The sequence below is a fragment of the Pseudomonas sp. FBCC-B1667 genome (assembly GCF_059133255.1).
Genome location: NZ_CP101437.1, coordinates 6,731,146 through 6,845,114, shown reverse-complemented (window position 1 = coordinate 6,845,114; position 113,969 = coordinate 6,731,146). Strand labels below are relative to the sequence as shown.

Sequence of the window (113,969 nt, the reverse complement as noted above, 5' to 3'; positions counted from 1 at the left end):
AACAACCCGGCCGTCGCCCAATACTGCAAACGACGTGGCACGGTCAGCGCCGGCAGCACGCCGGACAACCTCAAAGTCAGTAGAAACAGCAGACTCAGCGTGGCAAAGCCGCCGAGCAAATGCCCGGTCACCACCTGCGGCCAGAGTTTGAGCGTCACCGTCCACATGCCGAACGCGGCTTGGGCGAACACCACCGCCAGCAGGAATAGCGGCAGCTTGAGCGGCTGCCCCGGATGACGACGATGCACCCAGGCGCGACCGGCCAGCACGGCGATCAGCATCCCCAGCGTGCCGGCAAAGTAACGGTGGATCATCTCGTTCCAGCCCTTGTGGGCCACCACGGGTGTATCGGGAAAATGCAGTTCGGCATGGGCCAGTTGGGCTTCGCTTTTCGGCACGCTGATAAAACCGTAGCAACCCGGCCAGTCAGGGCAGCCGAGGCCGGCGTGGGTCAGGCGAGTGTAGGCGCCGAGCAGCACCACAATCAGTGCCAGCAAAGTGGCAAACAGCGCAAGGCGAAATCCAGGTTTGGCCATGACGATGCCCTTATCCGATGTTCGACAGTTTCAGCAGATGACGCAGGTCGTTGAGCAGGTCTTTACCCTTCACCGTCGGGTCATAGCGCAGCACCAGATTGCCGTGCGGGTCGATGATCCACAGTTGCGGGACAGTGTTGTCGCCCATCGTCTTGCTGAACGTGGTGAGGTCCATGGGGTAGCGTTGCAGTTGCGGATATTCGCGGGTCAGCTTGGCGTCGTAATCCGCCGTCAGGGGTTGCGTGGTGGCCAACGCGTGGCTGGCACGAGAAGCATCGCGGCCGAGACCGATCTGAATCTGCCGCGCGAGGTACACCAGTTGCTGGCAATCCACGGAACACTCTTTCGGCGCCGTCACCAACATCTGCCAGCGATCCTCCTGAGCCTGCACACCGAGGTCGGTCCGGGTCTGGCCGTTGCCGATCAGTTCGCCGTGGTAGCTGCGCCCGTCCGGCACCCAGAACTGCAATTTGTACATGCCGGTGGCGAGGATCATCGGACCGATGACCCCGAGCAAAATCAGCAGCAGCTGCAAGCGACCCTTGCGTCGACTCGCCGGCGTTTTCGCCTCAGACATGCTGGGTGGATTCATGGCCGCTCCCATGGTGTTTCTCCTTTGCGTTGTGCCAGCCGAGATAGAGATAGAGGCCGAACAGGGCGATCGACAGGGCGAACCACTGCACGGCATAAGCGATGTGTTTTTCCGGGCCCATGGCGACGACGGGCCAATCGGCCTGGTATGTCACGGGACCCGTTTCTGCGCGTAATTCGTATGTAAACCCTTCACGGCCCAGCGCGGTCCAGAGTTTCGATGGCTCGACGGCAGTGACTAACTCTGGCCATGTGGTGACGCTCGGATCGCTCTGTAATTGAAAGGTCGCGCCGGGGGAAACGTAGACCCAGGCATCCAGGCTCAACGCCTGAGTCGGCGTGGTGAACTGCGGCGGCGTGCGCCGGTCCGGCCAGGGCAGCCAGCCGCGATTGACCAGCAACCAGAGTCCGGTCGCCTGGTCCTGAAACGGTTGCAGCAGCTCGACGCCGACCTTGCCGTCGCGCTGACGGTTGTCCAGCAACAGACTGTGCGCGGCGTCGAACTGGCCATGTAGGCGAACGCGGCGAAAGGCCGGGTCTTCGGTGTGCTGCAGTTCGGTGCTGGCCATCGGCTCGGCGGCACGGCGCTCGGCGTAGCTTGGCAGCAGCGCGCTTTTCTCCGCGCCCCGGCTCAGTTGCCAGAACCCGAGCGACACCAGCAGCGGCAGCAACAGGGCGACCACCAGTGTCGGCACGATGCCCGGCCGAAAGCGCTTCATGGCGTGGCCAAAAAGTCGTGAGTCGCGATAGCTATACTCAAGTGCATCGCCTTTCCCCCCGGAGTCTCACCATGCTCAAAGCAGCCATCGTCCTGATGCTGATTGCCACGGTTGTCAGCCTGTTCAGCGGCCTGTTTTTTTTGGTCAAGGACGACAGCAGCTCAAACCGCCTCGTCATTGCCTTGAGTGTTCGTGTTGCCCTGGCCGCCACCACCGTCGGCTTGATCGCCTGGGGTTTCTACAGCGGCCAGTTGGTCTCTACGGCGCCTTGGTAAGGCCTCAAAGCACGTAGACGAAAACGAACAAACCGATCCACACCACGTCCACGAAGTGCCAGTACCAACTCGCCGCCTCGAAGCCGAACTGGTGCTCGTTATCGAAGTGCCCGCGCATGATCCGCATCAGCATCACGAACAGGATGATGGTGCCGATGGTCACGTGGGCGCCGTGGAAACCGGTGAGCATGAAGAACGTCGCACCGTAGATGCCCGAACCCAGGGTCAGGCCCAGTTCGTGGTAGGCATGCATGTACTCTTCAGCCTGGAACCCGAGGAATGCGCAGCCCAGCAATACGGTGATCGCCAGCCAGATTTTCAGCGCGCCGCGATGACCTTTCTTCAGCGCGTGGTGGGCAATGGTTACGGTCACGCTGGAGCTCACCAGCAAAATGGTATTGAGCAGCGGAAGGCCCCACGGGCTGATGACTTCCTTGGGCGGCGGAAAGAGTTTCGGGTCCGGGGTGTGCAGCAGCGGCCAGGTGAACTGGAAGTTCGGCCACAGCATGTGGGCGATGCCTTTCGGGCCTTCGCCGCCGAGTGCGGGACCCGAGATGTGCCGTACATAAAACAGCGCACCGAAGAAGGCGATGAAGAACATCACTTCCGAGAAGATGAACCAGCTCATGCCCCAGCGGAAAGAACGGTCCATCTGTGCACTGTACAACCCCGCGCGACCTTCCTTGATCACCGTGCCGAACCAGCCGAACAGCATGTACGCCAGCAACAGGCCGCCGACGAAAAAGATCAGCGGGCCGTGGGATTCCGGGCGTGCGGCTTTCAGATCATTGAACCAGGTGGCCAGGCCGAACACGGTGGTGAGCATGCCGAACGTGGCGATGATCGGCCATTTGCTCTGGGCCGGTACGTAATAGTGTTCATGAGTTGCCATTTATTGTTCTCCTTATCGGGCACGCATTGGCGCCTAGCCACCGGTACTGGCGGCAACCGCCACGGGTGGATGGCGTGCGGTGATATCGAACAGCGTGTAAGACAGCGTCAGGTGCTTCACATCCTTGGGCATGTCACGGTCAACGATGAAACGTACCGGCATCTCGATCCGTTGACCGGGCTGCAGCACTTGCTGGGTAAAACAAAAACATTCGGTCTTGTGGAAGTACGCCGCCGCGGTGCTGGGCGCGATGCTCGGCACGGCCTGGGCGCTCATCGGCTTGTCGGTCGGGTTGTGCGCGATGAAAATCATCTCGTTCACCGCTCCCGGATGGGCCGTCAGCTCTTCACTCTTTGGATAGAAATCCCAAGGCATGTCAGCGGTGTTGGTCGACAGGAACTGCACGCGCACTTGCCGCGACGTGTCGACCGTTTGCTCGCCCTCGTACTGCCCGGCAGTCTTGCCGTTAATGCCGAACGCCTTGCACATCACGTCGTAGATCGGCACCAGGGCAAACCCGAAGACAAACATCGCCACCACGACCAGCAACAGGCGGGTGACCAGTTTTTTCATCGAAATCGAGTCAGCCATGGTTTCCAACCTCAGCGCCAAACCCTGTGGGAGCGAGCTTGCTCGCGATAGCGGTGCATCGGGCACACCGCGTCGCCTGAATCGCGAGCAGGCTCACTCCTACAGAGGTCGGGGCGTTCATTTCACTTCCGGCGGCGTGGTGAAGGTGTGATACGGCGCCGGTGACGGAATGCTCCACTCCAGGCCTTCCGCCCCATCCCACGGTTTGGCCGGTGCTGGCGGGCCGCCGCGAATAGTCTTGATCACGATGAACAGGAAGAAGATCTGCGTCGCACCGAACATGAACGCGCCAATCGACGACACCATGTTGAAGTCGGCGAATTGCAGGTTGTAGTCCGGAATCCGTCGCGGCATGCCCGCCAGCCCCACGAAGTGCATCGGGAAGAACGCCATGTTCATGCCGATGAACGAGAGCCAGAAGTGCAGTTTGCCGAGCGTCTCGTCGTACATGTGGCCGGTCCACTTCGGCATCCAGTAATACGCTGAGGCGAAGATCCCGAAGATCGCCCCCGGCACCAGTACGTAGTGGAAGTGCGCGACCACGAAGTAGGTGTCCTGGTACTGGAAGTCCGCCGGGGCGATGGCCAGCATCAACCCGGAGAAACCGCCGATGGAGAACAGGATCACGAAGGCCACGGCAAACAGCATTGGCGTTTCGAAGGTCAGCGAGCCTTGCCACATGGTGCTGGCCCAGTTGAACACCTTCACCCCGGTCGGCACCGCGATCAGCAGCGTCGCGTACATGAAGAACAGCTCGCCCACCAACGGAATGCCGACCACAAACATGTGGTGCGCCCAGACGATGAACGACAGGAACGCGATGCTCGCCGTCGCATAGACCATCGAGGTGTAGCCGAACAGCGGCTTGCGCGAGAAGGTTGGGATGATCGAGCTGACGGCACCGAAGGCCGGCAGGATCATGATGTACACCTCGGGGTGACCGAAGAACCAGAACACGTGCTGGAACAACACCGGGTCACCGCCACCGGCGGCACTGAAGAAACTGGTGCCGAAGTGGATGTCCATCAGCATCATCGTCACGCACCCGGCCAGTACCGGCATCACCGCGATCAGCAGGAACGCAGTGATCAGCCAGGTCCAGACGAACAGCGGCATTTTCATCAGCGTCATGCCGGGGGCGCGCAGGTTGAGGATGGTCGCGATCACGTTGATCGCACCCATGATCGAACTGATCCCCATCAAGTGGATGGCGAAGATGAAGAACGTCACGCTTTCCGGCGCGTAGGTCGTCGACAGCGGGGCGTAGAAGGTCCAGCCGAAGTTCGGACCGCCACCGGGGGTGAACAGGGTCGACACCAACAGGATGAACGCCGCCGGCAACAGCCAGAAGCTGAAGTTGTTCATCCGTGGCAGGGCCATGTCCGGCGCGCCGATCATCAACGGGATCATCCAGTTGGCGAGGCCGACGAAGGCCGGCATCACCGCACCGAAGACCATCACCAGGCCGTGCATGGTGGTCATCTGGTTGAAGAACGCCGGCTCGACGATTTGCAGCCCTGGCTGGAACAGTTCGGCGCGGATCACCATGGCGAACGAGCCGCCCAGCAGGAACATGGAGAACGCAAACCACAAGTACAGCGTTCCGATGTCTTTGTGGTTGGTGGTCAGCACCCAGCGCATCAGGCCTTTGGCGGGGCCGTGGGCGTGGTCGGCGTGACCGTGGTCATCGATAACAGCGCTCATGGCCTGTCTCCTGCAAACAGATGGGCTGGGCAGGCCGGGGCGCGCTGCCCCGACCGGTTCCTTGATTGCGCAATAGACCGGGTCATTTGCTTTCCGCCTGTTTCAGCTCCAGCACTTCTTTAGGAGTGACCATGTCGCCTTTGTTGTTGCCCCAGGCGTTACGTTCGTAGGTCACGACCGCCGCGATATCGACTTCCGAGAGCTGCTTGCCGAACGCCGCCATGGCGGTGCCGGGTTTGCCGTGGAACACCAGGCTCAGGTGACCTTCTTTCGGTCCGGTGGCGATTTTCGAACCCTTGAGTGCCGGGAACATCGGCGGCAAGCCCTGACCTTCGGCCTGGTGACAGGCGACACACGTGGTGTGATAAATCTTGTCGCCGCGCTCCTTGAGCTCGTCGAGGGTCCATTCCTTGCTGGTCAGCTCTTTGAGTTGCAGGGCTTCAGCCTTGCGCTCGGCGAGCCATTTTTCGTAGTCGGCCTTTTCCTTGACCTCGACCACGATCGGCATGAAGCCGTGGTCCTTGCCGCACAACTCGGCGCATTGGCCACGGTAGATGCCGGGCTTGTCGATGCGGGTCCAGGCTTCGTTGACGAACCCTGGTATCGCATCGCGCTTGACCGCGAAGGCCGGCACCCACCAGGAGTGAATGACGTCGGCGGAGGTCACCAGGAAGCGCACCTTCGCGCCAATCGGCAACACCAGCGGCTTGTCGACCTCGAGCAAGTAGTGCTCGCCCTTGGTTTCCTTGTTGTGGATCTGGTCGGCGGGGGTGGCCAGGTTGCTGAAGAACTCAACGTCCTGGCCCAGGTATTTGTAATGCCACTTCCACTGATAGCCGGTGACCTGGATATCGATATCCGGCTCACTGGCGTCGTACATCTTGATCAGCGTTGCCGTCGCAGGAACCGCCATGGCCACCAGGATCAGGAATGGCACGATGGTCCAGAGTATTTCGACGGTGGTGCTTTCATGAAATTTTGCGGCCACCTGCCCGGTCGAGCGGCGGTGGACCATCATCGACCAGAACATGGCGCCGAAGACGATGATGCCGATCACTACACAGATCCAGAAAATGGTCATGTGCAGGTCAAATACTGCGTGACTGATTTCAGTCGCTCCTGGCGCCATATTCACAGTCCAGGCCGCTTGCGCCTGACTGAAAATCGACCACAACAGGAGGCCCATCCAGACGTGTGGATGTCGCATCATTGCGGGTTCCCCTTATCGTTCTTGTTATCCCGCCGGCTTTCACCTGCGGCAAGGGAGCGGCTGTTTCAGACTACGAACTTGAATCGCCGGGCCTTGCTGCGTGTGCAGTCGGGCGTCATCAGCTAACTCCATTTCCAACCCGAGTATAGACAGCGACTGCGACCTCGCAATGTGATGGCGTAAATGATCTGAAACAGCTGGGACTTGCGTTCAAGGTCCCGAATGGAGAAGGATGCAGACGAGTGGTGGCAAATCGATATAACGGAGGCGTCTCAAGGATGAAACAATTATGACAAATGCGTCTTAGCATTTTTCATAAGGCAGCTAAGTTATGTCTTCCCTATTTCATTGCCTTTGTTTCCTGGAGTTTTCATGAACACCGCCGCATTGCGCGAGCAGATCCAAAAAGCCCAAACACATGAAGCCGAGACCGGCCTGCTGACACGTCAGCTGGAAAGCAAACTGCCTCATCTGCATCCTTCGATCCAATTGCCGGAGGCGGACGCCAATGGCGTGCTGACACGTTTTGTCGCTGCCTACATCGACGAAGTACCTGATCTGCTGGAAGCAGCCAATGAAGTGGCCAGGGAAGCCGGTATCGAGTCACAGATCAAACCGGTGCTGACCATTGCCGAACAGTACTTCCTTCAGCCGCCGACGATCATGGCGGGGCATGTCGGGCTCGACAGCCTGCTGGACGAAGCCTACCTGGCGCACCGTTTTGTCGAAGAGGTCAACGACCTGTACATCAAGCATCTGGGCCAGCCATTGATCCCCTTGGACATGACTGTCGCCAACCTGATTGCCCACCAATTGATCGGTGAGGCGTTTGCCAACCAACTGGATGAAGTGGTGCATCACGCCCTGGACGAGATGCTCGACGACCAGAGCTTTGCATTGGAGTCGGTGGAAGCCTACCGCGAGAAACTCAGCAGCCCTGACACGGGCGCCGCGTGGAAGCGCTGGCCGTGCATGTCGCGCCGTTTGGGTGTCGGCCTGGAGCTGGACCAGCCGGCGGCTTGATCCAACGGTTAACATAAAACCCCTGTGGGAGCGGGCTTGCTCGCGAAAACGGTAGGTCATTCGATATCAATGTTGAATGATTGACTGCTTTCGCGAGCAAGTCCGCTCCCACATTGCCTTTGTTTAACCCGCAGCACCCACGCCGGATGTCGTTCGCAACCGCCCCTCCAACCTGCGCTTCAACCCCCGCGCTTCAATCAGCAGCGTCGAACCCTTGGCCGCATTCGCCCGACCCCATTCCTCCAGCAACTCCAGACACGAGTGATCGATGTAACTCAGGTTATTGAGCGGCACATGCACCGTCGCACCGGCGGGAATGGTGCCCAGCACCTGGGTCAGCGCCGGCACCTTGAGGAAGGTCGCTGCACCGGTCAGCCGTAACTCCATTTCGCCGTCCGCCGGGAGGTCGATCAGGCTGATTTTCAGTCGCGAAGCCTTCCACGCCAGTTTCGCCAGCGTCAGGCCGAAGCCAATCAACACACCCGTGAGCAGGTCAGTAAAGATAATCGCCAGCGCGGTCGCGGCGTAGGTGAACATCGGCATCCGCCCATATCGGCCCAGGCCGCGAAAGGCCTTGAGGTCGACCAGTTTGAAGCCGGTGTAAACCAGCACACCCGCCAGGCTCGCCACCGGAATGCTTTGCAGCGCGCTCGACAGCAACAACACAAACGCCAGCAGCCACAGACCGTGGAAGATCGCCGACAGTCGCGTGGTGGCGCCGGCCTGTACGTTGGCCGAACTGCGCACGATCACGCCCGTCATCGGCAATGCACCCAATAGACCGCAGAGCATGTTGCCCACGCCTTGCGCCGACAATTCCCGGTCGAAATCTGAGCGCTGGCCGCTGTGCATGCGGTCTACCGCAGCGGCCGACAGCAGCGTTTCGGCGCTGGCGATAAACGCCACGGCGAACGCCGCGACCAACAGCGTAGGGTCTGCCAGATTGAGCAAGTCCGCGGGTTTCAGCCAGTCGATGGCCTCGGCCAGGTTGGCGGGGACTTCCACGCGTTTGACCTGAAGCGCCAGCATCAGGCTGGCGACTGTCGCCAGACCTACGCCCAGTAGTGCACCCGGAACGAATCGCAACGAATGAGGCCGAAATTTTTCCCACAGCCACATCACTGCCATCGTCGACAACCCGAGCAACCCGGCTTGCCAGCCCAGCGATGGCAGGGCTTGCATCACCGCGGCTGGAAAGGCTGCCAGATTATCCAGCCCGGAAGGCTTGGGCACCCCGTCGAGCATGACGTGCACCTGGGACAGCACGATCAGCACGCCAATCCCGGCGAGCATGCCGTACACCACCGCTGGCGCCGTGACCCGAAACCAGCAGCCCAGCTTCAAGCGCCCGGCCACCAGTTGCAGAAAACCCGCGAGCAGCAGGATCGGCCCGAGCATGGCGACGCCGTGCTGGCGCACCAGCTCGAACACCAGAACCGCCAGACCCGCTGCCGGGCCGCTGACTTGCAGCGGCGAGCCGGCCAGCCAGCCCACGACTAAACCGCCGATAATCCCGGTGATCAAGCCCTTGGCGGGCGGCAACCCCGAAGCGATGGCGATGCCCATGCACAAGGGCAGGGCGACCAGAAACACGACCACCGAAGCCAGGAGCTCCCGTGGCAAAACAGCTTTCAGTTGCGCAGCACGCATAGTGAAGCTCCCGACATTTTTCAGGCATGGCGAAGCCGGACTGCTGGATCAGCAGCCTCGACTCAACCACACGGGTATTTAGGAGGTTTTAAAAACGCGCTTTGGGCGTTGCCACCGGAATTGGATGGCTGCCATCGAGCGGAAGGAAACACCCTTGGTCCGCGTCGTACGCTTTGATTTCGCTGGTTTCGATGCTGTAGACCCAACCATGGATAAATAGCTGACCGTTGGCCATGCGCGAGGCCACCGATGGATGCGTGCGTAAATGCTGTAGCTGAGCGATCACATTCTCTTCGGTGAGTATGTGCATGCTTTCGTTTTCGTCAGCGCAATGGCAGTTCTCCTGGACCATGGTTTTTGCCACTTCGGCGTGACGCAGCCAGGCTTTGACCGTCGGCATCTTTTCCAGGCTCTGCGGGTTCAGTACCGCGCGCATTGCGCCGCAGTCGGAGTGCCCGCAAATGATGATGTGTTGCACGCCGAGGGCCAGGACCGCGTACTCGATGGCGGTGGACACGCCGCCGTTCATTTGCCCGTAGGGCGGCACAACGTTGCCGACGTTACGGGTCACGAACAGATCGCCGGGAGCGCTTTGGGTGATCAGCTCAGGAACGATGCGCGAGTCAGCGCAGGCGATGAACATCGCCCGGGGGCTTTGGGCCGTGGCCAGTTTTTTGAAGAGCTCTTCCTGCTGTGGAAAGACCTCGTGATGAAAATGCAAAAAGCCGTCAACGATATGCTGCAGCGCTGCATCGGCGGTTTCCGCCTCGGGTTGGGCTGAAGCCGACGCAGCCAACGGCTGTTTATCCTTGTCACTCATGAATTCATCCTCATAGGCGGAGTCAGGAAAGTGTCCTGTTTTGTCCTGTGTGAAGCCAGTGGCTGTTTGAAAAACATCCAGGTCGCAAAATCCGACCTGTCAGTCACTCGATGAACAAGGTAGCGGCTGAAACTTAACTCAAACTGAATCAAGCGCTCTAGAACGCGTGTTCCAGTTCACAAAAAACGTGACCGGCCCGAATGGTCCGTGCGTTTCCCACTACTCAACCATAGGCCAATTGTCCTCAAATCAACGACATCTGGCGACCCGGCGGACAGAAGGCTTCACAGTCCAGATCAAAACCTTCCCGGCGATTGAGCCCCAGGCGTTTGATGGTTTTAGCAAACCGTTGCGCCAGCAGGTCGGCAAATGGCCCTTCACCGCGCATCCGGGCACCAAACCGGCTGTCATAGAGTTCCCCGCCACGGCTCTGGCGGATCAGGCTCAACACATGTGCGGCGCGCTGCGGATAGTGGGCCGCGAGCCATTCTTCAAACAGCGGCGCAACTTCCAGTGGCAGTCGCAACATCATATAGGCCGCACTCTGCGCCCCGGCGGCATGGGCCTCGGTCAGCAGGCTCTCGAGTTCGCTGTCGTTGATCATCGGAATCATCGGCGAGCACAACACGCCAACCGGAATACCCGCTTCACGCATCACGCGGATGGCCCGCAACCGGGCCATTGGCGCAGCGGCGCGTGGTTCGAGGATGCGTTTGAGTTCGTCGTCCAGGGTGGTGAGGCTGATCATTACCGCGACCAGTCGCTGGCTGGCGAGCTCGGCCAGTAGGTCCAGATCCCGAAGAATCAGCGAGCCTTTGGTAATGATGGTCACCGGATGGCGGTAACGCAGCAGCACTTCGAGGGTTTTTCGGGTGATTTTGTACTCGCGCTCGACGGGTTGATACGGATCGGTGTTGGAGCCGAGGTTGATCGGCGCACATTGATAGCCGCGTTTGTTCAGCTGTTCTTCCAGCACGTCGGCGGCGTTGGTCTTCGCGATCAATCTGGTTTCGAAATCCAGCCCCGGCGACATGTCCCAATAGGCGTGGCTGGGCCGCGCATAGCAATAGATGCAGCCATGCTCGCAGCCACGGTAGGGATTGATCGAGCGATCGAAGGGCAAGTCCGGCGAGTTGTTACGGGTGATGATGGTTTTCGCCGTTTCGATGCGCACCTCGGTCCCCCGGGTGAGCGGCGCTTCCTGATACCAGCCGTCATCCTCGGCCACCGAACGATTCGGCGCAAAGCGGTTGTGCGGGTTGGTGGCGGTGCCGCGACCGCGCGGGGGCAAGGGGGTAGCCATCGACAAGATCCTTTAGCTGTATGCGCATACAGTATACGGCCTTGACACCCTCGGCCAGTGCCGTTCGGCACCTGATAACCTTCGAGCCTCGTCATTATGAGAAACATAAAGTGCGTGGCACTTTATTCGCTGTTGTCAGTATTCTTCGCTGCACACGAAGTTATCGTGTCCTCACTATTAAAAGGATTTAATAAATGTCAGGCTACAATCAGCGTGGTGTTTTCTTACAACTATTGCCACCTTCTATCGTTAGTCCAAAAGAAGTTCGGGTTTCGATGCAGTTTGCATTAAAGGAGGAAGGTTATGATCCCGTAAACCGGGCACTCACCTACTCCCTGCTGGATACCAGCACGCGCGAGGCCGTGTCGAATGATGGCGGCGTTACCTTTGCGATGGCCAGCACGCCTGATGTCAACGGTGATGGTGCAATCGACGCGCAAGACAAAGTTGTTTTGATTGCGTTAGCGAAGGCGTATGCAAAGATTATTAATCCTTGAAGGCAGCTAACGTCTGCGCTCAATGAACACTTCTAAAACGACACGGAACTTATCCGTGTCGTTTTTTATGAGTTGAATTTACAGGCAACAAGAAGAAACCGGGGGCGTGGTTCAATTCACGATTCTTTGACGGATGGCTCACAGGCCTTTGACTGCTCACAGCAGAAGCTATGCCGTACTTATTCAACAGGGTTGTCCAAGCATGTCCCGACTGCGCCTCTTGCCTGCGACGTTTCTGCTGTCAATGGTTGCACTTTTTAACCTGACCTTGGCCCATGCGGATGACAGCGCTTCACCCCGCCCGTCTGAGTGGGCGCAATCGGTCGAGGTGCAATACAACCTCTTTCGGATGTCCCCGACGCTCTACCGCAGTGCGTTGCCTGACCGCGGAGCCCTTCCACTGCTGGAAAAACTGAAGGTTGGAACCGTCATCAATTTTCTGCCTGAATCGGATTCAAGCTGGTTGTCTACGCCGGGTATCAATCAGGTCCAGCTACCCTACCGCACCAATCACGTGGATGACGCGGATGTACTCACGGCCCTTCGCGCCATTCAGACGGCGGAGTCCCATGGCCCGGTGTTGATGCATTGCAAGCACGGGTCGGATCGTACGGGGTTGATGGCGGCCATGTATCGGGTCGTGATCCAGGGCTGGAGCAAAGAAGACGCACTGAGCGAAATGACTCAAGGCGGCTTCGGTGACAGTACCCACTTTAAAGATGGTGTGCGCTACATGATGCAGGCCGACGTCGACAAGCTTCGCACCGCATTGGCCAATGGCGATTGCAGCACCAGCCCGTTTGCCACCTGCTCGATGAAGAGCTGGTTCAAATCCGCTCATGTCGAGTAAGTAAGGCCAGGAGGGCCGCCACCTTGCGCATGGTGAAAGGCGCAAGGTGGTGGTCAATCAGTGTTGCTCGTCCGGCTTTTTCTTCAGCTTGGGGTTCGGAAAAAACTGTACGGCCTGAACCTTGGCGTCCGGCACCTTCAGCGCCGAGGTGTTGACCCGAGTGCCCAACTCCTTGGGCACGGACAGACCTTGTTCATTCAACGTGTCGGAATAACCGCAGGCCACGCACTCGCGGTGTGGGACCTCGTCTTCGTTCCACATCATCAGTTTGTCCGGCTCGCTGCAGGCCGGGCAGACTGCCCCGGCGATAAAGCGTTTTTTGGTAATCACTGGTCCCTCGCTCATGCTGCCGCGTCCTCACTCAGGCCGCTGTGGCGCAAGAGTGCGTCAATCGACGGTGCACGGCCACGGAAGTCGACGAACAACACCATCGGCTCCTGGGAACCACCGCGTGCCAGGATGGCTTCGCGGAACGCGCGACCGGTCTCGGCATTGAGCACGCCGTCTTCTTCGAACTTCGAGAAGGCGTCGGCCGACAGTACTTCGGCCCATTTGTAGCTGTAGTAACCCGCCGCGTAACCGCCAGCGAAGATATGCGCAAAACTGTTCGGGAAACGGTTGTAGGCCGGTGGACGCATGACCGACACCTCGTCACGCACGCCTTCGAGCACTTGCGCCACGCTGCGACCGTCACCGTGGGTGGCGTGCAGTTCGAAGTCGAACAGCGAGAACTCCAGCTGACGCACCATCATCAGGCCGGACTGGAAGTTTTTCGCCGCGAGCATTTTCTGCAGCAGGTCTTGAGGCAGGGGCTCGCCGGTTTCGTAATGACCGGAAATCAGTGCCAGGCCTTCCGGCTCCCAGCACCAGTTTTCCATGAATTGGCTCGGCAGTTCGACGGCATCCCAGGCTACGCCGTTGATGCCGGAAACGCCGGCGTGTTCGACGCGGGTCAGCAGGTGGTGCAGGCCGTGACCGAACTCGTGGAACAGGGTGGTGACTTCATCGTGGGTCAGCAGCGCAGGCTTGCCGCTGTCGGCCGGGGTGAAGTTGCACACCAGGTTGGCCACCGGGTTTTGCAACACACCTTCAACCGTGCGGCGACGGTCGCGAGCGCCGTCCATCCATGCACCGCCGCGTTTGTTGGCACGGGCATAGAGATCGAAGAAGAAGCGGCCGACGTGCTGGCCGTTTTCCTTGATTTCGAACAGGCGAACGTCCGGGTGCCAGGTGTCGAAGCCTTTCTGTTCGGCAATTTCGATGCCGTACAGACGCTGGACGATGGCGAACAAGCCGCTCAACACTTTGTCGATCGGGAAGTAGGCGCGAAGCGCTTCCTGGGCAACGCTGTAACGCTGCTCGCGAAGTTTTTCGCCGTAGAATCCGCTGTCCCAGCTTTGCAGGTCCGGGCAGCCTTGTTCGGCCGCGTAGGCTTTGAGCTGATCCAGGTCCTGTGCGGCAAACGGCTTGCTGCGCTTGGCCAGGTCGCGCAGGAAGCTGAGCACCTGATCGCTGGACTCGGCCATTTTGGTCGCGAGGCTCAGTTCGGAGAAGCTGGCGAAACCGAGCAGTTTGGCCAATTCCTGACGCAGATCGAGGATTTCTTCCATGACCGGGCCGTTATCGTTCTGACCGGCATTCGGGCCTTGGTCCGACGCGCGGGTACAGTAGGCGGCGTAGACTTCTTCGCGCAGGGCACGGTCGTGGGCGTAGGTCATCACCGCGTAGTAACTCGGGAATTCCAGGGTGATCAGAAAGCCTTCCAGGCCCTTGGCCTGTGCGGCGGCGGCCATCTGCGCCTTGGCCGAATCGGTCAGGCCGGCGAGGGTGGTTTCATCGGTGACGTGTTTGGTCCAGGCTTGAGTGGCGTCGAGCAGTTGGTTGGAGAAGCGGCTGCCCAATTCCGAGAGCTTGCTTTGCACTTCGGCGTAGCGTTTCTGCTCGGCTTCCGGCAGATCAATACCCGACAGACGGAAGTCGCGCAGGGAATGTTCCAGGATAGTTTTCTGCGCCACATCGAAACCGGCGGCTTCCGGGCTGTTAGCCAGGGCTTCGAAGGCTTCGAACAGTTCGCGGTTCTGGCCCAGCTCGGTGGAGTAGGCGCTCAAGGCTGGCAGGCAGGACTCGTAGGCTTCACGCAATTCGGCGCTGTTGCACACGGCATTCAAGTGGCTGACCGGGCTCCAGGCGGCGCCCAGGCGATCATTGAGCTCGTCCATCGCCAGCACCAGGCCGGCCCAGGTCGGTTGTTTGCCCTGGGTCTTGAGGATCTCGATAATGGCCGCGCGGTTGTCAGCCAGGATCTGTTCAATGGCCGGTTGCACGTGTTCGGCACGGATCGCCGAGAACGGCGGCAGGTCGTAGGACTGCAAAAGAGGGTTGTTCACGCTCACGGTTGGCACCTTGGCTGGAAGAAACATGCGGCCATCTTAATTACAATCGACGCTCACCGCAGCTATCAGCAACAGAGAGAAACCCTATCGTGAACCTTCGCAAGTACCAGAACCACACGCCGCTGTTGGGCAAAGGCGCTTTTGTCGACGGATCGGCGGTGGTAATCGGCGACGTTGAAATCGGCGAAGACAGCTCTGTCTGGCCGCTGACAGTGATTCGCGGCGACATGCACCGCATCCGTATCGGCGCGCGCACCAGTGTTCAGGACGGCTGCGTGCTGCACATCACTCATGCCGGCCCGTTCAATCCCGATGGCTTTGCGTTGCTGATCGGCGACGATGTGACCATCGCCCATAAAGTCATGCTTCACGGGTGCAGTGTGGGCAGCCGGGTTCTGATCGGCATGGGCGGCATCGTCATGGACGGTGCGGTGATCGAAGATGAGGTGATCATCGGTGCTGGCAGTCTGGTACCGCCGGGCAAACGCCTGGACAGCGGCTTCCTGTATGTGGGCAGCCCGGTGAAACAGATCCGCCCGCTGACCGACAAGGAAAAGGCCTTTTTTACCTACAGCGCGGCGAATTACGTGAAGCTCAAGGATCTGCATCTGGCTGAAGGTTACGACCAGCTCTGACCCGTCCCGTTATTGCCCAGGAATATCCATGCATTACCAAACCGTTTTATTCGACCTCGATGGCACCCTGACCGACCCGCGCGAGGGCATCACGCGTTCGATCCAGTTTGCCCTGAGTAAATTGGGCATCGATGAACCCGACCTGACCAAGCTGGAACACTTCATCGGCCCGCCGTTGCTGCAGGCATTTATGCAGTTTTACGACTTCGATGAATCCAAGGCCTGGGAAGCGGTGGATTTCTATCGCGAACGCTTCAAAGTCACCGGTCTATACGAGAACCGTGTGTTCGATGGCGTCACCCCGCTGCTGGAAACCTTGGGTGGGCAAGGGCGTCAGTTGTACATCGCGACCTCCAAGCCATGGGTGTTCGCCCGGGAAATCGCCCGGCACTTCGACTTCGCCAAACATTTCAAAGTGATCTACGGCAGCGAGCTGGATGGCACGCGTACGAACAAGGTCGAGTTGATTGCGCATTTGATGGCTGAAGAAGGGCTGGACCCTGCCAATACCCTGATGATCGGCGATCGTAAGCATGACCTGATCGGTGCGCGCAGTAATGGGCTGGATGCAGCGGCTGTGGGTTACGGGTTTGGTAGCCACGAAGAGTTGAGTGCTGAAGCGCCGACTTATCACTTTGAAACGCTGGATGAGATGCATCAGGCGTTTTTGCAGCGTTGATCAAATCCATTCGCGAGCAAGCCCGCTCCCACAGGGGATTTTTGAACACAGGTCCATTGTGGGAGCGGGCTTGCTCGTGAAGCGGCCGCTCAACCAGCGGAATTTTTTGATTCTGCCAATGCCTTCAACGCCGCCTTCCGCTCCTCAGCCGGTAATGCCCCCAGCTGCTCGACCGCCTCATAAAACTTCACCCAATCCCCTCCCACCTGCCGAAACAACGCCGCAAACCCCGGCACCCATTGGTCATACAACCCAAACGGCAACAGCCGGGCATTGTTCATCGGGGCATTGACCCAGGCGTCATAGCGCCTGTCCCCCGCCCATTGGCTGTCACGCAGCTGCCGGTATTCGCTGCGCAGTCGCTCGAACTCAGCCGCCTTGCGCTGGCGCATCTGATCCACCGGCAAGGGCAGAGCGTAAAGCGTCTCAAGGCGCGTGCGACTGTCCAGCACCAGTTGGGTGAATTGATCCCGGCGCCGCACCTGTGCGCCGTTGTCCGGCGGCAGACCGCGGGATGCGCGCCATTGGCGCGTGCCTTCCTGCTCGACGAAGCTGGCGAAAGACTCATTGAACTCAGTATCGTCCTTCACATAATCACGTTGATGCGCCAGCTCATGAAAAATCAGCGTCGCCAGCCGCTCGTCGCCCCAGCCCATCATTGAGCTGAGGATCGGATCGTCAAACCAACCGAGCGTCGAATACGCCTCGACGCCGCCAACCGACACGTCCATACCTTGCAGTCGCTCTACAGCGGCCTCACCGCGGGCGGCGCTCTGGCTGTAGTAGCCGCGATAGGCGACGCAACCGGCGATCGGGAAGCAATGGTTCTGCGGCTTCAGGGAAAACTCCGGGGTGACGAAGACGTTCCAGACCACGTACGGCCGGCCTATGTCGGCATACAGGCGGTAGCTTTGATTGTCCGGAAGATGAAGGTGTTGGCTGGCGAATGTACGGGCTTTTTGCGATTGGGCCAGGTGCGCACGAAGTTTCTGATCGCGGGATGGATCGGCAATCACCTCGGCAACCGGCTCACGGGCCCGCAGCAATTGCAGCTGGCCATTGGCCAATTGACCGTAATAACTGACAGTGGCGCAACCGTTGAGCAGCAAGAGCAACGCACCCGGAAACAAAACGCGCAAAACGCGATCAAGTAACCCAAGGCTTGGAAACGGCCTGATCAAAATAAAATCATCCTTGGAAAGTCTGCCCGCAAGACTATCCCGCCTGACTGGAGCTGCGCTATGCACAAGTTGATGCTGACGGGGGGCCTGTTGTTACTGACGGGCTGTGCTGGATTCGGATTCCCTCACCACGATCCGGCGCAAGCGTGGATTGACCTGGAATCAAAACAGCAAGACACGGCACTGCAAGCGGTGGAAGTCGATGACAAAGCCTCCAGTGACAAGCGCTATTTCCAGGTCCAGCCCGGTAGCCATGAGCTGACCGTGCGTTACCAGTTTGCGGTCCAGCCGACCAATATCGGCCCTGACGCCGAGCCACTGTGGCGTGACTGCCAGTTGAACGTGAAATTCAGTGACTTCAATGCCGGTGAGCGCTACCAGCTGCAAGCGGGGAATATTGGTTTTCGGCCGTGGGCGAAGCTGTATAACCAACAGCGCGAAGTGATTGGCCTAGGCACACCGACCGGCTGCCAACACACCTGATCAGCGTTATGCTGAATGTCCGAATCAGTGGGACATTCATCATGCGCAGGTTGATGCTGTTGCTCGCCGCCAGTGTGGTGGCGGGCTGTCAGAGCCCGTTGCCGGCGGTTAATCCGCAGATGGCCTGGGTCGATTTCTCTGTGCCATTCCCCAACGACAAGTTGTTGATGGCCGAACGACTGGACAATCAGCGGTTGAACGACGGACGCTTTTTTCAGGTCATGCCCGGCAGCCACGTGCTGCTCGTTCGATTCGACTTTGAAATACCCGGTGGAGGCGGTTTGGGCGTCATGGACGGTCCAACGGAACGGCTGTGCTATCTGACGATCAAGTACGATCATTTCGAAGCCGGTCAGCGTTATGTGCTGGTCGGCCAGTCGATCGTGTTCACGCCCGGCGCCCGGTTGTACAACGCCAAGCGCGAAATCGTCGCTGAAGACAGTGAATCCTATTGCCTGATGTGAGGCGAATCAGCGGTCGTTTTTCTGATAGATGATTTTCTTGGTGCCGCCGTCGCAGGTGCCTACGACCATATTTTGATCGTGCACTTCTTCGTTGGTGACGATTTCCAGGGTGTAGGACGAGACGTTGTTGGCCTGAATCTTGGCTTCGATTTCGGCCTTCAATTCTTCACAGGATTTCGGTGCGGCAAGGGCGGATGTGGCCAGTGCGCAACAGATAACCGCCAAGGCAAAACGTTTCATGGTTGAAGCTCCTTTGAAGCAGCACGCAGGGTAATGCGCTTTCACTGCTGTCATTTATTCGACCACAATTTCGCTGGTCAGGTTTTGTCCCCGCGCAAAAAAAGACCGCAGCCTGCCTGAGACTGCGATCTTTTATCCGTTGCTGCGAAAAGCTCTGCTCAGCTGAGCAGTGTCGCATCCAGACTGATTTTCGCATTCAGCACCTTGGAAACCGGGCAGCCTTCTTTGGCTTTGTTGCTCAGTTCCTCGAATTGCGCCTGAGTCGCCCCAGGGATTTTCGCCTTGAGGATCAACTTCACGGCCGTGATCGCGAAACCGCCGTCCACCTGGTCCAGGGTGACTTCAGCCTGGGTATCGATGCTGTCAGCCTTGAGACCGGCATCGCCGAGAACCATTGAAAACGCCATGGAGAAACAGCCGGCATGAGCCGCGCCGATCAGCTCTTCCGGATTGGTGCCCTTGCCGCCTTCGAAGCGTGCCTTGAAGCCGTAAGGCGCTTCTCTGAGTACGCCGGTTTCCGTGGAGATCGAGCCGATGCCGGTTTTCAGGTCACCTTCCCAATGAGCCGATGCTTTCTTCGTAATAGCCATATCTGCCTCCTCAAGTTCCCGGCACGAACGTCGCGCCTTCATGGTTTTCGCTTGCTAAGGGTTCTGAGGATAGCCGGCGGTGCAAAGTTCACCCGATCTGGTTAAATCCTACTATTTTCCTAGGTTTTTTTGCCTTGGCTATTGAAACTCGGGTATATGCCCTTATTGATGAAACACGCTTATGGATTCGGCAGGTTTTCGTTTATGAGAAAAAACCTGCGACCTCAATTGGAGAAGCAGGTTTATGAAACGACTGTCCGACATCAAGTTTTCAACCCTTGATCTGGTGCCCGTGCGTGAAAACGGCAGCGCGGCCCAGTCGCTGCGCAATTCCCTGGACCTGGCGCAGCACGTGGAAAAGTTTGGCTACAACCGCTTCTGGGTCGCCGAACACCACAACATGGACGGTATCGCCAGCTCGGCGACATCCGTATTGCTGGGTTATCTGGCGGGCGGGACCTCGACCATTCGGGTCGGTTCGGGTGGGGTGATGCTGCCTAACCATGCGCCGCTGGTAATCGCCGAGCAGTTCGGCACCCTGGAAAGTCTGTATCCGGGGCGTATCGACCTGGGCCTGGGCCGCGCGCCCGGATCCGATCAAATGACCGCCCGCGCGTTGCGCCGTGAACGCTCCGGCAGCGCCGATGATTTCCCGGAAGACGTGGCCGAACTGATGCGTTACCTCGGTCCGCGCACCCCGGACCAGCGGATCATTGCCATGCCCGGCACCGGCACTAACGTCCCGGTCTGGTTGCTGGGCTCCAGTCTGTTCAGCGCACAACTGGCCGGCGAGCGCGGTTTGCCCTACGCCTTCGCCTCTCATTTCGCACCGCGTTTCATGCATGAGGCGATTCGCGTCTACCGCAATCACTTCAAGCCTTCGGCGGTATTGGATAAGCCTTACGTGATGCTGGGTGTGCCACTGGTGGCGGCGGATACCGACGAGCAGGCCGAATATCTGGCAACGTCGGTCTATCAGCGGATTCTCGCGTTGATGCGTGGCCAAAGCCTGGTCCAGCGTCCGCCGGTGAAAACCATGGACGGGTTGTGGTTGCCGCATGAGCGCGAAGCGGTCAGTGATTTCCTCGGATTGGCCATGGTGGGCAGCCCGCAGAAAATCCGCGCCAAACTGGACGTGCTGGTTGAGCAGACTCAGGCCGACGAACTGATTTTTACTTGCGACCTGTATGAACACGCCGACCGTGTTCATTCCTACAAACTGCTGGCGCAAGTCATGAAGGGCTGAGGTTTGAAGCGCCCATAAAGAAGCCGACGCAGTACGTCGGCTTTTTGTACGGGACGGAATCAGACTACTTGGTGTAGACGATTACCTTGGCGCCCTTTTCACAGGTGCCGACAACCTTTCCGGTGGCGGCGGCGCCTTTATCGAGGATCTCCAGCGAGTAACCGGCAACGCCCTTGGCATCCAGTTTCGCGGCAATTTCGGCTTTCAGATCTTCGCACGACTTGCCGTCAGCAAACGCTGTACCCGCAAGGCTCAACAAACCTAGTGCCACTATCAATTTCTTCATCGGTCGCATTCCCTGGTCGGATCATTAGGGGCATCCGGCAATCTGCCAGATGCACACATGTAGCGCTTTGCCATTCCCTATGGCACTCGGCCAGCGCGCAAGTTCAGAAGACTAGCTCAAACTCAGCTGCTGGCAATCCGAAACCCGACCTTGAGCGTCACCTGAAAGTGCGCTGCCTTGCCGTCCTTGATGTGCCCGCGGGTTTCGGTCACTTCAAACCATTCCATGTGCTTGAGACTTTTGCTGGCTTCGGCCAGCGCGTTATTGATGGCGTCTTCAATGCTGCTGGTGGACGAGCCGACCAGCTCGACTTTTTTGTAGGTGTGATGGTCAGTCATGGCGTTCTCCTCAGGGTGTGATTTACAGACTAGCAGTGATTTTTCGTCTTACTTGCGACGCCCAACCTGAAGGAGATGTTCAGATTTTCTGCACTTTCTCCAACCCCTGAAGTCCCAACCAACACACGCCACTCAATCAATGCAGGAGAGCCACCATGGCCAACACTTCATTACGTAAAGCCTCATTGCAAAGCATGGAAGCCGAAATCGAGAGTCTGCTGAAATCGTTGGAAAGCCTTAAAGACGATGCGTCGGACGAGTCGCGTAGAACCCTCAAAACCCTGAAAGCCAACGCTGAAAGTGCGCTGAAACATTCGCGCCATCTGCTCAGCGATGCGTACGAAGACGTTAAAGTCAAAACCCGTGAAACCGGGATCGCCACTCGGGACTACGCTCAGGAACACCCTTGGACGACAGCCGGTGTTGCCGTGGGTGCGCTGGGTCTTCTCGCCGCCTATCTGTTGTGCAAACGTGGGGACTGATCCGCTGGGTGCAGTTCGTTCTTGAGCCACTGCGCCAACTGCCGAGCCCGCCCGTCCGCGGCGCGCTTGGGCAGCCACAACGCCAGTTGCGCCGGGGTTTCACTGAAACCCCATGGCGCAACCAGGCGACCGGCCTTCACGTCTTCGGCCACCAGCGGCTCCGGTGCAATCGCCACTCCAAGGCCGGCAACTGCGGCTTCCAGCAAGTAATACAAATGTTCAAAACCCTGTCCGTACTTCAACGCCTTGGCGTCGAGGCCGCTTTGCTGTGCCCAACTTGGCCACGCCTGAGGGCGTGAGGTGGTGTGCAGCAACGGTTCGTTCAGCAGCGCGGTGGCCGGCGCGCCTTGATACTGGTCGAAGTTGGCGAATCGCGGGCTCATGACCGGGCCGATCCGTTCGCTGGTTAATTCATAGACTTGCATGTCCGCAGGCCATGGCGGCTCCGCAAACAACAGCAATGCATCGAGCCCCGGCCGACGTGGATCGAGATCGCCTTCGCCGGCGGACAGGTGCAGGCGCAGGTCAGGCAGGTCCGCATTCAGCCGTCCCAGACGTGGAATAAACCAGCGTGCCAGCAGACTTCCCGAGCAGCCGAGCACGAAGGGCGCATCAGCGGTGCTTTGCGTCAGCTCTGCACACACGGTGCGTAACCGCTCGAACGCTTCGCCGCTGGCATCACGCAGTCGAATGCCGGCATCTGTGAGTTTAAGGCCTCGACCGTCCTTGACGAACAGACTGACCCCGAGGTGCTCTTCGAGCACCTTGAGCTGCCGGCTGACCGCGCCATGGGTGACGTGCAGCTGTTCGGCAGCCTGACTGACACTGTTCAGGCGGGCAGTGGCTTCAAAGGCACGAAGGGCGTTCAGCGGGGGAAGGTCGTGGCTCATGGGATCTGTGAGTTTTCCTGACAGGTTGCGGCGATCTTATCGGTTTTCAGGTGGGGGCGTCAGGGGTAGAGTTAAGCCCATTGTCATTTCACGCATTCACTGGAGCGACCCATGACCCAGACTAATCTGCGCAACGGCCCCGATGCCAACGGCCTGTTTGGCGCGTTCGGCGGCCGCTACGTCGCTGAAACCCTGATGCCGTTGATCCTCGACCTGGCCCGCGAATACGAAGCGGCCAAGGAAGATCCTGCGTTCAAAGAAGAATTGGCCTACTTCCAGCGTGATTATGTCGGACGTCCAAGTCCTCTTTACTACGCCGAACGCCTGACCGAGTTCTGCGGTGGCGCGAAAATCTACCTCAAGCGCGAAGAGCTGAACCACACCGGCGCGCACAAGATCAACAACTGCATCGGCCAGATCCTGCTGGCGCGGCGCATGGGCAAAAAACGCATCATCGCCGAAACCGGCGCGGGCATGCACGGCGTGGCGACTGCCACCGTGGCCGCGCGTTTCGGCCTCGACTGCGTAATCTACATGGGCACCACCGACATCGAACGTCAGCAAGCCAACGTGTTCCGCATGAAGCTGCTGGGCGCCGAAGTGATCCCGGTGGTTGCTGGCACCGGCACCCTTAAAGACGCGATGAACGAAGCGCTGCGTGACTGGGTGACTAACGTCGACAGCACCTTCTACCTGATCGGCACCGTGGCCGGCCCGCACCCTTATCCAGCCATGGTTCGCGATTTCCAGTCCGTGATCGGCAAGGAAACCCGTACCCAACTGCAGGACCAGGAAGGCCGCCTGCCGGACAGCCTGGTGGCGTGCATCGGCGGTGGTTCTAACGCCATGGGCCTGTTCCACCCGTTCCTTGACGACAAAAGCGTCGAGATCATTGGTGTTGAAGCGGCCGGTTACGGTATCGAAACCGGCAAGCACGCGGCCAGCCTCAATGGCGGCGTACCGGGCGTGCTGCACGGCAACCGCACTTTCCTGTTGCAGGACGACGATGGCCAGATCATCGACGCCCACTCGATTTCCGCCGGCCTCGACTATCCGGGGATCGGCCCGGAGCATGCGTGGTTGCATGACATCGGCCGCGTTCAGTACACCTCGGTGACCGACGACGAAGCCCTCGATGCGTTCCACAAATGCTGCCGCCTGGAAGGGATCATTCCTGCACTGGAAAGCGCGCACGCCTTGGCCGAAGTGTTCAAACGCGCACCGACCCTGCCGAAAGATCACCTGATGGTGGTCAACTTGTCCGGTCGTGGCGACAAAGACATGCAAACCGTGATGCACCATATGGAACAATCTAAGCAGGAGAAACACTGATGAGCCGCCTGCAAACGCGCTTTGCCGAACTCAAGGAACAGAATCGCGCCGCTCTGGTGACCTTCGTCACCGCTGGCGATCCGAGCTATGACACGTCACTGGCGATCCTTAAAGGCCTGCCGGCGGCTGGCGCCGACGTAATCGAATTGGGTATGCCCTTCACCGATCCGATGGCCGATGGCCCGGCGATCCAGCTGGCCAACATCCGAGCCTTGGGCGCCAAGCAGAACCTGGCGAAAACCCTGCAAATGGTTAGCGAGTTCCGTGAAGGCAATACCGAGACACCGCTGGTGTTGATGGGTTACTTCAACCCGATCCACATGTACGGCGTGCCACGCTTTATTGCTGACGCCAAGGCGGCCGGCGTTGATGGGCTGATCGTGGTCGACTTGCCGCCGGAACATAACGGCGAATTGTGCGACCCGGCTCAGGCTGCGGGCCTGGACTTCATTCGTCTGACCACCCCGACCACCGATGACGTGCGCCTGCCGACCGTTCTGAACGGTAGCTCCGGTTTCGTTTATTACGTGTCCGTTGCGGGTGTGACTGGCGCTGGCGCGGCGACACTGGAACACGTTGAAGAGGCGGTTGCCCGCCTGCGCCGTCACACTGATTTGCCGATCAGCATCGGTTTTGGCATTCGGACTCCAGAGCAAGCCGCATCCATTGCGCGTCTGGCCGACGGTGTTGTGGTGGGGTCGGCATTGATCGATCACATCGCCAATGCGTCGACGCCAGATCAGGCAATTGATGGCGTACTGAGCCTGTGCGCAGCACTGGCAGAAGGCGTGCGTAAGGCTCGCGTCAGCTAAAGGTAAAGTTCCTGATACAGAGGAATTTGCACCTCGCGGCACAGACTTAACAGCAAGACCGAGGGCTTCAGGACTGCATTCCGAAGCCCTTTTTGCTGTGGGTGCCGTGAGGAAAAACCCGATGAAATTGCCCAACCGTGTGATTGCCAGGCTGGGCGTGTTGATGCGGGCAGGCAAAAAAAGGGCTCCGCGGACTCTCCAGCGGGCCCTTTTTTCTTATGGCAGTTCCAATCCGCCGGCTGCTTTGTGCAGTTTGCGTAGATGTTCGCCAACTTGCTTCAGGTTGGCTTCATTGGCGGCCATTTCCGCTGCGCGTTCAGGTTCTAGCAGCGCGCGCACTTCCTTGTCCAGATCGCCCGTCAGCACCAGCAATTGCTTTTGGCGCAGGCTGCTTTCTGATTCCAGGCGTTGCCATTCACTCGGTTGGGGCAACCCATAACCGCCGCTGCCGAGCAGTTCAGCCGGGCGACTGAGGTAGCCGCTGTTGGCAAGAAGCTCCTGCAAAGTCGCATTGGCCTTGTCCATGCCGCCGTTTTCCAGATTCCGCGCACCGAGGTAGCGTTGCTTTACTTCGTCCTGAGCCAGCAGCAATTGTTGGCGCAAGGCAGCTTGTTCCAACAATAGCAGTGCCGCGCTGGTGCGCAGGTCAGCCTGCTCGAACCATTGCCGGCGCTCGACTGCTTTCATTGCCAGCCAGTCTTCGACGTTGTCTTGCTTGATCGGCAAGCGTTTTTTCAGCACTTCGAACATGGCTTGATAGCGATCACGGAAGGAGTCGAAGCGATAGCCTAGTCGTAGCGCTTCACGTGGATCATCCAACACGCTGGTGTCGGCCAGTCCCCGGCCCTTCAGCACCGCCAGCAAGCCGTTGGGCATGATGTTGTCGAGCCCGACCAGTTTTGGGTTGTTGGTGCCGCCTCGCAGCAGTTTCAGTTCTTCCACCGCGCAATTGTTGGAGAGGAAGAAGTAGTTGCCGTCGTAGCTCCAGTGCATCTCGGCGGCACGTTCCACTACATCTTCGATCTCGTTGCGCGACAGGTTCAGCGGCACCGAAGCCAGGCTGCGCAGTTCGGTCTTGGTGTACTCGTCAATAACCTGGGCGAGCGGCAGGACGAACAGACGCGACGGGTATTTGCCGACCAGTCCGTCCCAGCTCGAAAGCTGTACATCACCGACGAAGGCGCGGTAGGACAAGACCAGATGCTGGTCCAGATCGAGACGACAGTCGGGGCCTCGTGGTCGTCCCGGTGCACAGATCACCAGCCGCAACATGCTGTGACCCCAACGACTGACCCAATTCTGATTGGCTTCGGCCAACAGGTAGTCGATGGCATAGACCCGTTCCGGATCAACCTGCCCAAGGGGTGTTTTGGCAAAGTCATTGCCGGCGTTCAGGAAGGCAAAGGTTTTGGCGCAGATGTCTTTCGCCGCTGGCGCCCAGCCGAAATGTTCCTGGTAGTAGCGATACAGCGCCGGACGGCGACAGGCGTAGCTCGGGTCGAGAAGGAAGTACTCCATGTTGACCGCAACGAACTCTTTGGGGCTGTCCGTTTCATAAATGTCCGGGCTGCGCGCGATCTGCCGGTTGTGCTGTTCACGTTCACCGCGACGGCCGACGTATTGTTGCCAGCCAGCGAGGTCGAGCAGGCGCGGATCGTCGCTGAGGGTGAAGCGACGATCATTCTGGCCACGGCACTGATCGGGAATCCCCACCAGTCCGGCGCTGTTGCTGCGTCGGGTGCAGTGTTGAATCAGTTTGCGCTCGGCATCTGGCCAAAGGCGCGAACGATCATAGATGTGAGTCAGTTCGTGCAATACCGTGGCGAGCATTTCGCGGCGGACGGTGCCGTGGGGGCGATCGGTTTTGCGGGTCGCGGCGCTGCCGTCCGTGAGGCTGGCGAGCAGGTTGCGATTCAAGTCGAGTTCGGACACCAGCGTTGCCTGGCCGTAGGCGTTGCTCGGCATGTCGTCGGTCCAGCCGACATCGATACGCCGGTCCAGTTGCTCGATGAACCGTGGCGGCAGCGCCTGCATGGCTTCATCGAGCAATGCCTGGCTGGCTTGCTGTTGTGCGGGGCTGAGGCCTTCAGTCTTGAGCTGTAATTGCAGGCTGGCGTGGGCCGTGCTGCCGATTAGCATCATGACCCCGGCCAGCAGCCAGGCGGCTGACGGCCTCACAGTGCGAGGATGGCTTCGGCGAGTACCTGATCACTGGCATTCCGGGCTTCCGGCACGCGAATGCGTAGGGTATTGAAAGCCGCTTCGAGGTGCGCGCCGCGGATATCGCCGTCGCTGGCCACGAAACTGGCTGCGTCGTCGTGGGCCTCGCGAATGATTTTCGAGTCACGGATGGAGGTGGTGGTGTCCGAGGTGAAATCAAGCGTGCGCTGAGTGGCACGAATGAGCATGTTACTGGTGGCAACCAGGGTATGAGCCTGGGCCACGTCAGCCAACAACAACAGGCCAAGGGTGGCGGCAATCAGCGTGTTACGCATGGAACAACTCCGGAGAAACAAGGATAACTATTGGACGAGAATTGCTTGTGCCAGTTCAAGGTCGCTTGCATGAAGTTTTGGCCAGGCATGGCGCAGGTAAATCAGGGCTGATTCCAGTCGTGCTCCACGCAATTGGCGGTCACTGGCGATGAACGCCGCGGCATCATCGTACGCGGCGAGCAGCAGTTTACGGTCGAAGGGCGCAGAGGTCACCAGACTGGTGCCATAACCACTGGCGGCTGTGCCTTGCGTGGAAAGATTGAAGGCATCGAAAGCATGTGCCGAGACCGACCAGCAGGCCAAAAGCAATAGTGGAGTGAGCAACAATTTTGAATGAAAACGCATGAGACTCGATAGCTGAAAGCGAGTCCCAAGGCTAGCGCAACACGCGGGTTAGAGCCAGTGCCGAAACATGGGGACACGTTGGACGTGTCCCGCGAAGACTGTCGCTTAGATGGTCAAAATGGCTTGTGCCAGTTGCGCATCGGTTGCGTTCAGCTGTGGCGCCTGGTGGCGAATGTAATCAAGTGCACTTTCCAGTTTTACCCCGCGGATGGAACCTTCACTGGCGACGAAGCTGGCGGCGTCATCGCGAGCTTCACGCACAATCTTGTTGTCTTTAAAAGAAGAGGAAACTACGTTGGTGGTCGCGTCGGACGTGGCTTTGAGGGCATTGACGACCGCATCGGTGGTCACGATAAAGCTGGAGGCTTGGGAATTAGCCGCCACGGCAAGCAGGGCTGCAGCGCTGAGCAGGCGAAGACGGGACATGGTGTAACTCCTTTGGATAACCGATTGAGAGGTGGCGATGTATCTGCATATCAGACGTCTGCCCTACAGCGCTCGCCACGTTCTGATTGGATATTAGGCGCTTTTGCCCGTTAGAACAGTCCCGTCTGTGCCGGCAGGACATTATCGCCAGAATGGTTTATCCAGTTCGTTGAGACGATCCGCGTGGCTGATGCCCAGGTCTGACAGCTGCTGCGTGTCGAGTTGCCCCAACAGGCGCCGGGTTCTGATCCGTTCGAGACACCGGGAGAGCGCTGTCCACGCTCGTTGGAGCCTCGGGGAACGAAATTGCGATTGCGGCGCGGGAACGGAAACATCTTGTAAGTGATTCATGGCGCGATCCTTGTGCTGGGAAATGAGACCCCATGGTGATCTCCTCTGTTTTTGTGAAACAGGCACACTCCGCCAAAATTGTACTTGTACAGTGTAAGAAATTTTATAACTGTACTGGTGTTGTAGAGCTCCGTTGTTTTTCGGGTTTCACGGAGCCACAACGACAAAGCCCGTCGTGGTTTCCCACGACGGGCTTTGTTTTTTCAATCTGGGATGCTGGCAGTGGACCCGATGGGTCAGGGCCAGCGACGCTAAATTAGCGCCAGAACGGCTTGCTCAGCTCTTCGTAGCGTTGTGCTTCGCTAATCCCGGCGTCAGCCAGCAGACGCGAATCCAGGCGAGCCAGTTGGTGGCGGCTGGAGATGCGGCGCTGCCACAGCATCAGGTTGGCGATAACGCGCAGAGGCATGGAAGCCTGGGTTTTTGCAGCAGTGTCTTCGAAGAACAGGTCGGAACTGAGTGTACGTTCCATGATTGACATCCTTCCGCTTGTGGCGGGATTAGGTAGTGGTTTAACTGGTGCCCATGATCCTCTCGTTTGCCTAGTCTCTGTAGATACAGTTCACCTGTATTGTGAGGGACCAGTTAACTGTTAATTGGGGGTGTACTGGTCGAAATTGAGGCAACTGTACCTATCCGCACCGATATAGTGCATTTAAGCGAGTTTTGTCTGTAGGGGTAGGCAATTACCGTAGGAAACGACCGGTACAGAAGTACAGTTTTAAACATATTTTTTGCTTGTAACAGCAGGCTGACGAAAATGTGTTTGCGTCAGCCGCCATCTGTACCAATTACGCCTTGAGCATGCGCCCGGTTTCTTCCAGGTTGATGTGCCAGCTCAGCGCGTCACGCAGGATATGCGGCGTGTGCCCGCCAATCGCGCAAGCCGCGGTGAAATAGTCGTTCAGGGCCTGGAGATAGTCCGGGTGTACGCAGTTGTCGATAATGAGTCGAGCCCGTTCCCGGGGTGCCAGCCCGCGCAAGTCGGCGAGGCCGATCTCGGTGACGAGGATGTCGACGTCATGTTCCGTGTGGTCGACGTGGCTGACCATCGGCACGACACTGGAGATCGCACCGCCCTTGGCGATCGATTTGGTGACGAAGATGGACAAATGCGCATTGCGCGCAAAGTCGCCCGAGCCGCCAATGCCGTTCATCATCCGTGTGCCGCAGACGTGGGTGGAGTTGACGTTGCCGTAGAGGTCGAACTCCAGCGCCGTGTTGACGCCGATGATGCCCAGTCGACGCACCACTTCAGGGTGATTGGAGATTTCCTGTGGGCGCAGGACCAGTTTGTCCTTGTAGCGCTCGAGGTTGCCAAACACGTCGGCGTTGCGGCGACTCGACAAGGTGATCGAGCTGCCCGACGCGAAGCTCAGTTTACCGGCATCGATCAGGTCGAAGGTCGAATCCTGCAGGACCTCGGAGTACATGGTCAGGTCTTCGAACGGCGAATCAATCAGGCCACACATCACCGAGTTGGCAATGGTGCCGATACCGGCCTGCAGCGGGCCGAGCTTGTTGGTCATGCGCGCGGCAGCCACTTCTTGCTTGAAGAAGTTGATCAGGTGGTCCGCGATGGCTTGGGTATCGGCGTCGGGCGGCAACACCGTAGACGGCGAGTCCGGTTGATTGGTGATCACGATGGCGACGATTTTTTCCGGCGGGATCGGGATAACGGTGCTGCCGATACGGTCATCAACCTTCACCAGCGGAATCGGTGTGCGGGTCGGACGGTATGTCGGGATATAGATGTCGTGTAGGCCTTCCAGATTCGGGTTGTGCGCCATGTTGATCTCAACGATCACGTGTTTGGCGAAAATCGCGAAGCTGGCCGAGTTGCCAACCGACGTGGTTGGCACGATATGGCCGTGCTCGGTGATCGCCACCGCTTCAATCACTGCGATGTCGGGCAGTTTGAGTTGCTGGTTGCGCAGTTGCTCCACGGTTTCCGACAGATGCTGGTCGATGAACATCACCTCACCCGCATTAATCGCTTTGCGCAGAGTGCTGTCGACCTGAAACGGCATGCGTCGGGACAGTACGCCGGCTTCGGTGAGCTGTTTATCGAGGTCGTTGCCCAGGCTGGCGCCGGTCATCAGGGTGATCTTCAGCGGCGAGACCTTGGCGCGCTCGGCCAGAGCCTGGGGGACGGCTTTGGCTTCGCCGGCGCGGGTGAAGCCACTCATACCGACGGTCATGCCGTCCTCAATCAGAGCGGCGGCGTCGGCGGCGCTCATCACTTTATCCAACAAGGACGGCAGGCGAATACGGTCACGGTACATGGATTGTTATCTCGGGCAACGGGTAGCAGGATGCGCAGTCTAGTGAATTACACCGACTCCTGTCCCGCTACCAAGGTCGCAAACGAGGCGTCTATTTCGGGCCTTTGACACAAAACACCGTTACCGGATCGGTAACAAAAGCGTAGTTTTGTACCAACGATTTGAGCAAACAAAAACGCCCCGACGAGTCGGGGCGTTCTGTGTGCCGCGGAGAGTTACTCGACGGCTTTGACCATGTCTTCGATGACTTTCTTGGCGTCGCCAAAAACCATCATGGTCTTGTCCAGGTAGAACAGTTCGTTGTCCAGACCGGCATAGCCGCTGGCCATCGAGCGCTTGTTGACGATGATGGTCTTGGCCTTGAACGCTTCCAGAATCGGCATGCCGGCAATCGGCGATTTCGGATCGTTCTTCGCGGCCGGGTTGACCACGTCGTTGGCGCCCAACACCAGCACCACGTCGGCCTGACCGAACTCGGAGTTGATGTCTTCCATCTCGAACACCTGGTCGTAAGGCACTTCGGCCTCGGCCAGCAATACGTTCATGTGGCCAGGCATCCGACCGGCAACCGGGTGGATCGCGTACTTCACGGTCACACCGCGATGGGTCAGCTTCTCGGTCAGTTCTTTCAGCGCGTGCTGCGCCCGCGCTACCGCCAGGCCATAACCCGGAACGATGATCACGGTGTCGGCATTGGTTAGCAGGAAGGTCGCGTCGTCAGCCGAACCGGATTTCACCGGACGGGCTTCCTTGGCGCCGGCCGGGCCTGCATCGGCTGTGTTGCCGAAACCGCCAAGCAGCACATTAAAGAAGGAACGGTTCATCGCCTTGCACATGATGTACGAGAGGATCGCACCGCTGGAGCCCACCAGCGAGCCGGCAATGATTAGCATCGAGTTGTTCAGCGAGAAGCCGATACCCGCCGCCGCCCAGCCAGAGTAGCTGTTGAGCATCGACACGACGACCGGCATGTCCGCGCCGCCAATCGGGATGATGATCAGCACGCCAAGCACGAAGGCCAGGGCGAGCATCAAGGCGAAGGCACTCAGATTGCCCGTCAGCATGAAGGTCACGCCGAGGCCCAGTGTCGCCAGGCCCAACAGCAGGTTTAGCTTGTGCTGGCCGCCGAACTGTACCGGTGCGCCCTGAAACAGGCGGAACTTGTACTTGCCCGACAACTTGCCGAAGGCGATCACCGAACCGGAGAAGGTGATTGCACCAATGGCCGCGCCGAGGAACAGCTCCAGACGGTTACCCGCCGGAATCGAGTCGCCCAGTTGTTTGACGATGCCCAAGGACTGCGGCTCAACGACAGCAGCAATGGCGATGAACACGGCGGCCATACCAATCATGCTGTGCATGAAGGCGACCAGTTCCGGCATCTTGGTCATCTCGACGCGCTTGGCCATGATCGAGCCGGCGGTGCCGCCCACCAGCAGGCCGACGATGACGTAACCAATACCAGCGGTGGCAAGCTCGGCGCCCAGCTTATAGATGAGGCCGACGGTGGTCAGGATCGCCAACGCCATGCCGAGCATGCCGTACAGGTTGCCGCGCCGGGACGTGGTTGGGTGCGACAGGCCTTTAAGGGCCTGGATGAAGCAGATCGACGCGATCAAGTAGAGCGTCGTGACAAGGTTCATGCTCATTACTTGGGCGCCTCTTCTTTTACGACTTTCGGGGCTTTTTTCTTGAACATCTCAAGCATCCGGCGGGTCACCAGGAAGCCACCGAACACGTTCACCGCTGCCAGAGCCACCGCGAGGGTGCCCATGGTTTTGCCCAGTGGCGTGACGGTCAGCGCCGCCGCCAGCATGGCGCCGACGATAACGATGGCCGAGATGGCGTTGGTCACGGCCATCAATGGCGTATGCAGTGCAGGTGTAACGTTCCAGACCACGTGGTAACCGACATAAATCGCCAGCACGAAGATGATCAGGTTGTAGATACCGGGGGAGATAAGCTCTTCCATCGTCTGAATCCCTGCTTAGGCGTTTTTGCGGATGACTTGGCCGTCGCGGCACATCAGGCACGCGGCGACGATGTCGTCTTCGAGGTTCACTTCGAACTGTCCTTCTTTGTTGAAGACCAGCTTCAGGAAATCCAGCAGATTGCGTGCATACAGCGCCGAAGCGTCTGCCGCCACTGCACCGGCCAGGTTGGTCGGCCCGCAAATGGTCACGCCATTCTCGACCACAACCTGATCGGCCACGGTCAGCGGGCAGTTACCACCCTGGGCTGCCGCGAGGTCGATGACTACCGAGCCCGGCTTCATCTGCGCCACGGTTTCCGCGCTCAACAGCGTCGGTGCCTTGCGGCCCGGGATCAGTGCGGTGGTGATGACGATGTCAGCCTGCTTGGCGCGTTCGTGCACGGCCAAGGCCTGACGCTGCATCCAGCTGGCGGGCATTGGCCGCGCGTAACCGCCGACACCGACGGCGCATTCGCGCTCTTCATCGGTTTCGTACGGCACGTCGACGAATTTCGCACCCAGGGATTCAATTTGTTCCTTCACCGCCGGACGTACGTCCGAGGCCTCGATCACCGCGCCCAGACGCTTGGCCGTCGCAATCGCCTGCAAACCGGCCACGCCCGCGCCGAGAATGAGCACGCGCGCCGCTTTCACGGTGCCCGCAGCGGTCATCAGCATCGGCATGAAACGTGGATAGTGATGAGCGGCCAACAATACGGCTTTATAGCCGGCGATGTTCGCTTGCGAGGACAGCACATCCAGGCTCTGCGCACGGGAGGTACGTGGAGCGGCCTCCAGGGCGAAGGCGGTGATGCCGCGGTCGGCCATCTTGGCGATGGTTTCATTGCTGAACGGATTGAGCATGCCCACCACAACGGTGCCGCTTTTAATCAGCGTCAGCTCGCTGTCGCTGGGAGCGACCACCTTGAGAATCAGCTCGGCACCAAACGCATCGTTGGCGCCGCCAATCGTTGCGCCTGCCGCTTCATAAGCACTGTCGACAACGCTGGCATTAATGCCAGCGCCGCTTTGCACAGTGACTTTATGACCTTGGCCGATCAGCTTCTTGATGGTTTCCGGGGTTGCAGCAACCCGTGTTTCACCCGTCTGGGTTTCGAGAGGAACACCAATGTGCACGTCAAATCTCCTGCGTGATCTTATTGAGTAAACCCAGGCACTTCGGATGGTGCGGCTGGGGCGGCCGATCAGCACGGTCCCGCCAAATCAGGGCGGGGCGCGGCATTTTGCAGGCGAACTTTGTGCCCTTCAAGGGATTATGACGGGTGACGGAAAATTAACTACAAGTCACCCCGTGACCGAATGTCGCAACTAACCGGTTCAAGACCTTGCAGGCCGTGACTTGTAAGGGATTTTGCCGAAAATTGGCAAATTGAATATCGTTGTCGTGAATGAGGCGCCATCGCCTGCTGATAGCGGCGCAAAGCCACGTTATAAGCCGCTTGTGGGACGGATGTACTGCTTGTCGGTACAGTCTGCGGAAATGCGACATATAGTTATATCTGTAGCGCTTTCATTTTGCTGACTACGGGGTCAACTAATCTGCTGAAGCCTTTAATCTTCTAGGTTGTAGCTGTGCGCTTGATTGAGCAGCCAGTCGCGAAATGCCTTTAAAGACGCGGATTCGACCTTTCGCTCGGGAATCATCAGGTAATAGGCCTTGATGCTCGACAATGCCTGCGGGTTGGCAATCACCAGACGCTTCTCCGCTAATTCGCGCTGTATCAGGAACGGAGGAATCAGCGCGATACCCATGTCATGCATGGCCGCCTGGGCCAGCATGGAGAATAGCTCGTAGCGAGGTCCTGTCATGTCGCGAGGGATATTGAGGTGCTGCGAGTTGAACCACTGACGCCACGCATAAGGGCGGGTGGTCTGTTGCAGCAGGTGGTGTTCGGCGATCTCGGCGGGTGTCAGATTTGTCTTCTTGCCCAGTAGGGCGGGGCTGCACACCGGCATCGGGTTTTCACCCATCAATCTGTGGGATTCGGTACCTGACCAGTCGGCGTCACCGAAGTAGATCGCTGCGTCGAAGTCAGTGTCGGCAAACAGAAAGGGCCGAGTACGGTTCGTAAGGTTGACCGTCACTTCCGGATGCTTCTGCTGGAAGTCCTTGAGTCGCGGCAGCAGCCACTGAGTGCCGAAGGTCGGAACCACGGCCAGTTCGATCACGTTGGCGCCCTGTTGCCCCATCACAGACAGCGTATCCCGCTCCACCGCATCGAGTTGTGTGGCGACGCGACGGCTGTAGGAAAGTCCGGCTTCCGTCAGCTTCACACCACGCCGCGAGCGTCGGAACAACTCGACACTGAGGAACTCCTCCAGGCTGGCGATCTGTCGGCAAATGGCGCCCTGAGTCAGTGAAAGCTCTTGGGCCGCTTTTGTGAAGCTTTCATGGCGCGCGGCCGCTTCAAAGCTGATCAGAGCCGTTGTGCTGGGGATTTTCCTGCGCATGTACGTCAACCTCACTAATCCATCGCATAAAGCCACTTTTGCGATGTTACGGAGTGAGAAAATAGCACAACAGTATGCAAAATCCTCGTTTGCCGTAAGGGCAAACCCGGCCTAGGATCAGTCCACGCAATTTGACCCCGATTCGAGAGGACACACTCATGGGCGGTAAAGCTAGCTTCAACTGGATCGATCCACTGCTGCTGGATCAACAGCTCACTGAAGAAGAACGCATGATTCGCGACACTGCCGAGCAATTCGCTCAGCAGAAGCTCGCACCGCGTGTTCTCGAAGCTTTCCGTCATGAGCAGACTGATCCAGCAATCTTCCGTGAAATGGGCGAAGTCGGCCTGTTGGGCGCGACCATCCCTGAGCAGTACGGCGGCAGCGGCCTCAATTACGTCAGCTACGGTCTGATCGCTCGTGAAGTCGAGCGTGTCGACTCCGGCTACCGCTCGATGATGAGCGTGCAGTCCTCACTGGTGATGGTGCCGATCAATGAATTTGGCACTGAAGCCCAGAAGCAGAAGTACCTGCCGAAACTGGCGACCGGTGAATGGATTGGCTGCTTCGGTCTGACCGAGCCTAACCACGGTTCCGACCCGGGTGCGATGATTACCCGTGCGCGCAAAGTGGAAGGCGGCTACAGCCTGACCGGCAGCAAGATGTGGATCACCAACAGCCCGATCGCTGATGTGTTTGTGGTCTGGGCCAAGGATGACGCCGGCGACATCCGTGGTTTCGTTCTGGAGAAGGGCTGGAAAGGCCTGAGTACTCCGGCGATTCACGGCAAGGTTGGCTTGCGTGCGTCCATCACTGGCGAAATCGTCATGGACAACGTGTTTGTCCCTGAAGAGAACATCTTCCCGGACGTCCGCGGTTTGAAAGGCCCGTTTACCTGCCTCAACTCCGCACGTTACGGCATTTCCTGGGGCGCACTGGGCGCTGCCGAGTTCTGCTGGCACACCGCTCGCCAGTACACTCTGGATCGTCAGCAGTTCGGTCGTCCGTTGGCCGCTACTCAACTGATCCAGAAAAAGCTCGCTGACATGCAGACCGAAATCACCATGGCGCTGCAAGGTTGCCTGCGTCTGGGTCGTATGAAGGATGAAGGCACTGCGGCGGTCGAGATCACTTCGATGATGAAGCGCAACTCCTGCGGCAAGTCCCTGGACATCGCTCGCATGGCGCGCGACATGCTGGGCGGCAACGGCATTTCTGATGAGTTCGGTGTCGCGCGCCATCTGGTCAACCTGGAAGTGGTGAATACCTATGAGGGTACGCACGACGTCCACGCACTGATTCTCGGTCGCGCGCAAACCGGCATCCAGGCGTTCTATTAATAGGAGAACGTCCATGGGCGCGCTTTCGCATCTACGGGTACTGGATTTATCGCGGGTACTGGCCGGGCCTTGGTCCGGGCAGATCCTGGCGGACCTTGGCGCTGAAGTGATCAAGGTCGAGCGCCCCGGTAATGGCGATGACACACGCGCCTGGGGGCCTCCTTTCCTGAAAGACGCCTATGGCGAGAACACCAGCGAGGCCGCCTATTACTTGTCGGCCAATCGCAACAAGCAATCGGTCACCATCGACTTCACGCGTCCGGAAGGTCAGAAGCTGGTGCGTGATTTGGCGGCGAAGTCGGACATCCTGATCGAGAACTTCAAAGTCGGCGGGTTGGCGGCTTACGGGCTGGACTATGCGTCGCTTAAAGCCATCAATCCGAATCTGATCTATTGCTCGATAACCGGGTTCGGTCAGACCGGTCCCTACGCCAAGCGTGCGGGTTATGACTTCATGATTCAGGGCCTGGGTGGCCTGATGAGCCTGACGGGGCGACCGGAAGGGGATGAGGGGGCCGGGCCGGTGAAGGTCGGTGTCGCGCTGACGGACATTTTGACCGGGCTCTATTCGACGGTGGCGATTCTGGCGGCGCTTGCGCACCGGGATCACGATGGCGGCGGTCAGCACATCGACATGGCGTTGCTGGATGTTCAGGTCGCCTGTCTGGCTAACCAGGCGATGAACTACCTGACGACGGGCAATGCGCCCAAGCGTCTGGGTAACGCCCACCCGAACATCGTGCCTTATCAGGATTTTCCTACGGCGGACGGCGACTTCATCCTTACCGTGGGGAACGATGGTCAATTCCGCAAGTTTGCTGAAGTGGCCGGGCAACCGCAGTGGGCGGACGACCCGCGCTTTGCTACCAATAAGCTGCGAGTGGCGAACCGGGCGGTGTTGATTCCGCTGATCCGTCAGGCGACGGTGTTCAAGACCACTGCTGAATGGGTCTTGCAGCTGGAGCAGGCTGGAGTCCCCTGTGGCCCGATCAATGACCTGGCGCAGATGTTTGCTGATCCTCAGGTCAAGGCGCGTGGGTTGGCGATCGAGATGCCCCATGCGTTGGCGGGGATGGTGCCGCAGGTGGCGAGTCCTATTCGTTTGTCCGAGACGCCGGTGGAGTACCGCAATGCTCCTCCTTTATTGGGCGAGCATACGCAGGAGGTGCTTCAGCGAGTGTTGGGTCTTGGGGCTGGTGCCGTGGCTGCTTTCAAAGAGGCTGGGGTGCTCTGAGGGTTCTTCTATATAGAGGAGGGCTGTTTCCCTTCTATATAGAGAGGTATCAGGTGGTTTTGCACCGTTCGGCAAGTTATTGATGGATAAGCCAAATCAATGCTTGACGGCAGATTCTGGATGTCTATAATTCGCCCCACTTCCGGCGCAGTCGAAACGGAAAACTCCTTCGAAAACAAAGAGTTAAGAAGTTTTCGGCAGTGAGTGGCTTCAGTTCATCGAAGTCCGAAAGGAGTTGAAAAAGAGGTGTTGACAGCAGCGTGTAACGCTGTAGAATTCGCCTCCCGCTACCGAGTGATCGGAAGCGCAAGTGGTTGAAGTTGTTAGAGATTTCCAAGCGAAACTTTGAAAACTTCTGAAAATAACCGCTTGACAGCAACGGAGGCTGCTGTAGAATGCGCGCCTCGGTTGAGACGAAAGATCTTAACCAACCGCTCTTTAACAACTGAATCAAGCAATTCGTGTGGGTGCTTGTGGAGTCAGACTGATAGTCAACAAGATTATCAGCATCACAAGTTACTCCGCGAGAAATCAAAGATGTAACCAACGATTGCTGAGCCAAGTTTAGGGTTTCTTAAAAACCCAAAGATGTTTGAACTGAAGAGTTTGATCATGGCTCAGATTGAACGCTGGCGGCAGGCCTAACACATGCAAGTCGAGCGGTAGAGAGAAGCTTGCTTCTCTTGAGAGCGGCGGACGGGTGAGTAATGCCTAGGAATCTGCCTGGTAGTGGGGGATAACGCTCGGAAACGGACGCTAATACCGCATACGTCCTACGGGAGAAAGCAGGGGACCTTCGGGCCTTGCGCTATCAGATGAGCCTAGGTCGGATTAGCTAGTTGGTGAGGTAATGGCTCACCAAGGCGACGATCCGTAACTGGTCTGAGAGGATGATCAGTCACACTGGAACTGAGACACGGTCCAGACTCCTACGGGAGGCAGCAGTGGGGAATATTGGACAATGGGCGAAAGCCTGATCCAGCCATGCCGCGTGTGTGAAGAAGGTCTTCGGATTGTAAAGCACTTTAAGTTGGGAGGAAGGGTTGTAACCTAATACGTTGCAATCTTGACGTTACCGACAGAATAAGCACCGGCTAACTCTGTGCCAGCAGCCGCGGTAATACAGAGGGTGCAAGCGTTAATCGGAATTACTGGGCGTAAAGCGCGCGTAGGTGGTTCGTTAAGTTGGATGTGAAATCCCCGGGCTCAACCTGGGAACTGCATTCAAAACTGACGAGCTAGAGTATGGTAGAGGGTGGTGGAATTTCCTGTGTAGCGGTGAAATGCGTAGATATAGGAAGGAACACCAGTGGCGAAGGCGACCACCTGGACTGATACTGACACTGAGGTGCGAAAGCGTGGGGAGCAAACAGGATTAGATACCCTGGTAGTCCACGCCGTAAACGATGTCAACTAGCCGTTGGGAGCCTTGAGCTCTTAGTGGCGCAGCTAACGCATTAAGTTGACCGCCTGGGGAGTACGGCCGCAAGGTTAAAACTCAAATGAATTGACGGGGGCCCGCACAAGCGGTGGAGCATGTGGTTTAATTCGAAGCAACGCGAAGAACCTTACCAGGCCTTGACATCCAATGAACTTTCCAGAGATGGATGGGTGCCTTCGGGAACATTGAGACAGGTGCTGCATGGCTGTCGTCAGCTCGTGTCGTGAGATGTTGGGTTAAGTCCCGTAACGAGCGCAACCCTTGTCCTTAGTTACCAGCACGTTATGGTGGGCACTCTAAGGAGACTGCCGGTGACAAACCGGAGGAAGGTGGGGATGACGTCAAGTCATCATGGCCCTTACGGCCTGGGCTACACACGTGCTACAATGGTCGGTACAGAGGGTTGCCAAGCCGCGAGGTGGAGCTAATCCCAGAAAACCGATCGTAGTCCGGATCGCAGTCTGCAACTCGACTGCGTGAAGTCGGAATCGCTAGTAATCGCGAATCAGAATGTCGCGGTGAATACGTTCCCGGGCCTTGTACACACCGCCCGTCACACCATGGGAGTGGGTTGCACCAGAAGTAGCTAGTCTAACCTTCGGGAGGACGGTTACCACGGTGTGATTCATGACTGGGGTGAAGTCGTAACAAGGTAGCCGTAGGGGAACCTGCGGCTGGATCACCTCCTTAATCGACGACATCAGCTGCTCCATAAGTTCCCACACGAATTGCTTGATTCATTGAAGAAGACGAAAGAAGCAGCCTGTATCGGTTTGTAGCTGAGTTGGTTAGAGCGTACCCCATGCTTTGTGGTTAAGAGCAGGGTGAGGTCGGCCTTAGTAGCTCGAAATTGGGTCTGTAGCTCAGTTGGTTAGAGCGCACCCCTGATAAGGGTGAGGTCGGCAGTTCGAATCTGCCCAGACCCACCAATTTTGTGTGGGAAACGCCTGTAGAAATACGGGGCCATAGCTCAGCTGGGAGAGCGCCTGCCTTGCACGCAGGAGGTCAACGGTTCGATCCCGTTTGGCTCCACCACTACTGCTTCTGTTTGTATAAAGCTTAGAAATGAGCATTCCATCGTTGAGATGGTGAATGTTGATTTCTAGTCTTTGACTAGTTCGTTCTTTAAAAATTTGGGTATGTGATAGAAAGATAGACTGGACGTTACTTTCACTGGTAACGGATCAGGCTAAGGTAAAATTTGTGAGTTGCTCTTAATTGAGTATTATCGAATTTTCGGCGAATGTCGTCTTCACAGTATAACCAGATTGCTTGGGGTTATATGGTCAAGTGAAGAAGCGCATACGGTGGATGCCTTGGCAGTCAGAGGCGATGAAAGACGTGGTAGCCTGCGAAAAGCTTCGGGGAGTCGGCAAACAGACTTTGATCCGGAGATGTCTGAATGGGGGAACCCAGCCATCATAAGATGGTTATCTTAAGCTGAATACATAGGCTTAAGAAGCGAACCAGGGGAACTGAAACATCTAAGTACCCTGAGGAAAAGAAATCAACCGAGATTCCCTTAGTAGTGGCGAGCGAACGGGGACTAGCCCTTAAGTGGCTTTGAGATTAGCGGAACGCTCTGGAAAGTGCGGCCATAGTGGGTGATAGCCCTGTACGCGAAAATCTCTTGGTCATGAAATCGAGTAGGACGGAGCACGAGAAACTTTGTCTGAATATGGGGGGACCATCCTCCAAGGCTAAATACTACTGACTGACCGATAGTGAACTAGTACCGTGAGGGAAAGGCGAAAAGAACCCCGGAGAGGGGAGTGAAATAGATCCTGAAACCGTATGCGTACAAGCAGTGGGAGCCCACTTTGTTGGGTGACTGCGTACCTTTTGTATAATGGGTCAGCGACTTATTTTCAGTGGCGAGCTTAACCGAATAGGGGAGGCGTAGCGAAAGCGAGTCTTAATAGGGCGTCTAGTCGCTGGGAATAGACCCGAAACCGGGCGATCTATCCATGGGCAGGTTGAAGGTTGGGTAACACTAACTGGAGGACCGAACCGACTACCGTTGAAAAGTTAGCGGATGACCTGTGGATCGGAGTGAAAGGCTAATCAAGCTCGGAGATAGCTGGTTCTCCTCGAAAGCTATTTAGGTAGCGCCTCATGTATCACTGTAGGGGGTAGAGCACTGTTTCGGCTAGGGGGTCATCCCGACTTACCAAACCGATGCAAACTCCGAATACCTACAAGTGCCGAGCATGGGAGACACACGGCGGGTGCTAACGTCCGTCGTGAAAAGGGAAACAACCCAGACCGTCAGCTAAGGTCCCAAAGTTATGGTTAAGTGGGAAACGATGTGGGAAGGCTTAGACAGCTAGGAGGTTGGCTTAGAAGCAGCCACCCTTTAAAGAAAGCGTAATAGCTCACTAGTCGAGTCGGCCTGCGCGGAAGATGTAACGGGGCTCAAACCATACACCGAAGCTACGGGTATCACTTAGGTGATGCGGTAGAGGAGCGTTCTGTAAGCCTGTGAAGGTGAGTTGAGAAGCTTGCTGGAGGTATCAGAAGTGCGAATGCTGACATGAGTAACGACAATGGGTGTGAAAAACACCCACGCCGAAAGACCAAGGTTTCCTGCGCAACGTTAATCGACGCAGGGTTAGTCGGTCCCTAAGGCGAGGCTGAAAAGCGTAGTCGATGGAAAACAGGTTAATATTCCTGTACTTCTGGTTATTGCGATGGAGGGACGGAGAAGGCTAGGCCAGCTTGGCGTTGGTTGTCCAAGTTTAAGGTGGTAGGCTGGAATCTTAGGTAAATCCGGGATTCTAAGGCCGAGAGCTGATGACGAGTGTTCTTTTAGAACACGAAGTGGTTGATGCCATGCTTCCAAGAAAAGCTTCTAAGCTTCAGGTAACCAGGAACCGTACCCCAAACCGACACAGGTGGTTGGGTAGAGAATACCAAGGCGCTTGAGAGAACTCGGGTGAAGGAACTAGGCAAAATGGCACCGTAACTTCGGGAGAAGGTGCGCCGGTGAGGGTGAAGCATTTACTGCGTAAGCCCATGCCGGTCGAAGATACCAGGCCGCTGCGACTGTTTATTAAAAACACAGCACTCTGCAAACACGAAAGTGGACGTATAGGGTGTGACGCCTGCCCGGTGCCGGAAGGTTAATTGATGGGGTTAGCTAACGCGAAGCTCTTGATCGAAGCCCCGGTAAACGGCGGCCGTAACTATAACGGTCCTAAGGTAGCGAAATTCCTTGTCGGGTAAGTTCCGACCTGCACGAATGGCGTAACGATGGCGGCGCTGTCTCCACCCGAGACTCAGTGAAATTGAAATCGCTGTGAAGATGCAGTGTATCCGCGGCTAGACGGAAAGACCCCGTGAACCTTTACTATAGCTTTGCACTGGACTTTGAATTTGCTTGTGTAGGATAGGTGGGAGGCTTTGAAGCGTGGACGCCAGTTCGCGTGGAGCCAACCTTGAAATACCACCCTGGCAACTTTGAGGTTCTAACTCAGGTCCGTTATCCGGATCGAGGACAGTGTATGGTGGGTAGTTTGACTGGGGCGGTCTCCTCCTAAAGAGTAACGGAGGAGTACGAAGGTGCGCTCAGACCGGTCGGAAATCGGTCGTAGAGTATAAAGGCAAAAGCGCGCTTGACTGCGAGACAGACACGTCGAGCAGGTACGAAAGTAGGTCTTAGTGATCCGGTGGTTCTGTATGGAAGGGCCATCGCTCAACGGATAAAAGGTACTCCGGGGATAACAGGCTGATACCGCCCAAGAGTTCATATCGACGGCGGTGTTTGGCACCTCGATGTCGGCTCATCACATCCTGGGGCTGAAGCCGGTCCCAAGGGTATGGCTGTTCGCCATTTAAAGTGGTACGCGAGCTGGGTTTAGAACGTCGTGAGACAGTTCGGTCCCTATCTGCCGTGGACGTTTGAGATTTGAGAGGGGCTGCTCCTAGTACGAGAGGACCGGAGTGGACGAACCTCTGGTGTTCCGGTTGTCACGCCAGTGGCATTGCCGGGTAGCTATGTTCGGAATAGATAACCGCTGAAAGCATCTAAGCGGGAAACTAGCCTCAAGATGAGATCTCACTGGGACCTTGAGTCCCCTGAAGGGCCGTCGAAGACTACGACGTTGATAGGTTGGGTGTGTAAGCGCTGTGAGGCGTTGAGCTAACCAATACTAATTGCCCGTGAGGCTTGACCATATAACACCCAAGCAATTTGACTACTCGAACGAGCATCAGATTGTGGTGTGTGAAGACGAAATGAACCGAAAGTTCGACGCTCACAAAACACCGAAAGCTGTCACATACCCAATTTGCTGAAGCGCGGCCAACTGGCCACGACTCAGTACCCGAATTTCTTGACGACCATAGAGCATTGGAACCACCTGATCCCATCCCGAACTCAGCAGTGAAACGATGCATCGCCGATGGTAGTGTGGGGTTTCCCCATGTGAGAGTAGGTCATCGTCAAGATTAAATTCCGAAACCCCTATCTGCGTATGCAGGTAGGGGTTTTGTTTTGTCTGCAGGAAAGTTCGAACAGCAGTGCACCATTTGAACAGCACGCAGATCTGATGCTGTAGCGGAAGGTTATGACGGCGCCGTTAGCCAGTTCATGGCTCTCGCCACGGCAAGGCGCGTGGCAGGCCCTTGAGACTCGGTCAGAGCTTGCGTCGCGATAATGCCCCTGACGCCCTCGCAAGCCTCAGAGCGCGCTCCCTAGGGTGTTGCGCTGCCCAGTTCACGCCCAAAACAACGTCATGCCTGAGGTTGATTAATCATCACTCACAAAAAAGCCCCAGACCCTAAGGCCTGAGGCTTTTTTCAATTGCAGCGTATGGTGCACCAGGCGGGATTCGAACCCACGACCCCTGCCTTCGGAGTCCTAAAAGTCGACGTTTAGAATCAACACGTTAGCGCGGATTAGCTGGGAAATCAAAGGATTGTGGTAGCTGGGGTTAGCGAGTTTTCGCCCCGGTTAGCGGGGCGAGTGTGGCAAATTTGTGGCATCGCAGTCTATTGGCCGCGTGGGAAGCTACAGTCGAATTCGTCGCGATTGGCCGAAAGATGTCTACCCGAACAGGCCGGTTTCGGTGAATATCAGACGAACCTAAGCCGCATAAAACAGCGGCTCGGTATCGGAGTCAGCAGCTTTGCGGTTGAGAGCAATCTGGATACCGAGCTTTGGGTTTGCAGAAAGACCCCGATAGCGAGACGTTGTTGGCAAGCCATGTCAGCACAAAGAGGAGCAGAGCGAACGCGACCCCAAACCTGGTTTTGAGTTATAAAAAAGCTGTGTCTGAAAAGGTACACAAGAAGCCGGAGCAAAAATTGTCATTCCGTCAGGGCTCTCATAGCCGGGGCATACATGTATTGTACTGTGGTGTCGGGCCTGCTCCGATTGGCCTACGAACGCAGCTCAACACCCCCCATGAAGACCAGCTTTTCACCATCTTAGCCGGAGCAATAGGCTTTGTTGGATTAAAATAATCTCTGGAGCAAGGACGTATATGGAAGCTCGACTTTTACCCCCAAGAGAGAATTACTTAGGCAATCTCGTGTGGCGTAAAGAAACGTCCATAGAAAAGCCCACAGAAATATCAATATCTCTTGAAAATATTAGAGCTCTAGGTTATTGGGCAAGTGCATTTCCGGAAGGAGACGGTGTCGCTTTTAAGTATGAGGGCGAAACTTGCAGCAAGAATAATATTGAAATTCTTGCAGATTTTCGAGTTTGCTTTGCATGGATTTGTATAGAACTCGCAAGTTCAGCGGATTCTAACTCAGAGCTAGCCAAGCTTGAGACTGAAGACATCGAACTGAACTGCATCGTGATAGTTCCGATTGAAAAAATATTCATTCAAGAAACATTGACAATTGGGAAGTACATTTTTTTCTGCGATCTCCAGTTTGATCCGAAACCATGGGAAAGGTTAAGTGAGCACAAGGGCGCCTACATTCAATTTAATTGCCAACTAGCCTATCCTGATTTGCTAAAGCTTAACCAGACAATTGATCATAATGACTACGTAATTGGCAAATGTCTGTCACTAGCCGAGCACGCCCTTGATCTTGTACGATACTCCCACAGCTCTTTTATGGTCAAAGAACTTACCCCCAATCCGGCCGGGCAAAGAGAGGACGGATTCTATGACGTGGAGATCATCCCCCTAAGCCAAACGCACCTTAAACCACTAAGATTAAGCGGAATATCAAGACCGCTCTCCGTAAGCAATAACTGGCTAGGCCCTCAGGTGGACAGCTTTTACTACCCGGGAATACAATATTTATCCGCAATTTACGACAATACAATACAAAATGAGCTTTCATCGTCTGTAATAGGCGCGCTACGATCTTGCAGGCAGTCATTTTACTCCATCGGTGAGGAATCCCAGTTCTTAAACCTCATATTTACATTAGATGGGCTCGCGAATATTGAGAAAAGCTGGATGGGATGGAAGCACCGCACATACATCGCTGCTCTTGTATGTAGTAGCTCTCTAACCTCTTTTAAAAAAATACTAGAAGACTACGATAGTCTATACGTAGATGTTCGCAACAAGCTAGTCCACGAAGGAAAAGACTTTTACGAAATAACAGCAAACTCTGGCTCTGCGTCCGAGAAAATTTTCACATACATAAAAAATATTGTTGAGTTAATTGAAAAAAATCACTTTACTACTAAAAGTGAGATGACAACTCATACAGTCAACCTTCTGAAGCAGGAGCAATATCGTTTAGCGTCTAAAGAAGTTATTGATCGTGTATGTGCAGCAAGGGGAAAAGCTCCGCAATACCCTTCGTGGTAAAATCCCGGAGCAGAGTCAAACACCACGTCCGCGTGCCACGGGGGCATCTTGGATGTCTTATAGGCGGATGGAAGGACCCAATTAGACCTGTCCACCCACACCTTTAAATTTCTCAACAAAAGCAGCGATTTTCTGGAAGACAGCCTGCTTTTTTTTCAAGTATTGCGGGTTCAGCGGGCTCATCTTGGGGAGAACGGCATTGAGCTCAGTGCCGCTGTCACTGGCAAACTCCCGCTTTAGTGAAGTGGTGATATAGCGCCTAGCCGCCTCTGCATTCAAGTTCTCTGTGCTGATTAGCACTTCTGCCTCACTCTGTTGTTCCGCTTGGGCAAAGGTGAAGAAGGCGTCAATCACACTAGCCTTGTCACCAATTTGATCTAGGTCGGTTTGGTTAATAAAGTCGACCAACAAGCCTTCTTTGGCACGATTTTCTAGGCTGGCACGAATCACCCTACGCACGTCTTCAACCAGTGATGCTTTGTTTTTGGCTTTTTTATTGTTCTCAAAAATCAGTTCTAGAATGTAGTCTAGATTGATTTCTTGTGACTTGAGCAGGTCTACCTCAAAGACGACGTCATCCCAATCGACGGTGGACTTTTCCATTTCGGCGGAAGACTTTTCCCGGCGCAACCAATCACGAACATCGTTATAGGTTGAGCGGTAGTCCTGGATTTTTCGTTCAGCTGGTATCCTAATCGATTGCAATGCAGTTAGATCATCATCGCTTAAGTAATGCTGAGCTTTGAATGCTTCAACCGACACCGGATCATTCATATCGACGGTTTGTAAGGTCTTCAGGCTGGCAAACTCATCGTAGTTTTGCAGTACGCTCTCAACTCGCAAATACTCGCCAAACAGTTTTGCGAAAGCTTTTTTATCCGACTCTTTTTCAATGGCAGAGGGATCAGGGAAGCGCTGCTCTAACTCTCGAACTACGTCCACAAACCCACGCCGCGCCTCACCGGTCACTGCATCGGTAAAGCCTTCCATGTATTCTGTATAGCTCTTCTCCAGCACTACATTCTTGGTGTTCTTATCACCAAACAAGGTAATTGCGTCTATGGTCGCCTGCTCCAGGTCGCGGAAGGTGACGATGTTGCCGAAGGTTTTGGTGGCGTCAAAAATGCGGTTGGTGCGTGAGTAGGCTTGCATCAAGCCGTGGTAGCGCAGGTTCTTGTCGACAAACAAGGTGTTCAGCGTGGGGGCATCAAAGCCGGTCAGGAACATGCCCACCACAATGAGCAGGTCGATCTCCTTGGCTTTGACTTGTTTTGCCAGATCGCGGTAGTAGTTCTGGAAGCCATTGCTGTCTACGCTGAAGTTGGTTTTGAACAGTGCGTTGTAGTCTGCAATGGCAGCGCCCAAAAATTCTTTGGCGCTGCTATTCATGGCAGAAACATCGAAGCTTTCGTCCTGAATCTCGCCGACCGCGTCCTGCTCCTCGTTGGCCGCATACGAGAAGATGGTGGCTACCCTCAATGGCCTGTCGTTGCCCTTCTGTAGGTCCCTGAAAGACTCATAGTACAGTTTGGCAGCGTCCACGCTGCTTACCGCGAACATGGCGTTAAAACCTTTATTGCCCGCTTGCAGGCGATGCGTTTTCTGTCGAAAATTGTTAAGAATGTACTGGGTTATCTCGCGGATACGGTCGGGGTGCAGCAAAGCATGCTTATTTTCAGCCGCACTAAGCTTTTTCTCATCCTGCTCAGTTTCAATAGCCTTGAACTGCGGCCGCACATCATTGTAGTCGACTTTGAATTTAAGCACCTTTTCATCGCGAATTGCATCGGTGATTACATACGAATGTAATTCACGGCCAAATACACTTGCAGTATCTTCCGCGCCCAAAGCGTTATAGCCTGTAAATATTGGTGTACCAGTAAATCCAAACTGATAAAACTTCTTGAACCGCTTCTTTAGGTTCTTCTGCGCTTCACCAAACTGGCTGCGGTGGCACTCATCAAAAATGAAGACCACTTGCTTGCCGTAGATAGCTAGGTCGGGCTCACTCTTCATCAGGTTGTTGAGCTTCTGGATGGTGGTGACGATGATTTTGTTGTCGTCCTTATCCAGATTACGCTTCAGGCCAGCCGTGCTGTCAGAACCATTCACGCTTTCCGGTGAGAAGCGTTGGTATTCCTTCATGGTCTGGTAATCCAGATCCTTGCGGTCCACCACGAAGAACACCTTGTCAATGAAGTCCAGCTCAGTAGCGAGTCGCGCAACCTTGAAGCTGGTCAGGGTCTTCCCCGAGCCGGTGGTATGCCAAATAAAGCCGCCGCTTTCGGTATTGCCCCAGTTCTTTGCCAGATACGAGCTGTTAATCTTCCATAGAATGCGCTCCGTAGCGGCGATCTGGTAAGGGCGCATCACAAGCAATGTATTGCTAACATCAAATACCGAGTAGTGTAGCAACACATTGAGAAGAGTGCGTTTCTGAAAGAAAGTGGCGGTAAAATCTTTCAGGTCTTTAATCAGGCTGTTATCCGCTTTCGCCCAATTCATAGTGAAGTCGAAGCTGTTCTTGTTGCGTTGGGTAGTGTTAGCAAAGTAACGGCTATCGGTGCCGTTAGAGACCACAAAAAGCTGCATATATTTAAATAAAGAGTGCTCGCTGTTAAAGCTCTCCTTACTGTAGCGGTGTACCTGGTTGAAGGCTTCGCGAATCGCAACACCTCGTTTCTTTAGCTCCACCTGAACTAGCGGCAAGCCGTTCACTAGAATAGTTACATCGTAGCGGTTGGCGTGGCTGCCCTTTTGCTCAAACTGCTTGATCACCTGCACCTTGTTTCGGGTGATCTTTTTCTTGTCTAGCAGATAGATGTTCTGGATTCGGCCGTCGTCAAAAACAAAGTCATGAATGTAATCGTCATGAATCTTCCGGGTTTTTTCGACAATGCCATCGCTGGGCTTGTCTAGCCAGGTCTCGACAAAGCGCAACCACTCGCTATCAGAAAACTCCATATTATTGAGAGTTTGCAGTTGCACGCGTACATTGGCCAACAAGGCCTCCGGCGTATTCAGGCCGCTTAGGTACTCATAGCCCTGATCGACCAGATCCTGAATAAACTCGCGCTCCAGATCACCTTCGCTCTGGTAGCTCTCGGCAACCTGCCATTCCTTGCTGTATTTATCCAAAACAATGAAGTTACTGGACTCAGCTATGGGCTTGGAGTAATCAACCATTTTGTGGCTCCTGCTGCCAGTAGCCATAAGTATTCAGGTTCCTAAGCAGTAGACCAACCATCTCTCTCTCGGGCGGTGTCGGTTCTGCAATCTCTTCGTTGGATAAAGTATTGTGAGGATAAAAATTCATAATCCGGCTGGCGTACGCTTTCTTGTCTTCCGGCAACAGGTCAGACCATCTCCGATATCCAAGAAAGTTTGCGGTTTTTTCATACAAGTTGCGCAACAGCGCAAAATGGTAGCGCTGCACGCTATTGGTAGCGATAGCTTGCTCGATAAGGTTTTTAATGTGCAGGTGATAAGAAAAACTTTTGTTCGAATCACCTTGCTTTTCTTCATGCTCAAAGGTGCCATCGTCCAAGCGACTTAGGATATACCCGCTTTTGGCACCTACTTCATTGTAAAGCACGTTGTAAAACAGCGCGCTATGTGTGGATACAACAAATTTTACACCCGATGCACTCGAATTGATCAATTGCCCTAGGTTTACCGCAAGTTGAATCAGGTGGTTCTCATCCAGCGAACTGACCGGATCATCAATAAACACATATTCCAGTTGATTGAACTGGTCGGTTTCTCGATCAGCCGGCTCAGCAACGTTGAGTACGCCAATCACCTGCTCAAGCAGCGTGTAGAAAATACTCCAGATGAAGTTGCTTTCTTCACCCTTGGAAATTTTCAGATTTCCCGAGTGCGTCGCATCACCGCGCTCCATCGAGAAAGTGACCTCCGAGAAGGCTCTGACGGTGAAGTCTTTACCGTCTTTGTCTTGTTCTTTTCTTTCCGCATTGAACCTTGGCGTGAGCTTGTCATTGGTGTAGCGCTGAAAGGTCGTGATGATATTCTGATCTTGGCCCTGGTCCATCAACACCCAATCCGTAAAGGTGTTGGGCTGAATTTTCAGCTTGGGATCGAGGTCATCGGCCAAGTCGTTGTCCCAATAGAACAGGTCTTCAGTAAAGGCGTTGTAATACAAAATTTTGTTGCGCGACAACCCGGGTTGATCCGTCTCATCGCCGTCTTCATTACCATTCTCTTTTGGAGCGATTAGCTGCTTGAAATCACGCGACAGACGCGTTTTACCTGTGCCATTAAAGGCGTAGATCAGCTGCACCTTTTTTTGGGTCTCTTGTAGCTGTCGGGCGATTTCCGTTAGCGCCTTGCTCATGTTATGCCGCTACCTTTTCTAGTCTGGGGAAATTCAACAGCAAGTCACGGTAATGCTCGTAATATTTTTGGTGCAAAGCAATTTCACGCGGAAAAAATTCAGCGAGAGAGTTATTGAGAGCGTCGAATCTATCAAGAATGGAAACGATGCGAACCTGTTCTGCAAGGGATCTATCTGGATCCCCTGGATACGGAACGGGAATTTTAATCTTTGAAAACCCATTAATCAGCAGTGTGTTGACTTTGGTTCTGGCGATATATTTTGCCTTGTCAGCAACGAAAGATGACGTTTTCATGCAGTAGGAAACAAATCTCGGATCCATTGAATGCCGAAAAGCATAGCAATGATCGTGAATAGCGACCTTTTCATCTCCGAGCCATGCAACGGCCTTACCGACATCCTCAACTGTCTCGCCTACGTCGGTTATCACTACGTCGCCTGGCTCTGCATAGCGCAGTGACCCAGCCATATCATTTCTAACCTGAGAAAAAGCTTGTGTCGTAAAAGCGCCGTAACGCGTGTATATCTCGCCGTAATGGATAGCGCTGATACCATCTTCAACAAAATCAGCTTTGGTAAAACGCTTCCCACGAATAAATTCGCCAATCTCTCCCAGCGCCTTCCACTCCACTTCTCCGTCTTTAAAACTCATCAACTCATCGCGGTAGTGCTCGTATTGTTTTTTGCGAGTAGTCAGCTCGGCGGTTAGCTCGGCTTTTACTTCGGCGGTCAGCTCGGAAAAGGCGTCCAATATGCGGACGATTTCGGATTGGATTTCAATCGATTTATTCGGCGTTCCTGGGCAGGGGATGGGTATTTGGAATTCTTCAAGCATGGGCTTTCTAATCGAGGAAGCAGTTGCTCCCACGCTTTTCGTCAAAATGTACTGCTTAAACCTAGAGGACATGAAGTGGAACAAAAACTTCGTACTCACGACATCTGATTTAACATGAATCCTGTAAGCCCTCTGGTGTAGAGCGTACTTTCCTTCTACATAGTGAAATATATCGCCAATCCCGCCCTCGCCGGGAATGATTATTGCCACCTCATTAAATTGAAAAATATCTGACTTTAAGATTTTCTTTGAGCGAACATAGAACGGGTAGATTCCATTTTCGCTTTCATCCTGACGGTTTGAGCTTCCGGTACCAATATCCGCCACAGATCCAAGAGTCACCCATTCCACTGCCACACCATCCAGCAGTTTTTCCATGAAATTCACGCTGCTCATGCCTCGATCTCCGCGACGATGGCATCAATCTCCGCTCGCAGTTGATCGATCTTGGCAACCGTGGCTTTTAGGTCGGCGTTGAGCTGGGCAATATCCACCACCTCACGGTTGTCCTTGGCGTCGATGTAGCTGCTTACAGACAGGTTGTAGCTGTTGGCAGCCACCAGCTCAAAAGGGATGGACTGGGCAAAGTGATCCACGCTCGCCTTGCTATCGAACACCTGCATGATCTGGTTGATGTGCGTGTCCAGCAGCATGTTGTTGTTGGTTTCTTTCTTGAACAGGCCGCTGGCGTCGATGAACTGGGTGGTGGTGTCGGTCTTGTGTTTGGACAGCACCAGAATGTTCACTGCGATGGTGGTGCCATAGAACAAATTGGGCGCGAGCGAGATCACGCTTTCCACATAGTTATTGTCCACCAGGTACTGGCGGATCTTCTGCTCAGCTCCGCCCCTGTAGAATATGCCGGGAAAGCAAACGATGGCGGCGCGACCTTTGGCCGAGAGGTAGCTGAGTGCGTGCAGCACAAAGGCGAAGTCGGCTTTGGATTTGGGCGCGAGCACGCCGGCCGGGGCAAAGCGGTCGTCGTTGATCAAGGTGGGGTCACCCGCCCCCTTCCACTTGACCGAGTAGGGTGGGTTGGAGACGATGGCATCAAAAGGTTTGTCATCGCCAAAGTGTGGCTCGCACAGAGTGTCGCCCAGCTGGATATTGAATTTGTCGTAGTTAACGTTGTGCAGGAACATGTTCATCCGCGCCAGGTTATACGTGGTGTGGTTGAGTTCCTGGCCAAAAAAACCGTCTTCAATGATGTGTGCATCGAAGTGCTTCTTTGCTTGCAGCAGCAGTGAGCCCGAGCCACAGGCCGGGTCGTAAATCTTGTTGACCGTGGTTTGCTTGTGCATGGCGAGCTGGGCAATCAGCTTGGACACATGCTGCGGTGTGAAAAACTCACCACCGGACTTGCCGGCGTTGGCGGCGTAGTTGGAGATGAGAAACTCATAGGCATCGCCAAACAGGTCGATGTGACTGGCATCAAATCTACCAAAGTCCAGCCCAGCTACGCCTTTGAGCACGGCGGCGAGGCGCGTATTTTTGTCTTTGACGGTGTTGCCCAGACGGTTACTGGTGGTATCGAAGTCGGCAAACAGGCCTCTGATATCGCGCTCGGAAGGATAGCCGTTAGCCGAGCTTTCAATGGCGGCAAAGATGGCAGCCAGATCGATATTCAGGCTCTCGTTGCTGTGGGCACTGGCAGCCACCTTGGCGAATACCTGACTGGGATATATGAAGTAGCCCTTGGTCTTGATAGCGTCGTCTTTGATGTCCGGGGTGATGACGCTATCTGGCAGCTCTGCGTAGTTGATACTGTCGTCACCGCCTTCGATGTAGCTGGCGAAGTTTTCGCTGATGAAACGGTAGAACAAGGTGCCGAGCACATACTGCTTGAAGTCCCAGCCATCGACTGCGCCACGAACATCGTTGGCAATTTGCCAGATCTGGCGTTGCAGTGCGGCGCGTTGTTGGGTGCTTGTCATACTGTTGTGCCTAATCCCTTCGGGTTACTTGGTCACTCCATCGTGTGGAAGTGACTGGGTGGTGTTGGTGGGCTTGGTTAGCTAGCGCTGCGGTGTATCGGGCTGGTGTGCTTGGGTGTGGTCATCAGCGGGGTCGTCTTAAGCTCCTTCGTGCCCGTTAATGGACCGGTCATCAATTGCACTGGCAAAACAATGCAATCTTCGGCGATTTCGTCCCAGACTCGTGGTTTTGCTGGTTACTGACCGTAAGAGTTTCTTGTCCAGGAGGGGCCTTCCTGGCTCACGATACTTCCCTCGCTGGATTCACTTTTGTACGCTCCCGTTCCGTATCGTCATCGGCACCACCCGCGCGCACTGATTCAGCAAACTCGGATAGCTGAAATTTCCACAGTCTCTCGATCTTGTGCGCGGGTAGACCCTTTGTGCTCCTGCCAGCGGTAAACCGTGTCCTTCACTACGACCAGATGCCGGACAACATCGATGTCGGTAACCCAAGGTTCGGCAATCATGGCATTGATGCTCAATGACGTCTCAAATCGCTTTAAATCGTTGTGAGTCTGCCAGATAGCCGCATCTGCAGCTATCTTCAAATGCTCATGATTGCTTGGTCGAATTTGATCGAAATAGCCTTCCCACAGCAGGAAGGATCGTGGCGATTTATGCCTTTATCACTCTATTCTTGAAGGCTGTTACCCCCAATAGCGTGGCGTCATAATCATTTAGGAAAGTCGAGGACAGACCGCGATATTGATTCAACCTAGCTTCGCCTCCCCTAATATCTGATCGCTTATGGCTGATTTTCTGCCAGTCATGTCATGTGGACTTGCCCCTACAAAACCGGACACCAACTCCCCGTTAAATTGATGCTGCTGCCAAGCGCCTGAACTCCCTAGGCGAGCGATAGCTCAAGGCGCTGTGCGGATGCTGCTCGTTGTAATGCTCGAAGGCAATTGCCAGGTTACGCAGCGCCGTTTCTCGATCCGGCTTGGGCATGTGCGCCACGTAATCCCGCTTCATCGTCTTCACGAAGCTCTCGGCCATGCCGTTGCTCTGCGGACTGCGCACTGGGGTGGTCACCGGCTGCAAACCGATCTGCCGAGCAAACAGGCGTGTCTGTTCGGCGGTGTAAGCCGAGCCGTTGTCGCTGAGCCATTGCACCGGGATGGCGGGTAGTTGATCACCGAAGCGCTTCTCCACACTTTCCAGCATCAAGTCGCGGATATCATCACCGCTATACCCGGTCGGGCTGGCGACCCAGCCGATGGCTTCGCGGTCGCAGCAGTCCAGGGAGAAGGTCACGCTCAGTTTGGCGCCGTCCTCGCAACGGAATTCAAAGCCGTCCGAGCACCAACGCGTATCGCTGGTTTGCACCGCAATACGGCCTTCGTGTCGACGCGGCACGCCGGGTTGTTTGATCCGGCGTTCAAGCAGTAGGTTGTGATCACGCATAACCCGGTAAACCCGCTTCACGTTGATCGCGGGTAGCAACTGGGTTTCACGGGCGCGACGCAGCAATCCCCAGACTCGACGGTAGCCATAGCTGGGCAGTTCGCTGACCTGTTGCTGGATTTCGGCCACCAACTCAGCATCGTTCACAGGCCTGCTTCGCCGTGTCTTGGGCGATGCCGATTGCTTGATTCGAACCGTTAATTGCGAGCGCGCCACACCGAGACATTCGCTGACCAGTTTCACTGGTCGTCCCCCGGCAACAAGGGTGAGTGCGCAATCCATTTTCGCGACCGGGCGATCTCCACGGCCTCTTTGAGGATTTCTGCTTCCATCGTTTTCTTGCCCAACATCCGTTGCAGTTCACGGATCTGCTTGAGCGCATCGCTCAGCTCGGAGGCCGGTACCACGGCTTCGCCAGCACTGACCGCCGAGAGGCTGCCGCCCTGGTACAGCTTGCGCCACAGGAACAACTGGTTGGCATTGATGCCGTTGCGCCGAGCCACCACTGAAACGCTTTGTCCCGGTTCAAGGCTCTCTCGAACCATGGCCAGCTTTTGCTCTGGGCTCCAGCGACGACGCCGCTCCTGGCCCAAAAGCTCACCACTCTTATCGTTGCTATTAGTCATAAACATAACCGTTTGCCTATCCCTTATCGTAAGAGGGAAACGGTGTCCTGTCTTTCATGGGGCTCGTTCACAGGCTTGGGATACATGCATTACCCTTTGTTAAGGGCTTGTTCATACGTTTTGGAAAAGCTTGAGAGATCAGTCTTAAGGACGAGACAAAGATCTCGAAGCTGAACAATATCGAGCCTTCTGACTCCTCTCTCCACATCACTCATGAATGACTGCGGTCTACCCAGGGCAGCAGAGCACTGTGCTTGAGTCATTCCGGACTCGACGCGCATGCGTTTGAGCACTTGAAGAAGAATCTCATGCTCACGTCGATAGATTGCTTTGGTCATTGCCGCGTATCTGTAGGGTCGGCTGACCAAGCTATATCTGCTTTTAAGATATCTGATTATCAGATATTTTGTGCTGAACATTGGCGTGAGTAAAAGTGATGAGGCAGATTTGGGAGCTATTCCGGGTGCTATGGATTGTTGGAAGTCTGCCGGTTGGAGTGTTGCTGCTGATTGTGGTGGTTTTGTGCGGTTTCAACCTACCGTTCTTTTTGGGGTTTGCTGGCGGTGCTGATCCTGCCATTCGATGGTTGTTCTGGGTTTTGGCTTTCTACTTCGTCGGTGGGGGCTGGTTGTTTTGGCTTGTTAACCAACGCTACGCAGAGAAGCTGAAGCGACTGGTAGCAGGTTTCCAGAACGCAGGTTTTCAACCGCAGCTCGAAGTATTCGCAAAGATTAACGATGCCTACCTGGGGATCGATGGATCTGCACGTAGGCTGTTGGCGTACCCAGTCAAAGGAGCTGAGCATTTTTTCAGGTTCGATGAAATTAATGCTTGGCGGATCGTCCCGGTAGGGAAGCACAATCATCGGTTGGAGGTATTGACCAGCAATCTTGATGTTCCCGTGTTCAGCCTCGTTTTGAAGTCGACAGAGGTACTCAATACTGAGGCTCGACTCGTTGCGTTGCTTAGTAAGTAGTGGCGGCGCTGTACTACCATTCTTGAGCGTCAGCTCATCATTCAGTAGGAGCAATCTATGAGCAATCCCATCAGAAGCATTCCTGCGCTTACAGATATCATTCGACTGGAACAGGCGAATGCGATGATGCGCGGGGCTAATCTGGCCCTTGCCCGCGATGATTTCGCCACCCTTTCTACTCTCGGATTCTCCCATCAGCACATCGGAGAGCTTAAGCAAAAAGGCGGCTTCCGGCCTTCCTCTATCGCGCAAAACACTAGAATGATTACACGTCTTCGCCAGATGGGGGACGGATATGTTCAGTGACAACCCGCCGCTATGGATCGCTGCCAACGTGTTGACGCGAGCGACTATTGAATCTGTTCTCCGCTCTCCGTCTTATCACGCCCGCGGCTGGCAGATACTCGACCGCTGGGCGTTCAACTGTCCCGAGCGGCTTCGTAGCCTGGAAGCGGAAGGCGAAATACTTCTGTTGGGAAGGCTGTTGGAGCAGCAAGGCATCGAACATCAGATGGTGAACTCAACTGTTGGGTTGGAACTGCGTAGCCGTGGCCTTGCAGAGCATGAAGTACTCGCGTTACATGACGTAAACATGCAGCTTTAAACCAGCAGAGTGTTAACGTTTTTTCAACACCCGATACGCTTAATGGACTCGGTTATCTCAACCAAGACATTTGCGTACTCCTTGGAAAGCTCGCCGTTGCCCTCTGTGAAAAGATGCTTCTGAAGGCCACCTAGGCGCCGCAGCTCATTGATTACATAGGAGTCAATTTTGCTTCTGGTCAGTCGCTTCAATGCGGCGGCCAGCACGAACTAACCAACGTTCATTCCGCTGTCGTGGGCTTTCTCGCGTACCAGTGCTTCTTCTTCCTCGAATTGACGAATTGCCGGTAGCCATCCTGTGTTGCTACGGCTCATGAGCTTTCCTTTTCAAGGTGTTGGGGTCTCGGGGCTTGCCCTGAGCAGGGAAGGTAGGCAAAGCAGAGGGAGTGGAACGACTGGTGCGCGCCGGTTGTGATGCGCCAGGTACTGGCGGTATAGCAAACCCTACCTTGTCCTAGTCTTTCCTCTCAGAATTTAGATGAGTTTTGCACTACCCGGTTACATCCGGGAAGTAAGAGGCGTTGGCATTGAGGGGAATGCCATGGGTACGAAAAAAAGACGAATTCAATACGTTTACATAAGCGAAAAATGCATCATCCATCAGCGTTTGAGGATACGACGATTGGACGGCGAGAAAGACGGTAGAGCGACAGCTAGGATTTACCGAATTGCCCTAGCCTTGAGTGGCTTTCTGATACAAAACTGGGGGATAAGCAGCACGCGTGCACACTTGACGTTGATAGGCGTGAGACGATTTTTGGGCGGTTGTGGTGATGCGGAAGCACAAAGACTAAAGTGACGAATCTGAGAGAGCTATTTGACACTGCCGTGTAGTTCTCCGGTGATGCTCTCAAGATGCCTTGGAGGTTGTTATGGAACAATCCAGTGACGATGAAAGTAGCTTCGCCGAGATTATGGATCTGAAGCGCTCCAATCGTGAGCGGTTGATTTGTGCTATCCAGAACGCCTCCCCCGAAGAACTCGAGATTTCTGCTCAGCGCATCAAGGAAGTTCTGCTTGACTCTGTCAATCCAAGCCAGCGCCGACAGCGTATTGCCCCGCCAGCGTTCGCTAAGAGCAAATAGCTCCCCACGTATCGAACGATTCTTGCGAGAGTGGTGGCATGCGGGTCGTCGTTTTCATTGCGGAGTTCGCAGGTTTCACAGAGTAGTGCGAGGTCATTATCAATTAGTGATCAGGCTGGCTGCTACTGCCCAGGCTCTGCATGGGTGGTCGTAGGCAGCAGCTGTCTTTTGGATTCACTCCACGATCATCAGGCACAGACCTCAAACATAATTTGCCAAACTCCGGCTTACATGCGGCTTACCACATTTGCCCACGCTGGCAACCTTGCGAAGGGAATCCTGATGTCAGTTCCAACATACGACAAATTCATTGAGCCGATCTTGCGCTACCTGGCGGCGAATCCGGAAGGCGCGACAGCACGCGACGCGCATGAAGCTGCGGCCCAGGCTTTGAATTTATCTGAACCACAGCTTCAAGAGCTGATTGCGAGTGGGCAAGCGACCTATAAGAACCGCGCTGGATGGGCTCACGACCGTCTCAAGCGCGCAGGGTTATCCTCCAGTGCCAAACGAGGTTATTGGAGGCTCACCGAAGCTGGCACTACTTATTCCACACAGCACCCGTCACCGCTCACGGCGAATCAGGTTGAACAACTCGCCATCGGCTTCATGGACGTGAAGCTTAGGAGCCCCACAGATGCCGTCCCGCTAGATGGGCTAGAGCAGGGTGCAGATACACCGGTATCAGCAACTGTGAGCCCAGACGATCGGTTGGAACAGGCTCTGCGTGAGCTACGCGATGCAACAGCAGCAGATCTATTGGATAACCTGCTACAAGTCAGCCCCAACCGCTTCGAAGTTATTGTGCTCGACGTGTTGCACAGCCTTGGCTACGGGGCTAGCCGAAACGATTTGCAGCGTGTTGGTGGTAGCGGAGATGGCGGAATTGACGGGGTAATCTCGCTTGATAAGCTCGGGCTGGAAAAAGTCTATGTCCAAGCAAAACGCTGGCAAGGCACTGTAGGCCGTCCTGAGTTGCAAGCATTCTATGGAGCACTTGCAGGGCAAAAGGCCAAGCGAGGGGTATTTATCACTACGTCGGGTTTCACTGCCCAAGGCATCGACTTTGTCCGCTCAGTGGAAGGCATGGTGCTGGTGGATGGTATCCGACTGGTCAACCTGATGATGGACCACGAGGTTGGGGTAACGTCCCGGCTTCTAAAACTACCGAAACTGGATAGCGATTACTTCGACGAGGAATGAGGATTTTGAGCCTCGTCATTCGGTGCTCGGCACCGGGAAGGTCTAGTAAGCGAGAATTGGGCCCTAGCGCCCCTATGATCAAAAGAACCATTACCAATCAGACTCCAGCTCGGTGCTTAGGTGGATACCCATCACCTTTGCCTTGCGATATCTCAGTGGCTCCGCATTGATCTCCAGGGCGACAAGTCGACTTGCAGCGATGACTAAGCTGTTGAAGCGGTCATTGTGAACGGCGACATATACTATGAGTTTTTTGCCAGTCGCCTGCATGGAACCGATGCAGCGAGGAACCGACTTGTCGCTTAGGAGTAATGGGTCAACGTATAGGTAGCATTCTAGGGCTGGGTATTTGAATGCTTCAGGATATCGGACGGAGCCGTAAAGCTTGATCGCAGTATGCTCTGAATAATGGTGACCGATTGGCCTGGTATCGGTCGGCGTGGCCATGCTGAACGACCAGGACATATCCCACCCCCATATCCGGGCTTGAAGGATTATTCGCTCAACGGTGGTACGACTCCGGTTAGCCATAGCATTCATCTTCCGCGTTTGAGCCGGCTGCGGACGATCCCTCGACTGCTCATAGGGGCTGAACTTCCGTCCGAGATCCGATTAGTACTGATTAAGTTGAGATTAGTTTTTTGAGGGGCAGATGCTGCGGCCTTTGTGCTATCAGGCATACGGGCACTATTGCCTGTGGATAGCCTACCTGTTGGAACGAGCTACGCTACCCGCCGTAACGGTAAGCGTTACCTGCTAGAACGGTATTCTCTACCCGCTAGAACGGCACGCATCCTTTTTGTTCTTTCCACCCTCAAGATATGTCGGCACTGTGTCTGGCTTTCCTGTCTTTGGACGTGTACCAAATCGCCTCGAATGGCGTACTCGAATGATTTACCGTGTTTGTTGTAGGCAGCGCTCAAAGCGTCGAACGCGCGACATAACGTTTGGGTAAATTTCCAGATTTCGCGGGCTTCGCTTCCACAGAGCTGGTGCAGCGTGCTTACTTTAAGTCCGTAAGCTTTTGCATGGCTCGAATAAAATCCATGAAGCCATTGGGCGAGTGGCTGGCCATCCAATGCAGACCGAATACTCCAATCGATGTAGCTGAAGCCAGACTTGGAGAACAGTGCGTTTAGCCTGGCGTCAAGGATTACGACGTATTCCAAGCTATTCTCGTCCTTATAGAAGTGCTTGATCAGGCCGCCGGTGTAGGAAATATCACCCAGCACTACATCAACGGTGCACGCTGCCAATCGCAGCAAGCGATCGTGCAGCAGCTTCCTATTCTTACCCGTGTCGGTCTTTTTCATGAGTTTAAGCACTCCGTAAGCCTTGTAGCGGAGCTCCTGACCTAGCATTTTGTAGTGGTCAACTAATCCCGGACACGACGTTAAGTTTTTCTTCGGCCCGAGCTGGCGCCAGCCCACCGTTGAATTGATGGGGTCGAACCCAGTTGTACCGATGCATCAAGAAGTGGCTGATATCGCGCTGGGCTTCTTGAGCCGTTCGGTAACCCGTGGTCGGTATCCACTCCGTTTTCAAGCTGCGGAACACGCGCTCCATTGGCGCATTGTCCCAGCAATTTCCCCGACGACTCATGCTCTGGCGCATGCGATATCGCCACAGCCGCTGGCGAAATAAACGACTCGCATACTGCGACCCTTGATCCGAGTGAAACAGCAGACCCTGAGGTCTTCCTCGTTGCTCGTAAGCCATATCCAGCGCCTTGATAACCAGATCGGCGTCCGGCTTTTCCGACAACGCCCAGCCCACCACCCGGCGCGTGCAAAGATCCAGCACGACAGCCAGGTAATGCCATTTCCCCTGGGCCCAGATGTAGGTGATGTCGCCGCACCACACCTGGTTGGGTGCTGGAACATCGAACTCTCGATTCAAGAAGTTCGGGATATCCAACCGTTCAACCGTCGCTCGTTTATAGGCATGTGATCCGGGCTGTTTACTGACGAGGTCAAGCTCGCGCATCAGGCTGCGCACTTTGAACCGACCGAGCTGCTCACCGTCGTCACGCATCAGCGACAGGATGCTGCGGCTGCCCGCAGCACTGCGACTTTGCGAGAACAGCTCGCTCACCCGGCTGCGTAACCGAAGCCGTTCGACATCCGGTGTGCGGCGCTTAAGACGCTGGGCGTAGTAGCACGAACGGGTGACCTCAAACACCTTGCACAGCCAATCAATCGGCTCATGGACGCTCAGCTGATTGATCAGCGCGTACGCTCGTGATCTTCCGACATCAAGAGCGCGGTAGCCTTTTTTAATATCGATTTTTCCCGTTCAAGGCGGGCGATCCGGGCTTCCAGCTCCTGGATTTTCTGCTGTTCCGGGGTCAGCGCTTTGCTCTGCGGAGTGACGCCTTGGCGCTCCTGCTGAACCTGATCAACCCAGCGGCGCAGGGCCGACTCGCCGACGCCGAGCGAACGGCTGGCTTCGATGTAGCTGTAGTTTTGCTTGAGCACGAGGTCGGCAGCCTCGCGTTTGAATTCAGCAGAAAAGGAACGGCGTTGTTTGGTCATCTGACACCTCGATCTGGCGAGCATTCTCGCCTAAATGGGTGTCCGGTTTCATTAGACCACTACATTTGCCGTCGAGAGAGGTGCAACACGCTTAGCCATACGGAAAGGTCAATCTGGTCGAGACGCGTTCCTGTATAAGAAATTTGCACGCCCCCGATTGAGTTAATCGCCACCATTTTTAGATCAGTCCGACTGCCCTTCCTTACTGCTCCGAAAAGCGCCGACCGCAAGAACGCATTCGGTACGCCGCGAACCTCATCCGGCCATGTTCTCAGCGTTGGGGTTGTAATCGCAGGCTTTGGCTTGAGCTGCGCCTTGTTAGCAGCTCTTGCTCGAGCTTCAAGTTTGGCGAGTTGTGCAAGACGCCTGCTCCCTGAATTCGTGATGTCATTCGTACGGAGCTCTGGCGGCATTAGCGGCTCGTTTATAAACGAAGTGACCACTGCTTAATTTTGAATGGAGGCAGGTGTGCGAGTGCTCATTTTCTAGCCTCTACTTGCTCTTTTTTTGTAGGGCGGCCAACTCGATTTTCTGGCGTAGTTTTTAACACTGCCTTGACTGGCGAAGCCGAAGCGCATTCGGGACCATGGCGCATCCACTGGCGAAGATCGCCGAGACGCCAGCGTAGCCGCGATAGTCCCGGAAGGGGATCAAGCCCCGGCAGTTTGCGCTGACGCACGGTTAACACGCTGAATCCTGTTAGCGCCGCGACCTCGGCTACGCCTATCAGCACGTCATCTGAAAGCTTCTGGATTTTTTGAATGGTTTCGTAATCGACGCTCATCACTACTGTCGCTCGGTTGCTATGGAGTACGTGCAGCTTTCGCCAATCGAGGACCGATCAACTAGGACACCTTTTTGACAGATGCGGCTGTTAGCCAAAGAATGGGTACATGCAGCCATCATCCTTTGAATCCGATATCAATCCTGAAGAAGTCTTTCAGCTCGTTTTCCGTGAGATTGAAAGTCAACAGGAAACTGGTCGGAAAAACTTTGTTGTCCGTGTTCCGGTGGATCTGGTGGAGTACCTGTTCTCCGCGATATTGCAGAAGTCGGGTATGTCGAAGGTCGCGCTTGAGCGATTGCTTACGGACCTCGGGATTTACGGTTTCAAGGACGCTGATGGGCGGATTCTGCGGCGGTATCTGAGTGGCCAAACGCGCATGGGCTGGGATACCTACCAGCGGCTGTTGTTTTGGGCTTTATCGAAGGCGTGGGTCAGCGATTGGGTTTTTCGCGACTTGCTGTTGAGGACGTATCTGCGGGAGGCGGCTCAGCTCAGTGCGCGCAATATTCTGAACACCCTCAAGCGCCGGGTATCGATCTCGGACTTAACCCGTGAGCAGGTTATCGAGTGTTTCAACGAGGTTTATCTGCTCAAGCAGCGGGAACGCGAGGAGACGGCGCTAAACCGTGTGCGAACGGATTCAGAAACCAGAGAGCTGGCTCGCTCCCTGGGGCTTGAGATTATCGACTTACCATCAAGCTAGCTTCGCCGCGAGTTCTTCTGCGGTGATGTTGTAGTAACGCTTCAGCATGTTCACCTCGCGGTGTCCCGTTACGCTGGCCAGCTCAATCAGATTGGGAAGTTTGGTGGCCAGCCGGCAGGTGGCCTCATGGCGTAGGTCGTGGAAGCGCAGGTCGAGCAGAAAGTCTTCTTGGGGCGTTACCAGAGCGCGTTCGCAATCTCCTAAGTATTTCGTTCTTGCTCGCTCCAAGCCGCGTGTGAAGGCCTTCTTGAGGGCGTCTGCGGTGGTGGGGAAGACTCTGCCGCAAAGTGAGCGTGGCAAATCCTTTAACAGCTGAATAGCTCGCGGGGAGAGTGGGACGGTTCTTGGTAGCCCGTTCTTGGTCGCTGGAAGATGAGCGGTTTTGCGGTCCAGATTCACATGCTTCCAGCGCAACTCGAATAACTCGCCACGGCGCATGGCTGTCTCAATTGCGAGTTGCACGATGGACCGTATCCAAGGGTTGTGCGAGGCGTCCGCATAGGTTCCATCGGCACGGCGCTCCCGAAGCTCCAAGGCGCTGAGGATGTATTGTTCTTCAATCGGGTCCAGGCGTCGCGAGCGTTCGTCGTTATAGCTAGGGCGGCTGACCATCCGCACCGGATTTTCGGCAAGATGGATTCCCCATTCGCGGCGAGCGACCTCAATCACGCATTGAAACAATGCCAGCTCACGCTTGACCGTATTGCCCTTGCGGATTTTCAGGCGCTCGTCACGGTAGCGGGCAAAGTCGGAGGAGGTGAGGGTGGCAACGATGCGCGTAGCCAGCGGATGACGCTTGAGCGCTTCCAGGCGTTTGATTTCCGAATACGCACCTTTATGCTTCGGAGCGATCTCGGAGATATAGCGATCAATGAGTTGATGAAAGGCGGTGCGTTCAGCCTCGACACGAGAGACAAAAATGCCTCGGTCGATTTCGCTTTCGATCATGCGCGCCCAGGCTTGGGCATCGGCTTTGGTTTCGAAGGTTTTTCTTTGGGCTGGATAGCCCTTACGACGGATTTGCGCTTCCCACTGATACTCGCCGCGATTCCTGATTGTTGCCATTTCGACCATTCCCGCCACGTTCAAGTGTGGCAAATTTGTGGCAAAAACGACTTTCAGGACTAGGACAGGTTTCTGTCAGGAGCGCTATCCCCTTGTAATACAAGGGAAAGAAGATGGTGCACCAGGCGGGATTCGAACCCACGACCCCTGCCTTCGGAGGGCAGTACTCTATCCAGCTGAGCTACTGGTGCAAGCGGGCGCCATGATACTCATATGCGCTGCGCGCGTCCATGCTGCTGAATCGACTGTGTTTTTCGAAAGCGTAACCCGCGATTGCTACGTTGATCAGAAAAACCAGGCAAATGCGGCGTTTTCGTTCTTTTTTTCGAACAGGCTATTGTCCTTTACCCCCTTTGATCCTAGGATTCGTTTGAGATTTCAAACGCTCTTGTCTGGGTGCTGAACCGCACGATATCAATCAGTGCGCTATTTATGTGCTTCAGCCCAGTGAATGATTTCCCTGACGGCAGCCTATAGGGCGCCTTTCTACAATCATAATTTGCTCCGCGCCTGCCGCGGTGCTGTTAAGGAAAGCCGACATGCAGCTTAAAGACACCCAGTTGTTCCGCCAGCAAGCCTTTATCGATGGCGCTTGGGTTGACGCGGACAATGGTCAGACGATCAAAGTGAACAACCCGGCCACCGGCGAAATTCTGGGTACTGTGCCGAAAATGGGCGCTGCCGAAACCCGCCGTGCGATCGAAGCCGCTGACAAAGCGCTGCCGGCCTGGCGTGCACTGACCGCCAAGGACCGCGCGAACAAGTTGCGTCGTTGGTTCGAACTGATTATCGAGAACCAGGATGACCTGGCTCGTCTGATGACCCTTGAGCAGGGCAAGCCATTGGCCGAAGCCAAGGGCGAAATCGTTTACGCCGCTTCCTTCATTGAATGGTTCGCCGAAGAAGCCAAGCGCGTCTACGGTGACGTGATTCCGGGCCACCAGCCAGACAAGCGCCTGATCGTGATCAAGCAGCCAATCGGCGTGACCGCAGCCATTACCCCGTGGAACTTCCCGGCCGCGATGATCACCCGTAAAGCCGGCCCAGCTCTGGCTGCCGGTTGCACCATGGTGCTCAAGCCTGCCTCGCAAACTCCGTTCTCCGCCTTCGCCCTGGCGGAACTGGCTCAGCGTGCTGGCATTCCAGCCGGTGTGTTCAGCGTTGTTTCTGGCAGCGCCGGCGACATCGGCAGCGAGCTGACCAGCAACCCGATCGTTCGCAAACTGTCCTTCACCGGCTCAACGGAAATTGGTCGCCAGCTGATGGCTGAATGCGCCAAGGACATCAAGAAAGTGTCCCTGGAACTCGGCGGCAACGCACCGTTCATCGTGTTTGACGACGCGGACCTGGATAAGGCCGTCGAAGGCGCGATCATTTCCAAGTACCGCAACAACGGCCAGACCTGCGTCTGTGCCAACCGCCTGTACATTCAGGATTCGGTCTACGACGCGTTCGCCGAGAAACTGAAAGTGGCCGTGGCCAAACTCAAGATCGGTAATGGTCTGGAAGAAGGCACCACTACTGGCCCGCTGATCGATGAAAAAGCCGTTGCCAAGGTTCAAGAACACATCGCTGACGCAATCAGCAAAGGCGCAACCGTTCTGGCCGGTGGCAAGGTCATGGAAGGCAATTTCTTCGAGCCGACCATCCTGACCAACGTGCCGAAGAACGCTGCCGTGGCCAAGGAAGAAACCTTCGGTCCATTGGCGCCGCTGTTCCGCTTCAAAGACGAAGCCGAAGTGATTGCGATGTCCAACGACACCGAATTCGGTCTGGCCTCGTACTTCTATGCTCGTGACCTGGGCCGTGTGTTCCGTGTGGCTGAAGCCCTGGAATACGGCATGGTCGGCGTCAACACCGGGTTGATTTCCAACGAAGTTGCGCCGTTCGGCGGCATCAAGGCGTCTGGCCTGGGCCGTGAAGGCTCTAAGTACGGCATCGAAGATTACCTGGAAATCAAATACCTCTGCCTGGGCATCTAAGCTCGCAAGACAAGAGCCGGGCAAGGCATTGCTTCAAACGCAAAGGGCACGAGAGCGCTGCCCCTTTGCGTGCTTCAAACGAAATTTATCTGCAGCCGGGAAAGCTGTGGCAGTCGATCATCGCATGCTGCCGTAGTTGCCTCCCCGCTGCATTTTCCTTGAGCCACGCCGCCCGATGAGCGGCGAATGAGGACTTTATGAGCAAGACTAACGCATCCCTGATGAAACGCCGCGAAGCCGCTGTACCACGCGGTGTTGGCCAGATTCACCCGATCTTCGCCGAGTCCGCGAAGAACGCCACCGTGACTGACGTTGAAGGTCGCGAGTTCATCGACTTCGCCGGCGGTATCGCCGTGCTGAACACCGGTCACGTACACCCGAAAATCATCGCCGCCGTGACCGAGCAGCTGAACAAGCTGACACACACTTGCTTCCAGGTTCTGGCCTACGAACCGTACGTAGAACTGTGCGAAAAAATCAACGCCAAGGTGCCTGGTGATTTCGCCAAGAAAACCCTGCTGGTGACCACCGGCTCCGAAGCGGTAGAAAATGCCGTGAAAATTGCCCGCGCCGCCACGGGCCGTGCCGGTGTGATCGCGTTCACCGGCGCCTACCACGGTCGCACCATGATGACCTTGGGCCTCACCGGTAAAGTCGTGCCTTACTCGGCCGGCATGGGCCTGATGCCAGGCGGCATCTTCCGCGCGCTGTACCCGAACGAACTTCACGGTGTGAGCATTGACGATTCGATCGCCAGCATCGAACGCATCTTCAAGAACGACGCTGAGCCGCGTGACATCGCTGCCATCATCATCGAGCCGGTTCAGGGCGAAGGTGGTTTCTACGTTGCTCCTAAAGAGTTCATGAAGCGTCTGCGTGCACTGTGCGACCAGCACGGCATCTTGCTGATCGCTGACGAAGTACAGACTGGCGCTGGGCGTACCGGTACTTTCTTCGCCATGGAACAGATGGGCGTTGCTGCCGACCTGACTACCTTTGCCAAATCCATCGCTGGCGGCTTCCCGTTGGCCGGTGTGTGCGGTAAGGCCGAATACATGGACGCCATCGCTCCAGGCGGTCTGGGCGGCACCTACGCCGGTAGCCCGATCGCTTGCGCCGCGGCCCTGGCCGTGATGGAAGTGTTCGAAGAAGAGCACCTGCTGGATCGCTGCAAGGCTGTCGGCGAGCGTCTGGTCACTGGCCTCAAGGCTATCCAGGCCAAATACCCGGTAATCGGCGAAGTCCGTGCCTTGGGCGCAATGATCGCTGTCGAGTTGTTCGAAAACGGCGACAGCCACAAGCCAAACGCTGCTGCGGTAGCCTCGGTTGTGGCCAAGGCTCGCGATAAGGGCCTGATCCTGCTGTCCTGCGGCACCTACGGCAATGTTCTGCGCGTCCTGGTGCCACTGACTTCGCCGGACGAGCAACTGGACAAAGGTCTGGCGATCATCGAAGAGTGCTTCTCTGAGCTGTGATCCTCTAGTGTGACCTGATGGACAAAAAACCCGCTTCGGCGGGTTTTTTACGCCTCTTGAAACACATTCAAGTCATTTGAACTGTCTCGAATCGCCAGTGTTGACTATGGTTCATAACATTGCGAGGGAGCGTGCTGCATGACTGTCGTTGATTTACCCGCTGCACCGAGGGTGTTGATTGCCGAGGCCGACCCGTGGTCTCGAGACTTGCTCAAGCAGGTGTTATTGAAAGTGCGCTGCGATGCGCGAGTGGACCTGTGCGCCGATGGTCAACAGGCAATCGACCGGCTGGCGGAAATTCCCTACGACCTGGTGATCGTTGACTGGGAGTTGCCCGGTGTCGATGGCCTGAATGTCTTGCGTAACGTGCGTCAGCGCCGGCGCAATCCACCGCTGCCGTTCATTCTGATGAGCAGCCGCAACGACAGTGGCAGCGTGCACGAGGCTTTGCCTTTGGCGCCCACGGCGTACCTGACCAAACCCCTGAATATGGAAAACCTCACCCAGCGTCTGCAGGAGTTGCTGCTGAACGCCGGTGAAGAAGTGTCGTGTGAGGTGCCGAAGTTGGCGGCTGGCATGACGTTATCGGTGTATCTGGAGCGTCGTCGAGAACTGACGGACGGTGCACCGTTGATGACTGACGTACAGATAGCAGTGCAACGCAGCCTCAATCCGGGCGGGCTCGATCTGAAGCGAATGGAAGACGAAATTCGCACCGACCCGCAGATCACCGCTGTGCTGATCGCCGCCGCGAACAGCGCGGCGCACCACCTTGGCGACCCCGTGCAGACCCTGTCCCAGGCTTTACACCGTTTGGGCGCCGGGCAAAGCATGAACCTCATTCTGGGGTTGGCCCTCAAGCGCAGTGCCCGACTCGACGATCCGCTACTGGCGGACTATGCCGAGCGTAACTGGGAGTTGTCGCTGCACACCGCCGAGTACGCCCGCACGCTGGCACGCTTGCTGGATCTGGAACAAGAGCGCTGTTACTGCGCAGGCATGCTGCATCGTCTTGGTGACCTGGCTCTGCTGCGTTGTTTGCAAGAGTGGAAGCAGGGCGGAGGTGATCTGGATGAATGGGAGGAAGTCGGTGACGCGCTGGCCGAGTTTGGCGCAGCCTACGGATCGGCACTACGCACTCGCTGGCGGCTGCCGCTGGAACTGCGAGAGCTGATTGCGGCGGTCTATCAGCTTGGTGGCGGGGTTTATTCGCGCGAAGCGTTGGTGATGAACATGGCGGCGCAATTGGCGCGCCTGACCGAACATGAGGGCGTGGAAGAGTTGGCGAAAAGCCGAACGGCACGGTTGCTTAAGATTGGTTTGCCGGAACTGATGCGATTGCGCAAAAAGTGAGCCTGCCGACGTGTTTGGCGGATCAACCGGAAATGATCCGGTTCTTGCCTTGCCGCTTCGCGTCATACATCGCTGCATCCGCCCGGGCAAACAGGCTGTCGAGGCTTTCGTCCTCGTCGGTGAGGCTGGTCAGCCCTTGGCTGACAGTAATGCCAAACGTCTGGTCGTCATGGCTAAAGTTCAATTGCTGAATCTGCCGTTGTAACCGTTCGGCCACTTGCAGGGCCATGTCGGGCGCGCAACCGGGAAACACAGCTGCAAACTCTTCACCACCGATCCGCCCGAACACATCGCCTCGGCGTAACGCTGCGCGACCGCTCTCTGCGATCTGCTGCAGCACCACGTCACCTTGTGGATGGCCGTACGTATCGTTGACCGCTTTGAAATCATCGATGTCCAGCAGCAGGAAAGCCAGCGGGGTACCGTGCTTGCGTGCCTGGGCAAACTCGCGCTGTGCGCATTCGAAGAAGTGCCGGCGATTGCTGCTTTGAGTCAGTACATCGGTAGTGGCCAGGCGTTGCAGTTCGGCGTCCATCCGCTTTTTTTCGGTGATGTCTTCGGCAATGCCGACAATGATCACGGGTTGGCCGGGCTCGGCCTGACGGTTGATGAAGCATTTGTCGCTGAGCCAACGCACCTGCCCATCGGCATCGATGATGCGGTATTCGCGGTCTTCAACCGCACCTTTGACCAGTACGTCGGCCAGGCTGCGCTCGGCATAGTCCAGGTCGTCGGGGTAAATGCTGTTGCGCCATTCGTTGTAGTCAGACAGCAAACTGCCGGCAGAGCGGCCGAAAATTCGCTCATAGGCCGGGCTGACGTAAAGCATCTGACGGGTTTCCCAGTTGAATGCCCACAACACCGCGTTGACACTCACCAGCAGCGAACTGAACAGCTGTTCGCGTTCGCTCAGGCGCGCCACTTCACTTTGGGCATGCATCAGCGCCATCAAGGTTTGAGCCGTGTCGGGCGATTGCGCAAAGGATGAGTCGTGCAGGTATTTTGGGACCATCGGGACAAATCTCAAAGGGCGTGCGCTGTTCTGGATTCGAAAGCTGCGACAACGAAACCTGCCGGGGGTGGCGAAGTGTCTTTGAGATAGGGGATTTGGAGCTTAGTTCCGAAGGGTGCGCCCTCTGGCGGGGCGCACCGATCAACGGCATCAGACAGTGGCAGGGCGCAGGGAGTAGGTCTTCAACTGGTCGGCGAAGTCGCGCAGGGATTGAATCCCGCTGGCCTCAGCTTCATGCACCCAATCCTTGATGGCGGCGAGCATGTCGTGACCATTTGAGCTGGTCTTGACCCAGATCTGCTGCAAGGCCAGGCGTTTCTCGTAAATTACCGTCAGCGCTTGGCTGTGTTGGAGCATGGTCTGGATGCGAACGTGGTGTTTTTCGTCCAGCAGGCTGGTTTCCCGCGAAAGCAGGCGCTTGGCGCGATGGAATTGATGGCGAACCGAGTGGTCGACCTTTTCCAGCTCTTGCTTGACCAGAGGCGCGATCACCAATTTGCGGTACTGGGCCATGATCTGGAAGCGGTTGTTGAGGATCGCCATGGCGGTGTCCATGTCCAGGCTGCCTTTGCCTTCAACACGGTGAGCGATGGGAGCCACCCGCTGAACCTTGGCCAGACGGAAGAAACTGAAGACCTGGATCCAGGCCCAACCGAGGTCGAACTCCCACTTCTTCACCGACAATTTTGCCGAGTTAGGGTAGGTGTGATGGTTGTTATGCAGTTCTTCACCGCCGATCAGGATGCCCCAAGGCACCAGATTGGTCGCTGCATCGCGGCATTCGAAGTTGCGGTAGCCGATGGCATGACCAAGGCCATTGACCACGCCGGCTGCCCACACCGGGATCCACATCATCTGGACGGCCCAGATGGTGATACCGATGGTGCCGAACAGCAGCAGGTCGATGACGCCCATGATTGCCACACCCAGCAGCGGGAATCGGCTGTAGAGGTTACGTTCGATCCAGTCTTCGGGGCAGTTCTTGCCGTAGATGCGCAGGGTCTCCGGGTTTTCCGCTTCGGCGCGGTACAGCTCGGCACCTTTGCGCAAAACGGTTGAAAGCCCTTTGACGACCGGGCTGTGCGGGTCATCGACAGTTTCGCATTTGGCGTGATGCTTGCGGTGGATAGCGGTCCACTCACGGGTGTTCTGCGCCGTGGTCAACCACAGCCAGAAGCGGAAGAAATGTTTCAGGCCAGCATTGAGCTCAAGCGAGCGATGGGCTGAATAACGATGCAGATAGACTGTGACGCCAACGATCGTAACGTGGGTCATCAGCAGGGTGACTGCCACCAGTGACCAAGGCGACAAGCCGAGTAAACCTTCGTACCACATAGGCTGTAGGGCCCTCGATAAAGAAAAAAACAGCCGTTGCATTATCACTAAGCCCACGGATAAAACCAGTCGCCCTTTCAGATAAGAGTGGCTGAATGTGTCCTTGACCTATAATTCCAACCTTTCTGTAGGGACATGGACGCTCTAATGTCTGCCACCTCTCGCGATGCCTTGCGTGCAGCGCTGCTTTACCTGTTGGTTTCAGTCGCCTGGATGACCGCTAGCGGCTATTTATTGAACAGTTTCTTCGATAGCTCTGCTGAGCTATTGCGGTGGCAACTGATCAACGGTTATTTCTGGGTGGTGCTTAGCGCCGCGTTGATTTTCATTGCCCGGGCCCGACTGTTCACGTGCCTGGGGATCGGCGCCAGACTGCGCGAGCGCCAAGCCGATCGTGAGCGTTTGCGCCAGGCCGCCGCCGTGTTCGATTGCACCCGTGAGGGTGTGTTGGTCACTGATAGCAACGGACTGATTGTCCATGTGAACCGGGCCTTCATGGCGATCACTGGTTATCAGTGCGATGAGGTGTTGGGCCAGCAACCCAGTCTGTTCAAATCCGGCCATCATCCGCCAGCGTTCTACCAGTTGATGTTCGCGACACTCAACAGCACCGGTGAGTGGAGCGGGGAAATCTGGAATCGACGCAAAAGCGGTGAAATTTACCCGCAATGGCAAACCATCCGCATCATTCATGATGATCAAGGTCGGCGTAGCCACTACGTGGCGGTGTTTTCCGATATCAGTGCGATCAAAAACTCCGAGCACGAACTCAAGCACCTGGCTCACCACGATCCGCTGACCGATCTGCCCAATCGTCTGTTGTTGACCGACCGTGTCGAGCAGGCGCTCGCATCGGCGCACATCCACAAGAGGGGTTGCGCATTGCTGATGATCGACCTGGATCACTTCAAGATGATTAACGACAGTCTCGGGCATACCGTCGGTGATCAACTGCTGAAGGCAGTGGCCGAGCATTTGAAAGCCATGTTCGGTCCAGGCATGACCCTGGCGCGTCTGGGCGGTGACGAATTTGCAGTGCTCGCCGAAAGCTGTCCGCAAGTGGCACAAGCCGCGGTGCTGGCTCAGCGAATCATCGATGGCCTGCGGGAGCCGTTCCACATTGACGGGCATCGACTGTTTATCAACGCCAGTGTCGGCATCAGTCAGTTTCCGAGTGATGCCTTGAGTGCCGAGCAGATGCTGCGCAACGCCGACTCGGCTTTGTTCAAGGCCAAGAGTGCGGGCCGTGACGGCTACGCGCTCTATACCGAAGAGTTGACCGCCCACGCGCAGCAGCGGGTGGAAATTGCCTTCGAGCTGCGCCGTGCGCTCCAGCAACAAGAGCTGCGCGTTTATTACCAACCCGTGCATGACCTCAAAACCAGCCGCCTGATCGGCGTCGAAGCACTGGTGCGTTGGGCGCATCCGCAGCGCGGGCTGGTGTCGCCGGCAGAGTTCATCCCCATCGCCGAGCGTACCGGGCTGATTGCCGAGATCGATGCCTGGGTCATGCAGCAGGCCTGCCAGCAGATGTGCCAGTGGCGAGCGGGGGGAGTGGGGTTGGAGTTTGTGGCGGTAAATGTCTCATCGCGACTGTTTGCCCGGCGCGAGCTGTATCAGCAGGTGGCTCAGGTGCTTGATGCGACGGGGCTTGATCCGGCGTATCTGGAGCTGGAAGTGACTGAAAGTGCAGTGATGGAGGATCCGGAGGTGGCGCTGGAGCAGATGCATCGTCTTCGCGAGTTGGGTGTGCGGCTGGCCATCGATGATTTTGGCACGGGTTATTCGTCGCTGCTGCGGCTCAAGCGATTGCCGGTGCAGAAACTCAAGATCGACCAGGGCTTCGTCGCCGGATTGCCGTGTGATGAAGATGACGCGGCAATTGTACGAGTGATCATTGCCTTGGCGCAGAGCATGGGGATGCAGGTGCATGCCGAGGGGATCGAGCAGGTCGAGCAGGCCGGATTCCTGCTCGATCATGACTGTGATTTGGGGCAAGGCTATTGGTTTGGGCGGCCGGTGCCGGCTGCGCAACTGGATTGGATGTGCGCGCCGATTATCCGCTAAACCGTCGCTCGATCGTTCTCATGCTCTGCATGGGAACGCCGCCCGTGACGCTTCGCGTCCTCCCAAAGCCATGATGCAGAGCGTCATCGGATGCATCCCCACGCGAAGCGTGGGAACGATCACCTTTTCGGTTATATAAACATTCTTAAATAGTCTTTTTAAGAATATCTACTCCTCACTACTATTGCTCTCACGCCGCAAGCAGTGCCGCCACTGCCAGGCAACCTCTCAGTTGAAGGAGCAGCACCATGAGCGCATCCCTACGTAGTGTTGATGGCCAAGACGAAGCAACTATTTTGCGTGAGATCCAGAGCGCATTGCGCGATCTGCGCTTTGGGGCTGTGGAGATCACTGTGCATAACGCCCAGGTCGTCCAGATCGAACGCAAAGAAAAATTTCGTTTGCAGAACCCGGGCAACAAACCGAGCTAAGCAACCGGCAATCCGCTTCCCGTATCTATAACAAAAGCCAATACAAACAGAATTCCAGGAGCTTTCACCATGTCGTCGATTCGTCATTTTGCTTTGGCCGCCCTGGCCAGCGCCCTTTTTGCGGGTTCCGCGGTTGCCAAGGATTACGAGCTGCTCAATGTGTCGTATGACCCGACGCGTGAGCTGTACCAGGACTACAACGCCGAGTTCATCAAGTTCTGGCAGGTGGATCACGCTGGCGACAATGTGAAGATCCAGCAATCCCACGGTGGTTCGGGCAAACAGGGCCGTGCGGTGATCGACGGTCTGCGTGCCGACGTCGTGACCCTGGCCCTGGCCGGTGACATCGACGAAATCGCCAAACTGGGCAAGACCCTGCCGGCTGACTGGCAAAAGCGTCTGCCAGAAGCGAGCACGCCTTACACCTCGACGATCGTGTTCCTGGTGCGCAAAGGCAACCCGAAAGGCATCAAGGACTGGGGCGATCTGGTCAAAAATGATGTTTCCGTCATCACCCCGAACCCGAAAACCTCGGGCGGCGCACGCTGGAACTTCCTCGCGGCCTGGGCTTATGGCCTGAAAGCCAATGGCGGTGACGAAGCCAAGGCCAAGGAATACATCCAAACCTTGTTCAAGCATGTGCCAGTGCTGGACACCGGCGCTCGCGGTTCGACCATCACCTTCGTCAACAACGGTCAGGGTGACGTGTTGCTGGCCTGGGAAAACGAAGCGTTCCTGGCGCTGAAAGAAGACGGCGGTGCCGACAAGTTCGAAATCGTCGTGCCTTCGCTGTCGATTCTCGCCGAACCTCCGGTGGCCGTGGTCGACAAGAACGCCGAGAAAAAGGGCAACGAGCAGATCGCCGAAGCGTACCTCAAGCACCTGTACAGCCCGGCCGGTCAGGAAATTGCCGCGAAAAACTTCTATCGTCCACGTGACAAGGACGTGGCTGCCAAGTACGCCAAGCAATTCCCGACCCTGGACCTGGTGACCATCGACAAAGACTTCGGCGGCTGGAAAACCGCGCAACCGAAGTTCTTCAATGACGGTGGTGTGTTCGACCAGATTTATCAGGCGCAGTAGTCTTAAATAGCCATCAACGAGCCCCGATTTAACCGTCGGGGCTTTGCGCGTTCTCAACCAAGGACTTTTATGTCGCGTCGTATCTCCCCCGTCATACCCGGCTTCGGGCTGACGCTGGGCTACACCTTGGTGTACCTCAGCTTGATTGTGCTCATTCCACTGGCGGCCATGTTCGTCCATGCCGCCCAACTCACCTGGGATCAGTTCTGGGCAATTATCTCGGCGCCAAGGGTGCTGGCGGCGTTGAAGCTGAGCTTCGGCACCGCGCTCTATGCCGCGATCATCAACGGCGTCATCGGCACGCTGCTCGCCTGGGTGCTGGTGCGCTATACCTTCCCCGGTCGCAAAATCATCGACGCCATGATCGATTTGCCCTTCGCGTTGCCGACGGCGGTAGCCGGTATCGCGCTGACGGCGTTGTACACCCCCACCGGTTTGGTCGGTCAGTTTGCAGCGGACCTGGGTTTCAAGATCGCGTACACCCCCCTCGGCATCACCCTTGCCCTCACTTTTGTGACCCTTCCATTCGTAGTACGTACGGTACAGCCAGTATTGGCTGATATCCCGCGTGAAGTGGAAGAAGCAGCGGCGTGTCTCGGGGCAAAACCGTTACAGGTTTTCCGTTACATTCTGGTGCCCGCATTGCTCCCGGCGTGGCTGACGGGGTTCGCTTTGGCCTTTGCCCGCGGGGTCGGCGAGTACGGATCGGTGATTTTCATTGCCGGCAACATGCCGATGAAAACCGAGATCCTGCCGCTGCTGATCATGGTCAAGCTCGACCAGTACGATTACACCGGCGCCACCTCCATTGGTGTACTGATGCTGGTGGTTTCCTTCGTCCTGTTGCTGCTGATCAACTTGCTGCAACGTCGCATCGAAACCCCATAAGGAGGCGCGAACCATGTCCCAATCGTCTATTGCTGCCGCCTCTTCGGCCAACGCTGCGCGCCGTGGCAGTGCCACCTCGCGAAGAATCCTGATCGGCCTTGGCTGGCTGATTTTTGCGCTGTTTCTGCTATTGCCCCTGTTCATCGTGGTGTCCCAGGGCCTGAAGCTCGGCCTCGGTGCTTTCTTCACCGCGATCTTCGAACCGGACGCGTTGTCGGCGCTGAAACTCACGGTGATCGCGGTGCTGATTTCGGTGCCGCTGAACCTGGTGTTCGGCGTCAGCGCCGCGTGGTGCGTGAGCAAGTACTCGTTCCGCGGCAAGAGCATGCTGGTCACGTTGATCGACCTGCCGTTCTCGGTCTCGCCGGTGATCGCCGGCCTGGTCTACGTGCTGATGTTCGGTGCCCAAGGCCTGTTCGGTCCGTGGCTGCAGGATCACGACATCCAGATTGTCTTCGCCTTGCCCGGTATCGTGCTGGCGACGATTTTTGTCACTGTGCCATTCGTGGCGCGTGAACTGATCCCGCTGATGCAGGAACAGGGCACGCAAGAGGAAGAGGCCGCGCGCCTGCTGGGCGCCAATGGTTGGCAGATGTTCTGGCACGTCACCGTTCCCAATATCAAATGGGGCCTGATCTACGGCGTGGTGCTGTGTACTGCGCGGGCGATGGGTGAGTTCGGTGCGGTGTCGGTGGTTTCCGGGCACATTCGCGGGGTGACCAACACCTTGCCGCTGCACGTCGAGATCCTCTACAACGAATACAACCACGTGGCCGCGTTCGCAGTAGCGAGCCTGTTGCTGATCATGGCGCTCTTCATCCTGCTGCTGAAGCAGTGGAGCGAAAACCGTATTAACCGCCTGCGCGCCAGCGCCGCGGAGGAATAATTCATGTCGATCGAAGTGCGTAACGTCAGCAAGAATTTCAATGCGTTCAAGGCGCTGAATAACATCAGCCTGGACATCCAGAGCGGTGAACTCGTGGCGCTGCTCGGCCCGTCGGGTTGCGGTAAAACCACGCTGCTGCGGATCATCGCCGGCCTGGAAACCCCGGACCAGGGCAACATCGTGTTCCACGGTGAAGACGTCTCCGGCCACGATGTGCGTGATCGCAACGTCGGCTTCGTGTTCCAGCACTACGCGTTGTTCCGCCACATGACCGTGTTCGACAACGTCGCGTTCGGCCTGCGCATGAAGCCGAAAAACCAGCGCCCGACTGAAAGCCGGATCGCGGAAAAAGTCCATGAACTGCTGAACATGGTGCAGCTCGACTGGCTGTCGGATCGCTACCCGGAACAACTCTCCGGTGGCCAGCGTCAGCGTATCGCCCTGGCCCGTGCCTTGGCGGTGGAACCGAAAGTCCTGCTGCTCGACGAACCCTTTGGCGCCCTCGATGCCAAGGTCCGTAAAGAATTGCGTCGCTGGCTGGCGCGGCTGCATGAAGACATCAACCTGACCTCGGTATTCGTGACCCACGACCAGGAAGAAGCGATGGAAGTCGCTGACCGTATCGTGGTGATGAACAAAGGCGTGATCGAACAGATCGGTTCACCGGGCGACGTTTACGAAAACCCGGCCAGCGATTTTGTTTATCACTTCCTCGGTGATTCCAACCGACTGCATTTGGGCGAGGACAACCACGTGTTGTTTCGTCCGCACGAAGTATCGTTGTCGCGGCATGAACTGGAAGATCACCACGCGGCTGAAGTGCGTGATATCCGTCCGTTGGGCGCGACGACTCGGGTGACGCTGAAGGTTGAGGGGCAGAGCGAATTGATCGAGGCAGAAGTGGTGAAGGACCATGACAGCCTGATCGGGCTGGCGAAGGGTGAAACGCTGTTCTTCAAGCCCAAGGTCTGGCAAAAACTCGCCAACCTCTAAGATCAAGAGGTTCGTCGGAGCGCCGCCCGGAGCAAGCCCGCTCCCACAGTGATTTGCGTCGTTCACAAATTCCCTGTGGGAGCGAGCTTGCTCGCGATGGCGTCCTACGCCGCAGCGCGATTTGGATTGATCCGTACACCCCCGGCCCGCGACTCAATCTGCTCTTTGAGGTCATGCCGCAACCCCAACAAAAACGCCAACTCCGCCACCACAAACAACGGCCCGACAATCAGCCCCGTCACATCATCGACAAACGCAGGCTTACGCCCTTCGTAATGATGACCGACAAATTGAATCGCCCAGCCCACTACAAACATGCCGACGCCGCTCGATAGCCAGACCAGCGTGCTCTGCTGCGCCAGCACTTGCCCCGCCCAAACGGACAGTCCCAGCAGCACCGTCATCAACACCCCGAGGCGCACCTCCAGGCGCAGGTAAAACCACGCAGACGCCAACGACACCAGAACCGCCGGCGACAGCCAGCCTCCGGCCCATTGCGGCCGCGACAGCAACACCGCAACGGCCACCACAATCAAAGGAATACCGATAAAGTGGCTGGCAATGTTGCGCGGATCACGGTGGTAGGCGGCGTATTGACTGAGATGGTCAACGAGGCTTTTCATTGTTATTCCTCCTGTAGGGTGATTGATCATGCCCCGGGTTCACTTTCCGCTCTGTCAGGCAGGCGACAATCTCCAGGAGTTTCCATGGACATGCAGGTTTGGCGCTCGTGCTTGATGAGCGGCCAGTGGTTCAGTCATCTACCTGTTCCCTTTCAGGATAGTCTGCTGGCCGCGGCCCGGCTGCGGCGCCTGTCGTCCGGGCAATCACTGTTCAAACGCGGCGATCCGCCGTGTGGGTTGTATGCGGTGCTCGAAGGCTCGGTGCGCATCGGCGCGGTCAGTGAGCAGGGCAAGGAAGCGTTGCTCAGCCTGGTGGAGCCACCGCACTGGTTCGGCGAAATCTGCCTGTTCGACGGCCAGGCGCGAACCCACGATGCCTTCGCCGTGGGGACATGTACGCTGTTGCACATCCCGCAAGCGGCGCTGCTGAAATTGCTCGACGAACAACCGGTGTACTGGCGGCAACTGGCGTTGCTGATGAGCCACAAGTTGCGCCTGACCTTTATCAACCTCGAACAGCTGAGCCTGATGCCCGCCCCGGCACGTCTCGCCCATCGCTTGCTGATGATCGCCGCAGGCTATGGCGAAATCGATCCGCCACGCCGGGTGCTGCAATTGCCACAGGAGCAATTGGCGTCGCTGCTGTCGCTGTCGCGCCAGACCACCAACCAGTTGCTCAAGGAATTGCAGGGCCAGGGAATCCTCAATCTCAAGTACGGCGAGATCGAAATTATCGATGCCGAGCGGTTGCGAGCACTGGCGATTTTTTAAAGCACGACGTTATTGGTGGGCTTTGCCCGCGAAGGCGCCTAGCCTGTGACGACGATAATCGAGGTGTGCCATGCGTGTACTGCTAGTAGAAGACGAACCGGAGACCGCCAAACTCCTGGCCAACGGCCTGAACGAGGCAAGCTATTCGGTCGATATCGCGCTCAACGGCATGGACGGCCGGCGCTTTATCGAGACCGGCGAATACGAGCTGATCATCCTCGACGTGATGCTGCCAGGGCTCAACGGCTGGCAGCTGCAACAACAGATCCGCAAGCTCGGCGAGACGCCGGTGCTGTTCCTGACGACCAAGGATGGCATCGAGGATCGACTGCGTGGGTTGGAGTTGCATGAGGACGATTATTTGCTCAAGCCGTTTGCGGTGAGCGAATTGGTGGCGCGGGTGCGCAAGTTGTTGCGGCGGGATCGCGGGCGCTGAAGCTTTTTTGAGGTGTCTGATCTGGCCTCATCGCGAGCAAGCTCGCTCCCACAGTGGATCTGTGTGAAACGCAGTGCTGCGTTCAATCAAGAACCCTGTGGGAGCGAGCTTGCTCGCGATGAGGCCGAACGAGGCGACCCAGGGACTGGAACAGTCAACGCGACCCATCCCGAAACTGCCCCGGCGTCATCCCCGTCCAGCGCTTGAACGCGCGACTGAAGCTGCTGGTATCGGCGAACCCCAGCAAATAACTGACCTCACTCAATGAACATTGCGGGTCGCGCAGGTGCAGCAGCGCCAGGTTTTCGCGACTTTCATTGAGCAGCGTGTCGAATCGACAGCCTTCGTCCGCCAGATGCCGTTGCAGGCTGCGCAAGCTCAGGTGCAAGGCCTTGGCGATGTGTTCGGCGCTGGGCTCGCCTTCGGGCAATTGTTCTTCGATGGCGTCTCGGACTTTGCGCTCCCAGGTCAGCGGCTTGAGTTGCGCCAACGTGCGCTTGAGCACCGCTTCGTTGTGTTCGGCCAGCTCCGGGTTGGCATCGTCAAGGTGACTGTCGAAATCCACCAGGGAAAACTCCACGCGGTCTTCTTCCGCCGAAAAATACACCGGTGAGCGGAAGACTTTGTGCCATTGATGCGCATCGGCGGGTTCCGGGCGGCGCAGGTAAACCGCCATCGGCGCATAGTCGCGACCGAGGCGATTACGGCAGGTGCGCACGTAAATCGCCGTGAAGGCGTCGATGGCTTCGAACGCAGGCGCCGGGTTGCCCGCAGGAATTTTCAGGCGAAAGCGGTAGCGATCCTCAGTGCGGATCAATTCCAGTTCCAGGGCATCGCTGACCACTTGGTGATAGCGCACGATGCGCTCGAACACCTCGCGCAAACTGCCGCTGGCCACCAGCGCGTAACCGAGCGCATGAAACGTGGTGGGGCTGACGAAACGCGACACGCGCAGGCCGATCGCCGGGTCGCCGCTGACCTGCACGGCGATTTCCCACAGGCGCGTGGTGCCGGACAACGGGTAACGGGCGTTCGGGTCGTCCATCAGTTGCGGATCAAGCCCCGCCTGATGGCACAGCGCGGTGCTGTCGAGGCCCAGGGCATCGAGTTGCTTGCGCAGGGCGCGGGTCCAGCTGGCGAGGGAGGTCGGTTCAGTCATGCTGATTGGCGCTTCCGGTCAACAGGTTGGCGTTCATGGCTACCACCTTGTAAACATTCACAAGGCAGGATGCGAACATCAATAACCAGAGGATGGAAGCATGGACGGTACTTCTGCAAGTCCCCAGCGACTGAATGCAGCGCAGCGATCAGCACATATTCGTGAAGTGGTGCTGGCCAAGGGCGTCGAACTGCGTCAGCGCTACCCGATTCTCAACCATCAGGATGCCCTCGGCGCAGGCATTCTGGCCTTCGCCCTGGCCGGGATGATCGGTTCGGCGGCGCTTTACACGACCGGGCACATGGCGTGGTGGACGTGTCTGTTGCTCAACGCGTTTTTCGCCTCGTTGACCCACGAGTTGGAACACGACCTGATCCACAGCATGTACTTTCGCAAACAGCGCGTGCCGCACAACCTGATGATGGGACTCGTATGGCTGGCGCGTCCGAGCACGATCAATCCGTGGATCCGCCGGCATCTGCACCTTAATCACCACAAGGTTTCCGGCACGGAGACGGATATGGAAGAGCGGGCGATCACCAACGGCGAACCTTGGGGGATTGCGCGGTTGCTGATGGTCGGTGACAACATGATGTCGTCGTTCATCCGCATGCTGCGAGCCAAGACCTGGGCGCATAAATTCAGCATCGTCCAGCGCACGCTGAAGGTCTACGCACCGCTGGCACTGGTGCATTGGGGTGCGTGGTACGTGTTCCTCGGCTTCCATGCGGCCAATGGCATCGCATCGCTGATGGGCGCGCCAATCGAGTGGTCGGCAACGACGTTGTCGGTGATGCAGGTGATCGACATCGCGGCCGTGGTGATCATCGGCCCGAACGTGTTGCGCACGTTCTGCCTGCACTTCATCAGCTCGAACATGCACTACTACGGCGACATCGAGTCGGGCAACGTGATGCAGCAGTGTCAGGTGCTGAACGCCTGGTGGTTGTGGCCGTTGCAGGCGTTCTGCTTCAACTTCGGCAGCAGCCACGGCATCCATCACTTTGTGGTAAAGGAACCGTTTTACATCCGCCAGATGACCGTGCCGGTGGCGCATAAAGTGATGCGCGAGATGGGCGTGCGGTTCAATGATTTCGGGACGTTTTGGCGGGCGAACCGGTTTGAGCGCAAGGAAGATGTGGTGGGGGAAAAGGTGCGTACGGCTCAAGCTTGATGGTTGACAATATGGACCTAATCGCTGGCAAGCCAGCTCCCACAGGGTTAAGTGTCGTTCACATCTATTGTGTTCGACACAATCCACTGTGGGAGCTGGCTTGCCAGCGATAACGATCTTTCAGGCAACATCAATCCGGCTGAAACGGCGACTCACTCAATATCACCCCAGTCTCATCCACATACTGCTGCCAATGCTCGATCAAGGCGCTGAGCTTCTCCGGCTGACTCAACGCCAAATCATGAATCTCCCCCGGGTCACTCCCCAAATCATAAAGCTGCCAGGTCGCCGGTCCCACCGGCCCCGGGATGTAAACCGCCTTCCATTGCCCCTGGCGAATCGCCCGTCGCCCAAACAACTCCCACCCAGTGACGGTGTGTTCGTCATGCACCTGCGTCGTTTCACCCGATAAAAACCCCAGCCACGATTTCCCGCGAACTTCCGCCACGTCCTTGCCACGCCAGCGTTTGCCCGGATGCCGCACACCGGCCAGGTCGAGAATGGTCGGCGTGATGTCCATCACCGTGCCAAAACCATGGCTGATCTGTCCCTTGAGCGCCAGTTGCGGGTAATGCACCAGCGCCGGCACGCGAATTCCACCCTCGGTGGTAAACGCCTTGAACAACCGCGAGGGCGCGGTCGCCGTTTGTGCCCAGTTCGGCCCATACCAGACGTAAGAATTGGCGCGACCGATGTTGTCGAGGCTGTTGTCGTAATGCTGATTCAAATACGCCAGCAGTTCCGGCCCGAACTTTGGAAACGCCTCGAGCAGCGCACCCTCGGCGCCGTTATCCGACATGAAAAGAATGAAGGTATTGTCCAGTTGCCCCTGCTGGCGCAGGTAGTCGACGACGCGCCCGATGTTCCAGTCCATGCGCTCGACCATCGCCGCATAAACCTCCATGGCCCGCGCGGAAATCTGCCGTTGCTCGACGCTCAAGGCGTCCCATTGCGCGCTGAGCTGGATCAGCGGATGCGGCTCGACATCGGCTTCTATCAGCCCCAGGGATTTGAGTTTCTGAAGACGTTCGAGTCGGAGCACTTCTGGCCCCGCGTCATACCGACCGCGATATTTTTCGACGACATCGGCCGGCGCCTGCAACGGCCAATGCGGCGCGGAAAACGGCAGATAAGCGAAAAAGGGTCGGGTCTGATCACGCTCCTTGAGGTACTCCAGCAGCTTGTCGCCGAAGGCATCGGAGGAATAGAAATCCTTCGGCAATTCATCGATGAACGTGTCGTCCTCGATGTACAGCGCCGGGGTGGACTTCAGCAGGCCGGGTGTCTGTTCATCGTAGGTCGGTTCGAAACCGTAATGGTTGGCGGCGCCGGGCAGCAACGAAAACGAACGCTCGAAACCCCGTGCGTGGGGTGCGAGTTCAGCCGTCAGGCCCAAATGCCATTTGCCGCTCATTAGCGTTTGATAACCGGCCTCACGCAACAACTCTGGCAACGCCACCACGCGGTCATTGAGGTGACCCTCGTAACCCGGTTTGCCAATCAAATCCGGGGTCAGCGCTTCGGCCATGGTGCCGATGCCGGCGATGTGGTGGTCGGTGCCGGTGAGCAGCATCGAGCGGGTCGGCGAGCAGGTTGGTGCGGTGTGGAAGTCGGTCAGGCGCAAACCGTTGCAGGCCAGCGCATCGAGGTTCGGCGTGGCGATTTCGCCGCCGAACGCGCCGATATCGGAAAAGCCCAGGTCATCGGCCAGGATCACTAAAAAATTGGGACGTTGCGGCATCAGGAATCTCCAGTTCAGCAGGCAATGAAAGACAGCGGCAGATCACGCACCTGCACCGGTACGGGCGCTTGGTAGTGGTCGTCGCTGGTGAGTTCGTGCAGCAGTTCTTCGCGCAATTGATGGAAGTCGAAACTGCTGCGTTGGCGCGGATGCGGCAGGGCAATATCAACCACCTGCTTGATCCGCCCCGGACGCGGCTCCATCACCACCACCCGGTCCGCGAGAAAGATCGCTTCCTCGACATCGTGGGTGACCAGAATCGTGGTGATTTTTGCCCGCGACCGAATCGCCAACAGCTCGTCCTGCATCTGCTGGCGGGTCAGTGCATCCAGGGCACCGAAGGGTTCGTCCAGCAGCAGAATGCGTGGGCTGGCCACCAGGCCGCGGGCAATCGCCACGCGCTGCGCCATGCCGCCGGAGAGTTGATGCGGGTAGGCGCGGGTGAAATCGCTCAGGCCCACCAGCTCGATGAAATCGCTGACGCGTTTGAGCTTCTGTTCGCTGCTCAGGGGTTCGTTGACCAGGCCCAGGCCGATGTTGTCGGCCACCGTCAGCCACGGAAACAAACGGTGCTCCTGAAAGACAATGCCGCGCTCGCCACCGATGCCGCTGACGGCTTTGCCATCCACGGTGATCTGGCCGCGAAACTGTGTGTCGAGCCCGACCAACAGCCGCAGCAACGTGGATTTGCCACAGCCGCTGGCGCCGACGATGGCGACAAATTCACCTTCGGCGATGTCCAGGTTGAAGTCGCGAATCGCCTCCAGCTCAAAGCCGTCGACGTCGAAGGATTTGCCCACGTGGTTGAAGCTGACAATCGGTGCGTTCATGCGTGTCTCCAGCGAGTAACGCGGATTTCGAGGCGTTGGCCGATGAGGTTGAGCAGGGCGCCGGTGAGGCCGACCAGCAACATGCCGGCCATGATCAGGTCCATGCGCAGCAGTTGCTGGGCGCCGATCATCTGGCTGCCGATGCCGCCGTTGGACGGCATGAAATATTCGGCGCCGATGGTGCCGAGCCACGCGTAAATCAGACTCAGGCGCAGGCCGGCAAAAATCCCCGGCGCGGCACCCGGCAGGACCAGCCTGCGCAACCGTTGTCCAAGGCTCAGGCGCAACACCTGCGCCACTTCGTTGAGGTGCGGCGCGAGGTTGGCGACGCTGCGTTGGGTGGCGATAAACAACGGGAAGAAGGCGGCGAGGGCGACGAATACCCACTTGGCCAATTCCCCCAGACCGAACCAAGCAGTGAGCAAAGGCACCCAGGCGAAAATCGCAATCTGGCGGATGGCGGCGAGCGTCGGGCCAAACACACGCTCACTGCTGCGCGACAGTCCCAGCAATAGGCCCAGCGCAAATCCGAGCCCGCCACCCAGCAACAAACCGCCAAGGGTGCGCCCCAGGCTCAGGGCCATGCCGCTGATCAACGTGCCGTCGAGCAAGCCGTTCCCCGTGGTCTCCAGCACGGCCAGCGGGCTGACCAGAATGTTGGCGTCGATCCACTGCAGATCCGTCGTTACTTGCCAAAGCACCAGCAACGTCAGAGGCAATAGCCACGGTTGCAGACGCTGCCAGCCTTCGTAACGTGGGCCGCGACGGATTTCAGCCGTCGCGGGGTGCGGCCAGTGCACCAGTTTTTTGTCCAGCCAACCGATGCCGCGATCCATCGCCACGCCAATCACACCGATTACTACGATGCAGACGAAGACGATGTCGAGCATGAACAACTGCCGCGCCCACACCATCAAGTAGCCGATGCCTTCGCTGGAGGCGAGCAGTTCGACCGCCAGCAATGACGTCCAGCCAGCGGCCAATGCGAGGCGCACGCCTGCCATGAACGCCGGCAATGCAGCGGGCAACACCAGCCGTCGGATCAGCAGCCGTGGCGGCAAGCGCAACACCGCTGCGGCTTCGCGTAATTTGGGTTGCGCATCGCGTACGCCGACCAGTGTGTGCAGCGTGACGGGCACCACAATGGCCTTGATCAGCACCACCAGTTTCAGCACTTCGCCGATGCCGAAAAACACCATGAACAGCGGGATCCAGGCCAAGGTCGGCACCTGGGCCAACCCGGCGAATGTCGGGAACACCAGGCGTTCCAGTCGGCGACTGAAACCCAGCGCCGCACCCAATGCAGCCCCGGCGCTGACCCCGGCCAGCAGGCCCCGGAACAGCCGTTGCAGGCTGATCCACAAGTGACCCCATAACTCGCCTTGGGACAGTTCCACCGCGCTGTTCCAGACCATCGAAGGTGCCGGCAGGATCTGCTCGCTCATCCAGTGATTGCGGCTGGCCAACCACCAAAGCGCAAAAAGGGCGGTCGGCAGCAACCAGGGCAATAACCGTTGACTCAACCTCGGCCACAGGGGCTTGGCTCTTAGCGACGGGGCGGCCAAAGGCAGGCAGAGCAGGGAAACACGGGCCATGGGCGACCTCCGTTGTCGGCTATGCAAAATCGATCTATAAAAAGTAATGTCAATGCTATTGAGAGATAAGCCAAGCCATTTAAGGCTGACAGCCGACGCGCATCCAATGCATTCGGAGAATATTTTTGATGCTGGTTATGCATACCGCCCCACGATGCCCGGCGACACTTGCTTAGGACTTAATGATCTAAAAATGTGAATTTTTAGTATTTAAGCGTTGGTGCCGATTGCGCCTACTTTCAGCGCCTCAATGCCCGTCGCCATCAGGAGCCACACCCATGAGCCTTCCCTTCAAACGTGTCATCAGTCTGTTTGCCGCACCGGCTCTCGCGGGGTTGCTGGCATTCACCGTCAACGCCGCCGAACTGAAGGAAATCCGCATCGCGGTGCCCGACCTCAGCGCCGGTACCCAGCACAGCGGTGGCGGCGTGGTGGACGTGCTGCGTGACCAGCAGGTGTTTGAAAAAGCCTTCGCCGATCAGGGCATCAAGATCCAGTGGAGTTTCTTTAAGGGCGCAGGGCCAGTGATCAACGAAGCGTTTGCCAATGGCCAGGTGGACCTGGCTTACCTGGGGGACCTGGCCGCCATCATCGGCAAGTCAAACGGTCTGGACACCCGGCTGCTCAGTGCCTCCGCGCGGGGTGTGAAGCAGTATCTGGGCGTGATACCCGGTTCGGGGATCAAGACGCTGCAAGACCTCAAAGGCAAACGCGTGGCGATCTTCCGGGGCACCGCCACCCAATTGTCCTTTGATGCGGCGTTGGCCAGCCAGGGGTTGAGCGAGAAGGACGTGAAGGTCATCAACCTCGACTTCAGCGGTGCCGTCGCGGCACTCGCGGCCAAGCAGATCGACGCGTCCTGGGGCAGCTCCGGGTTGGCCGCGTTGCAGGCAAAAGGTTTGGCCGAGTTGCCGCTGAGCACCAAGGATCTCGGCGGCGCGGGTAGTGTTCAAGCCGTACTGGTCGGCACTGGAAAGTTTGTCGACGAACACCCCGAGGCGGTCGCCAAACTGCTCAAGGCGCAGCAGCAGGCGGTGGCGTGGCTGACGCAGGACAGCAACAAGCAGGCGTACATCGATCTGGTGTCGGGGCTGGCGAGTTATCCACCGGTGATTCTCACGCGGGATTTGCAGGATCAGAAACTCAGTGAAGTGTTCCCGTCGACGCTGGATCCGGTGTTCCTTGGCAAGTTGCAGGATGCGGTGGATCTCGCTTCGCAACAGAAGCTGATTCGCAAGCCGTTCAAGGTGAGCGATTGGGTGGCGCCTGAGTTGGCGGCTGCCAAGCTTTAAATCTCTGGCGTCCATGCGCACGCCGTCGCGAGCAGGCTCGCTCCCACAGGGGGTCTTTAGTGTTCACAAATTGTGTGTTCGCTGGAGATCAACTGCGGGAGCGAGCTTGCTCGCGATGAGGCCCTAAACCGCGACATCAATCTGCTGTGAATCCACCGCCACCAATACTTCAATCATTGCCCGCGCCGCCGGCGACAACCGAAACCCCGTGCGACTCACAATCCCGCACCGCGCGCTCATGCTTTCAATGTTCTGCGGCAAATTGCGCCAGTGCAGCAACGCCAGCGACCCTTGGGCAATGTCCTCAATAAATGCCTCTTCAGTGCCGACGCCAATCGCATTCGACTGCAGCACGATCTTCACCAGCGCCGGGAAATGTTCGGTCTCGATACTTGGTGAGAAGTCCATCCGCCCACTGAGATTCGCCAACAACTTGCGAATGCCCGGCGGGATCAGCGTGGTGGCCAGCGGGTAATCAAACATGTCGTTGGTCGACAGGCTTTCCTTGGCCAGCAGCGGATGCCCGGGCCGGCAGAAAAATACCCCGCGCTTGGGTGTCAGCGCTCGGGTCTGGAAGTTCGGGTCGGCTTCGAAATGGCGGATGTCGGCGATGAAGAATTCGATCTCTTCGCGACTCAAGGCGCGGCTGAGTTTTTCCCAGTTGTCCACTTCGAAACGGGTGCGCACTTTCGGGTGCGCGTTGATGAACCGGGCCACGGCATCCGGCACCAGTTTTACCGCGGGTGCCGGGCCGCATCCGAAGCGCAATTCGCCGGCATCGAGCTTGGTCATCTGCGTCACTTCAGCGCTGAGCAAGGCCGCGCCCTGAACCAGCGTCAGGGCGTGTTGCAGCAGCACCTGGCCCTCGGGCGTGGGGCGCAGATCCTTGTTGCCGCGGTCCACCAGCACACAGCCAAACTCTTGCTCGAGCCCTTGAATGCTGCGGCTGAACGCCGGTTGAGTAATGCCCATGGCGTCGGCCGCGCGGACGAAACTGCGGTGTTCGTTGAGGGCGATGAAGTAGCGCAACTGACGAAGATCCATATGCTTTCCCGGCATCCTAAAAATAGCTCGAAGGCATTTGCGACGAGGGTTGCTTGAGGTTTTAAATGCAAGCTCTTATTCCGTCAACGAAGCATGTGAATATCTATTAGATCTAAAACGAATATAGATAGAGCGTTGTTTCGCTGGCACTCAACCGTCAGCAATCCGATAGAGGGTCTACCCATGAGCAATGCCGCTTTAGCTGTAAAACCCGCTGTTCACGCGCTCGAAATCCATCCGGTGGCCGGTCGCATTGGTGCCGAAATCCGCGGCGTGCAACTGTCCGGTGAGCTGGACGCCAGTACCGTCGAAGCCATTCAACAGGCGCTGGTGCAATACAAGGTGGTGTTCTTCCGCGAGCAGACCGAGCTCGACGATCAACGCCAGGAAGCGTTTGCTCATTTGCTCGGTGAACCGGTGGCGCATCCGACGGTGCCGGTGCGTGAAGGCACTCGTTTTCTGCTGGAACTCGATGGGGCCGAAGGTCAGCGCGCCAGCTCGTGGCACACCGACGTAACGTTCGTCGAGGCTTACCCGAAAGCTTCGATCCTGCGCTCGGTCGTGGCGCCGGCATTTGGCGGCGACACGGTGTGGGCCAACACCGCGACCGCTTACAACGAGCTCTCGCCGGAACTGCGTGAGCTGGCGGACAAGCTCGTGGCCGTGCACAGCAATGAATATGACTACGCTGGCGCCAAGCCTGACGTGTCGGCCGAGAAGCTGGAGCGCTACCGCAAAATCTTCACGTCGACCGTTTACGAAACCGAGCACCCGGTGGTGCGTGTACACCCGATCAGCGGCGAGAAGAGCTTGCTGCTGGGGCATTTCGTCAAGCGCATCAAGGGCTATTCGCAGGCGGATTCGGCGCACCTGTTCGGGTTGCTGCAAAGCCATGTGATTCGTCAGGAGAACACCGTGCGCTGGCGCTGGAAGGCCGGTGATGTGGCGATCTGGGACAACCGTTCGACGCAGCATTACGCGGTGGATGACTACGGGACCCAGGATCGGGTGGTGCGGCGTGTGACGCTCAAAGGTGAAGTGCCGGTCGGGGTGGCGGGGCAGCGGAGTCAGACGATCAAGGGAGCTGAACTCAGCGGCGTCTGATCGGACGCTTTCGCGAGCAGGCTCGCTCCTACAGGGGATCTACGGCGTTACAGAGATCCAGTGTAGGAGTGAGCCTGCTCGCGATGCTTTTCTACCACACGCCGATCTGGACCATTTTCTCGGTTTGCGGCTCGCCATAACGAAACCGCTGCCCACGCAAATCGATCTCCTGATGACTGATGGTCGTCCTGCGTTTCAACCCCCGCACCCACTCAAACAGATACCCCGCATGCTCCTCGCGAACCGAGGCAAACGCCGGATCAGCCCCCAGATCCCGCAACTCCTGCGGATCGTTGAGCAGATCAAACAGCTGCGGCCGAAAGCCGTCGTACGCCAGATATTTCCAGCGCTCGCTGCGCACCATGGTCATGCGGCAACGGTCGATCGGTTGCGCCAAGCGTTCGCGCGCCGGTGCCTGGAACGCATAGTCATACTCGCTGATCGCATAGCGGCGCCAGTCGGTTTCAACGCCGTGCAGCAACGCAATCAATGACCGCCCCTCGAGTCGATGCTCGGCGCTCGGCAAACCAAGGGCTTCAAGAAAGGTCGGCAACGCGTCGATGGTTTCCACCAGCCGATCATCCACCGAACCCCGGGTGATATCGGCCGCCGGACGCGGGTCGCGAACGATCAGCGGAATCCCCACCGCAGGCTCCAGCAGAAACTCTTTTTCACCCAGGTAGTGATCGCCGAGGAAGTCGCCGTGGTCGCTGGTGAACACGATCAGCGTGTCATCCCAGCGGCCGTTACTTTGCAAAAAGTCGAACAGGCGCCCGAGCTGATCGTCGACCTGTTTGATCAATCCCATGTACGTCGGAATCACGTTCAAACGCACGTCATCCCTGGAAAAATTCAGGCCCTCTTCATGCTGACGAAACGCGCTGTAAACCGGGTGATCGCTTTCCTCACCAAGCACCGCACGCACAGGGTCGATCACCTGCTCTGCGCGATACAAGGCGTGGTACGGCGCCGGTGCGATGTAGGGCCAGTGGGGTTTGATGTACGACAAGTGCAGGCACCATGGCTGCTCGCCTTGCTCGGCGATGAAGTCGATAGCGCGGTCGGTGGTGTAGGTGGTTTCCGAATGCTGTTCGGGAACGCGAGCGGGCAAGTGGGCGTTGCGCATTTTCCAGCCGCTGAGGATTTCGCCCTGATCACCTTCGGCGGCGTTGGCCCATTCGTGCCACGGGTTGCGACCCTCGAAACCGAGGTCGCGCAGGTAATGGGTGTAGGGCGCGGATTCGCGTTTGTCGTCGAACAGCGGGTCGTCGGGGAAGATGCCGTCATGGCGAACGTACGCTTCGAAGCCGACTTCGTTCAGCGTCTCGGCCTGCTCAGGGTCGATGGCCAGCCGTTGCAAGGCATCGAGATTAGGGGTGGCGTGGGTCTTGCCAACCAGTGCGGTGCGGATGCCGTGGGGGCGCAGATAGTCGCCAATGGTTAGCTCTTCCAGTGGCAAGGGCACGGCGTTCCACGCCACTTGATGGCTGCTGACATAACGCCCGGTGTAGGCCGACATGCGTGAGGGCCCGCAGATGGTGCCTTGGGTGTACGCGCGGCTGAAACGCACGCCGGCGTCGGCCAGGCGATCGATGTTCGGCGTGTGCAGGTGCGGGTGACCGTAGCAGGACAGGTAATCGCGGCGCAGTTGATCGCACATGATGTAGAGCACATTGCGCACGGGGTTTTGGGGGTTGGGCATGGGGTTCACCGATCAGAATACAGGTGAGGGTTTTCGCTGGAGGGGTGGGGTTGGCGCAAGTGCATTTGGGGAATGGTGTTGACGCAGTGGTTGCATCATTGCCTGGGCTGACGCCTTCGCGAGCAAGCCCGCTCCCACATTGGTCTTGCATACACTGGAGATCAACTGTGGGAGCGAGCTTGCTCGCGATAGCGGTTGATCAGACAGCAAGATTATCCAGCGAACACACTTCCTCATCCTGCTCATCAATCGCCTTTATCTGCGCAATCATCGCTTCGGCCAGCGGCGACATCCGATACCCCGCCCGGCTGACAATCCCATACCGCGTATACAGTTCCTCCAGATCATCCGCCAACCCGTCGACCTTCAAGCACACCAACTCACCTTTGGCGTTGTGCAGTGCGTCCGAATAGGCGCCGATAATGCCAATTGCCTCCGAGCGCATCACCACACTCAACAGGCTGTAGCTGTTTTCGCATTCGACATTGGGGGTGAAGTCCGGTCGGCCGCTCAAGTCGACGATGACTTTGCGCAAGTTCGGCGGACGGATGCTGACGGCCATCGGATAGCTCATCAATTCCTCGGCGCTGACGCTTTCGCGAGCAGCCAGAGGATGCCCGGCGCGGCAGCAGAAATGCCATTTGCGTGGGCGTAGACGCTGGGTCAGGTAATCCGGATCGGCCTCGAAGTAACGGGTGTCCGCAACGAAAAATTCGTACTCTTCACTGAGCAGGCGCTTGCTCAAGCTCTGCCAGTCATCCACCTGAAACTGCACCCGTGCTTTCGGGTAGCGCCCGATGAAGCTGCCGATGGCGCGCGGGATCAATCCCGCTGCCGGCGCCGGACCGCAACCGAAGCGTAACTCACCGGCCTCCAGGCCATTGAACTGGCTGATCTCGTTGGCCATCTGCTGCGCGCCGCTGACCAGTCGCCGCGCGTGCTCGAGCAGCATTTGCCCCTGCTTGGTCGGCGCCAGGTCCTTGCGGCCACGATCCACCAACTGACATCCGACGCTGTGTTCCAGCGCCTGAATGCTACGGCTGAACGCCGATTGCGACAGGTTCACCGCCAGCGCGCCCGCAACGAAGCTGCGCTGATCGGCGAGGGCGATGAAGTGGCGGAGCTGGCGTAAATCGATATGCATTTTTCACATAAAAAATATCGGGGAAATGCATTGGATATGCATTAGGTCGACTCCTTATAAAGGCTATCTCTTATGCAGTAAATCTTTGTAAAAACATAAATAAATAACTTTAAAGAATATGCATCGCTGCTCAGCCGCTGTGTGTTTTTTGATCTGGAGCCGCTTTATGAGTCCGTTGAACCTCGCTTCACCTCTCACACCCCGGCGGCTCAAACGCCTGCCCCTGGCCCTGTTGCTGGCGGGGAGCGCCAGTTGGACCCAGGGTTATGCGGCCGATACCGCCGCCCCTGCATCGGCCCCCGCCCGCAAAGCCACGGCCGACAATTCTCAACTGGAAACCGTCACCGTCACCACCCGCCGTCGCGAGGAAAGCTCACAGGATGTACCGACGCCGATGAGCGTGGTCAGCGGCCAGGTGCTGGAAACCCAGCGGGTCTATCGCATCCAGGATTTGCAGCAACTGGTGCCCAGCGTCAACGTCGCCTACATGCACGCTCGTCAGTCCAGTGTGTCGATCCGAGGCTTGGGCAACAACCCGGCGAGCGACGGTCTGGAAGGCAGTGTCGGCCTCTACATCGACAACGTTTACCTCGGTCGGCCGGGCATGGCCGTGTTCGACCTGATGGACATCGAACAGCTTGAAGTGCTGCGCGGTCCGCAAGGCACGCTGTTCGGCAAAAACACCACGGCGGGCGTGATCAACATCAACACCCGCGCGCCGACCTTCACCCCTGAACGCAGCATCGAAACCTCGGTCGGCGAGGACGGTTATTTCCAGACCAAGGGCACTGTTTCCGGTCCATTGAACGATGAACTCGCCGGGCGATTTTCCGCGTATCGGACCCGCAGCAACGGCGACATCAAAAACGAATTCAACGGCCATGAGTTGAATGGTGGTTCGCGTGAAGGCTTCCGTGGGCAGTTGCTGTTCAAACCCAACGAATCGTTCAACCTGCGCTGGATTGGTGATTACAACGAAGAAGACTCTAGCGCCGGTACCCGCGTGTTGTTCAACACCGGGCCGACCATCAATGGCGTCAATCTTTACCAGGCTCGCGCTAACGCCGCCGGCGCGACGCTAGTCAACGGTCCACACCGCAAGGTCAATCTGGACAACGACCAGCACGTCACCGTGCATCAGGGCGGCACCTCGGTCGAGGCCAACTGGACCTTGCCAAGCGACTTTACCCTGACCTCCATCAGCGCCTACCGCTGGTGGAATTTCACCCCGCGCAACGACGACGGCCTGAACGTGCCCGCGACGTTCAATGCCGGTGTCTCGGTGGAAGATAAACAGTATTCGCAGGAGTTTCGACTGGCCTCACCCAAGGGCGAATTCTTCGACTACGTGCTTGGCGCCTACTACTTTGGCTCCGACCTGGACAACAAGTCCTTTGCCTATTACGGCCCGCAAGCGGACATCTGGAACGGTACGCCACGCGGCGCATTGGCCAACGTCGACAGTGTCGGCAACGGCCATATCGAAACCAACAGCTTCGCGCTGTTCGCCCAAGGCACCTGGCACCTCACTCAACGGCTGGATTTCACGGCGGGTGTGCGTGGCACCTACGAAGAAAAAAATGCCTGGGTGACTCGCAACGCACCGTTGGGCGGCGCCACCGTGACAGGGGCGGCGGCCACCGCCCGGCGCGGTCGCGCTGGTGCCTATGACTCCGGTGATTTGAATCAATACAGCTCCAGCCCTTCCGGCCTGTTGAATCTCAGCTACCACTTCACCGAAGACCTGCTCGGTTACGCGACCCTGTCCCACGGCGAGAAATCGGGTGGCGTGAACCTCGGCGTCGGCTCCGCGCCCGTCGCTGGTGCTGACTCGTTGCTGGTCGGCACCGAGCGCGCCAACAACGCCGAACTCGGTTTCAAGAGCACCCTCTGGGACCGTCGCCTGCAACTCAACGCCGACGTCTTCTGGACCCAGGTCAACGCTTATCAGACCAACGCCTATGACGACGTCAACCGCGTGCAATACCTGACCAACGCCGGTTCCGTTCGCTCGCGCGGCGTGGAATTCGACAGCACGCTGATCCCGTTGCGCGGCCTGACGTTGAACATCAACGGTTCGTACAACGACGTCAGCTACCTCTCGTACAAAGATGCGCCGTGCCCACCGGAAGTCAGCCTGGCCCCCGGCGCACCAGCCTCTTGCGACTTGAGCGGCCATCAAGTGGTCGGCGCCTCGAAATGGATCGGCAACGCCAACGGCGAATACAAATGGAACCTCAGCAACGGCCTCGAGGAATACGTCACCGGCAGCTACGCCTTCCGTTCGAAAGCGGTTGGCACAGTCGAGGATTCCGACTTCGGGCAGATCCCGAGCTACGCCATCGTCAACCTGTCGACCGGCCTGCGTGGCGACTTCAACCAAGGCCAGTGGGATGTCTCGCTGTGGCTGAAAAACGCCTTCGACAAAACCTATTACACGACCCTGTGGACCGCCTCCAACGGCGGATATGAAGGCCTGCTCGGCACGCCACGCACCCTCGGCCTGACCGGTCGCTACGACTTCTGATTCGTCATTCAAGGAGCGTCATTATGATGAGTATCAAAACGGCTTTACCGGTGTTGTTGTCTGGTGCGGTATTCAGTGCCGGCGCGTTTGCGGCGCCGAGCGTTTATCCCACGGGCGTGACCCGTTACGACCCGGCCAAGGCCTTTAATCAGTACGTGATTTTCAGCGGCGCGGACAAGCAGACGCACCTGATCGACATGAACGGCAACGAGGTGAAAACCTGGCCGCAGGCGGGTTTTCCGTCAGCTGTCATCGACCCGAAACTGGTCGGCGGCGAGCGCGGTCACGTGCTGCTGCAACTGAGTGACAAGGACCCCGGCACACTCGGTTCTGCCGGCAACGGTCTGGGCAATCAGAGCGTCGGCGAACTGGACTGGAACGGTAAAGTCGTCTGGCAGTGGGGCGACAAGGCGCCCGGTGGCGCCGCGCAACAGCACCATGATCAGCGCCGCCTGAGCAACGGCAACACCGTGGTGCTGGCGAACAAGGTGCACAAGGTCGAGGGCTTCAAAGTCCCCGAGGTGATCGACGATGCCATCTACGAAGTCAGCGCCAAAGGCGAGGTGAAATGGCAGTGGCTGGCGTCCGAGCATCTGGGTGAATTCGGCTTCACGCCTGAGCAGCTGAAGTTGGTGTACGCCAGCGATAACCCGGACTACCTGCACATCAACAACCTCAGCCTTGTCGGCCCGAACAAGTGGTTCGATGCCGGTGACAAACGCTTCAACCCGGACAACCTGCTGCTCGATTCGCGCAACGCCAACTTCATCGCAATCATCGACAAGCACAGCGGCAAAGTGGTCTGGCGTCTCGGCCCGAATCTGCCGCTGATCGATCCGAAAACCGCGCAGAAACTGCCCCGTCCGGTGGATCAGTTCGTTGGTCAGCATGACGCTCACATCATCCCCGCCGGCCTGCCTGGCGCGGGCAATTTGCTGGTGTTCGATAACCAGGGTTCGGCGGGGTATCCATCGGTCACGCTCGGGTTGATCAGCGGGTCGCGGGTGTTGGAAATCGACCCGGTGAAAAACCAGATGGTGTGGCAGTACAGCGCGGCCAATTCGAAGCAGCCGGGTTGGGCGTTCTACAGCTCCTTCATCAGCAGCGCGCGACGTTTGCCCAATGGCAACACATTGATCGACGAAGGCATGAACGGACGGTTCTTCCAGGTGACGGCGAGCGGTGAAAACGTCTGGGAGTACGTCAGTCCTTACCTCGGCAAAGCGCCGGGCAGCGATGCCATCAGCAACTGGGTCTATCGCGCGTTACCGGTAAGTTACGACTGGGTGCCGCAGGGGACGCCGCGCTCCGAAACGGCGGTGATTGCGCCCGCTGTGAGCAGTCAGCAAGCCAGCGCCAGCCGCTGAAACCTGGCCAAAACCGGCGAGAAACCATGCTTGCGATGAATACTTTGGATGCCGCCAAAGCATGGACTTTTCGCTGCCGCGCCAGAGCCCTTGTACGGCGGGCCCTGGCGAGAAACGGGCGTTTTTTATATTCGTTTTTAGTCTAAACATAACTTTAAAGATTACTTTGAGAGATAAGCGCCTTCGCCAATGATTCATCCATCGACACGTCGTGCGGGGGAATGTCAGGCGCGGCGTTTCGGGTGATCGCAAAGAGACCGCAGGGAGTTAAACAATGGGCAATGTCCAGACCGCTGCCAGCGCACATGAGGTGCTCTGGCGCCAGGCGCCGAGTGGTGAGTTGGTCGACCTCGGCCGGCCGCACCGCGTGCCCTTGGGCCAGCTGCGTTTGCAGCGCACGCCCAAAGGCATTCTGAGTCGACGGGAAGCGATTCTGCTCGGTGTGCTGGCGCTGCTGGTGCATGGCGCGGTGATTTATTGGGTGAATCAGCAGCCGGTGAAAGCGCTGCCGATTGTGCCGCCGGAGATTCCGCCGATGACCATCGAGTTCTCGCGCCCGGCGCCACCCGTGGTCCAGCCACCACCGCCGCAGCCGGTACAACCGGTGGTCGAACCGCCGCCTCCGGTCGAAGACGAACTGGCGGTAAAACCACCGCCACCCAAACCGATTCCAAAGCCCAAGCCTGTCGCCAAACCCGTGCCGAAGCCGGCGCCCAAAGCCGTCGAGCAACCGCCGGCGCCGCCACAACCGGCAGCCCCGGTCGCCGCGCCGCCTGCACCCCCGGCGCCCGCGCCGGTGACACCGGCTTCGGCCAGTGCTGCGTACCTGAAAAATCCGGCGCCGGAATACCCGGCGCTGGCTCAGCGTCGCGGTTGGGAAGGCACGGTGTTGCTGCGCGTGCATGTGCTCGCCAACGGCAAGCCCGGCGAGATCCAGATTCAGAAAAGCAGTGGTCGCGATGCCCTCGACGAAGCCGCGCTGAATGCTGTGAAACGTTGGAGTTTCGTACCGGCCAAGCAGGGTGATGTCGCCCTGGACGGCTGGGTCAGCGTGCCCATCGATTTCAAGATTCATTAATTAGTAATCAACCGACGCTAAGCTCGCGGTGTGTCTGGAATCGCCATCGCGAGCAAGCTCGGCTCCCAAACACGAGGAATTCATCATGACGTTACTGGCATCTCCACTTGAATCCATCGAAAGCGCGGTGATCTGGCTGCTGGTGGTTTTTTCCGTCGCCACATGGGGCCTGGCATTGCTCAAGGGCGTGCAGTTCGGCCGCCTCAAGGCGCAAGACCGTAAATTTCACAAGCAATTCTGGGCCGCGTCGAGTCTGGATTCAGCGGCCGAGTTGAGCGAGACACAGCCCGGCGCAGCGGCCCGAGTGGCACAAGCAGGCTATGCGGCGATACAGGTCGGTGAGGCGCCACAGGCGAATGATTTGAGCCAGGCGATCAACCATCAGGATCGACTGGAGCGTGCGTTGCGACAGCAGATCGTGCGTGAGCGTCGTTCGCTGGAAACCGGTCTGGCCGTGGTCGCGAGTATCGGCAGCACCTCGCCGTTCATTGGTTTGTTCGGCACGGTGTGGGGAATCATGGAAGCGTTGAAAGGCATCAGCGCGGCGGGCTCGGCGAGCCTGGAAACGGTGGCGGGGCCGATTGGTGCGGCCTTGGTGGCGACGGGCGTGGGGATTGCCGTCGCGGTGCCGGCGGTGCTGGTTTACAACTATTTTCTACGCCGTTTGAAACTGACGGCGGCGGACCTGGATGACTTCGCCCATGACTTCTACAGCCTGGCGCAGAAGAGTTCGTTCCGCGTATTGATCCACCCGACGGCGCACAAAGCTGCTACCTCGGGCAACGCGCACAAAGTGAAGGAGGCGTCCTGATATGGCGTTCTCCACGCAAGACAGCGATGAGGTGCTGAGCGAAATCAACGTAACGCCGCTGGTGGACGTGATGCTGGTGCTGCTGGTGGTGTTCATCGTCACCGCGCCGCTGCTGACCAACGCGATTCCGATCAACCTGCCCAAGACCGAAGCCGTAGCCCCGGTGGAGCAGAAAGACCCGTTGGTGGTGAGCATTGACGGCGCCGGCAAGCTGTTTATCAACAAGGATGAAATCCAGGCGGATGTGCTGGAGTTCAAGCTTCAAGCGGCGAAGGCCAAGGACCCGCAAGTGCGCGTGCAATTGCAGGCCGATGACGGGGTGAATTATGGCGAGGTGGCGCGAGCGATGGCATCGATTGAGCGGGCCGGGATTACCAAATTATCGGTGATTACCGCGCGCTGACAGATTTCAGTTTTCCGGGGCCGTCTCCTTGGCAGGGTGCGGCCCTTTTTTTATTCAGCGCCAGAAACACAAATCCTTTGTGTGAGCTTTTATATTCGATACGGGTCTTAATAAATAGCTTCTTATTCCTTAACGAATATAAATCCCCTCCCTATACTCGGTCAGGAACAGACACGCAGCAGGAGAGCTCCCCCATGCGCAACGAATCAATTCGCTACCTGATTGTGCCGGGCTGGCAAGGATCGCCGGAAGATCATTGGCAAAGCCACTGGCAGAACAGCCTGCCGAACAGCGCGCGGGTGGAGCAAGATGACTGGCTGACACCGCGCCGTGAAGATTGGGTAGCGGCATTGGCCGAGGCGATTGCCGCCGATAGCACGCCGGTGATTCTGATCGCTCACAGCCTCGGTTGCATCACCGTCGCCCATTGGGCCGCCGCTGCGCCCGTGCAGTTCTTGCGCCAGGTACGCGGGGCCTTACTGGTCGCGCCAGCGGATGTCGAGCGCCCGGCGTGTGCACCGGCGTTGCGCAACTTCGCACCGATTCCCACCGACCTGTTGCCGTTTCCGAGTCAGGTTGTCAGCTCCGACAACGACAGCGCCGTGAGTGCGCCGCGAGCCCTCGAGCTGGCGCGCAATTGGGGGGCCGAGGCGGGTATTTTGGCGGGGGCCGGGCACATCAATGTGAAGTCCGGCCACCAGCGCTGGGAGCAAGGTTTCGCCTATCTCTATCGCTTGCAGAACCGCATGGAACATCACGCCCTGCGCCGCGCTTGATCCCTTTCTTTTTTTAAACGCCTACCCGTTTCCCGACGGTTTTGGGCGGGAGTCTGTCATGAGCTTCGAACACTTCGGTCAGCCATTGCTGACCTTCCCCGATGCTGAAAAAAGTCCCCTGAGCATCCGCGCCAAGGCGCTGGTGTTTGTCGATCCACGTTCACGGCAATTGCGCCAGGACCTGGAGCAATTGGCCCCGCGTTCGATCTCGGTGCTCATCCGCGGTGAGACCGGTACGGGCAAGGAATTGCTGGCACGCCATATCCATCGCGCCAGTGATCGCGGCGGGTTGTTCGTTTCAGTCAATTGCGGGGCGATCAGTCCGACCTACGCCGATGCTGAATTATTCGGTTATGCCGCCGGCAGTTTCAGCGGTTCTGCCAGCAGCCGCGCCGGGTGGTTCGGTTCGGCCAATGGCGGCACGCTCTATCTGGATGAAATCGGCGATTTGCCATTGCCGATTCAGATCAAATTGCTGTCAGCACTTGAGAATCACGAAGTCACCCGGGTGGGCGCACATCAACCGAGTCCGGTGGATGTGCGTCTGGTCGCCGCCACCAGCATTGATCTGGCCCAGGCAGTGGCCGCCGGAAAATTCCATGAGCGGCTTTATCACTACCTCAGCGAAGGGCAGCTGGAGCTGCCTGCATTACGTGACCGCGTGGGCGATATTTTGCCGTTGGCCGAGTACTTCCTCGGCATCTACAGCCATCGCCTCGACCTGCCGGTGCCGCTGATCAGTGAGGCCGCGCAGTGGGTGCTGGAACGGCACAGTTGGCCGGGCAATACCCGAGAGCTGGAAAACGTCATTCACTTCGCATTGCTGGTGAGCACCGGCGACGAGATTTTGCCGGAGCATCTGAATTTGCTGGAGACGCCCGTATCGCTGGCGCAGATCGAACAGCAAGCGGTTCAACTGATCAAAAACGGCACCGCCACGGAGCGTTCCGCGCTCAAGCGTTTACTGGAAAGCCTGACGCAGACGCTGCAATGATCTTTATGAACAAAATGGAATATGAAAGTGAATAAAAGATATTGTTCGGGAATAAAAAATCCCGGTATTGTCCGCATCACGCCAGCGATAGCACTTCACTGGCACTTGTATTTAGCCGTCGTCGACGACGACCGAGATTTTCGATAAGGACACTGCATGAAAAAGGTTCTGTTGTTCACCGCATTGGCGGCTGCCCTGACTGCTGGCCTGGCCCAGGCTGGCGAGAAACTGGTGGTTGCGGCGACCCCGATTCCACACGCCGAGATTCTGGAATTGATCAAGCCAACCCTCGCCAAAGAAGGCGTGGACCTGGAAATCAAAGTCTTCACCGATTACGTTCAGCCAAACGTACAGGTTGACCAGAAGCGTCTGGACGCCAACTACTTCCAGACCCTGCCGTACCTGAAAAGCTTCAACGAAGGCAAAGGCACCAACCTTGTGACCGTGATCGGCGTACACGTCGAACCGTTCGGCGGCTACTCGAAGAAAGTCAAAACCCTGGCTGAGTTGAAAGATGGCGCGACCATCGCGATCCCGAACGAAGGCAGCAACAGCGGCCGTGCCCTGATCCTGCTGCAGAAGGCTGGCCTGATCGAGCTGAAAGACCCGAAAAACGCACTGGCCACTCCAAAAGACATCGCCAAGAACCCGCACAACTTCAAGTTCAAGGAACTGGAATCGGCCATGCTGCCGCGTGTGCTGGATCAAGTCGACCTGGACATGATCAACACCAACTACGCGCTGGAAGCGGGTCTGAACCCGGCTAAAGACGCGCTGGTGATCGAAGGTGCAGATTCGCCTTACGTGAACTTCCTCGTGGCTCGTCCGGACAACAAGGACAGCGTTGCCATCCAGAAACTGGCCAAGGCTTTGACCAGTCCTGAAGTGAAAGCCTTCATCGAGAAGAAGTACAGCGGCGCAGTTCTGCCGGCGTTCTGATTCGACGCCGCAACAAAACCCTTCAAGGTTTCCAACGCCGACGGCTGATAAAGCGTCGGCGTTTTTGTGCCTGCGTTACCTGTGTCGGGGGCTCTTGTGGCGAGGGGGGTTGGCCCCGTTGGGTCGCAAAGCGGCACCAAAACCTGTTAATGCGTTTTTTCAGGTACATCGCGTTGACGGGTTTACGACGGCTTCGCAGCCGAACGGGGGCAACCCCCCCGCCACAGAGTGCCTGATCTCTCCGAAGCTTCTCAGGCCGCCCCGGCCTTCAATGCCCTGCGCAACGCCACCAATAACTTCACGAAGTCCTGCGGGTCCAGTCGCTCTGGCACTGTTACGTTAGCCATTTTCTCTTCCTTGTGAGGGTTCGGCCGAGGGAGTCTGGCCAAAAGCTGTCGGTCCTTGGAGGGGTATTTCGAAAAAAAGACCCCTCCTACAGCGTAAAGGAAAGTAGTCGTCATCCGTTGCGACAGCAAATCCGCAGATAGTTTTTTGCGTGATATCCGGTATCTGGCTGATCAAAAACCACCCGGACTGCAAACTGCTGAAATTCGAAAAAAACGCCGAATCGCTGCAAGCCCTGGCCAATGGTTGCCGAGCTGGCGAAGCTGAGTGAGGAACACTCGCAGCCGTCTACAACAGGCGTTTTCAGCGCTCGTCATCACCCACTTTTTCTTCATAAGCCGGCTGTGCAAGCTTTGAATCCTGTTCTAAGCTCTCTGTCGTATTGCACATAGAAAAAGGCCAAGGAGTTTGCATGGCGGTCACCGGATTGAAAGTCATCATGGCCTTGAGCGTCGTCACTCTGCTGACGGCGTGCGATAAGAAGGAACCCGTTAAGGAATACTTGCCGAGGGTGTTCATTCAAGTCGTGCAACCGACTGACTACGCGGCCGCGGTTACCCTGACCGGGGATATTCAGGCCCGGGTCCAGACCGAGCTGTCGTTTCGCGTGGGCGGCAAGATCATCCAGCGTTCGGTGGATGTCGGTGACCGGGTGACGGCCAAGCAAGTGCTGGCCCGCCTCGATCCCAAGGATTTGCAGACCAGTGTCGATTCGGCGCAGGCCCAAGTGGTTGCCCAGCAGGCGCTGGTCAAACAGAACGCCGCGGCGTTCGTGCGCCAGGAAAAACTCCTGCCCAAGGGCTACACCAGCCAGAGCGAATACGACGCGGCGCAGGCGGCGTTGCGCAGCAGTCAGAGCGCCTTGAGCGCGGCCCAGGCGCAGCTGGCCAACGCCCGCGATCAACTGAGCTACACCGCACTGATTGCCGATGCCCCGGGCATCATTACCGCGCGTCAGGCCGAAGTCGGCCAGGTGGTGCAGGCGACGATGCCGGTGTTCAGGCTGGCCCGCGATGGCGATCGGGACGCGGTCTTCAACGTCTATGAAGCGCTGCTGGCCGAGAAGCCAACGGATGACACCATTGTCCTCAGCCTGCTCGACAACCCCGAGATCAAAACCACCGGCAAAGTGCGCGAAGTGACCCCGGCGGTGTCCGCCCAGTCCGGCACCGTGCAGGTCAAGGTGGGTCTGGACAGTCTGCCGCAGGGCATGCAGCTGGGGTCGGTGGTGAGCGCTACGGCCAAGGGCGCGGGCAAGTCTTCGGTTGAATTGCCATGGTCGGCCCTGACCAAAAACATCAGTGAACCGGCCGTCTGGCTGATCGATGACAAGGGTCAGGCCCAGTTGCATTCGGTCACGGTCGGTCGCTACCTGACGGGCAAAGTCATCATCAGCAAAGGGCTCACCGGCGGGGAGAAAGTCGTGATCGCCGGTGGGCAATTGCTGCACCCGGGCATGGAAGTCGAGATTGCCGAAAATACTTACAAGGATCTGGGTGGGGGAGCCAAGCCATGAAGCCTTTATGGGCGTTGTCCATCGGGCTGGTGCTGAGCGCCTGCTCAAAGAACGAGCCACCGCCGGAGCCGGTACGCCCGGTGTTGTCGGTCAAGGTCCAGGCCTTGAAAGAAGAGGATCTGGGCCGATTTGCCGGCAGCATTCAGGCACGCTACGAAAGCAATACCGGCTTTCGCGTGGCGGGGCGCATCGCCAGTCGTAACGTTGATGTCGGGACCGAGGTGACCAAGGATACGCTGCTGGCCACCCTTGACCCTTCCGACCAGCAAAACCAATTGCGCTCAGCCCAAGGGGATCTGGCGAAAATCCAGGCGCAGCTGATCAATGCGCAAGCCAACGCACAGCGTCAGCAGTCGTTATTTGATCGCGGGGTTGGCGCGCAGGCGCAACTGGACGATGCCCTGACTCAGTTGAAAACGACCCAGGCGTCTCTCGATCAGGCCCAGGCAGCGGTCAGCCAGAGCAAGGATCAACTTGGCTACACCGAATTGCGCTCCGACCATAAAGCCGTGGTCACCGCTTGGAACGCCGAGGCCGGTCAAGTGGTCACCGCTGGCCAGCAAGTTGTGACGCTGGCACAACCGGACATCAAGGAAGCGGTGATCGACCTGCCCGACACGCTGGTCGATCAACTGCCCGATGACGTGGTGTTTCAGGTCGCCGCCCAACTCGACCCGAACACCAACACCACCGCGACCATCCGCGAAATCGAGCCTCAGGCACAGAGCGCCACGCGCACCCGCCGTGCGCGCCTGACCCTCGCTGAAACGCTGCCTGGCTTTCGTTTGGGCACGGCGATCAGCGTCACCCTGAGTTCGGCGATCAAGCCGCGCATCGAACTGCCACTTACCTCGCTGCAAGAGGTCGACGGAAAACCCCGCATCTGGGTCCTCGATACACAGAGCAAGACCGTTGCGCCCAGGGACGTCAAGGTCATCAGCCGCACCGGCAGCACTGTGGTGCTGGCCGGTGGCGTCAAAAACGGCGAGCGCGTCATCACGGCCGGCGTAAACAGCCTCAAACCGGGGCAACCAGTGAAATTTGACGAGGACAGTCAATGAAAGGGCCTTTCAACCTCTCCGAATGGGCCCTCAAGCATCAGTCGTTCGTCTGGTACCTGATGTTCGTCGCGTTGCTGATGGGGGTGTTCTCGTATTACAACTTGGGGCGCGAAGAAGACCCTTCGTTCACCATCAAGACCATGGTGATCCAGAGCAAATGGCCGGGGGCAACGCAAGAGGAAACCCTCAAGCAAATCACCGACCGCATCGAGAAAAAGCTCGAAGAGCTGGATTCCCTCGACTACGTGAAAAGCTATACGCGGCCCGGGGAATCCACGGTCTACGTGTACCTGCGCGACACCACCAGTGCCAAGGACATCCCGGAAATCTGGTACCAGGTGCGCAAGAAGATCAACGACATTCGCGGCCAGTTCCCCAAAGGCATGCAAGGCCCCGGGTTCAACGACGAGTTCGGTGACGTCTTCGGTTCGATCTACGCTTTCACCGCCGATGGCCTGACCATGCGCCAGTTGCGTGACTACGTGGAACAGGCCCGCGCCGAGATTCGCGGGGTGCCGGGGCTGGGCAAGGTCGAGATGGTCGGCCAGCAGGACGAAGTGCTGTACCTGAATTTCTCCACGCGCAAACTGGCGGCGCTGGGCATTGATCAGCGCCAAGTGGTGCAGAGCCTGCAATCGCAGAACGCCGTGACCCCGGCGGGGGTGATCGAGGCCGGGCCGGAAAGGATTTCAGTGCGGACCTCAGGGCAGTTTGCCTCGGAGAAAGACCTCGCCGAGGTCAATCTCAAACTCAACGACCGCTTCTATCGGTTGGCCGACATCGCCGACATCAGTCGCGGCTACGTCGATCCGGCGTCCCCGGAATTTCGCTTCAACGGCCAACCAGCCATCGGCTTGGCGATTGCCATGCAGAAGGGCGGCAACGTCCAGGCATTCGGTAAGGCCTTGCATGAGCGGATCACCCAACTGACCGCCAACCTGCCGGTGGGCGTCGGCGTGCACAACGTCTCCGATCAGGCGGTGGTGGTGGAAGAGGCCGTCGGCGGTTTTACCAGCGCGCTGTTCGAGGCGGTGATCATCGTGCTGGTGGTCAGCTTCATCAGCCTCGGCGTGCGTGCCGGGCTGGTGGTGGCGTGCTCGATCCCGTTGGTGCTGGCGATGGTGTTTGTGTACATGGAGTACAGCGGCATCACCATGCAGCGGATCTCCCTTGGCGCACTGATCATTGCCCTCGGCCTGTTGGTGGACGACGCGATGATCACCGTGGAGATGATGGTCACGCGCCTGGAAATGGGCGAGACCAAGGAGCAGGCAGCCACGTTCGCCTACACTTCCACCGCGTTCCCGATGCTGACGGGTACGCTGGTGACGGTGGCGGGTTTTGTGCCGATCGGCCTGAACGCCAGCTCTGCCGGTGAGTACACCTACACCCTGTTTGCGGTGATTGCCTGTGCCATGTTGGTGTCGTGGGTGGTGGCGGTGCTGTTTGCGCCGGTGATTGGCGTGCACATCCTCAGCACCAACGTCAAACCACACACCGGCGAGCCCGGGCGGGTTGGCAAAGCCTTCAATGGCGGTTTGCTGTGGTGTATGCGCAATCGCTGGTGGGCCATCGGCATCACCGTGCTGTGTTTCGCGTTGTCGATCTACTGCATGCGCTTCGTGCAGAACCAGTTTTTTCCGTCTTCGGATCGTCCGGAAATCCTGGTGGACCTGAACCTGCCGCAAAACGCCTCGATCGATGAAACCCGCAAAGCGGTGGATCGCCTCGAAGCCGAGCTCAAAGACGACCCGGACATCGTGCGCTGGAGCACCTACATCGGCCAGGGCGCGATCCGCTTCTACCTGCCGCTGGACCAACAACTGCAAAACCCGTACTACGCGCAGTTGGTGATCGTCAGCAAGGGCAAAACCCGCGAAGCCTTGAGCCAGCGGATTCGCGACATCCTGCGCAAGGACTTCGTCGGTATTGGCGGTTACGTCCAGGCCCTGGAAATGGGCCCGCCGGTGGGCCGTCCGATCCAGTACCGGCTCAGTGGCAAAGACATCGACCAGGTCCGCCGACACGCCATCGACCTGGCCACCGAACTGGACAAGAACCCGCACATCGGCGAGATCATTTACGACTGGAACGAGCCGGGCAAAGTGCTGCGCATCGACATCGCCCAGGACAAGGCACGCCAGCTGGGGTTGTCCTCCGAAAATGTCGCCGAGCTGATGAACGGCATTGTCAGCGGCACTGCGGTGACCCAGGTCGATGACGATATCTACCTGATCAACGTGGTCGGCCGTGCGGTGGATTCCGAACGCGGTACCCCGGAAACCCTGCAAAACCTGCAAATCGTCTCGCCCAATGGCACGTCGATTCCGTTGTTGGCATTTGCAACCGTGCGATACGAGCTCGAGCAGCCACTGGTGTGGCGTCGCGACCGTCTACCGACCATCACCATCAAGGCCGCGGTGCGTGACGAGATTCAACCGACGGACCTGGTGCGCCTGCTGAAACCGACTATCGACGCCTTCGCTGCCACGTTGCCGGCGGGTTACAAAGTCGCCACGGGCGGTACGGTGGAAGAGAGCGGCAAGGCCCAGGGGCCGATTGCCAAGGTCGTGCCGTTGATGCTGTTCTTGATGGCGACCTTCCTGATGATCCAGTTGCACAGCGTGCAGAAGATGTTCCTGGTGGCCAGCGTCGCGCCGTTGGGCCTGATCGGCGTGGTGATCGCGCTGGTGCCGACGGGCACGCCGATGGGCTTCGTCGCTATCCTCGGGATCCTGGCGCTGATCGGCATCATCATTCGTAACTCGGTGATTCTGGTGACCCAGATCGATGAATACGAGAAGAAGGGTTATGCACCGTGGGACGCGGTGGTCCAGGCCACCGAGCACCGACGCCGGCCAATCTTGCTGACGGCGGCAGCGGCGAGCCTGGGGATGATCCCGATTGCCCGGGAAGTGTTCTGGGGGCCGATGGCCTACGCGATGATTGGCGGGATCATCATCGCCACCTTGCTGACGCTGCTGTTTTTGCCGGCGCTGTATGTGGCCTGGTACAAGATTCGCGAACCGAAGAAAGAGGCGGCTTGAAAAATCGAGCGCTTCGCGCTCTTTTCGCGAGCAGGCTCGCTCTCACTTCGGATCTGTGGCGTTCACAAATCCCCTGGGGGAGCGGCGGTGCGACGATTCGACGTGCCCGCGAAGGCTTCCGACCTGACTACACAGGCCTACGCCAGACACTCGCCAACCAAGGCTGCTGCTCCCGCGGCAGCCCCGATGGCCGGTAGTAATGCTCCAACTCCACAAAACCCGCCTCGGTCAGCAGTTGCTGCCACGCCGCAAGATCGTGATAAGCCCCATACCGCGGCCCATTCCAGCCTTCCTGATTCTCCCCACGAGGATTGGAGCTGAACAATACCCCACCCGGTTTCAACGCCCCCCGCAATTGCTTCAACACCCGAGGCAGTTCCTGACGGGGGATGTGAAACAGCACCGCATTGGCAAAAATCCCGTCGAAGCGCTCGGCCGGTAAATCCAGCTTCAAAAAGTCCTGCTGCCAGACCTCGCAACCGCTGTCCTCACGCGCCATCTGCGCAAACTTTTCCGACCCGTCGAGGCCGACGGCCGTATGGCCCATGCGCGTGAAGGTTTGCAGATCGCGGCCAGGACCGCAGCCGAAATCAAGAATGTCGAACGGGGCCTGGCCCTGAATGTGCCGCAACAGGGCATCGATGTTCTGGCTGACATCGTGGTCACGAGTGCCTTCGCGAAAACCTTCGGCCACCGAGTTGTAATGGCTCAGGGTGGTGGCGGTGATCTGCTGGAGGTCGTCGGGGGTCTGTTTCATGAGGGGCTGCGCAGGCAATTGGGGTTTGCCGAATATACGCCATCAAACCCGGAGCTGCTTCGCAGCGATTCGCGAGCAAGCCCACACATTTAACCGCGTCGGACTCAAATGTTGTGTCCACCAAAGATCAAATGTGGGACCGGGCATGCTCGCGAAAGCGGTATGACTGAAAACCAATAACTCAGCCCTGCTTCATCCCCAGGCAATCAATCGAGCGATCAACCATGGCTTTGGCAATCTCCAGCAAATGCCAGACCGAAAACACCATGGCCCGGTCTGCCCCTTTGAGGTGATCGCCACACTGATACGCCGTCACCGAAGCGCAGCGCAGCAGGTCTGCGACATAGAGCTGGGTGTCTTCAAAACTCACGTCTTCGCTGACGTTGTAGAACCGCAGTTCGTCGGGCGCTGAGGGTTGATTGCCAGTGAGATAGAAATCGATGGCACGGTAGAGCGCTGATCGATCCCTGAGCGGGTCTTCAGTGCCGGTTTCGTTGGGCGAGGTTTCGGGAGGTGGATCGGGTACAGATCTTTTCATTGGTAAAACTCCGATGTAGTTGGAGCCAACCGATTTCGCGACTAAACGAATAGGGGGTGGCGGCTGCACGCAGGTTAGTCGACCGGACACCGGGAACCGGCGCACCCGAAGGTGCCCTGCGCACAGCCACCATAGATTTCAGGTAATAAAAAACACCTGAATATTGGTAGCGCTATGCGCCCGGTCCGGGCGACTAAACCCGATCACTGATGAGCAGTGACGGACCGAGACTAGCCACCGAATTGGGCAGGCGCAAGCGAGCGGAATGATCTAGGAAATGTCCTGCAAAGGAAAGGGAACGGACCTTCGGAACCTCTGATTTTTCTGTGCGAAAACTTCCCTTCTGGAGTGAGTAATTACCTGTAGTTGCGGTGCTTTTTTAGCGAGGGGGAGAACTGACCTCGGTATCACTTTTGAATGCCCATCTCGTTCATTGATGCACCCGTTTGCAAAGAGGAAAGGTCTGGCTGTATTCGAAGACTTTTCTTACATTAATCCGTTCCCCCCGTTGTTAACGTGCCCGCCCATTTCGCGTGCACAGACCATGGACGGTTTGGACATCGCGCTTCATTTCCTCTTTGCTTAAGGATAAGCGTATGTTCGGTTCGGCCAATACGGCGCGCTTCGCGCTGCAAATCCCCGCGGTTCGTAACGATTTCAAAGTCCTCGCCTTTGACGGTGTAGAGGCCATCAGCGCCTTGTACGCGATCCGCGTTGAACTGGTCAGCGAACACCCGGATTTTGATCTGGAGAGCCTGCTCAGCCAACCCGCCTTTCTCCAGTTCGGTCTTAACGGCGAAGGCCTTCACGGCCGTATCGAAGACGTATTCATCGGTGAGGCCGGCAAGCGCTTGACTCGGTATCACCTGACGTTAGTGCCGGTGCTGCACTACTTGCAGTTCAGCCACAATCAGCGGATTTTTCAGAACCTGACGGTGCCGCAGATCATCGCTCAGGTGTTCAAGGGGCACGGCATTCAGGCCGATGCTTTTACCTTCCATGTCAGCACCAGCCCCGAGCGCGAGTACTGCACGCAGTATGGGGAAAGTGATTACGAGTTCGTCCGGCGCCTGTGCGCTGAGGACGGCATCGCCTGGCATCACCAGCATTCGCCAGACGGTCATCTGCTGGTGTTCACCGACGACCAGACCTGGTTTCCCAAACTGGGCGAAACCGCTTATCAACAGGACTCCGGCATGGTGGCGGAGCACCCGGTCGTCAGCCAGTTTTCCATGCGTTTCAGGACCCGCACCAGCACAGTCACGCGTCGGGACTATGACCTGAAACGGCCGAGCTCGTTGCTGGAAAGCCGCTTCACTGCCGAGTTCAGCCCTGAGCTCGAAGACTATCGTTACCCAGTGCTCATCGAGAACGAAAAACGTGGCAAACAACTCGCCCGCCAAGCCTTGGAGCGACACCGCAGCGATTACCAGCTGGCCGAGGGCAACAGCGATCAACCCACGTTGCGCTGCGGTCATTTGTTCGACCTGACCGAACACCCGCGCAAAACCTGCAACGAGTTGTGGCTGTTGCTCAGCGTGACGCACGCTGGGAAACAACCACAGTCACTGGAAGAGGCCATCACCAGCGACGTCAAAACCGAAGATGGCTTTACCCAAGGCTACCGCAACAGTTTCCGCGCCATTCCCTGGGACGTGTTTTACCGGCCGCCAATGCGCCCACGCAAAACCATGCTGGTCAGCCAGACCGCCCGCGTTACCGGCCCTGCCGGCGAGGAGATCTATTGCGACGAATATGGTCGTGTGAAGGTCGAACTGCCGTGGGACAGGGCCGAACTCAACAGTGAAAACAGCAGCTGCTGGCTGCGGGTTTCCCCCAGTTGGGCGGGAGAAAACTTTGGCGCGGTGACGATTCCGCGCATCGGCATGGAAGTCGTCGTCACCTTTCTGGATGGCAATCCCGATCATCCGTTCATTACCGGGTGCGCGCCGAACAAGGTCAATGCGGTGCCATACCCCTTGCCCGAACATAAAACCAAAACCGTCTTGCGCAGCCAAAGCACCCCGTTCACCGGTGGGTACAACGAACTGTCGCTCGAAGACCGCGCCGGGCAGGAAAAAATCTTCCTGCGGGCGCAGCGCGACATCGAGCAACTGATCCTCAACGACAGCGATACCAAAGTTGGTAACGACCGCCGCGAACAGATCACTCGGGACAGCCACAGCCTGATCAGCAATGACCGCTTCGAACAGGTCGACCACCACAGCGCCAGTCTGATCAAGGGTGACGAGTTGCACACCACCGAAGGTGCGCGCAACACGGTGATCGGCGGCAATGAATTGATCACCATCAGCGGCAACAGCAGCACGACGGCAGAAGGCACGCTGGTGATTCAGGCAGGGCCTCACGCGCATGTCACTGCTGCCCATGTGGTGATCAAGGCCGATTCGAGCTTGACGCTTGAGTGTGGCGGCCACCACATCGTGATCAACGCCGCCGGGATTTTTAGCAGCGTGGGCATTGTCGAGGGTGGGGCTCCGCTGGCCGGTGTGCCCGTTCAACCCGCACTTTCATTGGTTCCAGTGGCTGCGCAGGCGCTGATTGCGCCATCCCTGGCCGCGCAAAAACTGGCATTGACGCAGGCCGCGCAACAGGCCGCGCCGATCTGTGCCGTGTGTCAAAAACTGGCGGAGATGACAGCATGAGTCAGTCTTACCTGCTGTTGGATCGCGCCCAGATTGAACATTTGCCTGAGCGTCTGTTTGAGCTGGGAAGCACGACGTTTCAATCGCTCTATCAGGCAACCGTCTACAGCCCATTAGGGGAAGCCGGGCCGGTACTGGTGCCTGTTTCCCCTGATAGCCCGCTGGCCCAGACCTTTTTTCAGGAGTGGAGCGCGACGTGTGGTATCTGGTTGGAGTCAGAGGCGGATGAAGCTGTTGTGCTTGAGCATTTACGCAGCCTGATTCACGTTCGTGTCGAAGGGGATGTCACGGTCTTGTTCCGTTACCACGACCCTCGTGTTGCGGCTTTGTGGCTAACGCCGTTGGCCGCTGGCGAGCGTGATCGCTTGATGGGGCCGGTGCGACTGATTCGGCTCCCGGAGCTGGATATCCATCAAGAAAACGTGGATCAACCCACTGCACCATATGCGCATGAGCCTTGGTTGTTCCTGTCTGCAGAGCAACTGGAGCACTTGGGCACCGCCCAACGACAGCGCTTCGCCCAACGGTTGATCGAGCATTGCCAACAGTACTTTTCCGAATACCTGCAAGGACTGGACGCCTTTGCGCTGCAACGGTGGGCGTCTCACTGCCAGCACACTGCCGATCGTCACGGTTACAGCGCCATCGATGAAGTCTTGCTCTGGGCTCGTTTCCACGCCGTGCTGGGCACTGACTTTCCCGATGCACCTGCTCACGCCGCTTACCGAAGCATGTTGGCGGAGCCCGGTGTATCGCCCGAGCAACGGCTGGATAACCTCAATGCCGAACTGACGCGTCAGCAGTTCACCGGCAAGGAGTCCGGCGTATGAGCCCAGAAAAACTGGCGATGATCGACCGAGCCGCTCAGGCCGAACGCGCCGCCAAGGCTCAGCCTCATGTCGACATCAACAGCCCGATGGCAACGTGCCCGGCCAGCCAATCTGAACTGTTCGTGGTCCCCGTGCGCTATGCCTTGGCTGAAGAAAAGGCCGTTGAGGTCATGGCCGAACTCATTCCCGACATCTTCGCCCGGTCCATGAAAGTGGACCAGCTAAGGGGCGCCAACGATACCGAGGCGCTGGGCGCAACGCTGATGAAAGACCCGACGCCGGTCAACGTTAAGGCCTACACCGACGCCATGCAGCGCGCCCGCGAACGTGAAAAAGTCCTCGCCCAACACCCCGAGGCCGATGATCAACCGCCGGGCGAGTGGAGCGCCGAACCGTGGGACGGCCAGGGCACTCAGGATTGGCTGGACAGTGCCAAGGCCCAAGCCAAGGACCTGTTTTCCGTTTTTGCCTGCCTCGATGACGATCTTGGCGTGCTGCGCGATATCAACCACGAACAGGAATGGGTCGAGGCGAGTCACGAAAAGTGGCTAGGGGATAACAACCTGCGCCTGAGCATCGGCGGGTTTGTTCGCAGCCTGATCTCTGAAGATGGCGCCGAACTGGCCGGGTCCATCAGCTACCGCTACAAGGAACGCGACATTACCCTCACGCCCGAACAGGGCCAAGTCATGCTGGACACCCAGCATCGGCTGGATGAGGAACTCAAGGCTGAAGCCCGCGCCCGTCAATACGGTGGTCAGCCGACTCAGGCCGAAGCCGCCGCCCGCGATGCGCGAATCGTAGCCATCGTCGCTCCGGTACGGGCCTTTATTCCAGCGGACTTGTACAACGAAGTGGAATTCGTCGTTCGCGAGTACCGCGCCGAAAAATACGCCAACCTCAACAACCACCTCTTCAGTGCCAAGGTCGGCGAATACATCGACCTCGAGGCGATGAACACCTGGTTCGCGCAGGCCGCAGTGGCGCACTACCAACAGATCGAGCAGCGTCACACCGCGTTGTTTGCCGACCGGGGCGTGTACCTCAACCGCTCGCTCAGCGGCACTTGGTTTGTCGATTACCTCGACCTGGAAACGCGGCATTGGCTGGCCGAACTGGCCACCGGCTGCCTGACCGCCCAATGCCTGCGTGTCCAGGGCGCCGAGCAATACGCCGACTACGTGCGTGCCGCTGACGGCGGCGCTCTGAAACAACTGTTCAATGCCTGGACGCCCTCGATCGATGCGGCCGTTAACAACACCTCTCGACTGGGCGAGTTGATGGCGGCGCTGGCCTCCGACAACATCAGCGCCACCCATCAGGTATTGGCGCCGTTGAGCACGTTGGTACTGGACGACATCGCGGCGATGGCCCGTGACGCGAGCAGCCAATGGAGTGTGTTGGTCAACCGTATGGCGGCTTCGCTGTTGTTGCTCAAGGCTGAAGGCGCCTTCAGCCGCTCATGGATGGGCGTCCTCATTGCCGCGCGGCTGGGCAGCGATACGCGTTTGCAGTTCGTGACCGAGGCCGGCCGGCAGGTGTGGAAGTTGTTGGGGCAACAGGCCGAAGCATTGGGCGACTGGACGAAGGCGACCGGGAAGGCCATTGGTGCGGGGCGGGTTGAGCGGATTGTTAATTCGCCTGTTGTGGCCAATAGCGGTGGGGTGGTGCCGTTGGCGGCGTTGTTGTTGAACGTGCTGAACACGCATAACTATTTGAGAGAGGCCGGGGTGTTGGAGGGGATGGACAGCCGGCGGGTTAATGACACGGTATCGGCGACGTTGTATGCGGCGGCGGCTTTGGTGGCTGTGGTTGATAATCAGGTGCGGAAGGGGTTTGGGAAGGATAGATTTCACTTCTTTGGCTCAGCGGCTCCGACGCTGACGCTGTTTGGCGGGGTGATTGGCGCACTTTCCACTGGCGCAGCAATAAACGAATTCCAATCCCTGCAAAAACAATTGGAAAACGCCCAAAATCGAGTCGATCCATGGCTGGAGATGCGCCAGATCGTGGTCGCTGGACAAGTAACGGCCTTCGGCGCACAAGCACTGTTAGGGTTCGGCTACACCGCCCGCGCCTTGGCAGGTTCAATAACAGCCGAAGCGGCCATCTTGCGTTACACGCTGTACATGGGGCCGGTGAACTTGCTCATTCTCATGCTGGGTCTGTTGCACCTGATCAA

The 113,969-nt window shown here is 57.4% G+C and carries 102 protein-coding genes, 3 tRNA genes and 3 rRNA genes (2 of these 108 only partly in view); 54 read left to right on the top strand and 54 right to left on the bottom strand.

Annotated elements, in window-relative coordinates:
• The 3 genes in view from NL116_RS31635 to NL116_RS31625 are tightly spaced (at most 10 nt apart) and all read right to left on the bottom strand, a layout consistent with a single transcriptional unit that may run on beyond the window.
• Positions 1–536, bottom strand: partial view of a COX15/CtaA family protein gene (locus tag NL116_RS31635; protein ID WP_494375455.1) — the beginning only. 544 nt of this gene lie to the left of the window's left edge; only the first 536 of its 1,080 coding nucleotides appear in the window; its start codon is at positions 534–536; its stop codon lies beyond the left edge, outside the window.
• 10 nt (positions 537–546) lie between these two features.
• Entirely contained in the window at positions 547–1,140 is a 594-nt protein-coding gene (locus tag NL116_RS31630; RefSeq protein ID WP_494375454.1) for a PA_0111/PP_0108 family redox-active disulfide protein, read from the bottom strand.
• Positions 1,106–1,846, bottom strand: a complete 741-nt coding sequence (locus tag NL116_RS31625) for an SURF1 family protein (RefSeq protein WP_494375453.1) — start codon at positions 1,844–1,846, stop codon at positions 1,106–1,108. The genes NL116_RS31630 and NL116_RS31625 overlap by 35 nt, the downstream gene beginning before the upstream one ends.
• Before the next feature lie 71 nt (positions 1,847–1,917).
• On the opposite strand from NL116_RS31625, the gene NL116_RS31620 reads away from it, so the two are divergent.
• Positions 1,918–2,121 carry a twin transmembrane helix small protein gene (locus NL116_RS31620; RefSeq protein WP_027926133.1) on the top strand — a complete coding sequence of 68 codons (204 nt, stop codon included), beginning with the start codon at positions 1,918–1,920 and terminating at the stop codon, positions 2,119–2,121.
• A gap of 4 nt (positions 2,122–2,125) precedes the next feature.
• On the opposite strand, the gene NL116_RS31615 is transcribed toward NL116_RS31620, so the two are convergent.
• The 4 genes from NL116_RS31615 to coxB form a co-directional block, all read right to left on the bottom strand.
• On the bottom strand, positions 2,126–3,013 hold the full coding sequence (locus NL116_RS31615; protein ID WP_123433297.1) for a cytochrome c oxidase subunit 3: 888 nt from the start codon (positions 3,011–3,013) through the stop codon (positions 2,126–2,128).
• Between the two features lie 33 nt (positions 3,014–3,046).
• Positions 3,047–3,604, bottom strand: coding sequence for a cytochrome c oxidase assembly protein (locus NL116_RS31610; protein ID WP_027926131.1), 558 nt, complete (start codon positions 3,602–3,604; stop codon positions 3,047–3,049).
• A 117-nt stretch (positions 3,605–3,721) separates the two neighbouring features.
• Complete coding sequence (gene ctaD / locus NL116_RS31605) at positions 3,722–5,308, bottom strand: cytochrome c oxidase subunit I (protein ID WP_123433299.1); 1,587 nt, start codon at positions 5,306–5,308, stop codon at positions 3,722–3,724.
• 82 nt (positions 5,309–5,390) lie between these two features.
• A complete protein-coding gene (coxB, locus tag NL116_RS31600; RefSeq protein WP_494375452.1) occupies positions 5,391–6,518 on the bottom strand; it encodes a cytochrome c oxidase subunit II in 1,128 nt (375 codons plus the stop codon).
• 372 nt (positions 6,519–6,890) lie between these two features.
• On the opposite strand from coxB, the gene NL116_RS31595 reads away from it, so the two are divergent.
• Positions 6,891–7,541 carry a hypothetical protein gene (locus tag NL116_RS31595; RefSeq protein WP_494375451.1) on the top strand — a complete coding sequence of 217 codons (651 nt, stop codon included), beginning with the start codon at positions 6,891–6,893 and terminating at the stop codon, positions 7,539–7,541.
• A gap of 123 nt (positions 7,542–7,664) precedes the next feature.
• Here the strand turns inward: NL116_RS31595 and NL116_RS31590 are convergent, their stop codons facing one another.
• The 3 genes from NL116_RS31590 to NL116_RS31580 all read right to left on the bottom strand — a co-directional run bounded on the left by NL116_RS31590 (position 7,665) and on the right by NL116_RS31580 (position 11,314).
• A complete protein-coding gene (locus tag NL116_RS31590) occupies positions 7,665–9,191 on the bottom strand; it encodes a SulP family inorganic anion transporter (RefSeq protein ID WP_494375450.1) in 1,527 nt (508 codons plus the stop codon).
• Positions 9,192–9,279: 88 nt separating this feature from the next.
• Positions 9,280–10,011 carry a carbonic anhydrase gene (locus NL116_RS31585; protein ID WP_027926126.1) on the bottom strand — a complete coding sequence of 244 codons (732 nt, stop codon included), beginning with the start codon at positions 10,009–10,011 and terminating at the stop codon, positions 9,280–9,282.
• A gap of 244 nt (positions 10,012–10,255) precedes the next feature.
• Positions 10,256–11,314, bottom strand: a complete 1,059-nt coding sequence (locus NL116_RS31580) for a PA0069 family radical SAM protein (RefSeq protein ID WP_494375449.1) — start codon at positions 11,312–11,314, stop codon at positions 10,256–10,258.
• 194 nt (positions 11,315–11,508) lie between these two features.
• Here NL116_RS31580 and NL116_RS31575 point away from each other — a divergent pair, with 194 nt between their 5' ends.
• On the top strand, positions 11,509–11,811 hold the full coding sequence (locus NL116_RS31575) for a hypothetical protein (RefSeq protein WP_494375448.1): 303 nt from the start codon (positions 11,509–11,511) through the stop codon (positions 11,809–11,811).
• Between the two features lie 202 nt (positions 11,812–12,013).
• The gene (locus NL116_RS31570) at positions 12,014–12,661 is read left to right on the top strand and encodes a phosphatase domain-containing protein (RefSeq protein WP_494375447.1); all 648 of its coding nucleotides are present in this window, start codon (positions 12,014–12,016) and stop codon (positions 12,659–12,661) included.
• Between the two features lie 57 nt (positions 12,662–12,718).
• Here the strand turns inward: NL116_RS31570 and NL116_RS31565 are convergent, their stop codons facing one another.
• Together NL116_RS31565 and prlC are read right to left on the bottom strand one after the other, a co-directional pair.
• A complete protein-coding gene (locus tag NL116_RS31565; RefSeq protein WP_008152496.1) occupies positions 12,719–13,006 on the bottom strand; it encodes a YheV family putative zinc ribbon protein in 288 nt (95 codons plus the stop codon).
• Positions 13,003–15,081 (bottom strand): oligopeptidase A, encoded by a 2,079-nt coding sequence (gene prlC, locus NL116_RS31560; RefSeq protein ID WP_494375446.1) that lies wholly within the window; start codon positions 15,079–15,081, stop codon positions 13,003–13,005. Before prlC ends, NL116_RS31565 begins: the two co-directional genes overlap by 4 nt.
• Positions 15,082–15,143: 62 nt before the next feature.
• On the opposite strand from prlC, the gene NL116_RS31555 reads away from it, so the two are divergent.
• Positions 15,144–15,689: a gamma carbonic anhydrase family protein gene (locus NL116_RS31555; protein WP_494375445.1), complete on the top strand. Its 546-nt coding sequence runs from the start codon at positions 15,144–15,146 to the stop codon at positions 15,687–15,689.
• A 28-nt stretch (positions 15,690–15,717) separates the two neighbouring features.
• Positions 15,718–16,368 carry an HAD family hydrolase gene (locus NL116_RS31550; protein WP_494375444.1) on the top strand — a complete coding sequence of 217 codons (651 nt, stop codon included), beginning with the start codon at positions 15,718–15,720 and terminating at the stop codon, positions 16,366–16,368.
• Positions 16,369–16,457: 89 nt separating this feature from the next.
• On the opposite strand, the gene NL116_RS31545 is transcribed toward NL116_RS31550, so the two are convergent.
• On the bottom strand, positions 16,458–17,549 hold the full coding sequence (locus tag NL116_RS31545) for an aminopeptidase (protein ID WP_494375443.1): 1,092 nt from the start codon (positions 17,547–17,549) through the stop codon (positions 16,458–16,460).
• 60 nt (positions 17,550–17,609) lie between these two features.
• Here NL116_RS31545 and NL116_RS31540 point away from each other — a divergent pair, with 60 nt between their 5' ends.
• Together NL116_RS31540 and NL116_RS31535 are read left to right on the top strand one after the other, a co-directional pair.
• Positions 17,610–18,032, top strand: coding sequence for a PA0061/PA0062 family lipoprotein (locus NL116_RS31540; protein WP_494375442.1), 423 nt, complete (start codon positions 17,610–17,612; stop codon positions 18,030–18,032).
• A 41-nt stretch (positions 18,033–18,073) separates the two neighbouring features.
• Entirely contained in the window at positions 18,074–18,496 is a 423-nt protein-coding gene (locus tag NL116_RS31535) for a PA0061/PA0062 family lipoprotein (protein ID WP_494375441.1), read from the top strand.
• Positions 18,497–18,502: 6 nt separating this feature from the next.
• Here NL116_RS31535 and NL116_RS31530 read toward each other — a convergent pair whose 3' ends face one another.
• Both NL116_RS31530 and NL116_RS31525 read right to left on the bottom strand, forming a co-directional pair.
• Positions 18,503–18,736 carry a DUF1161 domain-containing protein gene (locus NL116_RS31530; RefSeq protein WP_494375440.1) on the bottom strand — a complete coding sequence of 78 codons (234 nt, stop codon included), beginning with the start codon at positions 18,734–18,736 and terminating at the stop codon, positions 18,503–18,505.
• A 158-nt stretch (positions 18,737–18,894) separates the two neighbouring features.
• A complete protein-coding gene (locus tag NL116_RS31525; RefSeq protein WP_494375439.1) occupies positions 18,895–19,326 on the bottom strand; it encodes an OsmC family protein in 432 nt (143 codons plus the stop codon).
• A gap of 244 nt (positions 19,327–19,570) precedes the next feature.
• On the opposite strand from NL116_RS31525, the gene NL116_RS31520 reads away from it, so the two are divergent.
• Positions 19,571–20,572 carry an LLM class flavin-dependent oxidoreductase gene (locus tag NL116_RS31520; protein ID WP_494375438.1) on the top strand — a complete coding sequence of 334 codons (1,002 nt, stop codon included), beginning with the start codon at positions 19,571–19,573 and terminating at the stop codon, positions 20,570–20,572.
• A gap of 64 nt (positions 20,573–20,636) precedes the next feature.
• Here the strand turns inward: NL116_RS31520 and NL116_RS31515 are convergent, their stop codons facing one another.
• Positions 20,637–20,858, bottom strand: a complete 222-nt coding sequence (locus tag NL116_RS31515) for a DUF1161 domain-containing protein (RefSeq protein ID WP_494375437.1) — start codon at positions 20,856–20,858, stop codon at positions 20,637–20,639.
• 122 nt (positions 20,859–20,980) lie between these two features.
• Positions 20,981–21,196, bottom strand: coding sequence for a dodecin (locus NL116_RS31510; RefSeq protein WP_140665528.1), 216 nt, complete (start codon positions 21,194–21,196; stop codon positions 20,981–20,983).
• A 155-nt stretch (positions 21,197–21,351) separates the two neighbouring features.
• Between NL116_RS31510 and NL116_RS31505 the strand changes: the two genes are divergently transcribed.
• Entirely contained in the window at positions 21,352–21,678 is a 327-nt protein-coding gene (locus NL116_RS31505) for an ElaB/YgaM/YqjD family protein (protein ID WP_140665532.1), read from the top strand.
• Here the strand turns inward: NL116_RS31505 and NL116_RS31500 are convergent.
• On the bottom strand, positions 21,651–22,568 hold the full coding sequence (locus NL116_RS31500; protein WP_494375436.1) for a LysR family transcriptional regulator: 918 nt from the start codon (positions 22,566–22,568) through the stop codon (positions 21,651–21,653). The genes NL116_RS31505 and NL116_RS31500 overlap by 28 nt on opposite strands.
• A 111-nt stretch (positions 22,569–22,679) precedes the next feature.
• On the opposite strand from NL116_RS31500, the gene trpB reads away from it, so the two are divergent.
• Together trpB and trpA are read left to right on the top strand one after the other, a co-directional pair.
• Positions 22,680–23,900: a tryptophan synthase subunit beta gene (gene trpB / locus NL116_RS31495; RefSeq protein WP_140665538.1), complete on the top strand. Its 1,221-nt coding sequence runs from the start codon at positions 22,680–22,682 to the stop codon at positions 23,898–23,900.
• On the top strand, positions 23,900–24,712 hold the full coding sequence (gene trpA / locus NL116_RS31490; RefSeq protein ID WP_494375435.1) for a tryptophan synthase subunit alpha: 813 nt from the start codon (positions 23,900–23,902) through the stop codon (positions 24,710–24,712). Before trpB ends, trpA begins: the two co-directional genes overlap by 1 nt.
• Before the next feature lie 216 nt (positions 24,713–24,928).
• Here the strand turns inward: trpA and NL116_RS31485 are convergent, their stop codons facing one another.
• The 11 genes from NL116_RS31485 to NL116_RS31435 all read right to left on the bottom strand — a co-directional run bounded on the left by NL116_RS31485 (position 24,929) and on the right by NL116_RS31435 (position 35,058).
• Positions 24,929–26,890 carry a DUF7844 domain-containing protein gene (locus tag NL116_RS31485; protein ID WP_494375434.1) on the bottom strand — a complete coding sequence of 654 codons (1,962 nt, stop codon included), beginning with the start codon at positions 26,888–26,890 and terminating at the stop codon, positions 24,929–24,931.
• Complete coding sequence (locus NL116_RS31480; protein WP_494375433.1) at positions 26,887–27,207, bottom strand: DUF2388 domain-containing protein; 321 nt, start codon at positions 27,205–27,207, stop codon at positions 26,887–26,889. Before NL116_RS31480 ends, NL116_RS31485 begins: the two co-directional genes overlap by 4 nt.
• A gap of 27 nt (positions 27,208–27,234) precedes the next feature.
• Positions 27,235–27,552 carry a DUF2388 domain-containing protein gene (locus NL116_RS31475; protein WP_494375432.1) on the bottom strand — a complete coding sequence of 106 codons (318 nt, stop codon included), beginning with the start codon at positions 27,550–27,552 and terminating at the stop codon, positions 27,235–27,237.
• Positions 27,553–27,657: 105 nt separating this feature from the next.
• Positions 27,658–27,978: a DUF2388 domain-containing protein gene (locus NL116_RS31470; RefSeq protein ID WP_494375431.1), complete on the bottom strand. Its 321-nt coding sequence runs from the start codon at positions 27,976–27,978 to the stop codon at positions 27,658–27,660.
• Between the two features lie 141 nt (positions 27,979–28,119).
• The gene (locus NL116_RS31465) at positions 28,120–28,329 is read right to left on the bottom strand and encodes a DUF1127 domain-containing protein (RefSeq protein ID WP_494375430.1); all 210 of its coding nucleotides are present in this window, start codon (positions 28,327–28,329) and stop codon (positions 28,120–28,122) included.
• 256 nt (positions 28,330–28,585) lie between these two features.
• Positions 28,586–28,738: a DUF1127 domain-containing protein gene (locus NL116_RS31460; RefSeq protein ID WP_370694728.1), complete on the bottom strand. Its 153-nt coding sequence runs from the start codon at positions 28,736–28,738 to the stop codon at positions 28,586–28,588.
• Positions 28,739–29,120: 382 nt separating this feature from the next.
• The gene (scpC, locus tag NL116_RS31455) at positions 29,121–30,614 is read right to left on the bottom strand and encodes a succinyl-CoA:acetate CoA-transferase ScpC (RefSeq protein ID WP_494375429.1); all 1,494 of its coding nucleotides are present in this window, start codon (positions 30,612–30,614) and stop codon (positions 29,121–29,123) included.
• 215 nt (positions 30,615–30,829) lie between these two features.
• Positions 30,830–32,263: an NAD(P)(+) transhydrogenase (Re/Si-specific) subunit beta gene (locus tag NL116_RS31450; protein WP_494375428.1), complete on the bottom strand. Its 1,434-nt coding sequence runs from the start codon at positions 32,261–32,263 to the stop codon at positions 30,830–30,832.
• Complete coding sequence (locus tag NL116_RS31445; protein WP_007947884.1) at positions 32,263–32,586, bottom strand: NAD(P) transhydrogenase subunit alpha part 2; 324 nt, start codon at positions 32,584–32,586, stop codon at positions 32,263–32,265. The genes NL116_RS31450 and NL116_RS31445 overlap by 1 nt, the downstream gene beginning before the upstream one ends.
• A 15-nt stretch (positions 32,587–32,601) precedes the next feature.
• Positions 32,602–33,723, bottom strand: coding sequence for a Re/Si-specific NAD(P)(+) transhydrogenase subunit alpha (locus NL116_RS31440; protein WP_494375427.1), 1,122 nt, complete (start codon positions 33,721–33,723; stop codon positions 32,602–32,604).
• Positions 33,724–34,158: 435 nt separating this feature from the next.
• Positions 34,159–35,058, bottom strand: a complete 900-nt coding sequence (locus tag NL116_RS31435) for a LysR family transcriptional regulator (protein WP_494375426.1) — start codon at positions 35,056–35,058, stop codon at positions 34,159–34,161.
• A 158-nt stretch (positions 35,059–35,216) separates the two neighbouring features.
• Between NL116_RS31435 and NL116_RS31430 the strand changes: the two genes are divergently transcribed.
• From NL116_RS31430 to NL116_RS31395, 8 genes are all read left to right on the top strand, one after another.
• The gene (locus NL116_RS31430) at positions 35,217–36,398 is read left to right on the top strand and encodes an acyl-CoA dehydrogenase (RefSeq protein ID WP_494375425.1); all 1,182 of its coding nucleotides are present in this window, start codon (positions 35,217–35,219) and stop codon (positions 36,396–36,398) included.
• Positions 36,399–36,411: 13 nt separating this feature from the next.
• On the top strand, positions 36,412–37,632 hold the full coding sequence (locus NL116_RS31425; RefSeq protein ID WP_483841465.1) for a CaiB/BaiF CoA transferase family protein: 1,221 nt from the start codon (positions 36,412–36,414) through the stop codon (positions 37,630–37,632).
• Positions 37,633–38,226: 594 nt separating this feature from the next.
• Positions 38,227–39,763, top strand: a 16S ribosomal RNA gene (locus tag NL116_RS31420).
• Between the two features lie 162 nt (positions 39,764–39,925).
• Positions 39,926–40,002 (top strand) — tRNA-Ile (locus tag NL116_RS31415).
• A gap of 30 nt (positions 40,003–40,032) precedes the next feature.
• Positions 40,033–40,108, top strand: a tRNA-Ala gene (locus NL116_RS31410).
• A gap of 249 nt (positions 40,109–40,357) precedes the next feature.
• Positions 40,358–43,249, top strand: a 23S ribosomal RNA gene (locus tag NL116_RS31405).
• A 157-nt stretch (positions 43,250–43,406) separates the two neighbouring features.
• A 5S ribosomal RNA gene (gene rrf / locus NL116_RS31400) occupies positions 43,407–43,522 on the top strand.
• The 16S, 23S and 5S rRNA genes sit together here with 2 tRNA genes alongside, the layout of an rRNA operon.
• Before the next feature lie 1,037 nt (positions 43,523–44,559).
• Positions 44,560–45,858: a hypothetical protein gene (locus NL116_RS31395; protein ID WP_494375424.1), complete on the top strand. Its 1,299-nt coding sequence runs from the start codon at positions 44,560–44,562 to the stop codon at positions 45,856–45,858.
• Positions 45,859–45,939: 81 nt separating this feature from the next.
• Here NL116_RS31395 and NL116_RS31390 read toward each other — a convergent pair whose 3' ends face one another.
• From NL116_RS31390 to NL116_RS31365, 6 genes are all read right to left on the bottom strand, one after another.
• Positions 45,940–49,044, bottom strand: coding sequence for a type I restriction endonuclease subunit R (locus NL116_RS31390; protein WP_494375423.1), 3,105 nt, complete (start codon positions 49,042–49,044; stop codon positions 45,940–45,942).
• The gene (locus tag NL116_RS31385) at positions 49,037–50,212 is read right to left on the bottom strand and encodes an anticodon nuclease (protein WP_494375422.1); all 1,176 of its coding nucleotides are present in this window, start codon (positions 50,210–50,212) and stop codon (positions 49,037–49,039) included. The genes NL116_RS31390 and NL116_RS31385 overlap by 8 nt, the downstream gene beginning before the upstream one ends.
• A 1-nt stretch (position 50,213) precedes the next feature.
• Positions 50,214–51,443 carry a restriction endonuclease subunit S gene (locus NL116_RS31380; protein ID WP_494375421.1) on the bottom strand — a complete coding sequence of 410 codons (1,230 nt, stop codon included), beginning with the start codon at positions 51,441–51,443 and terminating at the stop codon, positions 50,214–50,216.
• Positions 51,440–52,981, bottom strand: coding sequence for a type I restriction-modification system subunit M (locus NL116_RS31375; protein ID WP_494375420.1), 1,542 nt, complete (start codon positions 52,979–52,981; stop codon positions 51,440–51,442). The genes NL116_RS31380 and NL116_RS31375 overlap by 4 nt, the downstream gene beginning before the upstream one ends.
• Before the next feature lie 855 nt (positions 52,982–53,836).
• A protein-coding gene (locus tag NL116_RS31370) for an IS3 family transposase (protein WP_494372982.1) occupies positions 53,837–55,056 on the bottom strand; the annotation gives its coding sequence in 2 pieces (ribosomal slippage) (positions 53,837–54,711 and positions 54,711–55,056; 1,221 coding nt in all).
• 89 nt (positions 55,057–55,145) lie between these two features.
• Positions 55,146–55,394 carry a helix-turn-helix domain-containing protein gene (locus NL116_RS31365; RefSeq protein WP_494375419.1) on the bottom strand — a complete coding sequence of 83 codons (249 nt, stop codon included), beginning with the start codon at positions 55,392–55,394 and terminating at the stop codon, positions 55,146–55,148.
• Positions 55,395–55,492: 98 nt separating this feature from the next.
• Here NL116_RS31365 and NL116_RS31360 point away from each other — a divergent pair, with 98 nt between their 5' ends.
• The 3 genes from NL116_RS31360 to NL116_RS31350 are packed head-to-tail and all read left to right on the top strand — an operon-like array spanning position 55,493 to position 56,636.
• On the top strand, positions 55,493–56,032 hold the full coding sequence (locus NL116_RS31360) for a hypothetical protein (protein ID WP_145318425.1): 540 nt from the start codon (positions 55,493–55,495) through the stop codon (positions 56,030–56,032).
• A gap of 57 nt (positions 56,033–56,089) precedes the next feature.
• The gene (locus NL116_RS31355; RefSeq protein ID WP_145318422.1) at positions 56,090–56,338 is read left to right on the top strand and encodes a hypothetical protein; all 249 of its coding nucleotides are present in this window, start codon (positions 56,090–56,092) and stop codon (positions 56,336–56,338) included.
• Complete coding sequence (locus NL116_RS31350) at positions 56,328–56,636, top strand: hypothetical protein (protein ID WP_494375418.1); 309 nt, start codon at positions 56,328–56,330, stop codon at positions 56,634–56,636. The genes NL116_RS31355 and NL116_RS31350 overlap by 11 nt, the downstream gene beginning before the upstream one ends.
• 23 nt (positions 56,637–56,659) lie before the next feature.
• Here the strand turns inward: NL116_RS31350 and NL116_RS31345 are convergent, their stop codons facing one another.
• Entirely contained in the window at positions 56,660–56,842 is a 183-nt protein-coding gene (locus NL116_RS31345) for a hypothetical protein (RefSeq protein ID WP_494375417.1), read from the bottom strand.
• 665 nt (positions 56,843–57,507) lie between these two features.
• On the opposite strand from NL116_RS31345, the gene NL116_RS31340 reads away from it, so the two are divergent.
• Positions 57,508–57,720, top strand: a complete 213-nt coding sequence (locus NL116_RS31340; RefSeq protein ID WP_494375416.1) for a hypothetical protein — start codon at positions 57,508–57,510, stop codon at positions 57,718–57,720.
• Between the two features lie 282 nt (positions 57,721–58,002).
• Positions 58,003–58,923: a restriction endonuclease gene (locus NL116_RS31335; protein ID WP_494375415.1), complete on the top strand. Its 921-nt coding sequence runs from the start codon at positions 58,003–58,005 to the stop codon at positions 58,921–58,923.
• Positions 58,924–59,013: 90 nt separating this feature from the next.
• On the opposite strand, the gene NL116_RS31330 is transcribed toward NL116_RS31335, so the two are convergent.
• The 4 genes from NL116_RS31330 to NL116_RS31315 all read right to left on the bottom strand — a co-directional run bounded on the left by NL116_RS31330 (position 59,014) and on the right by NL116_RS31315 (position 62,241).
• A complete protein-coding gene (locus NL116_RS31330) occupies positions 59,014–59,388 on the bottom strand; it encodes a hypothetical protein (protein ID WP_494375414.1) in 375 nt (124 codons plus the stop codon).
• 284 nt (positions 59,389–59,672) lie between these two features.
• On the bottom strand, positions 59,673–60,236 hold the full coding sequence (locus NL116_RS31325; RefSeq protein ID WP_494375413.1) for a hypothetical protein: 564 nt from the start codon (positions 60,234–60,236) through the stop codon (positions 59,673–59,675).
• A 58-nt stretch (positions 60,237–60,294) separates the two neighbouring features.
• Positions 60,295–61,457, bottom strand: a protein-coding gene (locus tag NL116_RS31320) for an IS3 family transposase (protein ID WP_494372978.1) whose coding sequence is annotated in 2 segments (ribosomal slippage) — positions 60,295–61,202 and positions 61,202–61,457 — 1,164 coding nt in all. Because the reading frame shifts where the segments join, the coding sequence is not laid out codon by codon here.
• Between the two features lie 478 nt (positions 61,458–61,935).
• The gene (locus tag NL116_RS31315; RefSeq protein WP_460065977.1) at positions 61,936–62,241 is read right to left on the bottom strand and encodes a helix-turn-helix transcriptional regulator; all 306 of its coding nucleotides are present in this window, start codon (positions 62,239–62,241) and stop codon (positions 61,936–61,938) included.
• A gap of 109 nt (positions 62,242–62,350) precedes the next feature.
• Between NL116_RS31315 and NL116_RS31310 the strand changes: the two genes are divergently transcribed.
• On the top strand, positions 62,351–62,947 hold the full coding sequence (locus NL116_RS31310) for a hypothetical protein (protein ID WP_494375412.1): 597 nt from the start codon (positions 62,351–62,353) through the stop codon (positions 62,945–62,947).
• Here the strand turns inward: NL116_RS31310 and NL116_RS31305 are convergent.
• Entirely contained in the window at positions 62,939–64,021 is a 1,083-nt protein-coding gene (locus NL116_RS31305) for a site-specific integrase (protein WP_494375411.1), read from the bottom strand. The genes NL116_RS31310 and NL116_RS31305 overlap by 9 nt on opposite strands.
• A gap of 105 nt (positions 64,022–64,126) precedes the next feature.
• A tRNA-Arg gene (locus NL116_RS31300) sits at positions 64,127–64,203 on the bottom strand.
• A 348-nt stretch (positions 64,204–64,551) separates the two neighbouring features.
• Here NL116_RS31300 and gabD point away from each other — a divergent pair.
• The 3 genes from gabD (at position 64,552) to NL116_RS31285 (ending at position 68,822) form a co-directional block, all read left to right on the top strand.
• Positions 64,552–65,994 carry an NADP-dependent succinate-semialdehyde dehydrogenase gene (gene gabD / locus NL116_RS31295; protein ID WP_008148203.1) on the top strand — a complete coding sequence of 481 codons (1,443 nt, stop codon included), beginning with the start codon at positions 64,552–64,554 and terminating at the stop codon, positions 65,992–65,994.
• Positions 65,995–66,191: 197 nt separating this feature from the next.
• Positions 66,192–67,469: a 4-aminobutyrate--2-oxoglutarate transaminase gene (gabT, locus tag NL116_RS31290; protein WP_494375410.1), complete on the top strand. Its 1,278-nt coding sequence runs from the start codon at positions 66,192–66,194 to the stop codon at positions 67,467–67,469.
• A gap of 138 nt (positions 67,470–67,607) precedes the next feature.
• On the top strand, positions 67,608–68,822 hold the full coding sequence (locus tag NL116_RS31285) for an HDOD domain-containing protein (RefSeq protein WP_494375409.1): 1,215 nt from the start codon (positions 67,608–67,610) through the stop codon (positions 68,820–68,822).
• Positions 68,823–68,844: 22 nt separating this feature from the next.
• On the opposite strand, the gene NL116_RS31280 is transcribed toward NL116_RS31285, so the two are convergent.
• Together NL116_RS31280 and desA are read right to left on the bottom strand one after the other, a co-directional pair.
• A complete protein-coding gene (locus NL116_RS31280; protein WP_494375408.1) occupies positions 68,845–69,834 on the bottom strand; it encodes a GGDEF domain-containing protein in 990 nt (329 codons plus the stop codon).
• Between the two features lie 150 nt (positions 69,835–69,984).
• Entirely contained in the window at positions 69,985–71,169 is a 1,185-nt protein-coding gene (gene desA / locus NL116_RS31275; protein WP_494375407.1) for a delta-9 fatty acid desaturase DesA, read from the bottom strand.
• Between the two features lie 147 nt (positions 71,170–71,316).
• Between desA and dibA the strand changes: the two genes are divergently transcribed.
• The 6 genes from dibA to NL116_RS31245 all read left to right on the top strand — a co-directional run bounded on the left by dibA (position 71,317) and on the right by NL116_RS31245 (position 77,517).
• Positions 71,317–73,236, top strand: a complete 1,920-nt coding sequence (gene dibA / locus NL116_RS31270) for a phosphodiesterase DibA (protein ID WP_494375406.1) — start codon at positions 71,317–71,319, stop codon at positions 73,234–73,236.
• Between the two features lie 248 nt (positions 73,237–73,484).
• Entirely contained in the window at positions 73,485–73,667 is a 183-nt protein-coding gene (gene oscA / locus NL116_RS31265) for a sulfur starvation response protein OscA (protein WP_007941032.1), read from the top strand.
• A gap of 69 nt (positions 73,668–73,736) precedes the next feature.
• Positions 73,737–74,750: a sulfate ABC transporter substrate-binding protein gene (locus NL116_RS31260; RefSeq protein ID WP_494375405.1), complete on the top strand. Its 1,014-nt coding sequence runs from the start codon at positions 73,737–73,739 to the stop codon at positions 74,748–74,750.
• 69 nt (positions 74,751–74,819) lie between these two features.
• A complete protein-coding gene (cysT, locus tag NL116_RS31255) occupies positions 74,820–75,638 on the top strand; it encodes a sulfate ABC transporter permease subunit CysT (RefSeq protein WP_123436357.1) in 819 nt (272 codons plus the stop codon).
• A gap of 13 nt (positions 75,639–75,651) precedes the next feature.
• Positions 75,652–76,524 (top strand): sulfate ABC transporter permease subunit CysW, encoded by an 873-nt coding sequence (cysW, locus tag NL116_RS31250; RefSeq protein WP_027922271.1) that lies wholly within the window; start codon positions 75,652–75,654, stop codon positions 76,522–76,524.
• A gap of 3 nt (positions 76,525–76,527) precedes the next feature.
• The gene (locus NL116_RS31245) at positions 76,528–77,517 is read left to right on the top strand and encodes a sulfate/molybdate ABC transporter ATP-binding protein (RefSeq protein WP_494375404.1); all 990 of its coding nucleotides are present in this window, start codon (positions 76,528–76,530) and stop codon (positions 77,515–77,517) included.
• 104 nt (positions 77,518–77,621) lie between these two features.
• Here NL116_RS31245 and NL116_RS31240 read toward each other — a convergent pair whose 3' ends face one another.
• Entirely contained in the window at positions 77,622–78,140 is a 519-nt protein-coding gene (locus NL116_RS31240; protein ID WP_494375403.1) for an Mpo1 family 2-hydroxy fatty acid dioxygenase, read from the bottom strand.
• A gap of 84 nt (positions 78,141–78,224) precedes the next feature.
• Between NL116_RS31240 and NL116_RS31235 the strand changes: the two genes are divergently transcribed.
• Both NL116_RS31235 and NL116_RS31230 read left to right on the top strand, forming a co-directional pair.
• Complete coding sequence (locus NL116_RS31235) at positions 78,225–78,911, top strand: Crp/Fnr family transcriptional regulator (protein WP_494375402.1); 687 nt, start codon at positions 78,225–78,227, stop codon at positions 78,909–78,911.
• A 70-nt stretch (positions 78,912–78,981) separates the two neighbouring features.
• Complete coding sequence (locus NL116_RS31230) at positions 78,982–79,347, top strand: response regulator (protein WP_494375401.1); 366 nt, start codon at positions 78,982–78,984, stop codon at positions 79,345–79,347.
• 154 nt (positions 79,348–79,501) lie between these two features.
• On the opposite strand, the gene NL116_RS31225 is transcribed toward NL116_RS31230, so the two are convergent.
• Positions 79,502–80,506: an AraC family transcriptional regulator gene (locus tag NL116_RS31225; protein WP_494375400.1), complete on the bottom strand. Its 1,005-nt coding sequence runs from the start codon at positions 80,504–80,506 to the stop codon at positions 79,502–79,504.
• Positions 80,507–80,606: 100 nt separating this feature from the next.
• On the opposite strand from NL116_RS31225, the gene NL116_RS31220 reads away from it, so the two are divergent.
• On the top strand, positions 80,607–81,680 hold the full coding sequence (locus tag NL116_RS31220; RefSeq protein WP_494375399.1) for a fatty acid desaturase: 1,074 nt from the start codon (positions 80,607–80,609) through the stop codon (positions 81,678–81,680).
• Positions 81,681–81,810: 130 nt separating this feature from the next.
• Here NL116_RS31220 and NL116_RS31215 read toward each other — a convergent pair whose 3' ends face one another.
• The 3 genes from NL116_RS31215 to NL116_RS31205 are packed head-to-tail and all read right to left on the bottom strand — an operon-like array spanning position 81,811 to position 85,846.
• Positions 81,811–83,421 (bottom strand): arylsulfatase, encoded by a 1,611-nt coding sequence (locus NL116_RS31215; RefSeq protein WP_494375398.1) that lies wholly within the window; start codon positions 83,419–83,421, stop codon positions 81,811–81,813.
• A gap of 14 nt (positions 83,422–83,435) precedes the next feature.
• Positions 83,436–84,251, bottom strand: coding sequence for an ABC transporter ATP-binding protein (locus NL116_RS31210; RefSeq protein WP_494375397.1), 816 nt, complete (start codon positions 84,249–84,251; stop codon positions 83,436–83,438).
• The gene (locus NL116_RS31205) at positions 84,248–85,846 is read right to left on the bottom strand and encodes an ABC transporter permease (protein WP_494375396.1); all 1,599 of its coding nucleotides are present in this window, start codon (positions 85,844–85,846) and stop codon (positions 84,248–84,250) included. The genes NL116_RS31210 and NL116_RS31205 overlap by 4 nt, the downstream gene beginning before the upstream one ends.
• A 278-nt stretch (positions 85,847–86,124) precedes the next feature.
• Here NL116_RS31205 and NL116_RS31200 point away from each other — a divergent pair, with 278 nt between their 5' ends.
• A complete protein-coding gene (locus NL116_RS31200) occupies positions 86,125–87,138 on the top strand; it encodes an ABC transporter substrate-binding protein (RefSeq protein ID WP_494375395.1) in 1,014 nt (337 codons plus the stop codon).
• Positions 87,139–87,261: 123 nt separating this feature from the next.
• Here the strand turns inward: NL116_RS31200 and NL116_RS31195 are convergent, their stop codons facing one another.
• Entirely contained in the window at positions 87,262–88,182 is a 921-nt protein-coding gene (locus NL116_RS31195; RefSeq protein ID WP_494375394.1) for a LysR family transcriptional regulator, read from the bottom strand.
• A 183-nt stretch (positions 88,183–88,365) separates the two neighbouring features.
• Between NL116_RS31195 and NL116_RS31190 the strand changes: the two genes are divergently transcribed.
• Positions 88,366–89,286 (top strand): TauD/TfdA dioxygenase family protein, encoded by a 921-nt coding sequence (locus NL116_RS31190; protein ID WP_494375393.1) that lies wholly within the window; start codon positions 88,366–88,368, stop codon positions 89,284–89,286.
• Positions 89,287–89,377: 91 nt separating this feature from the next.
• Here the strand turns inward: NL116_RS31190 and NL116_RS31185 are convergent, their stop codons facing one another.
• Both NL116_RS31185 and NL116_RS31180 read right to left on the bottom strand, forming a co-directional pair.
• Entirely contained in the window at positions 89,378–90,988 is a 1,611-nt protein-coding gene (locus NL116_RS31185) for an alkaline phosphatase family protein (protein ID WP_494375392.1), read from the bottom strand.
• Between the two features lie 199 nt (positions 90,989–91,187).
• The gene (locus NL116_RS31180; RefSeq protein ID WP_494375391.1) at positions 91,188–92,132 is read right to left on the bottom strand and encodes a LysR family transcriptional regulator; all 945 of its coding nucleotides are present in this window, start codon (positions 92,130–92,132) and stop codon (positions 91,188–91,190) included.
• Between the two features lie 166 nt (positions 92,133–92,298).
• On the opposite strand from NL116_RS31180, the gene NL116_RS31175 reads away from it, so the two are divergent.
• The 11 genes from NL116_RS31175 to NL116_RS31125 all read left to right on the top strand — a co-directional run bounded on the left by NL116_RS31175 (position 92,299) and on the right by NL116_RS31125 (position 106,996).
• Positions 92,299–94,659, top strand: coding sequence for a TonB-dependent receptor (locus NL116_RS31175; protein ID WP_494375390.1), 2,361 nt, complete (start codon positions 92,299–92,301; stop codon positions 94,657–94,659).
• A gap of 23 nt (positions 94,660–94,682) precedes the next feature.
• On the top strand, positions 94,683–96,026 hold the full coding sequence (locus NL116_RS31170) for an aryl-sulfate sulfotransferase (RefSeq protein ID WP_494375389.1): 1,344 nt from the start codon (positions 94,683–94,685) through the stop codon (positions 96,024–96,026).
• Positions 96,027–96,300: 274 nt separating this feature from the next.
• Entirely contained in the window at positions 96,301–97,104 is an 804-nt protein-coding gene (locus NL116_RS31165; protein WP_494375388.1) for an energy transducer TonB, read from the top strand.
• A gap of 85 nt (positions 97,105–97,189) precedes the next feature.
• Positions 97,190–97,915 (top strand): MotA/TolQ/ExbB proton channel family protein, encoded by a 726-nt coding sequence (locus NL116_RS31160; protein ID WP_494375387.1) that lies wholly within the window; start codon positions 97,190–97,192, stop codon positions 97,913–97,915.
• 1 nt (position 97,916) lies between these two features.
• Positions 97,917–98,318: an ExbD/TolR family protein gene (locus NL116_RS31155; RefSeq protein WP_494375386.1), complete on the top strand. Its 402-nt coding sequence runs from the start codon at positions 97,917–97,919 to the stop codon at positions 98,316–98,318.
• A 194-nt stretch (positions 98,319–98,512) separates the two neighbouring features.
• Positions 98,513–99,094, top strand: a complete 582-nt coding sequence (locus tag NL116_RS31150; RefSeq protein WP_494375385.1) for an alpha/beta hydrolase — start codon at positions 98,513–98,515, stop codon at positions 99,092–99,094.
• A 58-nt stretch (positions 99,095–99,152) separates the two neighbouring features.
• Positions 99,153–100,088: a sigma 54-interacting transcriptional regulator gene (locus NL116_RS31145; protein ID WP_494375384.1), complete on the top strand. Its 936-nt coding sequence runs from the start codon at positions 99,153–99,155 to the stop codon at positions 100,086–100,088.
• Between the two features lie 156 nt (positions 100,089–100,244).
• Positions 100,245–101,027 (top strand): MetQ/NlpA family ABC transporter substrate-binding protein, encoded by a 783-nt coding sequence (locus NL116_RS31140; protein WP_027922262.1) that lies wholly within the window; start codon positions 100,245–100,247, stop codon positions 101,025–101,027.
• A gap of 757 nt (positions 101,028–101,784) precedes the next feature.
• Complete coding sequence (locus tag NL116_RS31135; protein ID WP_494375383.1) at positions 101,785–102,888, top strand: efflux RND transporter periplasmic adaptor subunit; 1,104 nt, start codon at positions 101,785–101,787, stop codon at positions 102,886–102,888.
• Entirely contained in the window at positions 102,885–103,949 is a 1,065-nt protein-coding gene (locus NL116_RS31130; RefSeq protein WP_494375382.1) for an efflux RND transporter periplasmic adaptor subunit, read from the top strand. The genes NL116_RS31135 and NL116_RS31130 overlap by 4 nt, the downstream gene beginning before the upstream one ends.
• A complete protein-coding gene (locus NL116_RS31125) occupies positions 103,946–106,996 on the top strand; it encodes an efflux RND transporter permease subunit (RefSeq protein ID WP_494375381.1) in 3,051 nt (1,016 codons plus the stop codon). Before NL116_RS31130 ends, NL116_RS31125 begins: the two co-directional genes overlap by 4 nt.
• Positions 106,997–107,123: 127 nt before the next feature.
• Here NL116_RS31125 and NL116_RS31120 read toward each other — a convergent pair whose 3' ends face one another.
• Both NL116_RS31120 and NL116_RS31115 read right to left on the bottom strand, forming a co-directional pair.
• Positions 107,124–107,753 carry a class I SAM-dependent methyltransferase gene (locus NL116_RS31120; RefSeq protein ID WP_494375380.1) on the bottom strand — a complete coding sequence of 210 codons (630 nt, stop codon included), beginning with the start codon at positions 107,751–107,753 and terminating at the stop codon, positions 107,124–107,126.
• A gap of 181 nt (positions 107,754–107,934) precedes the next feature.
• The gene (locus tag NL116_RS31115) at positions 107,935–108,291 is read right to left on the bottom strand and encodes a DUF6124 family protein (RefSeq protein ID WP_494375379.1); all 357 of its coding nucleotides are present in this window, start codon (positions 108,289–108,291) and stop codon (positions 107,935–107,937) included.
• A 596-nt stretch (positions 108,292–108,887) separates the two neighbouring features.
• Between NL116_RS31115 and NL116_RS31110 the strand changes: the two genes are divergently transcribed.
• The 3 genes in view from NL116_RS31110 to NL116_RS31100 are tightly spaced (each overlapping or abutting the next) and all read left to right on the top strand, a layout consistent with a single transcriptional unit that may run on beyond the window.
• A complete protein-coding gene (locus NL116_RS31110) occupies positions 108,888–110,957 on the top strand; it encodes a type VI secretion system Vgr family protein (protein WP_494375378.1) in 2,070 nt (689 codons plus the stop codon).
• Entirely contained in the window at positions 110,954–111,787 is an 834-nt protein-coding gene (locus tag NL116_RS31105; protein ID WP_494375377.1) for a DUF4123 domain-containing protein, read from the top strand. The genes NL116_RS31110 and NL116_RS31105 overlap by 4 nt, the downstream gene beginning before the upstream one ends.
• Positions 111,784–113,969 carry the 5' portion of a toxin VasX gene (locus tag NL116_RS31100; RefSeq protein WP_494375376.1) on the top strand. The gene runs 712 nt beyond the window's last position, so only the first 2,186 of its 2,898 coding nucleotides appear in the window; the start codon lies at positions 111,784–111,786; its stop codon lies beyond the right edge, outside the window. Before NL116_RS31105 ends, NL116_RS31100 begins: the two co-directional genes overlap by 4 nt.

What these genes read in the sequence shown, in the direction of transcription:
- NL116_RS31480 (WP_494375433.1), bottom strand. Translation starts at nt 27,207, where the DNA reads ATGCGTAACACGCTGATTGCCGCCACCCTTGGCCTGTTGTTGTTGGCT.
- NL116_RS31510 (WP_140665528.1), bottom strand. Translation starts at nt 21,196, where the DNA reads ATGACTGACCATCACACCTACAAAAAAGTCGAGCTGGTCGGCTCGTCC.
- NL116_RS31305 (WP_494375411.1), bottom strand. Translation starts at nt 64,021, where the DNA reads ATGGTCGAAATGGCAACAATCAGGAATCGCGGCGAGTATCAGTGGGAA.
- NL116_RS31375 (WP_494375420.1), bottom strand. Translation starts at nt 52,981, where the DNA reads ATGACAAGCACCCAACAACGCGCCGCACTGCAACGCCAGATCTGGCAA.
- NL116_RS31120 (WP_494375380.1), bottom strand. Translation starts at nt 107,753, where the DNA reads ATGAAACAGACCCCCGACGACCTCCAGCAGATCACCGCCACCACCCTG.
- coxB (WP_494375452.1), bottom strand. Translation starts at nt 6,518, where the DNA reads ATGATGCGACATCCACACGTCTGGATGGGCCTCCTGTTGTGGTCGATT.
- NL116_RS31500 (WP_494375436.1), bottom strand. Translation starts at nt 22,568, where the DNA reads ATGAGCCACGACCTTCCCCCGCTGAACGCCCTTCGTGCCTTTGAAGCC.
- NL116_RS31155 (WP_494375386.1), top strand. Translation starts at nt 97,917, where the DNA reads ATGGCGTTCTCCACGCAAGACAGCGATGAGGTGCTGAGCGAAATCAAC.
- NL116_RS31395 (WP_494375424.1), top strand. Translation starts at nt 44,560, where the DNA reads ATGGAAGCTCGACTTTTACCCCCAAGAGAGAATTACTTAGGCAATCTC.
- NL116_RS31260 (WP_494375405.1), top strand. Translation starts at nt 73,737, where the DNA reads ATGTCGTCGATTCGTCATTTTGCTTTGGCCGCCCTGGCCAGCGCCCTT.
- NL116_RS31385 (WP_494375422.1), bottom strand. Translation starts at nt 50,212, where the DNA reads ATGAGCAAGGCGCTAACGGAAATCGCCCGACAGCTACAAGAGACCCAA.
- NL116_RS31340 (WP_494375416.1), top strand. Translation starts at nt 57,508, where the DNA reads ATGGAACAATCCAGTGACGATGAAAGTAGCTTCGCCGAGATTATGGAT.
- NL116_RS31590 (WP_494375450.1), bottom strand. Translation starts at nt 9,191, where the DNA reads ATGCGTGCTGCGCAACTGAAAGCTGTTTTGCCACGGGAGCTCCTGGCT.
- NL116_RS31515 (WP_494375437.1), bottom strand. Translation starts at nt 20,858, where the DNA reads ATGAAGAAATTGATAGTGGCACTAGGTTTGTTGAGCCTTGCGGGTACA.
- NL116_RS31310 (WP_494375412.1), top strand. Translation starts at nt 62,351, where the DNA reads ATGCAGCCATCATCCTTTGAATCCGATATCAATCCTGAAGAAGTCTTT.
- NL116_RS31505 (WP_140665532.1), top strand. Translation starts at nt 21,352, where the DNA reads ATGGCCAACACTTCATTACGTAAAGCCTCATTGCAAAGCATGGAAGCC.
- NL116_RS31450 (WP_494375428.1), bottom strand. Translation starts at nt 32,263, where the DNA reads ATGAGCATGAACCTTGTCACGACGCTCTACTTGATCGCGTCGATCTGC.
- NL116_RS31435 (WP_494375426.1), bottom strand. Translation starts at nt 35,058, where the DNA reads ATGCGCAGGAAAATCCCCAGCACAACGGCTCTGATCAGCTTTGAAGCG.
- NL116_RS31535 (WP_494375441.1), top strand. Translation starts at nt 18,074, where the DNA reads ATGCGCAGGTTGATGCTGTTGCTCGCCGCCAGTGTGGTGGCGGGCTGT.
- NL116_RS31630 (WP_494375454.1), bottom strand. Translation starts at nt 1,140, where the DNA reads ATGGGAGCGGCCATGAATCCACCCAGCATGTCTGAGGCGAAAACGCCG.
- NL116_RS31105 (WP_494375377.1), top strand. Translation starts at nt 110,954, where the DNA reads ATGAGTCAGTCTTACCTGCTGTTGGATCGCGCCCAGATTGAACATTTG.
- NL116_RS31240 (WP_494375403.1), bottom strand. Translation starts at nt 78,140, where the DNA reads ATGAAAAGCCTCGTTGACCATCTCAGTCAATACGCCGCCTACCACCGT.
- NL116_RS31380 (WP_494375421.1), bottom strand. Translation starts at nt 51,443, where the DNA reads ATGAGCAGCGTGAATTTCATGGAAAAACTGCTGGATGGTGTGGCAGTG.
- NL116_RS31430 (WP_494375425.1), top strand. Translation starts at nt 35,217, where the DNA reads ATGGGCGGTAAAGCTAGCTTCAACTGGATCGATCCACTGCTGCTGGAT.
- NL116_RS31525 (WP_494375439.1), bottom strand. Translation starts at nt 19,326, where the DNA reads ATGGCTATTACGAAGAAAGCATCGGCTCATTGGGAAGGTGACCTGAAA.
- NL116_RS31580 (WP_494375449.1), bottom strand. Translation starts at nt 11,314, where the DNA reads ATGGCTACCCCCTTGCCCCCGCGCGGTCGCGGCACCGCCACCAACCCG.
- NL116_RS31350 (WP_494375418.1), top strand. Translation starts at nt 56,328, where the DNA reads ATGTTCAGTGACAACCCGCCGCTATGGATCGCTGCCAACGTGTTGACG.
- scpC (WP_494375429.1), bottom strand. Translation starts at nt 30,614, where the DNA reads ATGTACCGTGACCGTATTCGCCTGCCGTCCTTGTTGGATAAAGTGATG.
- NL116_RS31460 (WP_370694728.1), bottom strand. Translation starts at nt 28,738, where the DNA reads ATGCCTCTGCGCGTTATCGCCAACCTGATGCTGTGGCAGCGCCGCATC.
- NL116_RS31235 (WP_494375402.1), top strand. Translation starts at nt 78,225, where the DNA reads ATGGACATGCAGGTTTGGCGCTCGTGCTTGATGAGCGGCCAGTGGTTC.
- NL116_RS31125 (WP_494375381.1), top strand. Translation starts at nt 103,946, where the DNA reads ATGAAAGGGCCTTTCAACCTCTCCGAATGGGCCCTCAAGCATCAGTCG.
- NL116_RS31365 (WP_494375419.1), bottom strand. Translation starts at nt 55,394, where the DNA reads ATGACCAAAGCAATCTATCGACGTGAGCATGAGATTCTTCTTCAAGTG.
- NL116_RS31390 (WP_494375423.1), bottom strand. Translation starts at nt 49,044, where the DNA reads ATGGTTGATTACTCCAAGCCCATAGCTGAGTCCAGTAACTTCATTGTT.
- NL116_RS31355 (WP_145318422.1), top strand. Translation starts at nt 56,090, where the DNA reads ATGAGCAATCCCATCAGAAGCATTCCTGCGCTTACAGATATCATTCGA.
- NL116_RS31425 (WP_483841465.1), top strand. Translation starts at nt 36,412, where the DNA reads ATGGGCGCGCTTTCGCATCTACGGGTACTGGATTTATCGCGGGTACTG.
- NL116_RS31620 (WP_027926133.1), top strand. Translation starts at nt 1,918, where the DNA reads ATGCTCAAAGCAGCCATCGTCCTGATGCTGATTGCCACGGTTGTCAGC.
- NL116_RS31330 (WP_494375414.1), bottom strand. Translation starts at nt 59,388, where the DNA reads ATGTCCTGGTCGTTCAGCATGGCCACGCCGACCGATACCAGGCCAATC.
- NL116_RS31140 (WP_027922262.1), top strand. Translation starts at nt 100,245, where the DNA reads ATGAAAAAGGTTCTGTTGTTCACCGCATTGGCGGCTGCCCTGACTGCT.
- NL116_RS31445 (WP_007947884.1), bottom strand. Translation starts at nt 32,586, where the DNA reads ATGGAAGAGCTTATCTCCCCCGGTATCTACAACCTGATCATCTTCGTG.
- NL116_RS31220 (WP_494375399.1), top strand. Translation starts at nt 80,607, where the DNA reads ATGGACGGTACTTCTGCAAGTCCCCAGCGACTGAATGCAGCGCAGCGA.
- NL116_RS31565 (WP_008152496.1), bottom strand. Translation starts at nt 13,006, where the DNA reads ATGAGCGAGGGACCAGTGATTACCAAAAAACGCTTTATCGCCGGGGCA.
- NL116_RS31135 (WP_494375383.1), top strand. Translation starts at nt 101,785, where the DNA reads ATGGCGGTCACCGGATTGAAAGTCATCATGGCCTTGAGCGTCGTCACT.
- NL116_RS31595 (WP_494375451.1), top strand. Translation starts at nt 6,891, where the DNA reads ATGAACACCGCCGCATTGCGCGAGCAGATCCAAAAAGCCCAAACACAT.
- NL116_RS31550 (WP_494375444.1), top strand. Translation starts at nt 15,718, where the DNA reads ATGCATTACCAAACCGTTTTATTCGACCTCGATGGCACCCTGACCGAC.
- NL116_RS31185 (WP_494375392.1), bottom strand. Translation starts at nt 90,988, where the DNA reads ATGCCCAACCCCCAAAACCCCGTGCGCAATGTGCTCTACATCATGTGC.
- oscA (WP_007941032.1), top strand. Translation starts at nt 73,485, where the DNA reads ATGAGCGCATCCCTACGTAGTGTTGATGGCCAAGACGAAGCAACTATT.
- NL116_RS31170 (WP_494375389.1), top strand. Translation starts at nt 94,683, where the DNA reads ATGATGAGTATCAAAACGGCTTTACCGGTGTTGTTGTCTGGTGCGGTA.
- ctaD (WP_123433299.1), bottom strand. Translation starts at nt 5,308, where the DNA reads ATGAGCGCTGTTATCGATGACCACGGTCACGCCGACCACGCCCACGGC.
- NL116_RS31625 (WP_494375453.1), bottom strand. Translation starts at nt 1,846, where the DNA reads ATGAAGCGCTTTCGGCCGGGCATCGTGCCGACACTGGTGGTCGCCCTG.
- NL116_RS31195 (WP_494375394.1), bottom strand. Translation starts at nt 88,182, where the DNA reads ATGGATCTTCGTCAGTTGCGCTACTTCATCGCCCTCAACGAACACCGC.
- NL116_RS31205 (WP_494375396.1), bottom strand. Translation starts at nt 85,846, where the DNA reads ATGGCCCGTGTTTCCCTGCTCTGCCTGCCTTTGGCCGCCCCGTCGCTA.
- cysW (WP_027922271.1), top strand. Translation starts at nt 75,652, where the DNA reads ATGTCCCAATCGTCTATTGCTGCCGCCTCTTCGGCCAACGCTGCGCGC.
- NL116_RS31160 (WP_494375387.1), top strand. Translation starts at nt 97,190, where the DNA reads ATGACGTTACTGGCATCTCCACTTGAATCCATCGAAAGCGCGGTGATC.
- NL116_RS31200 (WP_494375395.1), top strand. Translation starts at nt 86,125, where the DNA reads ATGAGCCTTCCCTTCAAACGTGTCATCAGTCTGTTTGCCGCACCGGCT.
- NL116_RS31210 (WP_494375397.1), bottom strand. Translation starts at nt 84,251, where the DNA reads ATGAACGCACCGATTGTCAGCTTCAACCACGTGGGCAAATCCTTCGAC.
- NL116_RS31475 (WP_494375432.1), bottom strand. Translation starts at nt 27,552, where the DNA reads ATGCGTTTTCATTCAAAATTGTTGCTCACTCCACTATTGCTTTTGGCC.
- NL116_RS31315 (WP_460065977.1), bottom strand. Translation starts at nt 62,241, where the DNA reads ATGAGCGTCGATTACGAAACCATTCAAAAAATCCAGAAGCTTTCAGAT.
- NL116_RS31110 (WP_494375378.1), top strand. Translation starts at nt 108,888, where the DNA reads ATGTTCGGTTCGGCCAATACGGCGCGCTTCGCGCTGCAAATCCCCGCG.
- NL116_RS31465 (WP_494375430.1), bottom strand. Translation starts at nt 28,329, where the DNA reads ATGAATCACTTACAAGATGTTTCCGTTCCCGCGCCGCAATCGCAATTT.
- NL116_RS31540 (WP_494375442.1), top strand. Translation starts at nt 17,610, where the DNA reads ATGCACAAGTTGATGCTGACGGGGGGCCTGTTGTTACTGACGGGCTGT.
- trpA (WP_494375435.1), top strand. Translation starts at nt 23,900, where the DNA reads ATGAGCCGCCTGCAAACGCGCTTTGCCGAACTCAAGGAACAGAATCGC.
- NL116_RS31180 (WP_494375391.1), bottom strand. Translation starts at nt 92,132, where the DNA reads ATGCATATCGATTTACGCCAGCTCCGCCACTTCATCGCCCTCGCCGAT.
- NL116_RS31245 (WP_494375404.1), top strand. Translation starts at nt 76,528, where the DNA reads ATGTCGATCGAAGTGCGTAACGTCAGCAAGAATTTCAATGCGTTCAAG.
- NL116_RS31520 (WP_494375438.1), top strand. Translation starts at nt 19,571, where the DNA reads ATGAAACGACTGTCCGACATCAAGTTTTCAACCCTTGATCTGGTGCCC.
- NL116_RS31570 (WP_494375447.1), top strand. Translation starts at nt 12,014, where the DNA reads ATGTCCCGACTGCGCCTCTTGCCTGCGACGTTTCTGCTGTCAATGGTT.
- NL116_RS31280 (WP_494375408.1), bottom strand. Translation starts at nt 69,834, where the DNA reads ATGGTCCCAAAATACCTGCACGACTCATCCTTTGCGCAATCGCCCGAC.
- NL116_RS31585 (WP_027926126.1), bottom strand. Translation starts at nt 10,011, where the DNA reads ATGAGTGACAAGGATAAACAGCCGTTGGCTGCGTCGGCTTCAGCCCAA.
- prlC (WP_494375446.1), bottom strand. Translation starts at nt 15,081, where the DNA reads ATGTTTCTTCCAGCCAAGGTGCCAACCGTGAGCGTGAACAACCCTCTT.
- NL116_RS31335 (WP_494375415.1), top strand. Translation starts at nt 58,003, where the DNA reads ATGTCAGTTCCAACATACGACAAATTCATTGAGCCGATCTTGCGCTAC.
- NL116_RS31145 (WP_494375384.1), top strand. Translation starts at nt 99,153, where the DNA reads ATGAGCTTCGAACACTTCGGTCAGCCATTGCTGACCTTCCCCGATGCT.
- gabT (WP_494375410.1), top strand. Translation starts at nt 66,192, where the DNA reads ATGAGCAAGACTAACGCATCCCTGATGAAACGCCGCGAAGCCGCTGTA.
- NL116_RS31610 (WP_027926131.1), bottom strand. Translation starts at nt 3,604, where the DNA reads ATGGCTGACTCGATTTCGATGAAAAAACTGGTCACCCGCCTGTTGCTG.
- NL116_RS31130 (WP_494375382.1), top strand. Translation starts at nt 102,885, where the DNA reads ATGAAGCCTTTATGGGCGTTGTCCATCGGGCTGGTGCTGAGCGCCTGC.
- NL116_RS31285 (WP_494375409.1), top strand. Translation starts at nt 67,608, where the DNA reads ATGACTGTCGTTGATTTACCCGCTGCACCGAGGGTGTTGATTGCCGAG.
- NL116_RS31115 (WP_494375379.1), bottom strand. Translation starts at nt 108,291, where the DNA reads ATGAAAAGATCTGTACCCGATCCACCTCCCGAAACCTCGCCCAACGAA.
- gabD (WP_008148203.1), top strand. Translation starts at nt 64,552, where the DNA reads ATGCAGCTTAAAGACACCCAGTTGTTCCGCCAGCAAGCCTTTATCGAT.
- NL116_RS31615 (WP_123433297.1), bottom strand. Translation starts at nt 3,013, where the DNA reads ATGGCAACTCATGAACACTATTACGTACCGGCCCAGAGCAAATGGCCG.
- desA (WP_494375407.1), bottom strand. Translation starts at nt 71,169, where the DNA reads ATGTGGTACGAAGGTTTACTCGGCTTGTCGCCTTGGTCACTGGTGGCA.
- NL116_RS31215 (WP_494375398.1), bottom strand. Translation starts at nt 83,421, where the DNA reads ATGCCGCAACGTCCCAATTTTTTAGTGATCCTGGCCGATGACCTGGGC.
- NL116_RS31230 (WP_494375401.1), top strand. Translation starts at nt 78,982, where the DNA reads ATGCGTGTACTGCTAGTAGAAGACGAACCGGAGACCGCCAAACTCCTG.
- NL116_RS31575 (WP_494375448.1), top strand. Translation starts at nt 11,509, where the DNA reads ATGTCAGGCTACAATCAGCGTGGTGTTTTCTTACAACTATTGCCACCT.
- dibA (WP_494375406.1), top strand. Translation starts at nt 71,317, where the DNA reads ATGTCTGCCACCTCTCGCGATGCCTTGCGTGCAGCGCTGCTTTACCTG.
- NL116_RS31530 (WP_494375440.1), bottom strand. Translation starts at nt 18,736, where the DNA reads ATGAAACGTTTTGCCTTGGCGGTTATCTGTTGCGCACTGGCCACATCC.
- trpB (WP_140665538.1), top strand. Translation starts at nt 22,680, where the DNA reads ATGACCCAGACTAATCTGCGCAACGGCCCCGATGCCAACGGCCTGTTT.
- NL116_RS31360 (WP_145318425.1), top strand. Translation starts at nt 55,493, where the DNA reads ATGAGGCAGATTTGGGAGCTATTCCGGGTGCTATGGATTGTTGGAAGT.
- NL116_RS31225 (WP_494375400.1), bottom strand. Translation starts at nt 80,506, where the DNA reads ATGACTGAACCGACCTCCCTCGCCAGCTGGACCCGCGCCCTGCGCAAG.
- NL116_RS31165 (WP_494375388.1), top strand. Translation starts at nt 96,301, where the DNA reads ATGGGCAATGTCCAGACCGCTGCCAGCGCACATGAGGTGCTCTGGCGC.
- NL116_RS31175 (WP_494375390.1), top strand. Translation starts at nt 92,299, where the DNA reads ATGAGTCCGTTGAACCTCGCTTCACCTCTCACACCCCGGCGGCTCAAA.
- NL116_RS31190 (WP_494375393.1), top strand. Translation starts at nt 88,366, where the DNA reads ATGAGCAATGCCGCTTTAGCTGTAAAACCCGCTGTTCACGCGCTCGAA.
- NL116_RS31325 (WP_494375413.1), bottom strand. Translation starts at nt 60,236, where the DNA reads ATGAAAAAGACCGACACGGGTAAGAATAGGAAGCTGCTGCACGATCGC.
- NL116_RS31470 (WP_494375431.1), bottom strand. Translation starts at nt 27,978, where the DNA reads ATGTCCCGTCTTCGCCTGCTCAGCGCTGCAGCCCTGCTTGCCGTGGCG.
- cysT (WP_123436357.1), top strand. Translation starts at nt 74,820, where the DNA reads ATGTCGCGTCGTATCTCCCCCGTCATACCCGGCTTCGGGCTGACGCTG.
- NL116_RS31150 (WP_494375385.1), top strand. Translation starts at nt 98,513, where the DNA reads ATGCGCAACGAATCAATTCGCTACCTGATTGTGCCGGGCTGGCAAGGA.